Origin of the sequence: Methylocapsa palsarum, from assembly GCF_900114285.1 — a bacterium.
Taxonomy (GTDB): domain Bacteria; phylum Pseudomonadota; class Alphaproteobacteria; order Rhizobiales; family Beijerinckiaceae; genus Methylocapsa; species Methylocapsa palsarum.
In genome coordinates, this window is sequence record NZ_FOSN01000003.1 from 115,344 (window position 1) to 230,686 (window position 115,343).

General features: G+C 62.4%; 96 protein-coding genes, 3 tRNA genes and 2 pseudogenes (2 of these 101 cut by a window edge). 47 read left to right on the plus strand and 54 right to left on the minus strand.

What is annotated here, in order from left to right; all coding sequences use genetic code 11:
- The 4 genes from BM177_RS05175 to BM177_RS05190 form a co-directional block, all read left to right on the plus strand.
- A protein-coding gene (locus tag BM177_RS05175; protein WP_091679222.1) for a CDP-alcohol phosphatidyltransferase family protein crosses the window boundary here: on the plus strand, nucleotides 1-23 show its final stretch. It extends 526 nt beyond the left edge of the window; 23 of the gene's 549 nt are visible here — the last part of the coding sequence; its start codon lies off the left edge, out of view; the stop codon is at nucleotides 21-23.
- Nucleotides 24-186: 163 nt separating this feature from the next.
- Complete coding sequence (locus BM177_RS05180) at nucleotides 187-1,335, plus strand: AI-2E family transporter (protein ID WP_091679599.1); 1,149 nt, start codon at nucleotides 187-189, stop codon at nucleotides 1,333-1,335.
- A complete protein-coding gene (locus BM177_RS05185) occupies nucleotides 1,335-2,066 on the plus strand; it encodes a P-loop NTPase family protein (RefSeq protein ID WP_091679227.1) in 732 nt (243 codons plus the stop codon). Before BM177_RS05180 ends, BM177_RS05185 begins: the two co-directional genes overlap by 1 nt.
- Nucleotides 2,067-2,164: 98 nt before the next feature.
- The gene (locus BM177_RS05190) at nucleotides 2,165-2,932 is read left to right on the plus strand and encodes a class I SAM-dependent methyltransferase (protein ID WP_091679231.1); all 768 of its coding nucleotides are present in this window, start codon (nucleotides 2,165-2,167) and stop codon (nucleotides 2,930-2,932) included.
- Between the two features lie 87 nt (nucleotides 2,933-3,019).
- Here the strand turns inward: BM177_RS05190 and BM177_RS05195 are convergent, their stop codons facing one another.
- Together BM177_RS05195 and BM177_RS05200 are read right to left on the minus strand one after the other, a co-directional pair.
- On the minus strand, nucleotides 3,020-3,619 hold the full coding sequence (locus BM177_RS05195) for a hypothetical protein (protein ID WP_091679236.1): 600 nt from the start codon (nucleotides 3,617-3,619) through the stop codon (nucleotides 3,020-3,022).
- A 181-nt stretch (nucleotides 3,620-3,800) separates the two neighbouring features.
- Nucleotides 3,801-4,664, minus strand: a complete 864-nt coding sequence (locus BM177_RS05200) for an EcsC family protein (RefSeq protein WP_244532126.1) — start codon at nucleotides 4,662-4,664, stop codon at nucleotides 3,801-3,803.
- A gap of 319 nt (nucleotides 4,665-4,983) precedes the next feature.
- Here BM177_RS05200 and BM177_RS05205 point away from each other — a divergent pair, with 319 nt between their 5' ends.
- On the plus strand, nucleotides 4,984-5,640 hold the full coding sequence (locus tag BM177_RS05205) for a transglutaminase-like cysteine peptidase (protein ID WP_091679603.1): 657 nt from the start codon (nucleotides 4,984-4,986) through the stop codon (nucleotides 5,638-5,640).
- Between the two features lie 77 nt (nucleotides 5,641-5,717).
- Here BM177_RS05205 and BM177_RS05210 read toward each other — a convergent pair whose 3' ends face one another.
- The 5 genes from BM177_RS05210 to BM177_RS05230 form a co-directional block, all read right to left on the minus strand.
- Nucleotides 5,718-8,120, minus strand: coding sequence for a TonB-dependent receptor (locus BM177_RS05210; protein ID WP_091679245.1), 2,403 nt, complete (start codon nucleotides 8,118-8,120; stop codon nucleotides 5,718-5,720).
- A gap of 249 nt (nucleotides 8,121-8,369) precedes the next feature.
- Entirely contained in the window at nucleotides 8,370-9,002 is a 633-nt protein-coding gene (locus BM177_RS05215) for a response regulator (protein ID WP_091679248.1), read from the minus strand.
- Nucleotides 8,999-10,459, minus strand: a complete 1,461-nt coding sequence (locus BM177_RS05220; protein WP_175492505.1) for an ATP-binding protein — start codon at nucleotides 10,457-10,459, stop codon at nucleotides 8,999-9,001. Before BM177_RS05220 ends, BM177_RS05215 begins: the two co-directional genes overlap by 4 nt.
- Nucleotides 10,460-10,776: 317 nt before the next feature.
- Complete coding sequence (locus BM177_RS05225; RefSeq protein ID WP_091679608.1) at nucleotides 10,777-12,285, minus strand: DEAD/DEAH box helicase; 1,509 nt, start codon at nucleotides 12,283-12,285, stop codon at nucleotides 10,777-10,779.
- A 331-nt stretch (nucleotides 12,286-12,616) separates the two neighbouring features.
- Nucleotides 12,617-13,234 carry a helix-turn-helix domain-containing protein gene (locus BM177_RS05230; RefSeq protein ID WP_091679254.1) on the minus strand — a complete coding sequence of 206 codons (618 nt, stop codon included), beginning with the start codon at nucleotides 13,232-13,234 and terminating at the stop codon, nucleotides 12,617-12,619.
- A 293-nt stretch (nucleotides 13,235-13,527) separates the two neighbouring features.
- Between BM177_RS05230 and BM177_RS05235 the strand changes: the two genes are divergently transcribed.
- The 3 genes from BM177_RS05235 (at nucleotide 13,528) to BM177_RS05245 (ending at nucleotide 16,468) form a co-directional block, all read left to right on the plus strand.
- Entirely contained in the window at nucleotides 13,528-14,337 is an 810-nt protein-coding gene (locus tag BM177_RS05235) for a UDP-2,3-diacylglucosamine diphosphatase (protein ID WP_091679257.1), read from the plus strand.
- Nucleotides 14,337-15,371, plus strand: a complete 1,035-nt coding sequence (locus BM177_RS05240; protein ID WP_091679260.1) for a glycosyltransferase family 4 protein — start codon at nucleotides 14,337-14,339, stop codon at nucleotides 15,369-15,371. The genes BM177_RS05235 and BM177_RS05240 overlap by 1 nt, the downstream gene beginning before the upstream one ends.
- Before the next feature lie 62 nt (nucleotides 15,372-15,433).
- A complete protein-coding gene (locus BM177_RS05245) occupies nucleotides 15,434-16,468 on the plus strand; it encodes a S1C family serine protease (RefSeq protein WP_091679263.1) in 1,035 nt (344 codons plus the stop codon).
- A gap of 178 nt (nucleotides 16,469-16,646) precedes the next feature.
- On the opposite strand, the gene BM177_RS05250 is transcribed toward BM177_RS05245, so the two are convergent.
- From BM177_RS05250 to BM177_RS05270, 5 genes are all read right to left on the minus strand, one after another.
- Entirely contained in the window at nucleotides 16,647-19,766 is a 3,120-nt protein-coding gene (locus BM177_RS05250; protein WP_091679266.1) for an efflux RND transporter permease subunit, read from the minus strand.
- Between the two features lie 3 nt (nucleotides 19,767-19,769).
- Nucleotides 19,770-20,957 (minus strand): efflux RND transporter periplasmic adaptor subunit, encoded by a 1,188-nt coding sequence (locus BM177_RS05255; RefSeq protein ID WP_091679269.1) that lies wholly within the window; start codon nucleotides 20,955-20,957, stop codon nucleotides 19,770-19,772.
- A gap of 315 nt (nucleotides 20,958-21,272) precedes the next feature.
- Nucleotides 21,273-22,784: a glycerol kinase GlpK gene (glpK, locus tag BM177_RS05260; RefSeq protein WP_091679274.1), complete on the minus strand. Its 1,512-nt coding sequence runs from the start codon at nucleotides 22,782-22,784 to the stop codon at nucleotides 21,273-21,275.
- Between the two features lie 38 nt (nucleotides 22,785-22,822).
- Complete coding sequence (gene glpD, locus BM177_RS05265; protein WP_091679279.1) at nucleotides 22,823-24,373, minus strand: glycerol-3-phosphate dehydrogenase; 1,551 nt, start codon at nucleotides 24,371-24,373, stop codon at nucleotides 22,823-22,825.
- A gap of 172 nt (nucleotides 24,374-24,545) precedes the next feature.
- A complete protein-coding gene (locus tag BM177_RS05270; RefSeq protein ID WP_091679284.1) occupies nucleotides 24,546-24,737 on the minus strand; it encodes a CsbD family protein in 192 nt (63 codons plus the stop codon).
- A gap of 244 nt (nucleotides 24,738-24,981) precedes the next feature.
- Between BM177_RS05270 and BM177_RS05275 the strand changes: the two genes are divergently transcribed.
- Both BM177_RS05275 and BM177_RS05280 read left to right on the plus strand, forming a co-directional pair.
- A complete protein-coding gene (locus BM177_RS05275) occupies nucleotides 24,982-25,776 on the plus strand; it encodes an ABC transporter permease (protein WP_342028891.1) in 795 nt (264 codons plus the stop codon).
- Nucleotides 25,766-26,530, plus strand: a complete 765-nt coding sequence (locus tag BM177_RS05280; protein ID WP_091679291.1) for an ABC transporter ATP-binding protein — start codon at nucleotides 25,766-25,768, stop codon at nucleotides 26,528-26,530. The genes BM177_RS05275 and BM177_RS05280 overlap by 11 nt, the downstream gene beginning before the upstream one ends.
- 33 nt (nucleotides 26,531-26,563) lie before the next feature.
- Here BM177_RS05280 and BM177_RS05285 read toward each other — a convergent pair whose 3' ends face one another.
- A complete protein-coding gene (locus BM177_RS05285; RefSeq protein WP_091679294.1) occupies nucleotides 26,564-27,685 on the minus strand; it encodes an LptF/LptG family permease in 1,122 nt (373 codons plus the stop codon).
- 118 nt (nucleotides 27,686-27,803) lie between these two features.
- A complete protein-coding gene (locus tag BM177_RS05290; protein WP_244532127.1) occupies nucleotides 27,804-28,697 on the minus strand; it encodes a nucleotidyltransferase in 894 nt (297 codons plus the stop codon).
- Nucleotides 28,698-28,913: 216 nt separating this feature from the next.
- On the opposite strand from BM177_RS05290, the gene BM177_RS05295 reads away from it, so the two are divergent.
- From BM177_RS05295 to mce, 3 genes are all read left to right on the plus strand, one after another.
- The gene (locus BM177_RS05295; protein ID WP_091679298.1) at nucleotides 28,914-30,224 is read left to right on the plus strand and encodes a glycosyltransferase; all 1,311 of its coding nucleotides are present in this window, start codon (nucleotides 28,914-28,916) and stop codon (nucleotides 30,222-30,224) included.
- Between the two features lie 140 nt (nucleotides 30,225-30,364).
- Nucleotides 30,365-31,771, plus strand: a complete 1,407-nt coding sequence (ahcY, locus tag BM177_RS05300) for an adenosylhomocysteinase (RefSeq protein WP_091679302.1) — start codon at nucleotides 30,365-30,367, stop codon at nucleotides 31,769-31,771.
- 126 nt (nucleotides 31,772-31,897) lie between these two features.
- Complete coding sequence (gene mce, locus BM177_RS05305) at nucleotides 31,898-32,302, plus strand: methylmalonyl-CoA epimerase (protein ID WP_091679307.1); 405 nt, start codon at nucleotides 31,898-31,900, stop codon at nucleotides 32,300-32,302.
- A 20-nt stretch (nucleotides 32,303-32,322) separates the two neighbouring features.
- Here mce and BM177_RS05310 read toward each other — a convergent pair whose 3' ends face one another.
- Nucleotides 32,323-32,763, minus strand: coding sequence for a gamma-glutamylcyclotransferase family protein (locus BM177_RS05310; protein ID WP_091679311.1), 441 nt, complete (start codon nucleotides 32,761-32,763; stop codon nucleotides 32,323-32,325).
- Nucleotides 32,764-32,923: 160 nt separating this feature from the next.
- Between BM177_RS05310 and BM177_RS05315 the strand changes: the two genes are divergently transcribed.
- Nucleotides 32,924-33,175: a hypothetical protein gene (locus BM177_RS05315; RefSeq protein WP_091679315.1), complete on the plus strand. Its 252-nt coding sequence runs from the start codon at nucleotides 32,924-32,926 to the stop codon at nucleotides 33,173-33,175.
- 272 nt (nucleotides 33,176-33,447) lie between these two features.
- Here BM177_RS05315 and BM177_RS05320 read toward each other — a convergent pair.
- Nucleotides 33,448-33,522: transfer RNA gene (locus BM177_RS05320), tRNA-Val, on the minus strand.
- 336 nt (nucleotides 33,523-33,858) lie between these two features.
- Between BM177_RS05320 and BM177_RS05330 the strand changes: the two genes are divergently transcribed.
- Entirely contained in the window at nucleotides 33,859-35,415 is a 1,557-nt protein-coding gene (locus tag BM177_RS05330) for an acid phosphatase (protein WP_091679614.1), read from the plus strand.
- A 35-nt stretch (nucleotides 35,416-35,450) separates the two neighbouring features.
- Here the strand turns inward: BM177_RS05330 and BM177_RS05335 are convergent, their stop codons facing one another.
- Nucleotides 35,451-35,927, minus strand: coding sequence for a hypothetical protein (locus BM177_RS05335; RefSeq protein ID WP_091679324.1), 477 nt, complete (start codon nucleotides 35,925-35,927; stop codon nucleotides 35,451-35,453).
- A gap of 159 nt (nucleotides 35,928-36,086) precedes the next feature.
- Nucleotides 36,087-36,824 carry a manganese catalase family protein gene (locus BM177_RS05340; RefSeq protein ID WP_091679617.1) on the minus strand — a complete coding sequence of 246 codons (738 nt, stop codon included), beginning with the start codon at nucleotides 36,822-36,824 and terminating at the stop codon, nucleotides 36,087-36,089.
- 283 nt (nucleotides 36,825-37,107) lie between these two features.
- On the opposite strand from BM177_RS05340, the gene BM177_RS05345 reads away from it, so the two are divergent.
- The gene (locus BM177_RS05345) at nucleotides 37,108-37,296 is read left to right on the plus strand and encodes a hypothetical protein (RefSeq protein WP_091679327.1); all 189 of its coding nucleotides are present in this window, start codon (nucleotides 37,108-37,110) and stop codon (nucleotides 37,294-37,296) included.
- Between the two features lie 162 nt (nucleotides 37,297-37,458).
- On the opposite strand, the gene BM177_RS05350 is transcribed toward BM177_RS05345, so the two are convergent.
- A complete protein-coding gene (locus tag BM177_RS05350; protein WP_091679331.1) occupies nucleotides 37,459-37,674 on the minus strand; it encodes a CsbD family protein in 216 nt (71 codons plus the stop codon).
- Between the two features lie 371 nt (nucleotides 37,675-38,045).
- On the minus strand, nucleotides 38,046-38,204 hold the full coding sequence (locus BM177_RS05355; protein WP_091679336.1) for a DUF3309 family protein: 159 nt from the start codon (nucleotides 38,202-38,204) through the stop codon (nucleotides 38,046-38,048).
- 154 nt (nucleotides 38,205-38,358) lie between these two features.
- Here BM177_RS05355 and uvrB point away from each other — a divergent pair, with 154 nt between their 5' ends.
- Together uvrB and BM177_RS05365 are read left to right on the plus strand one after the other, a co-directional pair.
- Entirely contained in the window at nucleotides 38,359-41,001 is a 2,643-nt protein-coding gene (uvrB, locus tag BM177_RS05360) for an excinuclease ABC subunit UvrB (RefSeq protein ID WP_091679621.1), read from the plus strand.
- 692 nt (nucleotides 41,002-41,693) lie between these two features.
- On the plus strand, nucleotides 41,694-42,263 hold the full coding sequence (locus tag BM177_RS05365) for a L,D-transpeptidase (protein ID WP_244532128.1): 570 nt from the start codon (nucleotides 41,694-41,696) through the stop codon (nucleotides 42,261-42,263).
- A 30-nt stretch (nucleotides 42,264-42,293) separates the two neighbouring features.
- Here BM177_RS05365 and BM177_RS05370 read toward each other — a convergent pair whose 3' ends face one another.
- Entirely contained in the window at nucleotides 42,294-43,112 is an 819-nt protein-coding gene (locus BM177_RS05370; protein ID WP_091679343.1) for a lytic murein transglycosylase, read from the minus strand.
- A 578-nt stretch (nucleotides 43,113-43,690) separates the two neighbouring features.
- Between BM177_RS05370 and thrB the strand changes: the two genes are divergently transcribed.
- Together thrB and rnhA are read left to right on the plus strand one after the other, a co-directional pair.
- Nucleotides 43,691-44,656 carry a homoserine kinase gene (gene thrB / locus BM177_RS05375; RefSeq protein ID WP_091679625.1) on the plus strand — a complete coding sequence of 322 codons (966 nt, stop codon included), beginning with the start codon at nucleotides 43,691-43,693 and terminating at the stop codon, nucleotides 44,654-44,656.
- Nucleotides 44,653-45,123 (plus strand): ribonuclease HI, encoded by a 471-nt coding sequence (gene rnhA / locus BM177_RS05380; RefSeq protein WP_091679346.1) that lies wholly within the window; start codon nucleotides 44,653-44,655, stop codon nucleotides 45,121-45,123. The genes thrB and rnhA overlap by 4 nt, the downstream gene beginning before the upstream one ends.
- Nucleotides 45,124-45,150: 27 nt before the next feature.
- Here the strand turns inward: rnhA and BM177_RS05385 are convergent, their stop codons facing one another.
- On the minus strand, nucleotides 45,151-45,636 hold the full coding sequence (locus BM177_RS05385; RefSeq protein ID WP_091679350.1) for a peroxiredoxin: 486 nt from the start codon (nucleotides 45,634-45,636) through the stop codon (nucleotides 45,151-45,153).
- A gap of 186 nt (nucleotides 45,637-45,822) precedes the next feature.
- Nucleotides 45,823-46,755 (minus strand): protein-disulfide reductase DsbD domain-containing protein, encoded by a 933-nt coding sequence (locus BM177_RS05390; protein ID WP_175492506.1) that lies wholly within the window; start codon nucleotides 46,753-46,755, stop codon nucleotides 45,823-45,825.
- A 127-nt stretch (nucleotides 46,756-46,882) separates the two neighbouring features.
- On the opposite strand from BM177_RS05390, the gene BM177_RS05395 reads away from it, so the two are divergent.
- Complete coding sequence (locus BM177_RS05395; RefSeq protein WP_091679362.1) at nucleotides 46,883-47,503, plus strand: YqgE/AlgH family protein; 621 nt, start codon at nucleotides 46,883-46,885, stop codon at nucleotides 47,501-47,503.
- A 106-nt stretch (nucleotides 47,504-47,609) separates the two neighbouring features.
- On the opposite strand, the gene BM177_RS05400 is transcribed toward BM177_RS05395, so the two are convergent.
- From BM177_RS05400 to BM177_RS05440, 9 genes are all read right to left on the minus strand, one after another.
- A complete protein-coding gene (locus BM177_RS05400) occupies nucleotides 47,610-50,489 on the minus strand; it encodes an EAL domain-containing protein (protein ID WP_425284367.1) in 2,880 nt (959 codons plus the stop codon).
- 201 nt (nucleotides 50,490-50,690) lie between these two features.
- Complete coding sequence (locus BM177_RS05405; protein WP_091679368.1) at nucleotides 50,691-51,359, minus strand: MIP/aquaporin family protein; 669 nt, start codon at nucleotides 51,357-51,359, stop codon at nucleotides 50,691-50,693.
- A complete protein-coding gene (locus tag BM177_RS05410; RefSeq protein WP_091679371.1) occupies nucleotides 51,356-51,886 on the minus strand; it encodes an arsenate reductase ArsC in 531 nt (176 codons plus the stop codon). Before BM177_RS05410 ends, BM177_RS05405 begins: the two co-directional genes overlap by 4 nt.
- Nucleotides 51,883-52,368, minus strand: a complete 486-nt coding sequence (locus BM177_RS05415; protein WP_091679374.1) for an ArsI/CadI family heavy metal resistance metalloenzyme — start codon at nucleotides 52,366-52,368, stop codon at nucleotides 51,883-51,885. Before BM177_RS05415 ends, BM177_RS05410 begins: the two co-directional genes overlap by 4 nt.
- Nucleotides 52,337-52,711 (minus strand): ArsR/SmtB family transcription factor, encoded by a 375-nt coding sequence (locus BM177_RS05420; RefSeq protein ID WP_091679377.1) that lies wholly within the window; start codon nucleotides 52,709-52,711, stop codon nucleotides 52,337-52,339. Before BM177_RS05420 ends, BM177_RS05415 begins: the two co-directional genes overlap by 32 nt.
- A gap of 53 nt (nucleotides 52,712-52,764) precedes the next feature.
- A complete protein-coding gene (locus BM177_RS05425; protein ID WP_091679381.1) occupies nucleotides 52,765-53,370 on the minus strand; it encodes a GNAT family N-acetyltransferase in 606 nt (201 codons plus the stop codon).
- Nucleotides 53,371-53,382: 12 nt separating this feature from the next.
- Nucleotides 53,383-54,648 carry a M16 family metallopeptidase gene (locus BM177_RS05430; protein WP_091679385.1) on the minus strand — a complete coding sequence of 422 codons (1,266 nt, stop codon included), beginning with the start codon at nucleotides 54,646-54,648 and terminating at the stop codon, nucleotides 53,383-53,385.
- Nucleotides 54,645-56,057, minus strand: coding sequence for a threonine synthase (thrC, locus tag BM177_RS05435; protein WP_091679390.1), 1,413 nt, complete (start codon nucleotides 56,055-56,057; stop codon nucleotides 54,645-54,647). Before thrC ends, BM177_RS05430 begins: the two co-directional genes overlap by 4 nt.
- A 120-nt stretch (nucleotides 56,058-56,177) precedes the next feature.
- Entirely contained in the window at nucleotides 56,178-56,936 is a 759-nt protein-coding gene (locus tag BM177_RS05440; protein WP_244532129.1) for an SURF1 family protein, read from the minus strand.
- Between the two features lie 783 nt (nucleotides 56,937-57,719).
- On the opposite strand from BM177_RS05440, the gene BM177_RS05445 reads away from it, so the two are divergent.
- The 3 genes and pseudogenes from BM177_RS05445 to BM177_RS20335 form a co-directional block, all read left to right on the plus strand.
- Nucleotides 57,720-59,672 (plus strand): non-ribosomal peptide synthetase, encoded by a 1,953-nt coding sequence (locus tag BM177_RS05445; protein ID WP_175492507.1) that lies wholly within the window; start codon nucleotides 57,720-57,722, stop codon nucleotides 59,670-59,672.
- Nucleotides 59,669-70,270 (plus strand): hybrid non-ribosomal peptide synthetase/type I polyketide synthase, encoded by a 10,602-nt coding sequence (locus BM177_RS05450; RefSeq protein ID WP_091679403.1) that lies wholly within the window; start codon nucleotides 59,669-59,671, stop codon nucleotides 70,268-70,270. The genes BM177_RS05445 and BM177_RS05450 overlap by 4 nt, the downstream gene beginning before the upstream one ends.
- Nucleotides 70,271-70,464: 194 nt before the next feature.
- Nucleotides 70,465-70,677, plus strand: a pseudogene (locus BM177_RS20335) (transposase); the annotation flags it as partial.
- A gap of 229 nt (nucleotides 70,678-70,906) precedes the next feature.
- Here the strand turns inward: BM177_RS20335 and BM177_RS05460 are convergent.
- From BM177_RS05460 to coxB, 6 genes are all read right to left on the minus strand, one after another.
- Nucleotides 70,907-71,770, minus strand: coding sequence for a cytochrome c oxidase subunit 3 (locus BM177_RS05460; protein ID WP_091679407.1), 864 nt, complete (start codon nucleotides 71,768-71,770; stop codon nucleotides 70,907-70,909).
- Nucleotides 71,771-71,914: 144 nt separating this feature from the next.
- Nucleotides 71,915-72,475, minus strand: coding sequence for a cytochrome c oxidase assembly protein (locus tag BM177_RS05465; protein WP_425284368.1), 561 nt, complete (start codon nucleotides 72,473-72,475; stop codon nucleotides 71,915-71,917).
- A gap of 68 nt (nucleotides 72,476-72,543) precedes the next feature.
- The gene (locus BM177_RS19940; protein ID WP_175492508.1) at nucleotides 72,544-72,711 is read right to left on the minus strand and encodes a hypothetical protein; all 168 of its coding nucleotides are present in this window, start codon (nucleotides 72,709-72,711) and stop codon (nucleotides 72,544-72,546) included.
- The gene (locus BM177_RS05470; protein ID WP_091679632.1) at nucleotides 72,708-73,685 is read right to left on the minus strand and encodes a heme o synthase; all 978 of its coding nucleotides are present in this window, start codon (nucleotides 73,683-73,685) and stop codon (nucleotides 72,708-72,710) included. The genes BM177_RS19940 and BM177_RS05470 overlap by 4 nt, the downstream gene beginning before the upstream one ends.
- A gap of 314 nt (nucleotides 73,686-73,999) precedes the next feature.
- On the minus strand, nucleotides 74,000-75,670 hold the full coding sequence (gene ctaD, locus BM177_RS05475; RefSeq protein WP_091679635.1) for a cytochrome c oxidase subunit I: 1,671 nt from the start codon (nucleotides 75,668-75,670) through the stop codon (nucleotides 74,000-74,002).
- A 60-nt stretch (nucleotides 75,671-75,730) separates the two neighbouring features.
- Complete coding sequence (coxB, locus tag BM177_RS05480) at nucleotides 75,731-76,576, minus strand: cytochrome c oxidase subunit II (RefSeq protein ID WP_091679638.1); 846 nt, start codon at nucleotides 76,574-76,576, stop codon at nucleotides 75,731-75,733.
- Between the two features lie 482 nt (nucleotides 76,577-77,058).
- Between coxB and BM177_RS05485 the strand changes: the two genes are divergently transcribed.
- Complete coding sequence (locus BM177_RS05485) at nucleotides 77,059-77,592, plus strand: invasion associated locus B family protein (RefSeq protein ID WP_091679411.1); 534 nt, start codon at nucleotides 77,059-77,061, stop codon at nucleotides 77,590-77,592.
- Nucleotides 77,593-77,784: 192 nt separating this feature from the next.
- Here the strand turns inward: BM177_RS05485 and BM177_RS05490 are convergent, their stop codons facing one another.
- Complete coding sequence (locus BM177_RS05490; RefSeq protein WP_091679641.1) at nucleotides 77,785-78,015, minus strand: DUF2093 domain-containing protein; 231 nt, start codon at nucleotides 78,013-78,015, stop codon at nucleotides 77,785-77,787.
- Between the two features lie 231 nt (nucleotides 78,016-78,246).
- Between BM177_RS05490 and BM177_RS05495 the strand changes: the two genes are divergently transcribed.
- From BM177_RS05495 to BM177_RS05505, 3 genes are all read left to right on the plus strand, one after another.
- Nucleotides 78,247-79,029 (plus strand): alpha/beta fold hydrolase, encoded by a 783-nt coding sequence (locus BM177_RS05495; protein WP_091679414.1) that lies wholly within the window; start codon nucleotides 78,247-78,249, stop codon nucleotides 79,027-79,029.
- Nucleotides 79,030-79,127: 98 nt separating this feature from the next.
- Entirely contained in the window at nucleotides 79,128-79,523 is a 396-nt protein-coding gene (locus BM177_RS05500) for a DUF3126 family protein (RefSeq protein ID WP_091679416.1), read from the plus strand.
- A gap of 72 nt (nucleotides 79,524-79,595) precedes the next feature.
- Nucleotides 79,596-80,123: a gamma carbonic anhydrase family protein gene (locus BM177_RS05505; RefSeq protein WP_091679420.1), complete on the plus strand. Its 528-nt coding sequence runs from the start codon at nucleotides 79,596-79,598 to the stop codon at nucleotides 80,121-80,123.
- A gap of 86 nt (nucleotides 80,124-80,209) precedes the next feature.
- Here BM177_RS05505 and BM177_RS05510 read toward each other — a convergent pair whose 3' ends face one another.
- Nucleotides 80,210-81,415: an acyl-CoA dehydrogenase gene (locus BM177_RS05510; protein ID WP_091679425.1), complete on the minus strand. Its 1,206-nt coding sequence runs from the start codon at nucleotides 81,413-81,415 to the stop codon at nucleotides 80,210-80,212.
- A gap of 166 nt (nucleotides 81,416-81,581) precedes the next feature.
- Here BM177_RS05510 and BM177_RS05515 point away from each other — a divergent pair, with 166 nt between their 5' ends.
- Nucleotides 81,582-83,927: an efflux RND transporter permease subunit gene (locus BM177_RS05515; RefSeq protein WP_091679430.1), complete on the plus strand. Its 2,346-nt coding sequence runs from the start codon at nucleotides 81,582-81,584 to the stop codon at nucleotides 83,925-83,927.
- 47 nt (nucleotides 83,928-83,974) lie between these two features.
- On the opposite strand, the gene BM177_RS05520 is transcribed toward BM177_RS05515, so the two are convergent.
- The 5 genes from BM177_RS05520 to BM177_RS05540 all read right to left on the minus strand — a co-directional run bounded on the left by BM177_RS05520 (nucleotide 83,975) and on the right by BM177_RS05540 (nucleotide 90,708).
- Nucleotides 83,975-84,478 (minus strand): hypothetical protein, encoded by a 504-nt coding sequence (locus tag BM177_RS05520; protein ID WP_091679434.1) that lies wholly within the window; start codon nucleotides 84,476-84,478, stop codon nucleotides 83,975-83,977.
- Between the two features lie 125 nt (nucleotides 84,479-84,603).
- Complete coding sequence (locus BM177_RS05525) at nucleotides 84,604-85,914, minus strand: hypothetical protein (RefSeq protein WP_091679439.1); 1,311 nt, start codon at nucleotides 85,912-85,914, stop codon at nucleotides 84,604-84,606.
- 302 nt (nucleotides 85,915-86,216) lie between these two features.
- A complete protein-coding gene (gene fcl / locus BM177_RS05530; RefSeq protein ID WP_091679441.1) occupies nucleotides 86,217-87,179 on the minus strand; it encodes a GDP-L-fucose synthase in 963 nt (320 codons plus the stop codon).
- A 9-nt stretch (nucleotides 87,180-87,188) separates the two neighbouring features.
- Complete coding sequence (gene gmd, locus BM177_RS05535; RefSeq protein ID WP_091679646.1) at nucleotides 87,189-88,247, minus strand: GDP-mannose 4,6-dehydratase; 1,059 nt, start codon at nucleotides 88,245-88,247, stop codon at nucleotides 87,189-87,191.
- A gap of 172 nt (nucleotides 88,248-88,419) precedes the next feature.
- The gene (locus tag BM177_RS05540; protein WP_091679444.1) at nucleotides 88,420-90,708 is read right to left on the minus strand and encodes an NADP-dependent malic enzyme; all 2,289 of its coding nucleotides are present in this window, start codon (nucleotides 90,706-90,708) and stop codon (nucleotides 88,420-88,422) included.
- 167 nt (nucleotides 90,709-90,875) lie between these two features.
- Here BM177_RS05540 and panC point away from each other — a divergent pair, with 167 nt between their 5' ends.
- The 5 genes from panC to BM177_RS05560 are packed head-to-tail and all read left to right on the plus strand — an operon-like array spanning nucleotide 90,876 to nucleotide 94,547.
- Nucleotides 90,876-91,739: a pantoate--beta-alanine ligase gene (panC, locus tag BM177_RS05545; protein WP_091679447.1), complete on the plus strand. Its 864-nt coding sequence runs from the start codon at nucleotides 90,876-90,878 to the stop codon at nucleotides 91,737-91,739.
- Nucleotides 91,740-91,774: 35 nt separating this feature from the next.
- On the plus strand, nucleotides 91,775-92,104 hold the full coding sequence (locus BM177_RS05550) for an acylphosphatase (RefSeq protein WP_244532131.1): 330 nt from the start codon (nucleotides 91,775-91,777) through the stop codon (nucleotides 92,102-92,104).
- A gap of 40 nt (nucleotides 92,105-92,144) precedes the next feature.
- Nucleotides 92,145-93,386: a cytochrome P450 gene (locus tag BM177_RS05555; protein ID WP_091679453.1), complete on the plus strand. Its 1,242-nt coding sequence runs from the start codon at nucleotides 92,145-92,147 to the stop codon at nucleotides 93,384-93,386.
- A gap of 25 nt (nucleotides 93,387-93,411) precedes the next feature.
- Nucleotides 93,412-93,555, plus strand: coding sequence for a hypothetical protein (locus tag BM177_RS19945; RefSeq protein WP_175492509.1), 144 nt, complete (start codon nucleotides 93,412-93,414; stop codon nucleotides 93,553-93,555).
- Nucleotides 93,552-94,547 (plus strand): ion channel, encoded by a 996-nt coding sequence (locus BM177_RS05560; RefSeq protein WP_091679456.1) that lies wholly within the window; start codon nucleotides 93,552-93,554, stop codon nucleotides 94,545-94,547. Before BM177_RS19945 ends, BM177_RS05560 begins: the two co-directional genes overlap by 4 nt.
- 6 nt (nucleotides 94,548-94,553) lie before the next feature.
- Here BM177_RS05560 and BM177_RS05565 read toward each other — a convergent pair whose 3' ends face one another.
- The 4 genes from BM177_RS05565 to BM177_RS05580 all read right to left on the minus strand — a co-directional run bounded on the left by BM177_RS05565 (nucleotide 94,554) and on the right by BM177_RS05580 (nucleotide 98,080).
- Entirely contained in the window at nucleotides 94,554-95,615 is a 1,062-nt protein-coding gene (locus BM177_RS05565; protein ID WP_091679459.1) for an RluA family pseudouridine synthase, read from the minus strand.
- A 50-nt stretch (nucleotides 95,616-95,665) separates the two neighbouring features.
- Nucleotides 95,666-96,874: a low temperature requirement protein A gene (locus BM177_RS05570; RefSeq protein WP_091679461.1), complete on the minus strand. Its 1,209-nt coding sequence runs from the start codon at nucleotides 96,872-96,874 to the stop codon at nucleotides 95,666-95,668.
- An 81-nt stretch (nucleotides 96,875-96,955) separates the two neighbouring features.
- Nucleotides 96,956-97,888: an efflux RND transporter periplasmic adaptor subunit gene (locus BM177_RS05575; protein WP_091679651.1), complete on the minus strand. Its 933-nt coding sequence runs from the start codon at nucleotides 97,886-97,888 to the stop codon at nucleotides 96,956-96,958.
- A gap of 118 nt (nucleotides 97,889-98,006) precedes the next feature.
- Nucleotides 98,007-98,080, minus strand: a tRNA-Cys gene (locus BM177_RS05580).
- A 215-nt stretch (nucleotides 98,081-98,295) separates the two neighbouring features.
- Between BM177_RS05580 and BM177_RS05585 the strand changes: the two genes are divergently transcribed.
- From BM177_RS05585 to BM177_RS05595, 3 genes are all read left to right on the plus strand, one after another.
- Nucleotides 98,296-98,371 (plus strand) — tRNA-Asn (locus BM177_RS05585).
- Between the two features lie 280 nt (nucleotides 98,372-98,651).
- A complete protein-coding gene (locus BM177_RS05590) occupies nucleotides 98,652-98,873 on the plus strand; it encodes a GCG_CRPN prefix-to-repeats domain-containing protein (RefSeq protein ID WP_091679464.1) in 222 nt (73 codons plus the stop codon).
- A gap of 536 nt (nucleotides 98,874-99,409) precedes the next feature.
- Nucleotides 99,410-100,735 (plus strand): OmpA family protein, encoded by a 1,326-nt coding sequence (locus BM177_RS05595; protein ID WP_091679469.1) that lies wholly within the window; start codon nucleotides 99,410-99,412, stop codon nucleotides 100,733-100,735.
- Nucleotides 100,736-100,898: 163 nt separating this feature from the next.
- Here BM177_RS05595 and BM177_RS05600 read toward each other — a convergent pair whose 3' ends face one another.
- Nucleotides 100,899-101,285 (minus strand): PRC-barrel domain-containing protein, encoded by a 387-nt coding sequence (locus BM177_RS05600; protein ID WP_091679474.1) that lies wholly within the window; start codon nucleotides 101,283-101,285, stop codon nucleotides 100,899-100,901.
- Nucleotides 101,286-101,518: 233 nt separating this feature from the next.
- On the minus strand, nucleotides 101,519-101,692 hold the full coding sequence (locus BM177_RS05605) for a DUF1328 domain-containing protein (RefSeq protein ID WP_091679477.1): 174 nt from the start codon (nucleotides 101,690-101,692) through the stop codon (nucleotides 101,519-101,521).
- A gap of 214 nt (nucleotides 101,693-101,906) precedes the next feature.
- Between BM177_RS05605 and BM177_RS05610 the strand changes: the two genes are divergently transcribed.
- Nucleotides 101,907-102,548, plus strand: coding sequence for a cadmium resistance transporter (locus tag BM177_RS05610; protein WP_139223520.1), 642 nt, complete (start codon nucleotides 101,907-101,909; stop codon nucleotides 102,546-102,548).
- A gap of 9 nt (nucleotides 102,549-102,557) precedes the next feature.
- On the opposite strand, the gene purN is transcribed toward BM177_RS05610, so the two are convergent.
- On the minus strand, nucleotides 102,558-103,217 hold the full coding sequence (purN, locus tag BM177_RS05615; protein WP_091679485.1) for a phosphoribosylglycinamide formyltransferase: 660 nt from the start codon (nucleotides 103,215-103,217) through the stop codon (nucleotides 102,558-102,560).
- Entirely contained in the window at nucleotides 103,214-104,278 is a 1,065-nt protein-coding gene (purM, locus tag BM177_RS05620; RefSeq protein WP_091679488.1) for a phosphoribosylformylglycinamidine cyclo-ligase, read from the minus strand. Before purM ends, purN begins: the two co-directional genes overlap by 4 nt.
- 293 nt (nucleotides 104,279-104,571) lie before the next feature.
- Here purM and mog point away from each other — a divergent pair, with 293 nt between their 5' ends.
- The 3 genes from mog to BM177_RS05635 are packed head-to-tail and all read left to right on the plus strand — an operon-like array spanning nucleotide 104,572 to nucleotide 108,548.
- Nucleotides 104,572-105,117, plus strand: coding sequence for a molybdopterin adenylyltransferase (gene mog / locus BM177_RS05625; protein ID WP_091679491.1), 546 nt, complete (start codon nucleotides 104,572-104,574; stop codon nucleotides 105,115-105,117).
- A 15-nt stretch (nucleotides 105,118-105,132) separates the two neighbouring features.
- Nucleotides 105,133-107,661, plus strand: a complete 2,529-nt coding sequence (locus tag BM177_RS05630) for a circularly permuted type 2 ATP-grasp protein (RefSeq protein ID WP_091679494.1) — start codon at nucleotides 105,133-105,135, stop codon at nucleotides 107,659-107,661.
- Entirely contained in the window at nucleotides 107,658-108,548 is an 891-nt protein-coding gene (locus BM177_RS05635) for a transglutaminase family protein (RefSeq protein WP_091679497.1), read from the plus strand. The genes BM177_RS05630 and BM177_RS05635 overlap by 4 nt, the downstream gene beginning before the upstream one ends.
- A 4-nt stretch (nucleotides 108,549-108,552) precedes the next feature.
- On the opposite strand, the gene BM177_RS05640 is transcribed toward BM177_RS05635, so the two are convergent.
- Complete coding sequence (locus BM177_RS05640; protein ID WP_342028892.1) at nucleotides 108,553-108,972, minus strand: VOC family protein; 420 nt, start codon at nucleotides 108,970-108,972, stop codon at nucleotides 108,553-108,555.
- Between the two features lie 175 nt (nucleotides 108,973-109,147).
- On the opposite strand from BM177_RS05640, the gene BM177_RS20495 reads away from it, so the two are divergent.
- The 6 genes and pseudogenes from BM177_RS20495 to BM177_RS05670 form a co-directional block, all read left to right on the plus strand.
- Nucleotides 109,148-109,843, plus strand: coding sequence for a glutathione S-transferase family protein (locus tag BM177_RS20495; protein WP_091679499.1), 696 nt, complete (start codon nucleotides 109,148-109,150; stop codon nucleotides 109,841-109,843).
- Between the two features lie 20 nt (nucleotides 109,844-109,863).
- On the plus strand, nucleotides 109,864-111,048 hold the full coding sequence (queG, locus tag BM177_RS05650; RefSeq protein ID WP_425284371.1) for a tRNA epoxyqueuosine(34) reductase QueG: 1,185 nt from the start codon (nucleotides 109,864-109,866) through the stop codon (nucleotides 111,046-111,048).
- On the plus strand, nucleotides 111,045-111,920 hold the full coding sequence (locus BM177_RS05655; protein ID WP_091679502.1) for an SDR family oxidoreductase: 876 nt from the start codon (nucleotides 111,045-111,047) through the stop codon (nucleotides 111,918-111,920). Before queG ends, BM177_RS05655 begins: the two co-directional genes overlap by 4 nt.
- 117 nt (nucleotides 111,921-112,037) lie before the next feature.
- Nucleotides 112,038-112,475: pseudogene (gene mscL, locus BM177_RS05660) on the plus strand (large conductance mechanosensitive channel protein MscL); the annotation flags it as partial.
- A gap of 144 nt (nucleotides 112,476-112,619) precedes the next feature.
- Nucleotides 112,620-114,698, plus strand: coding sequence for a M3 family metallopeptidase (locus tag BM177_RS05665; protein WP_091679507.1), 2,079 nt, complete (start codon nucleotides 112,620-112,622; stop codon nucleotides 114,696-114,698).
- Nucleotides 114,699-114,968: 270 nt separating this feature from the next.
- On the plus strand, nucleotides 114,969-115,343 hold the 5' portion of the coding sequence (locus tag BM177_RS05670) for a DUF6197 family protein (RefSeq protein WP_091679510.1). It continues 159 nt past the right edge of the window; only the first 375 of its 534 coding nucleotides appear in the window; its start codon is at nucleotides 114,969-114,971; its stop codon lies beyond the right edge, outside the window.

The window sequence follows — 115,343 nt, forward strand, 5'->3', positions numbered from 1 at the left end:
GGATCAGACATATGAGCGTCTGATCGCCGGGAGCGAAGAATTGCGAGGATATGATATAGGTATCCGCCGCAGGTTGGGGCTCTCATAGTCGGGTTTTCATAGGCTTGGGCTCCTCACGGGCTAGGGCTCTCAGGCTTGGGCGTGAGGGCGCTGGCCGCACGCAGCGCGAAATCGGGAGACGAAACAATGCGGATCGATTGGCAGGTCGGCTTTTGGGTCGGCGCCTTTGTGCTTCTCATCCTGCTGCTGTGGCTGTTCAGCGGCGTCCTCCTGCCGTTCGTGGCCGCCGTTGCGCTCGGCTATCTTCTGGACCCGGTCGCGGACTGGCTGCAAAAGCTCGGCCTGAGCCGGCTGGGCGCGACCTTCGTCATCATGGCGGGTTTCATTTTTCTCGGCGTGGCGAGCCTCGTTCTCATCGTGCCGGTCCTCGGAAGCCAGCTGGCGAGCTTCATCGAGGCGCTTCCCGCCTATGGCTCGCGCCTCGCCGATCTGATCTCGGAGGAAGGCGCGCGGCTCGTGCGCGATTACGGCGGCGTCGTCGCGGAAAAGCTCGGCCTTGGAGCCGATGCGGCCGCCGATATCCGCAAATCCACGACCGACCTCCTGCCGGAGGCGGCGGCGTGGGCCGCGAGCCTTTTGAAATCGGCCTGGACCAACGGGGCCGCGCTGATCAGCCTGATGTCGCTCCTCGTCGTGACGCCTGTCGTCGCCTTTTATCTTTTGCTCGACTGGGACAAGATGGTGGCGACGATCTACAATCTTGTTCCGCCTCGCCATCAGGACACGGTGGCGGAACTGGCGCGCGAGATCGACACGGCGCTCGCCGGGTTCTTGCGCGGGCAATCGCTGGTGTGTCTTTTTCTCGGCCTTTGGTACGGCATCGGCCTGTCGCTGATCGGGCTCAATTTCGGCCTTCTGATCGGCCTCACCGCCGGGGTTTTGAGCTTTGTTCCCTATGTCGGATCGCTGACCGCGCTGGTTCTCTCCGTATCGGTCGCCATCGTCCAGGACTGGCCGCAATGGAGGTTGCTGTTCGAGGCGATCGGGGTCTTCTTGGCGGGACAATTCATCGAAGGCAATATCCTCTCGCCGAAACTCGTCGGAGAATCGGTCGGCCTTCATCCCGTGTGGCTGATTTTCGCCTTGCTCGCCTTTGGCAGTCTGTTCGGCTTCACCGGGCTCATCACGGCGGTCCCGATCGCCGCCGCCGCCGGCGTCATCCTGCGCTTTGCGGTCGGTCGCTATCGCGAGAGCGACCTTTACACAGGAAATGCGGATCCAAGCGCGCGGAGCTTTTTCGAACAGACCGCGGCGCGTGCGGACAAAAGGCGCTGATGGTCCGGCCCCGTTCGATCGGTTCTGGATCATCCGGCGGTCAAAGCCGGCAGCTGGCGTTGGAGCTCGCGGGCGAACCCGCCTTCGGGGCGGACGACTTCCTGGTGTCTCCTACCAACGAAAAAGCCTGCGCGATGATCGATCTCTGGCCCGACTGGCCCGACCCCGTGCTGCTGATTTTGGGCCAGCGGGGCGCAGGCAAAAGCCATCTTGGGGCGATCTGGGCCGGCCGGGCGGGTGCGGGCATTGTCGAGGCGAGGGCTTTGGCGGCGCAAGATGTGGCCGCGATCGCCACAAGGGGACCTTTACTGGTCGAGGATATGGAGGCCTTCGCCGCGGCCGGCCGAGGGGATGCGGAAGCGGCGCTGTTCCACCTTATGAACCTCATGCGCGAGCGCGGAGCCGCGCTCGCGATGACCGCCGTCTCGCCTCCGGACGCCTGGGGCCTTCAAACGCCGGACCTTCTGTCCCGGCTGCGCCTCGCCACCGCCGTCGAGATCGGCTTGCCCGATGACGCTTTGATGCGAGCCGTTCTGGTCAAGCTTTTGATCGACCGTCAGCTTGTGATCGATGCGAGCGTTGTTGAATATGCGGCTCTGCGCCTCGACCGTTCGCTCGGCGCGGCGCGCGCGTTTATCGACGCCCTCGACCGCGAGGCCTTCGCCCGGAAACAGCGGGTGACGCGAAAAATGGCGGCGGAGATCCTCGACGCCATGGCGGACGAGGAATAGGCCAAGAAAGAGGAATAGGCCAAGAAACAAGCCAAGAAACAAGCCAAGAAACAAACCAAGAAACAGGCAAAAGTCATCCGTCAGACGAAGGTTCGATCATGAGCACGAATCAGCAAGCCTACGCCGCCGCGCATTATTCGCCTCTGGCGGAGAATTATGTGACGAGCCTTGATCACAGCGTCGGCGAGGATCTTGACCAGATCGAGACGATTTTGCGGGAAGGCGGCGCGGCGCGGGTTCTTGATCTGGGATGCGGAGGCGGTCACGTCAGCTATCGGGCCGCGGCGCACGCCGGGGAGGTGGTCGCCTGCGACGTCACCGCCAGCATGCTCGAGGCGGTCGCGCGCACCGCCGCCGAACGCGGTCTCGCCAATATCCACGTCCAGCAAGCGGCGGCAGAAAGCCTGCCCTTTGACGACGCGTCCTTTGATTTTGTGCTCTGCCGTTTTACGGCGCATCATTGGCGCGATCTGGAGGCGGGCCTTCGCGAAGCGCGGCGCGTGCTGAAGGACTGCGGCCGCGCCGTCTTCATCGACGTCGTCGCTCCCTCCGAAAGGGTGCTGGACACGCATCTTCAGGCGATCGAATTGCTGCGCGACTTCTCTCACGTTCGAAACTACAGCGTGGCGGAATGGGTCGCGGCCCTGTCGCGCTCAGGGTTCGCCGTCGATCAGATCAGCGCCCGCAAGATGAGGATGACGTTCCCGGTCTGGATCGCCCGCGCCCGAACCGCGCCGGACATCGCGGCCGCCATAAGGTCTCTCCAGTCGGCGGCGCCCGATTTCGTGCGGCGTTATTTCGCGATTGCGGAGGAGGGCGATTTCGACCTCGATTCCGCGACGTTTCTGACGCGCCGGTCGGCGTGAGGCGCAGCGCGAGGCGAGAGCGCCATTACGACTACGGAGATTATCTCCAACTGGACGGAGGACGGCCCCGTCCAGTCTCGCCAATCCTCAGGGACCGACGTAGCGGATCGTGTTTCCCTTTGGATCGGTGATCATGGCGCCCGCCTCGACTTGCGGTTCGGCCACCGACCGTCCGGTGACGACGTCGGACTGAAGCGCCGCAACAGAATTCGGCGAGGCTCGACGCGAATCGATCGCGAGGAGGGCGCTGCGGGCGCTCTTCGAAATGACCTTGATCGAGGACAGCGACGCAAAATCTTCCGCCCTGTGATGACGGCCGGCATCGCCGATGAAGACCCGGACGCCGAAGTGGGTCATAACCGCGTCGCCTTCGCGAAGGCTATCGTCGTCCATCAGGCCCGGCGCGGGGCGCAGCGGGCCGCCGACTTTGGCGACATGCATCTTTTCCACGGCCTTCGGACGATGGAGCGAAACCGCTTTTGTCTTATGACGGGAGGCTGCGGAACGGTATCCCGAGTCCGACGGGAACGGGCCGGGGCGCATCGGAGAGGCGCTGGTCGCGGGTTGCGGCTGAAACAGGAAGTCGAAAAACCCGGCGTTCGCCGAATTTAGCGGAAGCGTCAGCGCCAGGGCGGCGGCTCCCGCAAGGCGAGAAATCCCAAGGATATTTCTGGGGAGGAATGTCAACGCTATCTCCTGGTGGACAAAGATAATCGAAGGACAGACCGCGCAGCCGCATCCGGAGCGAACCGCCGTCCTTCACTGGATTACCGCGAGGTTTACCTTATATTGCAAAGCTGGGGCGCCACGCAAGAGCCATATTGTCGACAAAATTGATGCGCCCGGCACTTTATGGCGCGCGCATGGACTACGACGCGCGCGTGATTCTTTCGTATTCGGCCTCGACCGTTCGCGCGCCGTAACGCCGTTCCAGCCGTCTGATCGTGAAGTGCCCACGCGCAAGCCTCTGGAAATGGTCTACGAAGGCGTAGTTGACGCCGGCGCCGCAAACCCCACCGATGATCGGTATGCTTTGGGCGGCCAGCTTCTGGGAAACCATAAAGCCGAAACGCGAGCCGACTAAAGTGATGAATCGCACAAGCGCGGGAGCCGCTTCCTCCACGATTCCGCGTTCGAGCAGAAAGCGGGCCGCCTCGCTCACCGATTTCGCCAACATGCCCCGTACGGCGAAATAGCCGGTCTCGACCCTGTCGTCGCCGAAGCGGCCGGCGCCGGGTTCAGCGCGGCCGCCGAGGGCGAACACTTCGAGGCAAGCGAGCGCGGTCGCCGGATTTTTGAGATCCTCGCCCTCGCCGCGCGCGATATCCGCGATGGAGCGGAGCATGATGGTCGTCGTGAAGGGAAGCTCGATCGCGAGGCCGGAAAATCCGGCGGCCCCGCCCGCCGCTCCCGCGACCACCACGACGCCTCTGTGAAGGCGGCGCCGGTCTTTCAGCCGGGCGCCGTTCAGACTGCGGAGCGCGAGCGACATCGCGGTATTGATCGCCGACTCGGCCGCTTTGTTCGCGACGTCCGAAACCTGCCCGGGAACGAGCGATCCCAGCAGGTCGACCTTACGCCCCACGATTGCGGTCAGGCGCATCGCGAGACTGCTGTATTCGAGTTCCGCCACGGCGCGTTCGAGCGCGGCCATGTCCTGCCCGTCGAGGGCTGAAAGCCCGCCCGGAAGAATCACGTCTCCCTGCTCCGCCGAATTGACCATCGGGCTCATCGAAATCCTCTCGTTAAGCTTGTTTCCCAAATCAACTTGCTGAAAACTTGGCTTTAATTTCAAATTAACCGGAACCCAAGCGGTTCATCGGCGTTTAGCGATGGCCAAACCTGAAATTAAGAAATGGAACTTGCCGTCTTCTCGCGCAAGTAAAAGTCTTAACTTGGGCCTTTGAATTCGAAAACGCGGCGATGGCCTCCTTCCAGGGGGCAGGCAAGCCGGGGTGGAAAAGGTTCGCTAAAAAGTGATTTTCCTGCTTAAGCGCGCAGCAAAACGGACCTGCCAGAACTCGATCCCGGACGCCTCCGGAGTTGAGATCATGAGCGCTTTTGTTTCACGGGGTTTGCGCCGATTTGCGGCGGTCGCCTCGCTTGGAGCTTCCCTTGGCCTCACCCTTGGAGCCTCCCTTGGCGTCGCAGTCCCGGCGCAGGCGTCGCCGATCATGTCGGCGACGTTCGCGCCATTAGGCCAGCCGACGAGCGTTCCCTTCGGCTGGGCGGATTTTTGCCGCCGCTACGCCGGCGAATGTGACGGCGGCCCACTCCCTTCGCTCGACATCAATCTGACGACCAAATCGATCAAAGAGATCGAGCGGATCAACAAATGGGTCAACGAGCATATCCAGCCGGTCTCTGATATGGAGCATTGGGGCGTCGTCGACCAGTGGGACTATCCGACCGACGGTAAGGGCGATTGCGAGGACTTCGCGCTTTTGAAGCGTAAATTGCTCATCGACGAGGGCTTCCCGCGTCAGGCTTTGTTGATGACGATCGTCAAGGACGGGCATGCCGAAGGGCACGCGATCCTCACCGTCAAGACCAATGCCGGAGAATTCGTTCTCGATAATCTGCGCGCCGAGATCAGGCCTTGGGACCGCACTGGATATCGTTTTGTAAAGCGGCAATCGCAGAACGAGCAGAATGTCTGGCTTCAGATCGGCGATCCGACGCCCGCGCCTGACTACGTGTCCCGTTGAAACGCCGTTTTGAAATCTCTTGAGCCTCTGGAGCGATTTCTGATCGCTCGCATGACTTCATGCGATCGGAAAGCGCTCTAGAACGTGACCTTGAACCCGGCGTAAAGCGACAGCGGCTGCATCGGCGTGATCGTTCTCGCGTCTGTCGTGAAATTGGTCGCGACCGCGTTCTGCGCGCCTGTTCCCGTATCAAAGAAGGTTCCGTATGTGGCGCTGTGGTTGTTGAAGAGATTGTTGATCAGCCCAAAGATCTGGAAATGTTCGGACACCTGATACGACGCGTGTAAATTCGCCACCCAGAAGGCGGGAAGCTTCGAGTTCTGGTTCGAATCATCTCCGATGAAATACTGGGTTCCGACGATGCGCACGTCGCCGCCCAGCTTGAATTGAGGCGTGAAGGAATAGTCTGCGCCGAATTTGATCTGCTGGCTTGGAATGCCGGGAATACGATTTCCGGGCGTCACAAAAATGTTTCCGTCGGCGTCGGCGAACGGGTTGTTGGGCGAGGCTAAAGCGCCCGAAAAACGATAGGTCGCGTCCACATAGCTGTAGTTCAGATAGGCAAGCCAGTCGCCGCTGTGGAACTCGACGCCCGCTTCGACGCCCTGCCGCAGGGTGCCGGGCACATTGGCGTAATAGCCCCGCCCGGTGATTGTGCTGGCGAGCGAGATAATGTCGTTCGATACATTGGTGCGGAAAAATCCCGCTTTCCAATCAATGCGGCCATCGGTGAGGACATGTGACGTCCCCCGCAGCCCCGCCTCGACCGTGTGCGAGACGACCTGCTGAAGCGGCGGGTCCGCCACCAGCGAATTGGCGAGGAGACAGGGCTGGATCTTGCTCGCGCAATCGAGTTCGAGCGGCGTCGGCGCCCGGTTCGCCTCGGAATAGCTGGCGTAGGCCGAGACGCCCGGCAGGATCTTGTAGGTGAGGCCGGCGACCGGATTGACGCGCGTGAAGGTGTTCGCGCTGTTGAGTTCCGGCGACAGTCCGCCGGCGTCGTTGGTGTCGATGTTGGCGACGTTGAGTCTTGCTCCGGCGGTCAGCGCCAGCTCCGGCGTGAGATTGAACGTGTCTAGCGCAAAGAGTCCCCAGTAGGTTGTCGTTCCGGTGAGAAAGGTCGGGACATAGCCGATCCGGCCGAGCGTCTCGATCGTCGCGCCGGCGCCCGGAAACGAACCGTCCGGACTGACGACGAAATTGGGGTTTATGACGCCGAGCGTGCTGTTCGCGCTGAAGCTGAAAAAGCTGGCGTCGACGCTGCCGCCGACGACCAGATAATTGTCGTGGCCAAGAATCTGATCCTTGTTCGTGGCCTGGACCGCCGCTCCCGCAGTCGTGGAATGGGTGAAGGTCCGGTCGATTGTGCCGTACACGGTATTGCCCGAAAACGATATCGGATTGCCATGCTGATCGAGGATCACGAAGCCGTTGCCGTTCGCGACGCTGGGAAAACCGTCGTCCGAAAGGCAAAGGCTGCCGGCGAAATCGTTCGGCAGATTATTGGAGCCGCAATCCTGGACGTCGGCGTCGTTGCCGTCCGTATGGGTCTGCTTGAATGTCCGCAAATAGAAATTGCTCGACAGCGACCAATGGGGAACGATGTCGAACCGACCGGTCAGGGCGAGCGATCCGGCCTCGTTGGCGGTCGTCTGCGGCGAGGTGAAGACATTGCGGATGTCCGGGCTCAAAAGCTCGACCGGGGTAGGGCCGATCACCCCAAGCCGAGACGCCGCGCCCGACGCGATCAGGTGCAATTCGGCGTCCTGGCTACGATAGCCGACGTCGCCATAGGCGCGTGCGAGCCACGAGGGTGAAAAGTAGCGCCAGCCTCCGTCGCGCGCCGTGTCGGCGGTGACGTAGACGCTGTAATTATCGATTTGCTTGCCATATTCGAACAGGCCGCTGACCCGGCCATAGGAGCCGCCGAGAACCTGAGCTTCAAGCCCCTGCCAGTTGAAGCCGTTTTTCATCTCGATGTTGATCGCGCCGCCGAGCGCATTGAGGCCGAAGATCGGATTGCCGGTGAAGACGTCGGTGCGTCTGATCGCCTGCGGCGGAATGAGATCCCAGTTGACGGTGTCGCCGAAGGCCTCGTTGATGCGGATGCCGTTTTGATAGACGGCGAGGCCTTGCGGCGTTCCCTGCTGCGGCGAGGCGAAAAAGCCGCGATATTGCAGCTCCTGCGAAAACGGATTGCCGTTGATGTCATCGACGAAGACGCCCGGCGTGCGCTGGTCGATCGCATCGGTCACGTTGGGCGAGCGCGTGCGGGCGAAGTCGGGCGCGGTGATGGTTTGCGACGAGCTTGGAAATTTGTCGCGATCTTCGCCTGGTCCCGGCACCGGCGTCGTCGCGATCGCGCTCACCTCGGGAAGTTCGAACGGAGCCGCCGTCTGAGCGAAGGCGGGGGCGCTCGCGCAGAGGCAAAAGACGCCGCTCAAAGTGGAGATGGTTGAGAGGTGCAATTCCCGCCGCATATCGAAGGCCTATCCGTTTCGTCGCTGGTGCGCGTCGATTGACCTGTAGCCGAAGCGAAAAAATATTTCGCGGCGACGCCAGGGCGCGAGGGAACCATGCCTCAGGCCTGAGGGGCCGTCTCTAGGCGATGTGCCCTAAGCGTTCGGGATAATCTGGCAATCGCCGCTTGCGCTGAAGCCTCCGCCAGAGGGCTTACGGCCTGAGTGTTGCCGCACGGACACAGGCGGGGATTTTTGGCGGTGCGCTGCTTAAAAAGCGCCGGTATGGCGCACCGCGACGCCGATCAATTCGGCAAGGCTGCTGACGCCGAGCTTGCTGCGCAGCAACGAGCAGACATTGACGACCGTCTTGTAGCTGACGTTCATCTCGCTCGCGATGCTTGAGTAGGATTTGCCTTCGGCGAGCAGGGCGAGCGTTTGAACCTCGCGTGATGACAATTGCGACAGGAGATTGGGTTTCGCCCGCGCGCCGACGAGGGCGACATCCATCGCCAGCATGTGGCTGAGGTAGGGCTCTCCATCGCGCACTTTCCGGAAGGCGGCGACGAACTCATCGGGGTCCGAATCCTTGACGACATATCCGTTCGCTCCAGCTTCCAGCGCGCGGCCGACGATCACCGGGTCCGCATGCATGCTGAAGACGAGAATGCGCGCTCGAAGGTCGCGCAGCCGGATGCGCCGGATCAGGTCGAGGCCGCCGAGGCCGCTGCCGCTGATGACGAGATCGATGATCGTGACGTCCGGGCGGCGTTTGTAGAACAGCCGATAGCCGGTCAGGAAATCCGCGGCGTCGTAGATCATGGCGACGCCGGCGTCTTCAAGCAGCTTGCGACAGGCTCGCAGCACGATGGGATGGTCGTCGATGATCAGCGCCGAAGTCATTCCGCGGCTTCGCCCTCACTGGACGGATGTTCGATGTCCGGGGCGTCGAGCGGAAACGTCACCAGGATTCGCGCGCCTTTGGCCTGAGAGGCGTCAAGCCTCCATTCCCCGCCAAGCGCTTGCACGCGGCCTTTCATTCCCGAGAGGCCAAATCCGGGGCGGATGTCGGACGCCATGCCCTTGCCGCTGTCGCGCACCTCCAGCGCGAGGCGCCGCGAACCATGCGCATGAGACTCATTGGCGCGCCCTGTTTCTTCATGCAGAATCACGGCGATCTTCGAAGCTCCGGCATGCCTTATGGCGTTCGTGAGGCTTTCCTGAATACAGCGATAGATCGTTAAATCAATGCGGTCGCCATAAGTCGCTTCTAGTCCCGCGGCGTCCAGCGAAATCGAGACGGCCGGGTAAAGCCGGCCAAAACTCGCGGCAAGATCGGCAAGGACATCTTCAAGCGGGGCGTGGCCGAGCGCCATCGGCCGCAGGCTGTTCAGAAGATGCCGGTTCGTCAGCTGCATCCGGTCCGCGATTTCGACGATGACGCTGGAACATTCCTCGACTTCCGCCAGCGTCTTCGATGAGTCTTCCGAAGCGCCCGGCGAAAGTGCTCCGATTTTCGCGCAGGCGCCCGCCAGAGACCGCGCGTTGGTCTTGAGGCCGAACAGGCAGGGGCCGAATTCGTCGTGCAGCTCAAGGGCGATGGCTCGTCTTTCTTCGTCCTGGACCTCAATCAGCCGGCGATTCAGGTCGGCGTTTGACCGATGTGCGGCGTGAAGACTCTTGGCCAGTCCATTGAATCGATTAACAATTTCAGCCAATTCGCGCACGTCAGGCTGTTCGATGCCGATTTTGTATCGCCGCTGCTCCAGCGTGAGGAGGCCAGCGGAGACTCGCGTCAGCGGTTCGAGTATTCGGCCGAACATGACGTAAAGAACAGCCGCGGCGATCGCATTGGCGAAAAACGCCAGGCCGGCAAGCGCTTTGGTGTGGCCCCAGATTTCCTCGATTTCATCTTTTGGTTCACCGATGATGCTTACTGAGCCGATGTTACGGCCAAGGACGGCCACCGGATGTTCGATGCGCTCTGTCCGCGGCGAGACAAGGGCGGAGAACCAGGCGGGAGCCGAGCGTTCGCCGGGATGTCGCTTGATCGGCGCCTTGCCGCCGATCAAATGCCCGGTCGCGTCGAAGACCTGAACCGCCGCGTGGCGGGTGTAGCGCAATTGTTGCTGGAGGATCTGGAGCAGCCGCTCGGGCGTCGTGTCCGGCGCCATCAGACTGACGGTTTCGGACGCGAGCAATTGCGCCAGCCGCATCGAACTGCTCATTTCAACGCCGGCTGCGTCACGCGCCCGCGTGACGATGACGCAAAGGCCGATGATCGCGGCAAGGATCTCGATGAGAAGGAAAGCCGACAGGAGCTGCGTCCGGAGCGAACGCCTGGCCCAAACCGCGCGCAACCCTCTTCGCCGGGCGTCCGGTAAAGACAAGCACGCCTCGTCCAAACATTCCTCCCGCGCCATGGCAAGCCAGGAACGCCCAAGCGAAGATCACTCGAACGAACCTGCGTCAGCCGCGCTTAGAGCATATTCCGATTGGATTGAATCAATCCAATCGAGAAGACTATGCTCAAGCTTTTGACTCTGGAGCGACTTCTGATCGATTGCATGACTTCATGCAATCGGAAAGCGCTTGAGCATGGATGGCGCAAGATCGCACTCGGACCGCGCGATCCCCTATTTTCCGCCCGGGTTCAATCCTGCGCCAGGCGAGTCGGCTATCCCGCGACTTTGGTGGGCTTCGCCTTCACGGGTCTGCGCAGGAACATGGGAACGTGATCGCCCATTCCGACCACCGGAGCGTCGTCGTCGTCCGGCCGTGGCGCAGGACGCCGGCGCACCGGCGCGGCTTTCGCTTCGGTTGCGGTCTTCGCTTGGGTTGCGGTCTTCGCTTCAGTTAACGCCTCGACAGGCGCCAGGGCCGCGTGGGGATGCTCGGCGCGCCGGCGCGAGCGCGTCGGCGCCGGGCGCTCCCCGCGTTGCGGCGCGTCGGAAGATTCAGCGCGCTTGTTTTCGTCCCGGGCATGCGGAGCGCGGCGGGAGCGCGCGCCCTTGGACGGGGACGAGGGCGCCTCGGGCGCGTCTTCGACATCGAGTTCGGCGATCGTCTCCTTGCTCAGCCAATCGATTTTCCGCGCGATCAGGCGCTCGATCTCGAGGATGTGCTTCTGGTCGGCGCGGGTGACGATCGAAATCGCGACGCCGCTTTTTCCGGCCCGGCCGGTCCGTCCAATCCGGTGAACGTAGTCCTCGGCGTGAGTCGGCACGTCGAAATTGAACACATGGCTGACGTCGGGAATATCGAGACCGCGGGCGGCGACGTCCGAACAGACGATGAGATCGACGTCCCCGGTCTTGAAGGCGTCGAGCGAGGCCATGCGCGCGCGCTGGTCCATGTCGCCGTGAAGGGCGCCGGCATTGAAGCCGTGCTTCTGCAGCGACTTGTGCAGGACCGCAACGTCGCGCTTGCGATTGCAGAAAATGATCGCATTCTTGAAATCGGCGGCGTCACGGATGAGGCGGCGGAGCGTTTCCCGCTTGGCCGGGCCGGTGGCGGAGGCGACGAGGCCCTGAACGATGGTGATCGCGGTTGACGCCGCGCGGGCGACCTCGATCCGCACTGGATTGTGCAGAAAGGTCTCGGTCAGCCGCGTGATTTCGGGCGGCATGGTCGCGGAGAAGAACAGCGTTTGGCGGGTGAAAGGCACAAGTTTGCAAATGCGCTCGATGTCGGGAATGAATCCCATGTCGAGCATGCGGTCCGCCTCGTCGATGACCAGAATTTCGATGCCGGTGAGCAACAGCTTGCCGCGTTCGGAAAAATCAAGCAGGCGTCCCGGCGTCGCGATGAGGATATCGGCGCCGCGCGTGATCTTGGTTTCCTGATCCGCGAAGGACACGCCACCGATCAGCAGCGCCACGTTCAGCTTGTGATTGACGCCGTAGCGGATGAAACTTTCCTCGACCTGGGCCGCAAGTTCGCGGGTCGGCTCGAGGATCAGGGTGCGCGGCATTCGCGCCCGCGCCCGGCCTTGTTCGAGCCGCGACAGCATGGGCAGGGTGAAAGCGGCGGTCTTTCCGGTGCCCGTCTGGGCGATGCCAAGGACGTCACGCCCGGCGAGGGCGTGAGGGATCGCCTGCGCCTGGATGGGAGTCGGCGTCTTGTAACCGGACGCCTCTACGGCTTGAAGCACCTTCTCGCTTAAACCGAGTTCGTTGAAAGTCATTCGAATCCTGAATTGAGCGCTCTGCGCTGAACGATGGTCAAACATGGCGCCGCCCGCCGCAGCCGCAGGCGAATCGCCTTAAAACTGGACGGTAAAATCTGCGGGATGCGTGCCAGAATGAATATCAGACAAAATTGCCTAATGCCTGACCATGAGCAGTTCAAAAGGTCAAGACCCGACGTTACGCCGCATGACCTTAAGGTAGCAATGAAATCATTCTTACCCGGACTATCGTCCTAAAGTTGCGAAGATACAAGGAGTATCGGGATCCGCAAGCCAAATCCATTCTTTTCCGCGCGATGATTTGTCTTTTCCGCGCGGGGCGGAGCGTCTAGTCCATGGCGGCCGCCTTGAGAATGCAGACCATAAACGCCGCGGCCGGTTCTGACGACGCATTGCGGATGATATGAGGGCGGTCGCAGCGGTAGCGCAGCGTCTCGCCCGCCTTGGCCCGGTCGATCGCGCCGCCGATCTCGACTTCGAGCTCGCCGGCGCTGATGGACAGGCTCTCGACCGATCCGCGCTGATGCGCCTCGGATTCAAGCACGCCTCCGGGCTCCGCGGTAAAATCATACCATTGCAGCCATTCGACGGTCTTGATCCAGCCGATGATCGACAGCTTGCACTTGCCGTCGTCGGACACCAGAAGCGGAATGTCGCCGCGGAGGGACTTTTCAAGAAAAGGCTCCTCGTCGGCGGCCTGCAAGACGCGATCGATGGACACGTCGAGGGCTTGCGCCAGGCGCCAGATCGTCGCCAGGGTCGGATTGGTCTCGTTGCGCTCGATCTGGCTGATGATCGACTTCGCGACGCCTGATTGTTCCGAGAGTTCGGACAATGAAAGATTGTAGGCCTTGCGCAGGCGCTGAACCGTCTTGCCGAGCTGGCCGGAGAGGGCGAGCGCGCCCGCTTCCAGCACCTTGACCTTATCGCGGCCCTCGACGCCCATGATTCGACTCGCCCTTTTCTTTTTTTGAGAAGTGTTCCAGCGTTTGAGAAACTACCCGATCGCGTTTGAAATATCGAACATTTGTTTGTCCCAATGATCGGCATGGCTTTTATGCCGCGCGCGTCGCTTGCGCCCAAGTCGCCGTCAGAAGATTAGCTTACTGATTTTTCATCATATTCTCGAATTCCGGCGGAAGAGCGCGGCAGCCTGCGCGGGGCTGTCATGGAACGGCAACACGAATCTGCTTTCTGGAACAAGCCTAAGCTTCTAGATTCAGTTTAAGGTTGCGCCACGTGAGCGAAGACCAAGAGCCGACCCGTTACCGAACCCTTTTCCTGTCCGACATTCATCTTGGGACGCGCGGGTGCCAGGCGGAACTCCTGCTTGATTTTCTGAAGCACAATGAAGCCGACACGATCTATCTCGTCGGCGACATTATCGACGGATGGCGGTTGAAGGGCGGCTGGTATTGGCCGCAGACGCATAACGACGTCGTGCAAAAGCTGCTCCGGCAGGTGCGCAAGGGCGTGAGGATGCTCTATGTGCCCGGCAATCACGATGAATTCGCGCGCGAATTCATCGGCGCGTTTTTTGGAGGCGTCGAGGTCCTCGACAAGGCCTACCACGCGACCAAGGACGGCAAGCGCCTGCTGATTGTCCATGGCGACCAGTTCGATCTCGTGGTGCAGCACGCGAGATGGCTTGCCGTGCTGGGCGATTGGGCTTATGAAGTAGCGCTCTGGTCGAACCTTTGGTTTAACAGGATCCGGCGGTCTCTGGGTTTCCCCTACTGGTCGCTTTCCGCCTGGGCCAAGCTCAAGGTCAAGAACGCTGTGAATTTCATTAGCGCCTTCGAGGAGGCCCTAGCCGAAGCAGCGCGGCGGCACCACGCCGACGGCGTCGTGTGCGGACATATCCACCACGCCGCCATCCGCGACATCAACGGCATGCTCTACGTCAACACCGGCGACTTCGTCGAATCCTGCACCGCCGTCGCGGAACATGCCGACGGGCGCCTCGAAATCCTGCATTGGCGGCTTACGGCGGAGCAGCAAAAGGCTTCCGCCCTGCAACTTCGCTCCGGCGCGAAGGCGGCCGCCTGATGCGAATTCTGATCGCGACCGATGCGTGGCGACCGCAGGTGAACGGAGTCGTCAGATCTCTCGAGTCCGTCGCCAAGGCCTTGCGCGAACAGGGCGCCGAGGTCGAATTCCTGACCCCGCAAGGGTTCGCCTCGGTGCCTTTGCCGACCTATAGCGAGATTCGCCTGGCGCTCGCGAGCCCCAAGGCCGTCTCGAACCGGCTCGAAGGCCTCGATCTGGATCATATACATATCGCGACGGAAGGCCCGATCGGCTTCGCCGTGCGGCGATGCTGCCTGCGCGCAAGACGCTCGTTCACGACCAGCTACCACACCCGTTTCCCCGAATATATTTCGGCGCGAACCTGGATTCCGGAATCCTTGAGCTACGCCGTCCTGCGCCGGTTTCACAACGCCGGCGCCGGCGTCATGGTCTCGACGGCCTCGATCGCCAATGATCTTCACGGCCGCGGCTTTCAACGTCTGATGCATTGGTCGCGCGGCGTCGACCACAACCACTTTTCCCCGGCGAAAGCGGCCTGGACCGATCTGCCGCGGCCAATCTTTCTTTACGCCGGCCGTCTCGCCCCTGAAAAAAACATCGAGATGTTCCTCAAGCTGGACCTGCCGGGATCGAAAGTGATCGCGGGCGACGGACCCTCGCGCCGCGCGCTTCAGGCGGCGTTTCCACAGGCGCATTTTCTCGGCGCGCAAAGCAGCGAACAGCTCGCCGTCCATTACGCGTCCTCGGATGTTTTCGTGTTCCCGAGCCGCACCGACACGTTCGGAATGGTTCTGCTCGAAGCGCTGGCTTCGGGGCTGCCGGTGGCGGCTCTGCCGGTGCCGGGCCCGCTTGACGTCATCGGCGCGAGCGGCGCCGGAGTGCTCGACCAGGATCTGCGCGCCGCCTGCCTCGCCGCGCTCGAGATTCCGCGAGAGAAAGCCCGGGCGCATGCCATGACTTATACCTGGGCGAACAGCGCCCGTCAGTTCCTGGACAATATCCTGCTCTCGAAGGCCGGATCGCGGCGGATGGTCCCGCGCCCCAGCTTTTAGCGAAGCGGGGCCGTCGGCCTCTGCGCCCTGACGCGGCGAAAAGCCGACACTATATAGGGGCGATGGATGCGCATTTTCACCAAACCGAAGCGGCCGTCTCCTTTGTCCTGAACGAAAAGGAAGCGGATCCCGATCATAGAGACGCCTCGCCGACGCAAGCTCGCGACGACTTCCTTCTCGACGCCTATTCGTCGAGAGTGACGGGAATCGTCGAGGCGGTCGCCCCGAGCGTCGTGCGCCTCGATATAAGGCGAGGCGACGGCAGGAAGGCGGGCTCGGGCTCCGGCGTCATCATTTCGCCCGACGGGCTCGTGCTCACCAACAGCCATGTCGTGCAGGGCGCGAAACGCGCGGACGTGACGACGCTGGACGGGCGGACGCTGTCCGGCCGCGTCCTTGGCGACGACCCGGACACCGATCTCGCTCTCGTGCGCATTGATGAAAGCGCCACCTTGCCGGCCGCCCGGCTCGGCGATTCCAAGGCGTTGCGGCCCGGCGAAATCGCCGTCGCGATCGGCAATCCGCTCGGCTTCGACGCCAGCGTCACCGCGGGCGTCATCTCCGCGCTCGGGCGCTCGCTGCGATCCACCAACGGTCGCCTGATCGACGATGTGATCCAGACCGACGCCTCGCTCAATCCGGGCAATTCCGGCGGTCCGCTGGTCTCGTCGAGGGGCGAAGTGATCGGGATCAACACGGCGATCATCGCCAGCGCTCAGGGCATCTGCTTCGCCGTCGCGTCGAATACGGCGAGCTTTGTCCTCGGCGAACTCATCGCGCATGGAAGGGTGCGCCGCGCCTATCTCGGCATCGGGGCCGGGACGATCGCTCTCCCGCGCAAGATCGCGCTGCGCCTTAGCCTGACGCAGGCGACGGGCGCCGTGGTCAGCCTCGTCGAACCTAAAAGCCCGGCGGATCATGCGGGAATCCTGACCGGCGACATCGTGCTGGCGGCGGACGGCGCTCCCGTGAGCGGCGCGGATGATCTGGTGCGGCTGCTCGACGCCGGAAAAATCGGGCGCACGATCGCGCTCGATGTCCTGCGCCGTTCGGACCGGCGCCGGTTCTGGGCCGCGCTGAACGAAAGAAAACGGTGACCGCGAGAGCGCTTTCCGATCGCATGAAGTCATGCGATCGACCAGAAATCGCTCCAGAGTCAAAGACATGAGCGTATTCTTGTCGATGGGATTGATTCAATCCAATCGAGAAAGATTATGCTCTGGGACGGCGACGTCGAACAGGTCGCCGTTTTCAGAATGGGCCGGGCGACACGGTCTATTCGGCGGCGGAACGGTTCTGATCGAGAGCCTCGGGATAAAGCTGTTCCGCCCCCGCCTCGTCCTCTCGCTCTTTTGAATGGTTTCGCGCGATGAGCGTGTACATCGCGGGGGTGATGAACAGCGTGAAGATGGTCCCGATGCTCATTCCCCCGGCGATCACGACGCCAATCGCGAAACGGCTGCGGGCTCCCGCTCCGACCGCGATGATCAGCGGAATCATGCCGACGACCATCGCGGCCGTCGTCATCAGGATCGGGCGCAGCCTGACCGCCGCGGCGTGCTCGATCGCCTCGCGCCGGCTCATCCTCTCTTCCTGCTGGAGACGATTGGCGAATTCGACCATGAGAATGCCGTGCTTCGAGATGAGGCCGATCAGGGTCACAAGGCCGATCTGGGAATAGATGTTCATGCTCGCCGCGCCGACGACGCCGAGGATGTTCAGCGGCAGCAGCGCGCCGAACATCGAGGTCGGCAGGGCGATGAGGATGATCAGCGGATCGCGAAAGCTTTCGAATTGCGCCGCGAGGACGAGGAAGATCACGACCAGCGCGAAGGCGAAGGTCACAAGGAGCGTATTGCCCTCCTGGATGAACTGTCGGCTTTCGCCCTGATAATCGATCGTATAACCGGCGGGAAGGAATTCCGCGGCTTTCTGCTGCAGAAAAGCGATCGCCTCGCCGAGCGTGTGGCCGGGGAAGGGGACGCCCTGCAACGTCGCCGAATTGAGCTGCTGGAAGGTGGGCAGGCCGTTCGGCTGCACGCTCATCGAGACGCTCGCGATGGTCGACAGGGCGACGAGGCCGCCGGTCTTCGTGCGCACCTGGTAACGGGTGAGCCAGTCGGGGGTCAGCCTGAAATCCCTCGGCGCCTGGGCGATGACTTCGTAGCTGCGGCCTTCGAGGCTGAACCTGTTGATGTAATTGCCGCCGAGCATCGTCGCGAGCGTCGCTCCGACATCCTGCATCGTGATTCCGAGCTGATTGGCTTTATCGGCGTCGATCTTGAATTCGATTTGCGGCAGATCGAATTTGAGATCGCTGTTGGTGAAGATGAACAGGCCGCTCTCCTGCGCGGCGGTCTCGACCTTGGCCATGACGTCCGCGAGCTGCCGGTAATCGCCTATTGTGCGGATGACGAACTGGACGGGCGGGCCGCCGGTCGATCCCGGCAGCGCGGGGGGAGAAAAAGCGATGATCTGCGCGCCGGGCACGGCCGACAGTTTCGGCTGCAGCGCTTGAAGGATCTCTTTCTGGGTGGCGGAGCGATCGTCCCAGTTTTTCAAGATGAGGCCGCCAAAGCCCTGATGAACGCCGTCCGATCCGTTGATCAGAAAGACGTGCTCCTTCTCGGGAACCAGATCCGCCGCCGCCTGCACTTCCCTGGTTGCGTTCTCCATATAGTCGAGGTTCGCGTATCGCGGCGTCTGGATGAGGGAAAAGATCGCGCCCTGATCCTCCTCGGGCGCAAGTTCCCTCGGCGTCGAGAAGAACATCACGGCGGTGAGGGCGAGAACGCCAAAGAGGATCAGGACCGTCAGGGCGCGAAAATTCAGCGTCTTGTGCAGGAGGTTCTGATAGCTGCGGCGAAGTCTGTCGAAAACGCGGTCGATGAAGGCGGAAAAGCCGGACCGATTCTCCTCGGGCGGCCGTAGCAGCATCGCGCACAGCATGGGCGATAACGTGAGGGCGACGATGCCTGAAACGACCACCGAACCGGCCAGAGTGAACGCAAATTCGCGAAACAGCGCGCCGGTGAGGCCGGAGACGAACCCGATCGGCGCGTAGACGGCGGCGAGCGTGATGGTCATCGAGATGACCGGGCCGGTGATCTCGCGCGCGCCCTGAATCGCGGCCGCCTTGGCGGGCATCCCGTCCTCCATATGGCGGTAGATGTTTTCGACGACGACGATCGCGTCGTCCACGACGAGGCCGATGGCCAGCACGAGTGCCAGCAGCGTCAAAAGGTTGATCGAATAACCGAGCGCCAGCAGGATGATCATCACGCCGATGAGCGAGAGCGGTATGGTCACGACCGGCACGATCGTCGCCCGCAGATTGCCGAGAAACAGGAAGATCACCACGACGACGATGAGCGCCGCCTCCGCGAGCGTCTTCTGGACTTCGTGGATCGAGGCCCGGATGAAATTTGTCGCGTCATAGGCGATCGCTGCGTCGAGTCCGACCGGAAGCTGCGCCTTGATTTCCGGGAAGGCTGCGCGGACGGCGGTGATGACGTCGAGCGGATTCGCTGTCGGGGTCGAGTAGATGCCGACGAAAACCGCCTTCAGGCCATCAAACATCGACGATGAATCGACCGACTCGGGGCCGAGTTCGATGGTCGCGATATTGCCGAGCCGGATCAGCGCGTCGCCATGCGAGGCGATCACCAGTTCGCCGAACGCTTTGGCCGAATCGAGCGAGGTCAGCGCGTTGATCGTCGTTTGCGTGAAATCGCCCTTGATCTGGCCCGGCGCCGCGGTGAAATTGTTCGCCGCCAGCGCCGCCCGGACGTCGGTCGCGGTGACGCCGCGCGCCGCCATTTTATCCGGGTCGAGCCAGACGCGCATCGCGAAGGTCTGGCCGCCGAGAATCTGCGCATTGGCGACGCCGTCGATCGTCTGCAATCTCGGCTGAACGACCCGGGTCAGGTAGTCGGTGATCTGCGAGGGGCTCAACACCTTCGAATTGAAGGACATATACATCAGCGCCGTCGAATCGCCGGTCTGTTTGACGACGACGGGATCGAAAGCTTCGCGCGGAAGAACGTATTTGACCTGATTGACTTTCGAGAGGACGTCGGCGACCGCGCGGTCGGGATTGGCGTTGAGGATGAGATTGAGCGTGATCGTCGACGTGTTCTGCTGCGAATTGGAGACAAGGGTGTCGATGCCCTCGGCGCTGGCGACGGCCTGCGCGATCGGCGTCGTGATGAATCCCTTGACCACGTCGGCGTTGGCGCCCGGATAGGAGGTGGTGATCGTGATCGTGGTCGAGGACAATTCCGGGAATTGCCGGAGCTGCAGCTTGGACGCGCTTTGGAGCCCGACCAGCAGGATCAGCAGGCTAACCACGGTTGCGAGAACCGGCCGGCGAATGAAAATATCGGTGAAATGCATTCTTTATTCCTTCGGCCGGACTGCCGGTGCGACAAGGCGCGCTTCCGGGTCGATGCGCACGCGCGCGCCCGGCTGAAGTTTGAGCTGGCCTTCCGACACGACCTGATCGCCCGCGTTGACCCCTTCGAGGACAGAGACGCGGCCGTCGCGGGTCTCGCCAACGCGCACGAAGCGGCGCTCGACGATCAAGGGGCGATCATCCGGCGGAGCCGCCGCGGCGTTCGCCGCTGGCTTGAGCGTCGCCGCTTGCGCGCCTCCGGCGTCGAGGGGGGCGGGCTGAACGATGAAAACGCTATCGCCGTAAAGCGAATATGTGATCGCCGTGCGCGGCAGGGTGACGACTTCGGCCCCGTCCCCCGCGATCACCGCCACATTGGCGAACATGCCGGGAAATAATTGTCTGTCCCGGTTGGGGAGTTCTCCCTGGACGAGAACGTTCCGGCTGTCCTGGCCGACGCGGGCGTCGATCGTCTTGATCGTCCCGCGAAAGATCTTGCCGGGATAGGCGTCGACCTGGAGCTCGATCGCCTCGCCGGGCTTCAGAACAGCAAGCGATTTTTCCGGCACCGGGAAGTCGACGTAGATAGGATCGAGCTGCTGCAGGGTGATGACGCTCGTGCCGGGGGAGACGTATTGTCCGAGGTCGACCTTGCGGATGCCGAGCCGTCCGGCATAGGGGGCGACGACATTCTTCTGGGCGATGATGGCGCGCACTCTTTCCGTCGAAGCGGCGGCGGTGTCGCGCGCAGCCTCCGCGGCGTCGAAGTTCGACTTCGCGGAATTGCCGGTCTGCGAAAGCTGCTTTTGCCGCTCAAGGACCAGTTCGGCGTTCTTCAGGACGGCGAGATTGTTTTTAAGATCCGCCTGCTCGACCGAATTGTCGATTTCAAACAGCGGCGCTCCTTTTTCGACATCCTGGCCCGAGCGAACCTTGATCGAGACGATCATTCCGCCGATCTGCGGCGCGACGTCGATCCCCTGCACGGCCCGCAGGCTTCCGATGGCGGGCAATTGCGGCGTCCAGGTCTCCTTGGTCGCGACCGACACCGCGACCGTCGCGGGCGGAGGCGCGGCCTGAGAGATGAAGTTCCGGATCATTTGCGGCTTGAACACGAACTGGAAATAGCCCAGCCCCAGGGTCAGCGCCGAAAGCGCCGCCAACGTGACGATAAAAATCAGACTTCGCTTCATGATCTGCCAAATTTGGGGTGGATTAGCATTGAGCCTGCGGTGTGCTTCAAAATCGCCTTTGGCTCACAAACGCGTCCAATTGAACAAAGCCAGAACCACATTTAGACGCTGGCGACTGGCATTTAGACGCTGGCGCCCTCGGGGGGCATGCCTCTGATTGCCGCACCGAAAGACATTGGCCGGAAATTGCGGCCAAATGAGGCAACTTTTCCATAGATGGGCTTTTCGCGCCGTTTTTGCGAGGCAAAACCGCCGCACTTTCACCGACGCTCAGCGGTGGACCTGTCCGATCGGAAGGGTTGGGGCGCATCAAAATCATGTGTTCGGCGCATCGCCCGCCGCGCGGCGCACCGCCCGCCGCCAGCCTTCGATCAACGCGGCGCGCGATTTCGGGGTGAATTGCGGCTCGAACCGTCGATTGGCCGACCACGCCGCGCCGATGGTCTTGAAATCTGAAAAGACTCCGCTCGACATCCCCGCGAGATAGGCGGCTCCAAGCGCCGTTGTTTCGAGCATTGCGGGGCGCTCGACGGGAGCGTCCAGAATATCGGCGAGGAATTGACAGAACCAGTCATTGGAGGCCATCCCGCCATCGACGCGCAGCGCCTGCGGCCCGGACAACGGGCCGCAGGCGGTTATCGCTTCCATGAGATCGAGCGTCTGGTAGGCGACCGATTCGAGCGCCGCGCGGGCGATATGAGCGCCCGTCGCGTCAAGGGTCAGGCCGCAGATCAATCCTCTCGCGGCCGGGTCCCAGTGGGGCGCGCCGAGGCCGACGAACGCAGGCACCATATAGACGCCGAGGTTGGTCTCGACGCTGGCCGCCATCCGCGCCGTGTCGGCGGCGTTTTTGATCAGCCCCAATCCGTCCCGCAGCCATTTCACCGCCGCGCCGGCGGCGAAAATCGCGCCTTCGACGGCGTAGGCCGGGACGCCGTCGATCCGGTAGGCGACGGTCGTCAACAGACCTTTTCGCGGCGGCGCCGGTTCATGGCCCGTGTTGAGAAGCGCGAAACATCCCGTCCCGTAGGTCGATTTCACCAGGCCCGGCGTGAAACAGGCCTGGCCGATCAGCGCCGCCTGCTGATCGCCCGCCATGCCTGTGATGGGGATTTGAACCGGAAACAGGCCCTTGGCGGTAACTCCAAAAAGGCCGCTGCTGTCGCAGACCCCCGGCAGCAGCGCGGCCGGAACGCGGAACAGATCGAGGAGGTCCTCGTCCCAGCGCTGACGGTGAATGTCGAAGAGTAAAGTGCGTGAGGCGTTGGTGGCGTCGGTTGCGTGCGTTGCGCCGCCGGTCAGACGCCAGAGGAGAAAAGCGTCGATCGTCCCGAACGCCAGTTCGCCGCGTTCCGCCCGCTGCCGCGCTCCGGGGACATGATCCAGGATCCAGGCGATTTTCGTGGCGGAAAAATAAGGGTCGAGAAGCAGTCCCGTGCGGGATCGAACCAGGTCTTCGGCGCCTCCCGCCCGCAGGGCCTCGCAATCGGCGGCGGTGCGCCGGTCCTGCCAGACGATGGCGCGATGGATCGGCGTCCCCGTGGCGCGGTCCCAGATGGCCACGGTTTCACGCTGGTTGGCGATCCCCAGCGCGGCGACCGGAGCGGCGGCCTGGCTCATGACTTCCCGCGCCGCGCCGAGCGCGTCGCGCCAGATGTCCTCAAGCTCCTGCTCGACCCAGCCATCGCGCGGATAATATTGCGCCAGTTCGCGCTGTGCGGCGGCGATGCGGCGCCCCTTGACGTCGAATAGGAGGCTTCTCGTGGACGTCGTCCCCTGGTCGATGGCAAGGAGAACGGGAGAGGCGCTTTTTCCAGATGACCTCATACCCTCGACCTTTTGATGACGGGCGCGTTCGGATCTCTTCAGACCTTGGTCGGATCAGATCTTGGCGGGATAGACCTTGGCGGGAAGCCGGGCAGCGATGAAAAATAGTCCTCGACGCGCGCGCGCTGGGCGGCGCTCATGTGCAGTCCGAGTTTCGATCGCCGCCAGAGCACGTCCTCGGCGGTCCTCGCCCATTCCTTGTCGATGAGATAGTCGATCTCGGCCTGCGAAAGCCCTGCTCCGAAATCTGCGCCGAGATCGGCAAGGCTTTTGGCGCCTCCGAGAACCGCCGCCGCGCGTGTTCCATAGGCGCGGGCCAGCCGTCTCGCCGTCGTGGGAGGAAGCCAGGGGTTTTCGTCGTGAAAAGTCCGCTGAAACCGCTCGAAATCGCCTGCGTCGATGTCGCCTCCCGGGAGCGGGGCCGATCCGGTCCAGGGAGCGGGACGCGGCGGCGTGAGGGAGGGCGCGAGGATCGAAAGGGCGCGTTCGGCGAGGCGGCGGTAGGTTGTAATCTTGCCGCCAAAAACCGAAAGAATGGGGGCCATGCCCGGCGGCGCGGCGCAGTCGAGCACATAATCGCGCGTGATTGCGGAGGCGTTCGCGGCCCTGTCGTTGTAAAGCGGCCTGACCCCTGAAAAGCTGTGGATGATCTGCTCGGGCTTCACCGGCGCTTTGAAATAGGCCGAAGCGGCGCGGCAGAGATAGGCGGCTTCGTCCCCGCTGATGGCGACGGCGTCAGGATCGCCCTCGAACGGCGCTTCCGTCGTTCCGATCAGGGTAAAGTCCCGCTCATAGGGCAGGGCGAAAACGATTCTTTTGTCCGTGTTCTGGAACGTATAGGCATGGTTTCCGGCATAGAGCCGCGGAACGACGATGTGGCTGCCCCTCACCAGGCGAAGACGCTCGCCGGCGTCACGCCCGCCGACGCCATTGAGGAATGTTCCCGCCCAAGGTCCCGCGGCATTCACCAGGGCGCGCGCTTCAACCTTGCTTTCGGTCCCGTCCAGACAGTTTTGCAGAACGGCGACCCAAAGCCCGCGCTCGCGAGCGGCTGAAACGCAGGCCGTGCGCGTCTGAATGATCGCTCCGCGCTCGCGCGCGTCGAGCGCGTTGAGGGCCACGAGGCGGGCGTCGTCAACCCAGCAGTCGGAATAGGCGAAACCGGCGGAAAGGTCGTCGCCCAGCGGCGCGCCTTCGATCGCGCCGGCAAGGCTGATCCTTTGCGACGGCGGCAGGCGGCGGCGCGGACCGAGCCGGTCGTAGAGCCAAAGCCCAATCGCGATCATCCACGAGGGACGGCGCCCCTTCTTACAGGGGAGAATGAACCGAAGCGGCCAGATGATGTGGGGCGCGAGATCTAGAAGAATTTCGCGCTCGAGGAGCGATTCTCGGACCAGGCGGAAATCGAAATATTCGAGATAGCGAAGGCCGCCATGAATGAGTTTCGTGGAGGCCGAGGAGGTCGCGCCGGCGAGGTCGCCTTTTTCGCAGAGGAGCACCGAGAGGCCTCGCCCAGCCGCATCGCGCGCGATTCCCGTTCCGTTGACGCCGCCGCCAATGACGAGCACATCGAACGGCGTCTCGCTCATGTCCGCCTTATCTCGTCCCGATTATCTCGTTGGTCTTGTCTCGTCCGACTTGTCTCGCCTCGGCGGACTGGCGCCGGAGCGGCGGCGCATCTAACGCGCGAAGGCGTCGGCGCGTCAAGCGAGAAGGGACAAGCCCTTCCGATCGTTCTCCACCGCCCGGAAGGGCGCGCGCTCAGCGTTTTATCGCATCGGCGACCTTCTTGCCCGCGTCCTTGATATCGCCGACGGTCTGACGAGCCGCGCCCGCGGCCTTGTCAGCCTTACCTTCCGCCTGGAGAGTCTTGTCTCCGGTCATGCGGCCGGCTGCCTCCTTGGCGGCGCCCTTGACCTTGTCCATCGTCCCCTTCACGGTTTCCTTGTCCATAGCGAACTCCTGTAAGCGGTTTCGGAGCGGTCTGAACGCGGGAGGGTTCTTCCGGTTCCAGGGTGAACCAAGCCTTCGCGCAGGCGGTCATGCGTGCGGGCGCGGCTTCGACAGCCTTGTGAAAGAGCGGACCAGGCCATGGCCCTGGCGGAGGCGCGTTTGACGGGACCCCTGCAAACTGGTCTATCTCCGCGCGAAAACTCAAGCTCTTGACGACAGAGGTCGACCGGAACCGATGAACCTGATGACGCCTTTTGATAACGCATGGCATTATCGTGAGTTGATCCGCGCCGTCGTGCGGCGGGAATTGGCCGTCCGGTTTCGCGGGTCGATCCTCGGCTGGATCTGGGCCATTTTCGGCCCCCTCGTGATGCTCTCGGCCTATACGATCATCTTCTCCAACGCCGTCGGCGTTCCAGCGTCCGCGAAGGGCGCGGGCGTCGGGACTTACGCTTTGTCAATCTTTACCGGCTTGATTGTGTTCAATCTCTTCAGCGAACTCGCCTACCGCTCGCCGGGAATGCTGCATGAACATGCGGGCGTCATTAAAAAGTCGATATTTCCAAGCGAGACTTTGGCCTGGACGGCGACGATCCGGGCCGCCGTTTACGCGGCGATCAGTCTTGGCGTCCTCGCAGTTTTCGAACTTGCGCTGACCTTCTGGTTGCCGCCAACCGTTTTATTGCTTCCGTTCGTGATCGGGCCTTTCTTTTTGTTCTTGCTGGGCACGTCGTGGTTCCTGATGGCGCTCGGATCTTTCACAAGGGACGTCGCCCATCTCATGATCTCGATCGTGCCGGTCTTCATGTTCGCGACGCCGATTTTCTATTCGATCGAGGACGTGCCGCCTCACCTGCGCCTCTACGTCCATTTCAATCCGATCGGGAATTACGTCGAAATGCTCCGGGACGTCCTTTTGTTCAATCGTCTGCCAAGCTTTGCGCTTTACGCCGGAACGGTTGGGCTGTCGCTTTTCGTGTTCTATTTTTCCTATCGTTTTTTCATGCAATACAAGGCCGTTTTCGTCGATGTCATCTGAGATTGTCATTAGCTGCGACGGTGTCGGGAAAGCGTTTCAGCTTTACCTGCGGCGAAACGATCAGCTGAAACAGGCCATCCTTGGCCGTTGGGGCAAATATTATCACGAGCATTGGGTGCTGAAAGATATCAGCCTCGCCATTCGCCAGGGCGAAAGGGTGGGCGTCATCGGCCGTAACGGCGCCGGCAAGACGACCTTGCTGCAGATCATCTGCGGAATCACCCGGCCGACCCATGGCGCGATCAAGGTCGATGGCCGCGTCGCGCCGATTCTCGCGCTCGGGGCGGGATTCGATCATGAATTGACCGGCCGGGAAAACGCCCTGATAGGCGGCGCGATCCTTGGCATGCGACGTTCGGAGGTGGAGCGGCGCCTCGACGCCATCGCCGATTTCGCGGGCATTGGCGATTTTTTCCACCAGCCCCTGAAAATGTATTCGACCGGCATGGCGGCGCGCCTCGCCTTCGCCGTCTGCGCCCACGCCGACGCCGACATTCTGATCATCGACGAGGCGCTTTCGGTCGGCGACGCCGAGTTCGGCGCCAAATGCGAGGCGTTCATCGAGAATTTCGCGAAGCGGGGGACGATCCTCGTCGTGTCCCATGAACTTGAGCTTCTGGCCTCGATCTGCGACCGCGTCGTCTGGATCGACGACGGAGTCCTGCGTGAAATCGGGCCTCCACGGCAGGTGATCGCGTCGTATCGCGAATCGGTCGAGGGCAAGCCTAGGATCGCCCGCGCCGCCAATCAATAGACCGCGCGTCTTCGCGGACCGTTGAGCTTTCGATCAGGCTTTTGATCGGCGAGCGGGAAAATCCGCATTGCGCCGGTGAAGCAGCCAGATCGCGACGGCGAATTCGGCGAGGATCGCGATCCCGACAAGCCAGACGAATCGCGGGTCCTGACGCACCAATGTTTCGGCTCCGATGAGGATCGCGACGTGAACCGCCGGGATCATCAGCACGATCGCCGGCGCCGCGGCCGAGGAACGTCCCGTCGCCGCGGAGAGATTCAAGACGAGCCCGATCGCGAGCATCGCGTGAGCCAGGGCGAGCAGCGGAATTCCGCAGCGTTTCGTCGCCTCGCTCATCCATTCGGCAAAGCGGCGGGGACCGTCGCGCTCCGGCGGAATCGAATGGAAGAACTCCCAAAAAGGCATTTCAAAAGCGCCGCGCCAGCCGCGTTTGGGCATCGCGCCAGCGCCCTGCATCTCCATCGGGATCACATATTCGTCGAAGTTCGTCGTCCGGATCGCCGAACCGCCCTCCGAGCGGGTCTGAATCGACCCGTTGGACAGGATCATCACCACGCTCTGCTCGTTGCGCCGGAACTCGGTTTCGGCCGCAGTGATGATTTGCTCCTCGTTCTTCGCGGCGTCGAACTGATAGATGAACATTCCAGACACCACATCGGCCGAACGCCAGCGCTGGAAATACATCGTGCGGGAGCCGCCGTCGAACGTGTAGAACCGCGCCGGCTCGAGCATGCGGTGATTGAGAGAATTGCGAATGATATGGATGACGTCCTGCATCTCGCCGACATGAGAGGGCGCAAAGAAAGACGACAACCACAACCCCGCCGCGACCGCGATCACAGCGACGCCGCAGGAGGGCGTGGCGATCGACCAGACAGACAAACGCAAGGAGTAGAGGACAGCGATCATGCCGTCAGATGTCATGCGCGAGAATTCCAGCGCGATGGCTACGCCGACCGCCATCGGCAATGCGACGTAGAGCACCGTCGGCATGGTCCCGAGCAGGGCCGGCCAGAGAAGTCCGGCGCGGACGGCGGCCGGCGGAAGGTAATGGAACAGCGAGGTCATGACGACCGGAATGCAGAGGCTCGCCTCGATCACCAGGGCGGAAACGGCGATCCGTTTGGCCAGATAAAGATAAAGGAGGCGAGGCATGAATCTCCGGGGCCGCGCGCGAAGTCAGCGCTTCATTCCAGCTCTGTCGTCCAGGTCTTTAAGGTTTCAGGTCTTTAAGGTTTCAGGTCTGTGAGATTTTCAGGTCAGGCTCATTTCGTCACATCTTCATGCGGGCCGCAGCCTGCTTTGCATAGGCGGTCCACGCCGCATCGAACACCCGGCGTTTGGGCAACGAGACCGCGCCCGCCCAATGGGCGAAGAAGATCCGATTCCCGGCGCCGTCGAGAGGGCCTCCGTCGGCGCCGAAGCTGACGTCCTTCGCTTTATAGAAACTTTCGTCCGACGCGCCCGCGACGCATTCGGTGAGCGAGGCGATTTTCAGGCCGCGCCGGTGCGTGACGAAATTGCTCAGAGGCTGGGCGAAAAGCATGCCGTGCTTGCGGACGGTATGAAAAATCTCTTCGTCCTCGGCGATCACCTCGTAGAAGTGCCGTAGCGACAGGATGCTGTTGGACGTCAGGAAGAACCCGTCGTTGAACAATCTCGCATTGCGCAAGAAGTCGTAGCGGTCCCTCTTGTTGTTGTAGACGTATTCCTCGCTCGTCGAGGCCATGATGAAATCCACCTTGCCGGGATCGAGCTTGCCGAAAACCTCTCTCATGTCGCGAAATAGAATGACGTCGACGTCGAGATAAAGCACTTCGTCGAGCGGCAAGGCGAGCGAAAGAAACTTGCGCAACCGGCGGCGATGGCCCGGAAAAAGCGGATAGAGGCGGCTCGCCATCGCGTCGAGTTCGCGCGAATCCTCGTTGACGAGATGAACGCCGTAGACGTCGGCGGCGCGCCGCGTCAGCGTGAGATTGTCATCGTAGGGAATGAGATAGAGCGGCGTCGCGGCGTTCGTCGCGCGGTAGCTCTCGAGGAACGGCAGAAGCCAATCGGAGATACGGTCGTTCGCGACAATCGCGACGCCGACCTTTTTGCCGCCGCCGGACGGGTTCGGGGCGCTCTGGCCAAGGGGCGCTTGATTCGATGTGAGATGTTCAGGCATGAAGGGTTTCACTAGAGGTGAGCGGGTCCAGAATCAGGAGCCGCGAAACATGGACTGGCGCGGGACGGGAGGGAATGACTCGATCTTGCCGCGGTCAGGAATTACGATCGGCGCTCTCCATATCCTTCGTCCTAATCGGCGCTTTTCTGTTTTCATGCGCCAGTATGGTCGCGCGCTGAACGCCGCAGCTTGAAGCTTCGAGGCTGATGTACATTGATGGGCGAGACGGATCAAGACGAGGCCAAAGTCACGCTTGCGGGCGCCGCGGACGCGTTTCTGGCGAAGGGGCCGCTGCGGGGCAGGACCGTGCTCCTCGTTCATCCGGCGTGGCATTCCTGCGGCAGTCACCAGGTTTTCGTTTCCCAGGCTCGCGCCTATCGCGCGCTCGGCGCGAGGGTTCTCAGTCTCGCGGTCGCCGACGCTCCCGGAGCGAACGAGGGATCGCGGGCGCACAAGGCCTATTTCGCGGCGACGGAAGACCTCGAATGCGACGCGCGCTTTTACACCGGTATGTCCCTCATTTCGGTGCTGAAGCCCTCGTTCCTGCAGGCGGTGAAAGGATGGCTGCACGGCAATTTCGCCGGAATTTTGGTCGCCTCCACTGAACTCGCGCCGATTCCGGCTGCGCTCGCGGCGACGGCGCGGATCGATCTCATCCACTGCAATCATTTCTTCTGCATGCCCGCCGCGCTGAGCCTGCGGCGCGGCGGGCCTTGCCCGGTCCTTCTTGAAACCCACGATTTGCAGGCGCGCCAATATGCGCTTCGCAACGAGGTTGGATGGACCCTGCCGCCCGCCGCCGCCTTCGAAGAGATGCTCGCAATCGAGCAGGCCGCCATGCGGACCGCCGACGTGCTCGTGCATTTAAATGACGAGGAATTCCGGATTTTTCAAAAAATGCTGCCGGACCAGAGGCATGCGCTGCTTTATCCGGCCGTCGCACCGATCGAGGCGCCTGCTCGCGGCACGCCCTCCGGCCTGATCCTCGTCGCCAGCGCCAATCACGCCAATTTTCTCAGTACGGTCTGGTTTCTCGAAAAGGTCCTGCCGGCGGCGCCGGAGGTTCCGGTGCGAATCATCGGAAACATCGATCGCGAGATTAGAGCCCGCGCGCCGAAGCTCTGGCGACAGCACGAGGCGCTGTTTTGCGGCCGCATCGACGACCTCGACGCCGCCTATGGCGAGGCCGCGGGCGTCCTGCTGCCTACCATCGAGGGGCATGGCGTATCGATCAAGACCATCGAAGCGATGTCGAGCGGCGCGCCGCTGATCGCGACGCCTCTCGCGTTTCGCGGCATGGGGCTTGATCCCGTCGAGTTCGGCAATGTCGCGCTGGCGCTGAAGGCCGAGGATTTCGCCGCGGCGATGCGGCGCGCGTGCGAGGCGCCGCCGCCGCAAGGAATTGTCCTGGCGCATGGGAGATCTGGCTCCGACACCCGCAAGGCCTATGAACGGATCTTCGCGCCGGAAGCCTATCAGGAGGCGCTGCGCGCGCTGGTCACGCCTCTGCTCCCTGCCGGGCCCTAAGGTTCTATAAGCCGCTTTATCGCCAAGCTTGAGGCGGCGGCGACATAAAGAGTTGCTTATATCTTTATTGCGTTGCGCGAGGAGGGCTGTTATAGAGCCTCGCACATCTGGGGCGCCGCTGCGCAATTTCGGAAAAGTTCATGACCCATTCATTCAACGACTACGCCATCACCGACATCGGGCTCGCCGACTGGGGCCGCAAGGAACTGGCGATCGCCGAGACCGAAATGCCCGGCCTCATGGCGACGCGCGCGGAATTCGGCCCAAGCCAGCCGCTCAAGGGCGCGCGGATTGCCGGATCGCTTCACATGACAATCCAGACGGCGGTTCTGATCGAGACCCTGAAAGCGCTCGGAGCCGATATTCGCTGGGCCTCGTGCAACATTTATTCGACGCAGGACCACGCCGCCGCGGCGATCGCCGCCGCGGGAATCCCGGTCTTCGCCCGCAAGGGGGAGAGCCTGTTCGACTATTGGGAATACACCCATAAGATTTTCGAATGGAGCGACGGCGGCGCGCCGAATCTCATTCTGGACGACGGCGGCGACGCCACGATGCTCATTCATCTTGGCATGCGCGCCGAAGCCGGCGACACCGCTTTTCTCGACAAGCCCGGCAACGAGGAAGAGGAAGTCCTCTTCGCCGCGATCAAGAAACGGGTCGCCTCGTTCCCCGGCTGGTATGGCAAGATCGGCCATGCCATCAAGGGCGTCAGCGAAGAAACGACGACCGGCGTTCACCGGCTCTATCTGATGGAGCGCGACGGCAAATTGCTCTGGCCGGCGATCAATGTGAATGATTCCGTCACCAAGTCGAAATTCGACAATCTTTACGGCTGCCGCGAATCGCTCGTCGACGGCATTCGCCGCGGCACCGACGTGATGATGGCTGGCAAGGTCGCGATGGTCGCCGGCTTCGGCGACGTCGGCAAGGGTTCGGCCGCCTCGCTGCGCAACGCGGGCGCCCGCGTCCTCGTTTCCGAGATCGACCCGATCTGCGCCCTGCAGGCGGCGATGGAGGGCTACGAAGTCACGACAATGGAGGACGCCGCGAAGCGGGCGGACATTTTCGTCACCTGCACCGGCAACGTCGACGTCATCACCACCGATCACATGCGGGAGATGAAGGACCGGGCCATCGTCTGCAACATCGGCCATTTCGATTCGGAAATTCAGGTCGCGGGCCTGCGCAATTTCAAATGGCACAATGTGAAGCCGCAGGTCGACGAGATCGAGTTTCCCGACGGCAAGCGGATCATCCTTCTGTCCGAGGGCCGGCTCGTCAATCTTGGCAACGCGACCGGGCATCCGTCTTTCGTTATGTCGGCGTCCTTCACCAATCAGGTGCTGGCCCAGATGGAGCTCTGGACCAAGCAGGGTGAATATTCCAAAAAGGTCTATACGCTGCCGAAACACCTCGACGAAAAGGTCGCGGCGCTGCATCTGAACAAAATCGGCGTCAGGCTGACCAAGCTGACTGACGAGCAGGCGACCTATCTCGGCCTGCCGCAGTCGGGACCGTTCAAGCCGGACCACTACCGCTATTGAGATGAGCGGAGTCCCTGGCCGCCGGGGCGCTCGCCCCCTGTAAACCACGCCCTGCGGCTTCGCCTGGAGCCGCAGGGCGTTTTCGTTCGTTCAGCCGATACGCGAGGACTTTCCAGAGGACGCTTCATGATCGGAAGGTTGAACCACGTCGCCATCGCGGTGAAGGATCTTTCCGCCGCCAGCGCTTCCTATCGCGACGGTCTTGGAGCGAAGGTGAGCGCGCCCGTCGATCTGCCGGAGCACGGGGTCAGGATCGCCTTCGTCGAACTCGCCAATACGAAGATCGAACTCCTCCAGCCGCTCGGCGAACATTCTCCGATCGGCAGATTCCTCGTGAAGAATCCGGACGGCGCGATTCATCATCTTTGCTATGAGGTCGAGGATCTGCTCGCGGCGCGTGACCGCCTGATCCACAGCGGAGCGCGGATCCTCGGAGATGGGGCTCCTCATATCGGGGCGCATGGCAAGCCTGTCCTTTTCCTCGATCCCAAAAGCTTCGCCGGAACCCTCATTGAACTTGAACAGGCCTGAGCGCCTTCCTTGGCGCGCGATCAGACCTTCCACGATCCCGGCGCCGCCTGGCGTTCGAGGAACTCAATATAGGGCGGCGGCAGGTTCGCAGCCCTTGCGGCCGCCGCCACGGCCTCGAGATAGCCTTTCGCCGGACGCCCGGCCCGGCTCTCGCGCCCGACATAGATCAGCGCTCGGACGGGCCCCCCCTTTTCCCGGAACACCGGCTGGGTGATTTTCGCGTAAAGGCCGTTGTGCACTTCTTCGTAGCGATCGAGCGGACCCATATCCGACAGCGCGAGCTGGTAAAGCACGCCATGCACAACGGCGTTGGCGTCGCGGGCGATCGACGCATAGCCGTTCTCCATGATGAAAAAACGATGCCGGGCGAGCCGGGCCGGCCCCAGCGCGAGCCCGTGAGGGCAGCGCCTGGTCATGGCGGCGCGATCCATGTTTGACCCGTAAGCGAAATAGAGCGGCATGATGAAACTTTGCGGGGCGGCCTGAAGCCGGCAGGCGCGCCGGCCTGAAGGAGTCTTTGGCTAATACGTAGGAAGCTGCCTCTTTGCCTATTCAGGGTTGCAATTTCTCGGTTATTCCGTCATCTTGGTTGCGCTCGCAATGGTGGAATGATTCGGCTCGATGCACGCGGCGCTCACGAGATTGCTTTGTCTTTACAACGCTCGGTCCGCCTTTCGGGCGACCGTCAACGCCGACGCCAAGCGTCTCATCGCTAGATACGACGATCAAGCTTATTTCGAGGCGCGCGAGCGCGTGAAGGGCCGCTGCCTCGATGGCGCAGGAACGTCCCGTTACTGGACTATGGTTAAGCTTGAGATCGCCAGGCTGCAGGGAATTGCTATCGGGCTGGCCGGCGGCGACCTCAGAAAGTAAGCGCGGACGGAGATCGTCCTCATATCCGTAGCGGCCGACATGGCGAGCCTCGTCTAACACGCGGTGAGGGAGACGCCTGAGGGGCCGCGAGCATCGCCAGGGCGCCTCGCGCAAAGCTCCAGCACGCACAAAGTTTTCCCCTTGGCGGGCGCCCTCCGCACAAACCGTCCGGATTTCGCACGTCTTGGATGCGCATGTTCTCGCAGCGTTCCGTATCGAGCTGCGCGATCGCGTCAGATGTCCTATTAATGCAGTAAAATCAGCGTATTAAATGGTGGGCGCGACAGGGATTGAACCTGTGACCCCTCCCGTGTGAAGGGAGTGCTCTCCCGCTGAGCTACGCGCCCGCCGCAGCCAGAACGCTGGCGTGGAAGTCCGGCTTTGGACCCGACATCCGATCATCGACGAACTTCCTTTATGAAACCGCGACGATCGAAGTCAAGGCGCATTTCACCGGTTTCCCACGACGGCTCGCCAGGAGCGCGACAGCAATTCTTCGGATGCGGCGAAAACGTGCGCCAGACCTTTGACGGCTTGCGGCCGCTTTCCGAATCCGACAACTTGAGCGGCGCCTTCAATAAAGTGCAACGGGACACGGGCAGACTATAAGGGACTCGGGCAGATTCTAAATGTCGAATCGGCCGGATGTTCAGCGCCAGCTTCGGTCGCGCCAGGAGAGCGTCATGAACAAAGGGTTAGGGCGCGCCGCCGCCGTCGCCGGAATTATTGGCGCGATTTTCACCGCGACGGCCGGCGTCTGCGCCTTTGCCGGCGATCTCGATAAAATAGAAAACATTGTCGTGCTTTACGCGGAGAACCGCAGTTTCGACAATCTTTACGGCGCGTTCCCTGGCGCCAATGGTCTCGCCAATGTCAGCGCGGAGGCGGCGAAACAAGCGGACCGCGACGGCTCTCCGCTTCCCCGATTGCCGCCTATCTGGGGCGGGTTGACCGCGCCGGGGGCGAGCCCGGTCGTGACCGAGGCGCAAACCAGACATATGCCCAACGCGCCGTTCGCCCTCGACGACCCAAAGGGCCTCGACACGCCGCTGAGCGTTGCGACCATCGACCTCGTGCATCGGTTCTACCAGAATCAGATGCAGATCAATGGCGGCAAAAATGACCGTTTCGTCGCCTATGGCGACACCGGCGCCCTGGTGATGGGCCATTACGACGGATCGAAGCTGCCGCTCTGGAAGGTGGCGCAACGCTATGCTTTAGCCGATAATTTCTTCATGGCCGCCTTCGGCGGTTCGTTCGTCAACCATTTCTATCTGGCCTGCGCCTGCGAACCCGAATACCCGAACGCGGATCAAAGTCCGGCCAAGGGCCTGATCTCGGCGGTCGAGCCTGATGGAACCTCTCTTTCGCTCGTCTCCAATTCTCCGGGATCCGCGCTGGAGGGCGTCCCGAAATTCGTCAACGACGGGACGATTACGCCCGGCCCCCGGTTTTACGCCGTGAACACGATGCAGCCGCCGTATCAACCAAGCAGGGTCAAGCCGGCGAGGGGCGGCGATCCTGCCTATGCCGATCCTGGAGCCGCGTTCACCTTACCGCCGCAGACCGAGCCGACCATTGGCGGCCTCCTCAGCGCCAAGGGCGTGACCTGGGCGTGGTATGCCGGGGCATGGAAGGCCGCGCTGGCCGATTCTGAGGGAGCAGTCAAAAATCCCGCGATCAGATTTCAAACCCACCACCAGCCGTACAATTATTTCGCGCCGATGGCGCCGGGGACGGCGGCGCGCGCCGAGCACTTGCGCGACGGGGGCCTCAACGGCGCGGAATTCATCAAGGCGATCGACGCCGGCGCCCTGCCGCAGGTGAGTTTCTACAAGCCGCAAGGCAGCCTGAACGAACATCCGGGCTACGCCGAGGTTCTTTCCGGCGACGAACATCTCGCCGAGATCGTCGCTCATCTCGAAAAGAGCCCGCAATGGGGACATATGGTCGTCATCGTCACCTATGACGAAAACGGCGGGTTTTGGGATCACGTTCCTCCGCCGAAAGGAGACCGCTGGGGGCCGGGGACGCGCATCCCCGCCCTGATCATCTCGCCATTCGCGAAGAAAGGCCATGTCGATCACACGCTCTACGACACGACCTCGATCTTGCGATTCATCACGCGGCGTTTCGATCTGCCGGTCCTGAGCGGCCTTAGCGAGCGCGACGCGGCCATGGCCGGGTGGGGAGAAAAGCTCGGAGATCTGACGCCTTCGCTCGACCTAACTTCACCGTGAGCGAACTCACGTCATAAAAGGCCTGCGGCGGAATATTATTTTACGGATTGCTGCGGCGGCAAAAATTTTTGATCGCTGAAGGGAAGCGAGGTCGGCGTCTGAATCGTGACGAATCCGATTTGAGCAGCGCGATGGCAGGCGTTGCACGCCGCGGTCAGGTCGGCAAAGCCGATCTCCACCTTCGCGATGTTCTTCTCTGAGATCGCCTTTCGCATCGCATTCAGCGGCTTCACCGCGCCTTCGATGAATTCGACAGGGATATTCTGATAGAGCATCGCCGCGCGTTCGATCGTGTCTGCGAGCTTGCCCAGTTCGTAGTCCAGGAGATCCCAGTTTTTGCGCTTGATCGCATACCAGGTCTTGATGTGTCGCCATTGCGTCATCATCATCAAATCCGCAAGGCCGCCGGGGGCCGCGTTTGCTTTTTGAAAAGGTTCGGCGAAAGGAACGTCGTCCGCAAGCGCCGGCGCCGCCGCAGCAGCCGTCAAAAAAATGATCGCAAGGCGCTTCATCAAACCGGTCCGCTTTTGTGCTGGCTCATCTTTGGCGTGCGGCGGGCCATTATCAAGCCCGTTTCAGCGGGAACAGCAATATTTGTGATATTTTCCAACAAACGCTGCGCCGGTTCTTGCCCGGCGCGGCGAGACATTGCGTTTCAGGCCGCGGCGCCGCTATTCTGCGGCCACGCGATGGAATTTTTCGTCGTCGGGGTTGACTGGATCGGGCGGCAGGCCACCCTCGGGCTGCGGATCGGCGATGTATTTGAACTGACCCTCGTTCCACGGCCCGCGATAATCGTCGCCGTGGGACAGGTTGAACACGATGTTCACGGTGTCGTCCGGTTGAATCGTGCCGAAGAATGGATCGGTCAGCTTGCCCATGGCGTCAAGCGTTTTCATGAACATCTGCGCATGGGTGATTTCGCGGGTCAGCAGATGCGTCAGCGCTTTCTTCGTGCCCTCGTCCGTGCAACGCTTGATCAGCGCCTCGTAGGTCTGGCGCGCGCCCGCTTCGGAGGCGATGTTGGCGCGCAGATCGCGCACGACATTGCCGCCTTCATTGATATAGGCGCCGGTCCAGGCCGAACCGCGGCTGTCGACGAAATGCGGGCCCATCCCCTTCATGGCGAACAACGGCGCCGCGTAGACGTCGGTTTGATCGAGATTCTGGGTATGCTGGACAATGAGTTTTCCGACCATTTCGAGATGGCTGAATTCCTCCATCGCAATGTCCTGCAGCATATCGCGGATGCTGGCGTCCTCGACGTGAAAAGACTGCACCCAATACTGGAGCGCGGCGGTGAGTTCGCCCGTGGCGCCGCCGAATTGTTCGAGGAGGAATTGCCCGAAACGAGGATCTGGCGCGCCGACGTTGACCGGCTGAATTGTTTCCTTGACGTGAGAAAACATGTGAACTCCTTTTGGGTTTTCGTGGGACGTTTCGCAGGACTCGTAAACACTGGCGCGGCGTGAACCGCCTCCGCCAAGCGGCCAGCCAGAAACGGAAAGGCGCGTCAAAAGTTCGAGCTTGGCCGCGATCAAACAATGCCTGCGGCTGTGAGCCGCAGATGCCCGCTGGCGTACACTCGAATTTAACCCCGGAGTTTTCGTGGTCTTAACCAGAGTTCTCTTGATCTTAACGAATGTCGGCGATCAGAGAAGACGATGAAGCCAAGCCAGACTGGAACTTCCCATGCGATTTAGGTTGACGCCGCCGGGCATGCCGGTTTTTTTGCTGTCGCTGACGATGGCTGCGGCGGCGATCGCAACGCTCTACACGCGTGTGCCCTATGTCGGCCACTACGTCAGCTCGCACCGCTTCTGGGTCTTGGTCTTTGCTTATGCCGTGTTGTTGGCGGGGGTGGTTGTGGAGGGATTGTGAACTCGTTGTAACGCTCTACAACGCGGTAAATACGTTACGACGCAGCGACTACGTCTACGGACGCGCGCTGTGACCGCACGCGTCCTCCACGCTGCACCGGCTTATGCCGGCCGCCCGGCCGAGCCGCTCCGTCAAGGGGCGTCGCCGGGCGCCGAGCGGATTTTAAAGCTTCTTGTCGATAGCGTCGACGACCTTGTTCGCGCCCTCTTTGATGGAGGATTTAGCGTCGCCCACGCCCTTCTCGATATCGCCCTTGGCCTTTTGCGCAAGACCTTCGGCTTGAAGTTTCTCTGATCCAACGGCCTTGCCCAGGACTTCCTTGACGTTTCCCATAGCTTTATCGGCCACGCCGGCGACTTTATCTGTTGTGCTGCTCATGCTTATCTCCAATAAAAGACAAATGGCTGTCTGTGAAAGCCGAGCGATGAACTGATGCTTCAGCGTTTGGTTCCGGACTATTTTCTACTCTTGTCGTAATAGATTGCCGCGAAACATGGCAGTTTCTCATCTGAAACTACACCTTATCGTGAACTTGATTGTTAACTCGTTCAACCTTGATGTGAACCTCGGCCAAACCTCATTGTGAACCTCAAGATAACATGCCGCCGGCCAACCGAACCTGGAGCGCGCCCGATCGCATGCCCTCATGCGATCGATCAGATATCACTCCCGTTCAGAAATCGCTCAAAAGTCAAAAGCTTGCGCATATTCTTGTCGAATGGATGGATTAAATCCAATCGGTCTATGCCCTAGATTCGGCCTAGAAGCATCAAAATGACGACGACGACGAGCACCGTACCCAGAATCCCGGAGGGTCCGTAGCCCCAGCCTGCGCTGTGGGGCCAGCTCGGAACCGCGCCGATCAAAAGAAGCACCAGAACGATGAGAAGAATGGTACTAAGAGGCATGATGAAAGACCTTCTTCAGGGTTGAATTTCTCAAGCGATGCCCTAACCGATCAGACGATAAAAAGTTGCCGAAGAAATATGCTTGGGCCAAAGCGGCCGGATTTGCCTCGATCAGACCCTTCCGCACAAGCCCGACTCGGCTCATATTGGGCTTATGGCAAAAGCGTCCGATCCGCCGAAACCTTCGAGGCCGAAACGGCCGAAGGCTCCCAATTCGAAAGCCTCACGGCCCGATGTCCACCCGCTCGGCGAGCATCTCGCCGCGCTTTTGAACCCGGCCCTCAACCAGCGCCCGCCCGGCTTCTCGGAGGCGCCCGGCGCTGGCTATGACGCGGGGCCCGCCTCGCGCATCGACGAAAAGCTTGCGGCGACGCTGGACCTCGACGCGCGCGCCCGCCAGGTCGTCTCGGCGCCGCTCTATCAGCCCGAAGGCGTCGCCGGCGCCGCCGCCACCGTCGATTCGCTAAAGGATCTGCTTGAGCGCGGCGATCCGAACCTGCGCGAAAAATCGCCATGGACCCCGCATCGCCCGCCCCGTCCGGAAAAATCCGAAGGCGGGCGGGCCTTCAAGATCGTGTCCGAATTCGAGCCTAAGGGCGACCAGCCGGCCGCCATCGACGAACTCGTCAAGGGGATCGAAGCGCAGGAGCGCGACCAGGTGCTTCTGGGCGTCACCGGCTCCGGCAAGACCTTCACCATGGCGCAGGTCATCGCGCGCACCAACCGCCCGGCTCTCATTCTGGCGCCCAACAAGACGCTGGCGGCGCAGCTCTATGGCGAGTTCAAAAGCTTCTTTCCGGACAATGCGGTCGAATATTTCGTCTCCTACTACGATTACTACCAGCCCGAAGCCTATGTGCCGCGCTCGGACACCTACATCGAGAAGGAAAGTTCGATCAACGAGCAGATCGACCGCATGCGCCACGCCGCCACCCGCGCGCTGCTGGAGCGCGACGACGTTATCATCGTCGCCTCGGTCTCGTGCATCTACGGCATCGGCTCGGTCGAAACCTACACGGCGATGACCTTCACCGTGAAAGTCAATGAAAGGATCGACCAGCGCCAGCTCATCGCCGATCTTGTGGCCCTGCAATACAAGCGCTCCGGCGGCGATTTTTCGCGCGGCGTGTTCCGGGTGCGCGGCGATACGATCGAACTGTTTCCCGCCCATTATGAGGACCGCGCCTGGCGCATCGGCTTCTTCGGCGAGTCCATCGAATCCATCGCCGAGTTCGATCCGCTGACCGGCAAGAAGACGCAGGACCTCGAGTTCGTGAAGGTCTACGCCAATTCGCATTATGTGACGCCGCGCCCGACTCTGCTGCAATCGATCAAGGGCATCAAGACCGAGCTGAAGCAGCGCCTCGGCGAGCTCAACAACGCGGGCCGGCTGCTCGAATCGCAGCGGCTGGAACAGCGCACGATGTTCGATCTCGAAATGCTGGAGGCGGCGGGTTCGTGCGCGGGCATCGAAAACTATTCGCGCTATCTCACCGGGCGGCGCCCCGGCGAGCCGCCGCCGACCCTCTTCGAATACCTGCCCGACAACGCGCTCGTGTTCACCGATGAATCCCATGTGACCGTGCCGCAGATCGGCGCCATGTATCGCGGCGATTTCCGGCGCAAGGCGACGCTCGCCGAATATGGCTTCCGTCTCCCGTCCTGCCTCGATAACAGGCCGTTGCGCTTCGAGGAATGGGAGGCGATGCGCCCGCAGACCGTCCATGTGTCGGCGACGCCCGGCTCCTGGGAGATGGAGCGGACGGGGGGCGTCTTCGTCGAGCAGGTGATCCGTCCGACCGGGCTCATCGACCCGCCGGTCGAAATCCGCCCGGCCCGCGCGCAGGTGGACGATCTCTTAAGCGAAGTGCGCGAGGTCGCGGCCAAGGGCTACCGCAGCCTCGTCACGGTGCTGACCAAGCGCATGGCCGAGGACCTCACCGAATATCTGCACGAACATGGCGCGCGGGTGCGCTACATGCATTCGGACATCGACACGATCGAGCGGATCGAGATCATCCGCGACCTGCGCCTCGGCGCCTTTGATATTCTCGTCGGCATCAACCTGCTCCGCGAAGGTCTCGACATTCCCGAATGCGGCCTCGTGGCGATCCTCGACGCCGATAAGGAGGGCTTTCTGCGCAGCGAGACCTCGCTGGTGCAGACGATCGGGCGCGCCGCGCGCAACGTCGACGGCAAGGTGATCCTCTATGCCGACGCCGTCACCGGCTCGATGCAGCGCGCCATCGCCGAGACCGACCGCCGCCGCGAAAAACAACAGGCCTACAACATCGCCAACAACATCACGCCGGCGACGATCAAGCGGGGCATCCAGGATATCCTGGGTTCCGTCTACGAGCAGGATCATGTGACGGTGGATTCAGGATTCGCCGCGCCGGAGATTTTGGCCGGCCACAATTTCAAGGCGACCATCGCAGACCTTGAAAAAAAGATGCGCGCCGCCGCCGCCGATCTCGATTTCGAGGCGGCCGCGCGCTACCGCGACGAATTGAAGCGCCTGCAGGCGGTCGAACTCGCCATCGCCGACGATCCGCTTGCGCGCCAGAGCGACGTCGAGGATCAAGCGGGCGCCTACAAGGGCGAACGCAAATATGGCGCGGCGGCGAATCTGCCGGCGAGCCGCCCGCACAAGCCGACGGATTCGGAAATGGGGCCGCATAATTTTGGGGGCGGCGAGGCGAAGCCCCGAGGGCCATCAGAGCCGCGCGGGGATGTGAAGGGACGCAGTTCAGCGGGGAAGGGCGGCACGCGGGTCTACCGGGGGAAGGTGCGGTGAGCGGGGGCGCATGGGTCCTCCAGCGCCGCGTTCCATAATGGGGCTTATGCGGCAGCTCGAAACTCGAAGTTAGTGGCAGTTTGGCACGGTTGCAGAGCATCTACTCCAACAAGCGCTTTCTTGATTAGCGACGTTTGACAGACAACCAGCATATCCGCTACCTGGTCCGTTGCAAACCCCGTTGCCGACCGTTCCACCGTTAATGCGACAACAAATATTATTGCCATTAGCACGCGCACTGACGCAGGCGTTCCTGCAAGCGGCGCATTCTGGTGAAGCAAACTGCGCCATCGCTGTTTCTAAGCCACTAAAAGTGAAAACAATAAAAAGCGCAAAACCAACGATTCTATCTTGTTCGTCCAAAAAAAAACGATTCGATCTCCTGAACTCGGACTATCCGTTTCATCATCGCTCCCCGCACCGACTTTGGTATGAACCAATAGTCTTTCGCCTTTTCGCTGTTCCGTCAAATTGCGCAATGCCGTGCTTATGCACGGCAATGCCACTTCAATTAAATCAACCACTTGGCGCGTGCATAAATCAGGTGCGCATGGAATCTCATGAGCGCAGCAATCTCAGCGCCCGTCATGAACCCATATTGCAAAAGCCCCCAAACCCCGTCCGCCCCATTTTCGCCGCAATACGCGCAAGGAGTGCGCCTTACATTTAATGCACGACTTTGAAGGATCCGAATGCCCGCAATAATGTCCCGCGCCGCCCTTTTGCTTGGCCTCTTCGCCGCCTCTCCCGCCTTGGCGCTCGAGTCTCCCTCGGGTGGGGCGAGCCCCTTCGCCGGTCTCTTCGGCGGGTTTCAGGAACAGGCGATCCCGCGCCAGATCATCGAATGGAACGCCGATTATCCGGCCGGAACCGTGGTCGTCTCGACGAGCCAGCGCCGGCTTTATTATGTGCTTGGCCACGACCGGGCGATCCGCTACGGGGTCGGGGTCGGGCGCGACGGCTTCACCTGGTCGGGCGCGAAGACCGTGTCGATGATTCGCGAATGGCCGGGCTGGTCGCCGCCGCCGCAGATGATCAGGCGCCGTCCCGATTTGCCACGCTACATGAAGGGCGGCATCGACAATCCGCTCGGCGCGCGGGCGATCTACCTTGGCCCCAGCATGTACCGCATCCACGGGTCGAACGAGCCCGAAACGATCGGCTCCGCCGTCTCGTCCGGCTGCATCAGGATGACCAACGACGACGTCGTCGATCTCGCCGGACGGGTGAAGGTGGGAACGAAAGTGGTGGTGCTGCAGTAAACTCGCAGCCCGCCGCGCGTTGCGCCGGCCCTATTCCCCGCTTGCGAGCTTCGTCGCGAACAGGGCGATGGTGCGGGCATAGACGTCGGCCTTGTTCCATTCCTGAATCACGGCGAAATTCGGCTCGCCGGGGTTCCACCCGGCGCCGCGTTTCCAGCCGAATCCCTTCAGATAATTGGCGGTCGAGGCGAGCACGTCCGGCGCGTTATGGATGAGGTCGGCGCGCCCGTCGCCGCTGAAGTCCACCGCATATTTCAGATAGGACGAAGGCATGAACTGGGTCTGTCCCAGTTCGCCGGCCCAGGCGCCGCGCATCGCGCCTGGGGCGAGATCGCCGCGCTGGATGAGCTTCAGAGCGTCGATGAGTTCAGCCTGGAATTTGTCGCTGCGGCGACAGTCGAAGGCGAGGGTCGCCAGCGCGCGCAGCGTCGGCGTGTCGCCGTTGACGGCGCCGAAATCGGTCTCGAGGCCCCAGATCGCGACGATGATCGGTCCGGGCACGCCATAGGCCTCGTTGATGCGCTCGAACGTTCCAGCATATTGCTTGAGGAGCGTGCGGCCTCGTTTCAACCGGTTGGCGTTGACCATGCGCGCCGAGAATTCCTCGAAACTCTGGTGAAAGACGTGCTGGCCGTGGTCCTTCGAGATGATGTCCGGGTCGTAGGCGACGCCGTCGAGCGCGCTGATCGCGGCGGCGGAGACGCCCTGCGCCGCGGCTTCCTGCCGGATCGCGGCGATGAAGGCGTCGAACCCGGCCGGATCGCGGCAGGTCGCGGCGCGGACCGGCGACGCTGCGCAAAGCGCCAGGATGAAAACGCCGGACAGACCTCGCCGCATCGTCAATCGCATGAAAGCCGCTCCGCCCTAAGCTGGAAGGTGATTCGCTCTAACGACCTTCCATAGCTTATTCTTCAAGGCAAGGCTTGCTTCGAGGGAAGGCTTGCGCCGGAGCGCCTTTCAAACCGGCGCTGTCCCAATTTTTGAACCGGGCCGTCCCGAAGACGAAAAAAGGCGAGAAAACGCAAAGCGCTCTCGCCTTTTTCAGCTCTGCCCTTGTCTGATTTTCGCCTGCGCCTCACGCGGAAGGCGGCTCCTTGATGGAGCAAGGCGAAAATCAGCGTCCTCCCAAGACCCGGACCGAAGACCGAATGTGCGCCAGTTCTGGCTCTCAACGGCTCGCTTGAGCGATATACCTTTCATTGCGGCGCTTGTCACCTGTCAATGAGGCAAAATGCCCTAAAAATCCGCGAGGCGGGGCGAAGTTTTTTGCGAACCGCCATTTTGCGCCGCACCCTTTTTAAGAGGGCGGGCGAAGGCGACCGCGAATGATTTCCCGCAGGCTTCGAAGGCCCGCGGCCGCGAAGAAATCGTTCGACTTCGACGCCCACAACATGCTCCAAAGCTCCGATCCAACAGGCGGTGGACGAATGGCTGTTTATACCGATGTGACCGACGCGGACCTGACGGCGTTTCTGAGCCAGTATGACATTGGCCGCGCGCGCGCGCTGAAAGGCATCGCTGAGGGCGTCGAGAACTCCAATTTTCTGCTTCACGCAGGCGCGGGCGTTTACATTCTGACGCTGTACGAGAAACGTGTCGACGAGAACAATCTGCCTTTCTTCCTTGGCCTGATGGAGCATCTCGCCAGGCACGGGCTCAACTGCCCGCTGCCGGTGCGCAACCGGTCCGGCGGCGCGCTTGGGCGGATCGCCGGGCGTCCCGCCGCGATCGTCACCTTTCTTGAAGGCGTTTCGGCGACCCGGCCAAACGAGGATCAATGCGCCGCGCTCGGAGAAGCTCTTGGCAGGCTGCACGTGGCCGGCGCCGACTTTCCTCTGCGCCGGCCGAATTCATTGGGCTTGAGCGCGTGGCCTGACCTCTTCGGGGAGGTCAGCGCACGCGCCGACGAAGTTCAGCCGGGACTTGCGGACCTGATCGCTCGGGAGCTGATCTTTCTCGAAAGGAACTGGCCCACCGGATTGCCCTCCGGAATCATTCACGCCGATATGTTTCCGGACAATGTCCTCTTTCTCGGCGACGCCGTGTCCGGGGTCATCGATTTCTATTTCGCCTGCGTCGACAATCTCGCCTACGACGCGGCCGTTTGCTTGAACGCATGGTGTTTCGACAAGGATCAGGCCTATGACAGCCAAAAGGCCCGCGCATTTTTCAAGGCCTACGAACGCGTTCGCCCGTTGACCGCCGGAGAAGCCGAGGCGCTCTGCGTCCTCGCCCGCGGCGCGGCGCTGCGGTTCACTTTGACCCGCCTCGTCGATTGGCTGAACGTTCCGCCGGGCGCGTTGGTCCACCCCAAGGACCCCCGCGAATACGTGCGCAAGCTTCAGGTCCTGCAGACCATCGGCGGCGCCGCTGACCTGGGTCTGATCCGATGAGCGCTAATGTTTCGATCTGGACCGATGGCGCCTGCTCGGGCAATCCTGGACCGGGCGGATGGGGCGCGATCCTCACCTTCGGCGATCACATGAAGGAAATCTGCGGCGGCGAGGCCGAAACCACCAACAACCGGATGGAGCTGACGGCGGCGATCAACGCCCTTGAGAGCCTGACAAGGCCTTGCGTCGTCCATCTCTTCACGGATTCCAATTACGTCAGGGGCGGGATCACCGGCTGGCTTTCGTCCTGGAAGCGCAACGGCTGGCGGACCGCCGACAAAAAGCCGGTGAAGAACGTCGAGCTCTGGCAAAGGCTCGACGCAGCGGCGCAGCCGCACGATATCGACTGGCGCTGGGTCAAGGGCCACGCGGGCGATCCCATGAACGAGCGAGCCGACGAACTCGCCCGTCAGGGCATGGCGGCGTTCATGGGCGCCCGGGCGCGGGCGGGCCTAGGCGGAATGTGACTTTCGGCTGATCGTCGAAGGCGTTCGTCAAAATTGCGCGAGCAAGGCGTCCGCGCTTGAGGCTTCCGCCTTGCTCGGAACCGGTTCGACGTTCAGCTTGCGCACGACGCCGTTGTCGACCAGCATCGAATATCTTTGCGATCTTGACCCGAGCCCGCGTTCGGTCAGGTCGAGCGAAAGGCCGAGCGCCCTGGCGAAATCGCCGCTGCCGTCGGCGAGGAAAGTGATCTTGCCCTCAGCGCCCGAACTTTTCGCCCAGGCGTCGAGGACGAAAACGTCATTGACGCTGGTGAGCGCGATCTCGTCGACGCCGAGCGCCTTGAATGAGTCGATCCGGTCGAGAAACCCGGGCAGATGAGCGCTGCTGCAGGTCGGCGTGAAGGCGCCAGGCACGGCGAACAGAACGACCTTCCGACCCTTGAAAATGTCTTCGCTGGTTCGGGTTTTTGGGCCTTCTGGGGTCATGATCGTGAAAACAGCTTTGGGCAGGGAATCACCGGGTTTGATCGTCATTATATAAGGTCCTCGCTGGTCGGGTTTGCGTCGGGCGCGACGCCTCGAGCGCTTTCCGATCGCATGACGTCATGCGATCGATCAGAAATCGCTCCAGAGTTAAAAGCTTGAGCATATTCTTGTCGATTGGATGGATTCAATCCGATCGGAATATGCTCTCGAGCCGCAAAACGCCGGGCTCCGGAATCAGGGTTTTATGGCCGCCGCGGGTTTAAGCTCAACCGCGAATTCATAGCTGTGCCTTGGCTGTGTCAAGGTCAGGAGAACCGGCGCCGCGGTGCCGGCGGCGGTTTTGGGCCGCGCGGCTTCGACAATCAGAAACTCGTCCGGGCGACCCGACTTCCGGGTCTCGAAATACCAACCTGCGGGAGCTTCGGCGAAGAGATCGGCGGCGCCGTCCTGGCTTCCTGAAACGTTATTGGCCCCCTCCGCGAGTTTAAGCCGCCAGGTCGGGGGCGAGGCCGTGGGGTCCCGCACGATCGAAACCTTTTTGTCGCGATCGGTTTCCGAAAGGCGGACCGGCACTTTTTCTTCCGCCCTCTCGATCGCCGATGCCGGACCGGCCCCGGCGAGGGACGAAGGCGCTTTTTCCGGAAGCAAGGTCAGTTTCGTCTCCACCATGTTCGGCAGGCAGATTCGCTCGCAGACAGCGAAATTCATTTTCATGGTCAGATTGACGGGAAGGGCAGGGTCCGTGGGGCGGATATGAAGCGGAAACGTCACGTCGCCCGTATATCCGAACGCTTCCGTCCCCGCCTCGTCGATTCGTTTCGGAGCCGGGAAAAGGATTGTGACGTTTGCTACATTTTCCGAGCCGTCGAAGGAGAAAGCAGGCGGCGCTCCGGCGTCTCCCGGCGTTCGCCAATAGGTGATCGCGCCTGGATCAAGCCGCATTTCAACCCCGGCGCCATAAGGCAGGCGGCCGGGAGCGCCAGCGATCAGCCGAACCGATGATTTCGAGGCGAGAACCCAAGGGCCGTCCGCAGGATCACACCGCGCCTTGGCTCCAATCATGAAAACGCTCAAGGCGACGACGGCGACAAGAAAACAGAATGTCTTGACGTTCCGGGCGGCCAGGATCAGATCCGCGCCGACCGGAGATTGGACGAAATTTTGCATCAATTGTATCACGCCGCTTCCCCCTACGACTTTCAGCTTATTTTGCATAGGATGACGCCGCAACATACATTGCGGTGATCAGACCGGGGATCGGGGCCGGCGGAAATCGGGTTGCGGGAAAAGTGAAATGGGATCAGTCAAGCCGCCGGAGTCGATGTCCGGACCCTCGAGCGGATTTCTCGACGGCCAATTGCTGGTCGCGATGCCGGGCATGGCGGACAGCCGCTTTGCGCGATCGGTGGTTTATCTTTGCGCTCATTCCGAGGAGGGCGCGATGGGGATCATCGTCAATCGTCCTGCACGGAAATTAAGCTTCTCGGATCTTCTGGTGCAACTCGACGTGATTCGTCCAGACGAGGCGATCCGGCTCCCTGAAAAGGCCGGCGCCGTCCAGGTTCTGAAGGGCGGCCCGGTCGAGACCGGCAGAGGCTTCGTGCTTCATTCCAACGATTTTTTCATCGACAATTCCACGTTGCCGATCGACAGCGGCGTATCCCTGACCGCGACGATCGACATTCTGCGCGCGATCGCTCGGGGCGCCGGGCCCGTCCAGGCGATTCTCGCCCTGGGTTACGCCGGATGGTCCGCAGGACAGCTTGAAAGCGAGATGCAGCAAAACGGCTGGCTCAACTGTCCCGGCGATCCGTCGCTGATTTTTGATCAGGCTTCGGCGTCGAAATATGATCGGGCGCTCCGCAAGCTTGGGATCGATATCGCCAGGCTGTCGTCCGACGCCGGACATTCTTGAGCATCCAAGCCTTTGACTCTGGAGCGATTTCTGATCCATCGCATGACTTCATGTGACCGGAAAGCGCTCTTGAGGGCGTGAAATTTCGTCAAGGCTGGCGTCGGCCTCAGGCGGCGATGGCGGCTCCGACGAGCTTGCGCGCCTCGGCCGCGCTGATCGGATGGCCGAATGCGAAGCCTTGCGCATATTCGCATCCGAGCTGATAGAGCTCGATCGCGTCCGCCTCCGCTTCGGCCCCTTCAGCGATGACCTCCATCCCGAGATCGTGAGCCAGCGTCACAAGGGATCGCAGGATCGCGGGCCGCGATCCATTTCCCGACTGGCGCACGAACGAGCGGTCGATCTTGATCGTATCGAACGGAAATCTTTGCAAATAGGTGAGCGAGGAATAGCCGGTCCCGAAATCATCGAGCGAGAGCCCGGCCCCGAGGTCGCGGATGCGGGTCAGCATTTGCGTTGCATATTCCGGATTCTCCATCACCAGACTTTCGGTAAATTCCAGCTTTAGCGTTCCGCGGCTGACGACGCAGCGGTTGAGCACGCCCTTGACGTCCTGCAGGAGATCGTGGCGCATCATCTGCGGCGAAGAAATATTGACGCTGGCGAAAATCGGCGGGTCGACATCGAGCGCGCGCTGCCAGGCCGCGAGTTCGCGCCCGGTGCGCTCGAGCGCGAAGACGCCGAGATCGATGACCAGTCCGGGGTCGTCGGCGACATCGAGAAATTCGCTTGGGGCGAGCCGTCCGTGGCGCGGATGATCCCAGCGCAACAGCGTTTCGAAGCCCGCGACGGTGCGGTCCTCAAGCCGCACGATGGGCTGAAAAAACAGCTTCATCTCGCCGCGGTCGAGCGCGCGCCGCAGATCCGCCGCGAGGCCGAATTTGTCGGAGCGCAAAGTGCGCATCGAGGGGCGGAAGATTTCGATGCGGTTGCCGCCAAGGCGCTTGCCGTGACGCATGGCGATCTCCGCGTCCTTCAGCATGTCCTCAGGCTGTTCGCGCGATTGCGGATCGTAGAGCGCCAGACCGAACGAGGCGGTCAGTGGGATTTCCCGATCGCTGAACGTCACCGGGGTGGAGGCGACCCGCCTCGCCATATTTGCGAGCGCCATGATCTGATCATCGTCATATTCGGACACGACGAGGGCGACGAAATGATCGCCGGAGAGCCGGGCAAGGGTGTCCTGCGGCTTCAGGATGCGGCCGAGCCGGCGCGCGAGCGCCAGAATAATCGAATCTCCGGCCGAGAGCCCGATGGCCTCGTTCACCTGCTTGAACCGGTCGATGTCAATGCTCATGACGGCGGGACGGATCTTGTCGTCGCTTTCCGCGAAGGCGAGGGCGGCTTTGAGCCGGTCGAGGAAAAGCTCCCGGTTTGCGAGTCCGGTCAGATTGTCGTGGATGGCGTCATGAAGCAGCCGCTCTTCGGAAATCTTCGTTTCCGTGATGTCGTTCAGCGTCCCGACGATGCGGAGCACCTCTCCGTCCGGACCAAGAACCGGCCGCGCCTTCAGGCGGAACCAGAACGGCTGGCTATCGGCCGCGCGCAGGCGGAAATCCTGGTTTATCCGCCCGCGCCGCTGTTCAAGCATGGTGTCGAGACAGGCGCGGTAGCGGTCCCGCTCGGAGGGGTGCAGAACATCGAGCCAGGTGGAGGCCGGGCCTTCGAGCGCGCCGCGGGCCAGTCCGAGTTGGACCTCGATTTCGGGACTGACGTAAACCCGGTCGGACGAGACGTCCCAGTCGAAGATAATGTCGCCGCTACCGGTCAGCGCCAGCGCCTTGCGCTCCGAGTCCGAGACGGCGCCCTGACCGAGCCCGCCGCCGATAAAGGCGTTCTGCATGATCGTGAACCCGATCAGCATGACGATCAGCACCAGTCCGCCGATGAGGGCCGGCGAGACGAGATCGTTGGTGAGCGCGCCGGTCACGGCGAAGGCGGCGGCGACGATCCAGACCAGGAGGAGAAACCAGGTTGGAATGAGCATCACCGCGCGGTCGTAGCCGTGCGTCGCAAGGTAAAGCACGAGGATGAAGCCCACCGCGGCGATGGTCGCGAGCGAAATTCGCGCGACGCCGGCCGCGACCGGCGGGTCATAGACGGCAAGACCGACCAGCGCCGCGAGAAACAACAGCCAGACTGTGACGACATGCGAGGCCCGGACATGCCAGCGGTTGAGATTGAGGTAGGCGAACAGGAACACGAGGAGGGTCCCGGCGAGAACCGTCTCGGCGCCGGCCCGCCAGATCCGGTCCGACTGGCCATCGGTGCCGAAGATCTTCCCCCAGAAGCCGAAATCGATGCAGACATAGGCGAGGACGGTCCAGGCCAGCGCGGCGGCGGCCGGGAAAATCACCGCGCCCTTGACGACGAAAACGATGGTGAGGAACAGCGCCAGAAGCCCGGCGACGCCGATGACAATGCCTTTGTACAAGGCGAGGCTCGTCATTTTGTCTTTGTAGGCGTCGGGCTGCCAGAGATTGATCTGGGGCAGGTTCGGAGTTCTCAACTCGGCGACATAGGTCACGGTCGTGCCTGGGTCGAGGGTCAGCCGGAAGACGTCGGCGTCGGCGCTTTCGTCCCGCTCGGGCGGAAAGCCCTGGCTCGCGGTGATCGCCGAAATGCGTGAGGCGCCGAGATCGGGCCAGATCACGCCGGAGCCGACGAGCCTGAAATGCGGCGCGACGATCAGACGCTCGATCTGTTCGCCGGTGTCGTTGGTCAGCGCGAAGACGATCCAGCTCGGATGCGTTCCTTCCTCGCGCGCGCGCACCTCGATCCGGCGAACGATCCCGTCCGCCCCGGCGGCGGTCGAGACGAGCAGGCGGTCGCCCTCGGAATTATAGCTTTCGATCGCCTTGGTGAGATCGATCGCGCGGGCGTCGAGTGGAACGCGCACCGATTCGATCGCGCTGGCCGGGCTGAGTCCGGCGGCGAGAAGGGTCACGGCGATCAGGAAACGGAAAAGACGCAAGCAGCTCGCCAAGAGTGATCCTGTTTCAGGCGCGGCGACCGGCGCGGGCGCGGCCGCAGTTCGAACGTGAATTGGTAAAGCCTGTCCAGCGCCCCGGCAAGTGGAACGCTAGGAACGGATTGGGCCGGTTTTAAGGTGGGACGAGCCGGGGAGCGCAGGCTGCGCCGGGGGCGGACCGGACCGCGGTCGCGGAAGGTTGCTTCCCAACTCGGATCAGGCGCGCTCGCGCGCGGGCCATAATTGACGCGCGACGATGACGCCCAGGGCCGTTCCGGCCAATTGCGCAAGCACGAAGGCGGCGACGCTGACGGGTGCGATCCCCGCGAAAGTGTCGGAGAACGCCCGGGCGATGGTCACTGCCGGGTTGGCGAACGAGGTGGAAGCGGTGAACCAATAGGCGGCCGTGATATAGAGGCCGACGGCGTAGGGAGCAGCGGAAGGCGCTCGGACGCATCCGAAAATCGTCAGAAGCAATCCGAAGGTCGCGATAAATTCAGCGAACCACTGGCCGGCTCCGGTTCGCGTCTTCAGCGAGAGCTGCCAAAGCGGAAGCTCGAACATCAGGTGCGCCGCCAGAACGCCCAGGACCGCGCCGATCAGCTGGGCGGCGATATAAGGGGTCACGTCGCGCCATCGAAATTCGCCGCGCGCCGCGAAGGCGAGCGTCACCGCCGGATTGAAATGGGCTCCGGACAGGGGACCAAAGATCAAAATCAAGACGACGAGGATAGCGCCGGTTGGAAGCGTATTGCCCAGCAAGGCCAGCGCGAGATTGCCCCCTGACAGATTGAGGCCCATCACGCCGGAGCCGATCACGGCGGCAAGGAGGAACGCGGTTCCAAGGCCTTCAGCGAACAAACGGCGAGCGAGCGGTTCTGTCATTGTCCGAGGATCGCGTCCTGGGGCCGACCCGCCGGCGTCTGACCTATTTCCTGGAGCCTGCGGGCGAGCGAAGGAGCGTCGAGATCGCTGAACGGCAGATTGACGAAGGCCTCGATCCGCTTGCTCAGATCAAGAAACGCATGGCGGAATGCGCGCTCCTTCTCGATTTCGGTTCCTTCAAAGGCCGCCGGGTCCGCCACGCCCCAATGCGCCGTCGCTGGCTTTCCGATCCACAGCGGGCAGGCTTCACCCGCCGCATTGTCGCAAACAGTGAACACGAAATCGAATTTCGGGGCGTCTTGCCCGGCAAATTCATCCCAGCTTTTCGAGCGCAGCCCGGCGGTTGGGTATCCGTAGGCTTCAAGCATCCGCAGCGCCAGGGGATGAACGGCGCCCTTGGGGTGACTTCCGGCTGAATAGGCGCCAAAGCGGCCGCCTCCGTCCTTCCGAAGGATGCTTTCGGCAAGGATCGAGCGGGCGCTGTTCCCGGTGCAGAGAAAAAGCGCGTTGAACGCCGCGCCTGTCACGCCGCGTCCTCTCGTTTCGGCGCGCAGCAGGCGCCGGCCGGTTTGGCGTCGGCCTTGGGCGCGCAGCAGGCCGTTGCGGCTTCGGGAATGGACTCCCTGTCAACGTCGGCTCCGTAAACCGCGCTTTCGCCGATGGTCAAAAACGTTTCCCATGAAAGGTTCTGCGGGTCCTTTATCCAGGCCTTTTCCGACTTGGCGTAACAGCAGGTCGTCGCGCCCTCCTCCAACACGGGACGGTCCGCCTGACGAAGCCGGTCGTAAACCTCGCGAAGTTCGGCTTGCGTCTCGACTTCGATCCCCAGATGATCGAGTCCGGCGCGGACGCCCCGCTTCGAAATCGCGAAATTGACGCGCGGATCGTCCAGCATCCACTTCGCATAGTCGGGCTTCGCGACCGTCGGATCGGCGGCGAAAAGGGTGCTGTAGAACTTTATCGATTGGGCGAGATCGTCAACGGACACGTGGACGTGAAGACGTTTCATCATCAATTCCTGGAGGAACGAGTGCGGGATCGCAGGCGCCGATGCCGCAAGCGGCCGGATCGCCTTCGCAGCAGTTTTCGGAGAGATAGCCCATCAAGGCCTTCATGGTGGGATAGGAGGCCGAATAGATCAAAGACCTGCTTTCTCTCCGGAACGAAACGAGATTGGCCTGCTTGAGCTGGTTCAGATGGAAAGAAAGGGTCGTCAACGGCAGGCCGAGGCGCTCGCCGATGCGTCCCGCGGGCAATCCGTCCGGTCCGGCCTCGACCAGCAGCCGGAAGATGTCGAGGCGGGTGTCCTGGGCGAGCGCGGAGAGCGCGGCGATGGCGTCCAACTTTTCCATATTTCCAGATTAATAGAAATATAGAAGTTGTCAAGGTTCGTCGGCGGCGCGTCTTAAACCCGATGCGGCGCGCGCAGCGGCGCGGCGTCGGTTTCAAGGAGGGCGAAGAGGAGATGATCCTGCCACAGGCCGTTGATGCGTAGATAGGCGCGGGCGTAGCCCTCCCGCCTGAAGCCGATCCGCTCGAGAAGCCGGATCGAGGCGTCGTTGCTGGGCAGGCAAGAGGCTTCGATTCGATGCAGCCGGAGCGGACCGAACGCGAAATTGACCACCGTCCGCACCGCGCGGGACATGTGGCCCTTTCCGGCGTAAGGAGCGCCGATCCAATAGCCGAGCGTCCCCGACTGGACCACGCCGCGTTTGATCTGTCCGAGAGTCAGACCGCCAAGCAAAGTGTCGTCCTGGTGAAACACCAGAAAGGCATAGGCTTCGCCTGTTTCGATTTCCTTGTGATGCCGGCGTAGCCGGCGGCGAAACGAGGAGCGCGTCAGATCATCGCCGGGCCATGTCGGCTCCCAGGGGGTCAAGAACGCGCGGCTGCGCTCGCGCAGTGACGCCCAGGCTTCGAAATCGCGCATCTGGAGCGGGCGAAGATAGACCCCTTCGCCGTGCAGAAGCGTAATTGTTTCGCTCGCGGGACCGATCCGGAAGAGGGCCATACCGCCGCCTTTTCAAATGGCGCGGAGCCGCGCGGCGACGCGGTCGGGCGTATGGACCTTGCCGACGGGACCGATCGCCGCGACGGTCGGAGCCGAGGACAAGGCTCGCGCTCCGGCCCGGCGGATCTGCTCGATGGTCAGATCATCGATCTTGGCGATAATTTCCTCGCGGCCAAGGACGCGGTCGAAAGCCATCATCTGCCGGGCGATCTGTTCGCAGCGCGCGGCGGGCGATTCGAGGGCGGTGAGCAGCGAAACCTTCATCTGCGCCTTAGCCCGGCGCGCTTCCGCCTCGGTCAAGGAGTGCGCCGCGCTGCCGAGGCAATCGAGCGCCACCGGCATGAGTTCCGCGACGTCCTTCGCCCCCGTCGCGGCGTAAAAGCCAAACAGGCCGGTGTCGGAAAAACCCCAGTGGAACGCATGGATCGAATAGGCGAGTCCGCGGCTTTCGCGCACCTCCTGGAACAGACGGGACGACATGCCCCCGCCGACGGCGTTGGCGAACACCTGCAAGGCGTAGAAATTCTCGCTTTTATAGGTCAGCCCCTCGAAGCCGATCACGATATGGGCCTGTTCGAGGCGGCGCTTCAGACGGATATCGCCGCCGCGATAGAGCGCCGGCGGACTCTCTGTTTTGCTTGCTTGAACCGAAAGGCCGCCAAAGCGCCGTTCGGCGTCGGCGCAGATCTGATCATGATCGACCGCGCCGGCCGCGCCGATGATGGTCGCGCCGGCGCGGTAGTGGGTTTCGAGGAAGCCGCCGATCGCGTCCCGCCCGAATTTCGTAACCCGCTCCGCGGTGCCGAGAATCGGCCGGCCAATTGCTTGATCGGGGAAAGCCGAAGCATTGAAAAGATCGAAGACAAGATCGTCCGGCGTATCCTCGACCGCGCCGATTTCCTGCAGGATCACGCCTTTTTCGCGTTCCAGCTCGTCCGCGTCGAACGTGCTGTCGGTTAGAATATCGGCGAGGATGTCGAGCGCCAGGGGCATGTCCGCGGCGAGGATATGGGCGTTGTACGCTGTGTGCTCGGTGCTGGTCGCGGCGTTGAGGTCGCCCCCCGCCATCTCGATTTCTTCGGCGATGTCGCGCGCGGAGCGCCGGCGGGTCCCTTTGAACGCCATGTGCTCGAGAAGATGGGACAGTCCATGTTCGTCATCGCCCTCGTGCCGCGAGCCGGCGCCGATCCAGACGCCGACGGCCGCGGTTTCGAGATGCGGGATGGCGTCGGTGACAATCCGCAGTCCCGAGGGAAGCGTGGTGATCCTGACGCTCATGACGCGGCTCTTTTGGGCGTCGCGGCGCGGGCGCGGGCGCGAACGAATCTTTCGATCTCGCTCTGATCGTTGGGCAGCACTGTGTAAAGCTCCGGCAGATCCTTTAGACCTGCGAGAGTCTCCGGCAAGGCTGGCGGGACGCCGGTCGCGCGCTCGATCGCCGCCGCGAACTTGGCGGGATGCGCCGTCCCCAGCGCGACGAGCGGCGTCGTGGTCTGGGCTTTTCGGGCCGCGTGAATCCCAACGGCGGTGTGCGGATCGGGGAGGAAACCGGTCTGCGCAAAGGTTTTGGCGATCTCGCGGGTGGTGTCCTCCTCGCTGACGGCGAAGGCGTCGAATTCAGCGCGAATCGCGGCGAGCGCGGGGGGCGGAATCGTAAAGCCGCCCGATTGACGCAGCTGCGCCATCAGCGCGCGCAGCGCGGCGGCGTCGCGGCCAAGAGACTCGAAAAGCAGCCGTTCGAAATTCGACGAGACCTGAATGTCCATCGACGGCGATTGCGTCGCATGGACGCCGTTCACCGCGTAGGATCCGGTGGCGAGCGCGCGGGGAAGAATGTCGTTGGAGTTTGTCGAAACGATCAGCCTGTCGATGGGCAACCCCATGCGCTTGGCGATCCATCCGGCGAAAATGTCGCCGAAATTGCCTGTCGGAACGCAAAAGGACACCGGGCGGCGGGGAGCTCCAAGGACCACGGCGCTCGTGAAATAATAAACGGTCTGGGCGAGGATCCGGGCCCAATTGATCGAGTTGACCCCGCAAAGCTTGAGCTCTTCTCGCAAGGCGGCGTGATTGAACATCGCCTTGATCGCGGCCTGGGCGTCGTCGAACGTGCCCTCGATAGCTATGGCGTGAACGTTATCGGCCCCTGTGGTGGTCATCTGCCGGCGCTGGACGTCGGAGACCCGGCCATGGGGGAAAAGGATAAAGACGTCGACCTGGCTGAGGCCGCGGAAGGCTTCGATCGCCGCGGCGCCGGTGTCGCCCGAGGTCGCGCCGACGATCGTCGCGCGCTGGCGGCGCGCCTTCAGCGCATGATCGATCAGCCGGGCGAGCAGCTGCATCGCGATGTCCTTGAAGGCGAGCGTGCGGCCGTGGAAAAGCTCCAGAACGAAAAGATTGCCGTCGATCTGCGCAAGAGGCGCAATCGCGGGATGGCGGAAGGTGCAATAGGCGGCCTCGATCATGCCTTGCAGCGCTTGAGGCTCGATTTCCCCGCCGATGAAAGGGGCGATGACGGCGCGGGCGACATCCGCGTAGGGCTTGCCCGCGAAGGCCGCGATCTCATCTTCGGCAAGACGCGGATAGAATTCCGGCAGATAAAGGCCGCCGTCGGGGGCAAGCCCGGCGAGGAGGGTTTCCATGAACGCAAGAGGGGGAGATTCTCCGCGGGTCGATATGTATTTCACGTTGAACTCTTGGTTTGAAACTCTAGATTTTTCAATTCGTCTTTCAGGGCGTTCTAGCACAAAATCGAAGTCGCGCCGACGGCCGAACGCAGCCGCCCGGCGGACGCGTCGAGCGATCCGTCATTTGGCGTCGCGCGGCCGGACTATCTGCCAGGCATAGGCGAGGAACACGCCAAGCAGTCCGGCCGCAAGGCCAAACCAGGTGAGCGCATAGGACAGATGATTGTTCGGGAACGCGAGCTCTGTCGCTCCGCCCTTCGGCCAGCCGCCTGGAACCGGGGAGGCGTCGGCGTCGACAATGAACGGCGCTGCTCCCGCCAATCCGAAATGCGCGGCGATCACGTCCGGGTCGCGCGTAAAAAACTGGCCCGCGTCAGGGTTGTCCGCAGGCGTGAAGAAATTGCGGGATTCCGGCGCCCTCATCAGCCCCGTGAGGGCCGTGTCCCCTTCGATTTTACCTTCCTCGCGCGTGCGCGCCTCGCTGCGGCCGGCCGGCGTGAAGCCGCGGTTGACGATCACATAGCCGCCGGAGTCAAGCCGCATTGGCGTCAGAACCAGATATCCCGGCTCTCGCACACCGGTAGAGCTTCCGCTCGGCCGGAAAACCAGCGCCTCTTTTTTGTTTTCGAACGTCCCATGCAGAAGAACATGCCGGTACTCGTAGTCGTCCGGGCGAAGCCGCGCCCATTCGGTAAAGTCCGGCAGAGGCGTCGCCGGCGCCGTCGCGCGCGCCTTGATCTGCGCGATAATGTTTTCCTTCCAGGCCAGTCGATGCAATTGCCAGACGCCGAGCGAGATCAGGAGAGACGCCGCCGCGGCGGTCAAAACGGCGGGCCAGATCAGCCGCGCCGCCGGCGAAGGAGGCTTTTTCAAAGTCAAGGGTAAAGTCCCGGATCTATGGGCGCGCGCCACTCTGAAGACGTCTGTAACAATCCTCGCGGCGTCGTGAAAGCCAAACGTCCCGCTCCGCTTCGGCCGGAAAATGCTCCCGCTGGAGAGCTGCGGGAGAAATGAGAGGGGCGGCGTCGGCGATTTCATGTCTCCATCATGTAGTGCTGGTTTCGATAGCAAGTATATTAAGTTATAACTCGCATTTATACGTAGGTTTTGAATCGTATTTGATAAATAATAAATGATAGTTTATATAAACAATCCGATTCATGGCGCCCTTCGCTCGGGATCGCAAACCGAAACTCACGAAGAGCAATTATCAAGCATGACCTTCTTGGCCCGTGGGAAAAAGACCGGGAGATGCTTGCGGAAAGTTTTTCTTGATCGCTTGTTGAAAAAGGACGAAAATGAAAAAGTCAAGTCACTAGTTAGTCTAAAGCCGCTTTTTCGCGGGTTTTACTTGGTTTGTTATGTTGATGTTCATTTCTTCTAAGGAGATTGATCTATCACAAAATTGTCAGCAGCTTTGATTTTTTCCTTTTTCCGGAGATCCCCTCTGCCGGACAGCTTTTTAGGCCGCCGATTCGATCAGGTAGTCCGCATGGGGCTTGTATATTCGGCTAAAATAAGGCAGCGATTAGGTTGGGGGAATGGCTTATAATAGCCGAAAGTAAACATCCGTTTCGCATCGGCTTAAAATGAGGAGGAATGGGTTCGTCCAAAGGAGGGCGATGGCTCCAGTCTTTAATTTGGCATCGGGCGGAGTTTTTGATGACGGAATACCAAATGCGGACTGCACGACCCGACGTGGGCGAACACACGGCGGGAGGTCGCATCGATCATTCGATTCAGGACATTTTCGGGCAGGTCGCTCGCGCATATCCCGCTCGTCCCGCAATCGTCTGTGAGCAGCGGGTCATTACGTATGCCGAACTTGAAAGCTGGTCCGACGGCTTCGCCAGGGTTTTGCGGAACAAAGGAATCGGCGCGGGCGGTCTTGTCGGCCTGTTCATTCACCGTTCTCCCGAAGCCATAATGGCCATGCTGGGGATTTTGAAAGCCGGGGCGGCCTTCGTGCCCCTGGATCCGGCCTATCCGCATGAGCACCTGTCGTTCATAGCAGGCGATGCCAATCCCTCGGCGGTGGTCTCCGCCTCGCGCATGTTCGAGTCGCTTGCCGAGCCAAAACCGTGGACGTGCCAGACGATCCTGATCGACGCCGAAGTTCCCCCGCTTGAGTCCGAATACGGGAGGCGGCTTGACGCCGGCGGCCGCGACGACGTCGCTTGCGTCATGTACACGTCCGGGACGACCGGAAGGCCCAAAGGCGTGTTGATTCCTCATCGCGGCGTTGTGCGCCTCGCCCGGAACACCTACATCGATTTGTCGCCCGAGGATGTCGTCCTGCACATGGCGACCCTGGCGTTCGACGCCTCCACGTTCGAGATTTTTTCGGGGTTGCTGAACGGCGCGGCGCTCGCCATTCTCCCCTCGGTGCGGCCAAGTTTCAGCGAGATCGCCGACGTCATTGCGCGGCACGGGGTCACGACGGCGCTCCTGACGACAAGTCTTTTCCATGCCGTCGTCGATCATCATCTCGACGCTTTGCGGCCGCTCCGCCAGCTCATCACCGGCGGCGACGTCCTGTCGCCGCGCCATGCGCGCCAGATGATGGACGCCATTCCCGGCTGCCGTCTGATCAACGCCTATGGTCCGACCGAAAACTCGACGATCACCTGCTGTTATACATTGCCGCGCAACGCGCCGCCCGATGCTCCAGCGCCGATCGGACGTCCCATCGCGCACACGCAGATTTATGTGCTGGACGAGGAGCGCCGCCCGGTTCCCCAAGACGAAATCGGCGAGCTTTTCGCGGCCGGCGAGGGCGTGGCCCTTGGTTATCTCAATCAGCCGGAATTGACGACGGAGAAGTTCGCGCCGGACATATTCGGCGCCGATGCGAACGCGCGGATGTACCGGACCGGGGATCTGGTCCGGCGTCGCGCCGACGGGATCGTCGAATTCGTCGGGCGCGCCGACAGGCAGGTCAAGATCAGCGGAAAACGCGTCGAACTCGAGGAGGTTGAGGCGGCGATGCGGCGTCTTCCTTACGTCGCCGACGCCGTTGCGCAGGTTCGCGATCGCGGCGAAGCGCAGCGCCAGATCGTCGCCTATGCCGCCGGACGCGACGGCGCCCGGCTCGATGCGGCTTTGTTGCGCCAGCAAATGTTGCAGATCGCGCCGTCCTACATGACGCCGGCGCATATCTTCGTTCTGGATGCGCTGCCGCTGACCCCGAGCGGCAAGGTGGACAGGAACGCGCTCCCCGATTTCCCGTCGTCGCTTGACGCCGCCCCTGACGCCGGCGCCGGCGTGGATCCGGCGCCAAAAGATCGGGAGCAGAGCGGCGACGTGGAATCGACGCTGGCCGAAATCTGCCGCCGCCTGCTCAAGCTCCCGCATGTCGGGCTCGACGCAAACTTTTTCGATCTTGGCGGGACATCGCTGGATCTTATGGCGCTGCATGAAGAAATCCGGGCCCGCTTCCAGCAGGATCTTCCGGTCACGACCTTATTCGAATATACTAATATTCGGGCGTTGGCCGCGCGGCTTGCTCAAAAGGACAGCGCAAAATTGCCCATCGCCGCCATGAACGCCCGCAAACTTCAGCAAAATGAGGCCTTACGAAAAATCGCGCGGACCCGGAACAGGACGGGCGAATGAAACAGGACGCCTCCGGCCAGTCCTACGTTCCGACCGGCATTGCAATCATAGGAATGGCGGGCCGCTTTCCCGGCGCGCCCAATGTGGCGGCGTTCTGGCGCAACCTCTGCGCCGGGGTCGAATCCATCACGCGTTTTTCCGACGCCGAGCTTGAGGACGCGTTCGACCCGACCATCCGCAACGATCCCAATTTCGTTCGCGCGCGGGCGGTTCTCGACGGCGTCGATCTCTTCGACGCCGGGTTTTTCGGAATCCGCGCGCGGGAAGCCGAACTGACTGATCCGCAGCACCGTGTTTTCCTCGAATGCGCCTGGCATGCGCTTGAGGACGCCGGCTATGATCCGGCGCGCTATGAGGGCGCCATCGGAGTTTTCGCGGGGTCTGCGCTGAACACCTACTTTTTGAGGAACGTCTGTCAGGACCGTGAGGCGGTCGAACTGTTCACCAGCAATTTTCAGGTCGGCAGTTTTCCGGAAGTCCTTGGCGCGGTGTCTGATTTTCTTTCGACCAGGATTTCCTACAAGCTCGACCTCCGCGGGCCGAGCGTCACGATCCAGTCCGCCTGCTCGACTTCCCTTGTCGCGGTGGCTGAGGCGTGCCAAAGCCTGCTTCTCTATCAATGCGACATGGCGCTCGCCGGCGGCGTTTCGATAACATTGCCTCAGCGGCGCGGCTATCTCGCGCAGGAAGGCGCCCTGGCGTCGGCCAGCGGGCGCTGCCGGACGTTCGACGCCAAGGCGGACGGAACAGTCTTTGGCGCGGGCGCGGGCCTGGTGCTCCTCAAGCGCGTGGAGGACGCCCTCGCAGACGGCGATCATATCTACGCCGTGATCCGGGGCTCCGCCTTAAACAACGACGGCGGCGGCCGGGCCGGGTTCACCGCGCCAAGCGCCAGCGGGCAGGCGGACGTGATCGCTTCCGCGCTCGCCGCTGCTGATGTCGACGCCCGCACCATCAGCTATGTCGAATGCCATGGGACCGCCACCCCGCTCGGCGATCCGATCGAGGTCGCCGGGCTGACCCGCGCGTTTCGCGCCAGCACCGAAGACGTCGGCTTCTGCGCCCTCGGCTCGGTCAAGCCCAATGTCGGCCATCTCGACGCAGCCGCCGGGGTGACCGGCCTCATCAAGACGGCGTTGGCGCTGGAGAACGAAAAGCTTCCTGCGACCTTGTTCTTCGAGACTCCCAATCCGTACATTCAGTTCGAAGGCGGTCCGTTCTACGTCAACGCGGAATTGCGGGCGTGGCCGAGGGGCGAACAGCCGCGGCGCGCCGGCGTCAGCGCGTTCGGGGTGGGCGGAACCAACGCGCACGTCGTTCTCGAAGAGGCGCCCCTAGCGATTTCCGAGCCTTTGATTCGGCCCGTGCAGGTGATCGTGGCGTCGGCCCGCAGCGAGGCTGCGCTGAGCGCCGCCCGAAACTCGCTTGCGGACCATTTCCGGGCCAATCCGGATCTTCCCCTCGCGGACGTCGCCTATACGCTTCAGGTCGGGAGGCGCGGCTTCTCTCACCGCTGCGCCATCGCCTGCGGGGACGCCGCCTCCGCCGCCCGCGCTCTCGAGACCGGCGAGGGTCTTGTGACCGGCGGGGGGCTTGTGGCTGGATCAACGGCGACGGTCCCGCCCTCGGTCGCCTTCATGTTTCCGGGGCAGGGCGCCCAATATCCGGGGATGGGCGCCGACCTGTTCCGCGATGAGCCGGTCTTTCGCGCCAGCATGCGCCGCAGCGCCGACATCCTGCAGCCCTTGCTTGGCCGCGACCTTTGCGCGCTTCTTTATGGCGAAGCGAATGAGCGTTTGAGCGCGGAAGAGCTGCAGGCGACGGAATTCGCGCAGCCGGCCTTGTTCGCGGTAGGCTACGCTCTCGCCAAGCTCTGGATCAGCTGGAGCGTCCACCCCGACATGATGATCGGCCACAGCGTCGGCGAATTTGTCGCGGCCTGCCTGGCTGGCGTGTTTTCGCACGAGGATGCGCTCGCGCTGATCGCGGAACGCGGCCGCTTGATGCAGGAGATGCCGCGCGGATCCATGCTCGCGGTGCGCTTGCCGGAAGCGGAGCTCCTCCCGATGCTGAGCGCGCCGCTGGCGCTCGCCGCCGTCAATGGTCCGAAGCTCTGCGTGGCGGCGGGCCCGGACGAGGCGGTGGCCGAGCTCGACGCGCTCTTGACGGCGAGCGACATTCCGTCCCGCCGCCTGCATACGTCGCACGCTTTCCATACGCCGATGATGGAGCCGGCGGCGGCGGCCCTTTTGGAGAAAGTTTCGAAGGTCCGCCTGTCGCCGCCAAGGCTGCGCCTGATTTCCTCCACGACCGGCAAATGGCTGACTGCCGCCGAGGCGACCTCGCCGGAGTATTGGGCCGAGCATTGCCGCGCGCCCGTCCGCTTTGGCGATGGACTGACGACCCTGCTGCGCGACGGCGCGGCGACGGGCCGGGGGATCGTGCTTGTCGAGACCGGACCGGGCGTGACGCTTTCGACGCTGGCCAGACAGGGCGGGGCCGGAAATGCGGCCGGCGCGGTGCTGGGGTCATTGCCCGACGCGACGCGGCCCGAGACAGACCACAACGTGATCGCTCGCTCGGTCGCGCAGCTTTGGTGTTCGGGCGTGGCGATCGACTGGCGAGGCCTCCACGCCGACGCACGAAGGCTGCGGGTCTCGTTGCCGACTTATCCGTTCGAGCGTTCAAGGTATTGGATCGACGCGCCCCCGCCGGCGAAGCTTGAAAGGGTCACTTCGATAGAAACTCAGCCGCTAGACGATCCTTCACAGTCGTGCGCTCCAGCCCTGAATTTTGAGATGCCGGGTTTCGTTGCTACAGAAAGCGCTTCCTCGATGCTGGCGGAGTTGAGCCGTCCGGAAGAAACCAAGACGTCAATGGCGACGATCGACCGCAACGCCGGACTGCATCAGCGCATCCTGGAGCTGCTTGAAAATCTGTCCGGCGATCCGGTCGAGGGCGTGGGTCCGGAGACCACCTTTCTGGACATGGGTTTCGATTCCCTGTTCCTCAGCCAGGTCACGCAACAGCTCCAGCGCGAATTCAAGATCAAGCTGACGTTTCGTCAACTGCTCGGCGAATTCTCGACCATCCCGGCTTTGGTCAAATTTCTCGATTCGCAACTGCCTCCCGAGCCGATTCCATTGGAGACAGCGGCGTCTTCGCGCGCCCCGGCGGCCGCGCCGGCCTCCGCCGTTCCGGGGACCGGACAATCCTCCGTCGTCCGCGCCGCAACGCAAACAGGGCCGGGCGCGCCCGAAACATTGGTCGAGCAGATCATCCGCGAGCAGCTCGACGCCATGAGCCGTCTCATGGCGCTGCAGCTCGAGACGCTGCGCGGCTCCGGCTCCGGTCAAGCCGCGGCTCCGGCGCAGAAGCTGCCGGCGGCGCCCGTTTCGGCGCCGCCCGTCCGGCTTCCGGCGCCCGTTCAGGCTGACGCGCCAGTCCTGAGCGAAGCGCAATCCGTGCCCGCTCATCAGAACGAACCGAAGTCACGTTTCGAAATGCTCGCGGCCGCGCGTAATGCGCCCGCGGCCCAGATGACCGAGGCGCAGCAGCGCAATCTCGCCGCGCTGACCGAGCGCTTCAATGCGCGCACCAAGGAATCCAAGCGCCAGACGGCGCAGAATCGGCCCGTGCTGGCGGATCCGAGAGTCGCCTCGGCGTTTCGTCCGGAATGGAAGGATCTCGTTTATCCGATCATCAGCAACCGCGCGGCGGGATCGCGGATCTGGGACATCGACGGCAACGAATATTTCGATCTCGTCAACGGATACGGACAGACGGCGTTCGGCCACGCGCCGTCCTTTGTCGTCGATGCGGTCGCCGAACAGTTGCAAAAGGGCTTCCCCATAGGTCCGCAGGCGGAACTCGCCGGCCGGGTCGCGGAGCTGTTCAGCGAATTGACCGGCAACGAGCGCGTCACGTTCTGCAACACGGGGTCGGAGGCCGTCATGGCCGCGATGCGCATCGCCCGGACAGTGACCGGCCGCTCGCCCATCGTGATGTTCACCGGCGACTACCACGGGCAATTCGACGAAGTTCTGGTCAAGGGCGTCCTGCGCAACGGAACGGCGCGCTCGATGGCGGCCTCCGCCGGCATCCCGAAGGAATCCGTCGAGAACATGGTGGTGCTTCCGTATGGAGCGCCCGAATCGCTGGAATGGATCCGCGCCCACGCCACGGAACTGGCGGGAGTCATGGTCGAGCCGGTGCAGAGCCGGCATCCGGAATTGCGGCCGGTCGCCTTCCTCAAGGAGATCCGCGCGATCACCGAAGCCGCGGGCGCCGCGCTTATTTTCGACGAAGTGGTCACCGGCTTCCGCAATCATCCCGGCGGCATGCAGGCGGTTTTTGGCATCCGCGCCGATCTTGCGACCTATGGCAAGGTCGTCGGCGGAGGCCTTCCGGTCGGCATCCTCGCCGGCAAGGCCGCGTTCATGGACGCGCTCGACGGCGGCCAGTGGCAATATGGCGACGATTCCTATCCCGAGGTAGGCGTCACGTTCTTCGCGGGCACTTTCGTGCGGCACCCGCTTGTGCTCGCCGCCGTCTGGGCCGTGCTCAATCACGTCAAGCGCGAAGGTCCCGCCTTGCAGGAGCGCCTGAGCGCGCGGACGGCCGCCCTTGTCGAGCGGCTGAACCGCTTCCTCGCGCAGCGCGGCCTCGACGTCCGCATCGAAACCTACGGCAGCCTTTTCCTCTACAATTTCGCGGCCGTCAGTCCTTACGCGGCCTTGTTCGTACCGCACATGCTGGAGCGCGGCGTTTACGTCCAGGACGGTTATCCGTGCTTCCTCACGACCGCGCATAGCGACGACGACCTCACGAAAATCGCCGAGGCCTTCGAAAGCAGCGTCATCGCGATGCAGGACGCGGAATTTTTTCCCCGCCCGCCGGGGCGGCCGCTGGACGCTCCCCTGACCGAAGCGCAATCGGAAATCTGGCTCGCCGCTCAACTCTCCGATGACGCCTCGTGCGCCTTCAACGAATCGGTCACGTTGCGCCTGCGCGGGACGCTGGATCAAAAGGCCTTGCAGACCGCCCTCGATCAGGTGATCGCGCGGCATGAGGCGCTGCGCGGCGCGTTCGAGCCTTCCGGCGAACGGATGCGGATCGCGCCTTTGCTGAACGTGACGATCGCCGGGCGTGATCTTGACGGCCTCGCGCCCGACGCGGCGGAGGCGGCCTGGCGCGATCTTCTCGCGGCGGATGCGGTCACTCCGTTCGATCTTGTGAACGGACCCCTCGTCCGTGCCTGCCTCGTCCGGCGGGCGGCGAACGATCACGCGCTGATCCTGACGGTCCACCATATCGTGGGAGACGGCTGGTCGATCAACGTCATGATCGATGAACTGAGCAAGCTTTACGAGGCGGCCCGCACCGGCGCGCCGGCGGATTTGCCTGAGCCGATGTCGTTCGCGCGCTACGCCGAGGACGAAAAGGCGCGCCTCGAGGGCGAGGGCGATGCGGTCGACGCGTTCTGGCTGCCGCAATTCTCGCCGCTGCCGAAGCCGCTCGACCTGCCGACGGACCGGCCGCGGGGCGCCTTGAAGACCTACAATGGCGGGACGATCACAAGGACCATCGAGGCCGCACTGACGCAGCGCCTGCGCAAGGCCGCCGCGCGGCAGGGCTGCACTCTGTTCGTCGCCCTGCTCGCAGCCTTCGAAACCTTGCTTGGACGGCTTTCCGGACAGGACGAAATTGTCGTCGGCATTCCGGCCGCGGGACAAAACCTCGTCGAAAGCGAGAGTCTTGTCGGTCATTGCGTGAATTTCCTCCCGCTGGTCGGCCGCTGGGAGGAAACAACGACCGTCGCGCAGCATCTCGCGGAGACGCGCCGGATCGTTCTGGCGGCCTTCGAGAACCAGAGCTTCACGCTCGGCACCTTGATGCGCAAACTGCCCTCGCCCCGCGCCTGGGGCGGGCGGTCGCTGGTCGAGGCCTCGTTCAATCTCGAGCGCATCGGCGACCGGATTCATCTGCCGGAACTGGAGATCGAGGCGGCCTCGAATCCCAAGCGATTCACCAATTTCGATCTGTTCTTCAACACCACGGAACAGGACGGCGGCCTTCGCATCGATTGCGATTACAACACCGATCTGTTCGACGCGGCGACGATCGATCGCTGGATCGGCCATTACCGGACCCTGATCGACGCCATTTCGACGGATATCGCCGCTCACGAAGGCTCGCGGCCGGTGAACGCGCTGTCGCTGCTGTCGGCGCAAGAGCGGGCGCAACTGACGCAAGGGGCCGGTCAGATCGCCGCACTCGCGCTGGACGCGCGTCCGGTCCATGAACTGTTCACGGCTCAGGCGCGGACCGCGCCCGAAGCGGTCGCCATTGTCTGCGACGGAGCGCAATCGACTTACGCCGACCTCGATGCGCGCTCCAACCAGGCCGCGCGGCGTCTCGCCGCCCTGGGCGTCGCTCCGGGAGATTTCGTCGGTCTTCTTGCGCAACGTTCGATCGACACGATCGTGGCGATCCTCGGCATTCTGAAGGCTGGCGCGGTTTACGTCCCGCTCGATCCGGCCTATCCGCAGGACCTCCTCACCTTCATGCTGAAGGACTGCGGCCCGAAACTGACGCTCATCCAGGAAAATCTGGTTTCAGCCAGCGGGTTCGACGGGGCGTTCGCTGAAATCCGGTCGTTTCTCCAGGCGGCCGCGGCCGAAAGCGCAACGTCTCCCGCCATAAGCCGGGACGGGGCGGATCTCGCCTATGTGATGTATACGTCGGGTTCGACCGGACATCCGAAGGGCGTGATGATTCCGCACCGCGCGATCGCGCGGCTGGTCTCCGGCCAGACCTATGTCCATTTTGGCGCAAACGAGGTTTTCCTTCACGCCGCGCCTCTCGCCTTCGACGCGAGCACGTTCGAGATCTGGGGCGCGTTGCTCAACGGCGGACGGATCGCCGTCGTTGGCGATCCGCGTCCTTCGCTGGACGATCTCGTCGAGACCATCAAACGCGATGGCGTGACGACGGCATGGTTTACCGCCGGGTTGTTCAATCTCCTGATCGAGCAGCGCCTCGACGGGCTGGCGCAATTGCGCACGATCGTGACGGGCGGCGACGTCCTTTCGCCCTCTCACGTCGAGAAGGCGCTCGCCGGCCTTCCGGCGACAGATGTGGTGAACGGCTATGGGCCGACTGAAAACACCACCTTCACCTGTTGCTATCGAATCCCCCGCAAGGTCTGGACGGGCGGCCCGGTTCCGATCGGAACTCCCATCGCGCAGACCGAAGTCTATATTCTGGGGCCGGATCTGGAGCCCGTCCCGGTCGGGGTCGCCGGTCAGCTCTGCGCCGGAGGCCTCGGTCTCGCCACCGGGTACCTGAACCGACCCGAGCTTACGGCGGAAAAGTTCGTTTCCAATCCGTTCAACGCGCAGGACAGACTCTATCTGACCGGCGATCTCGCGCGGCGCCGCGCTGATGGGATGATCGAGTTCCTTGGCCGGAGAGACGCCCAGGTCAAAATCAACGGCAAGCGGGTCGAACTCGAGGAGATCGAGAACGTGTTGCGCGCCGATCCCCGGATCGCGGACGCGGTCGTGGCTATTTCCGAGAAGAATGGCGAAAAGCGTATCGACGCCTATGTCAAGCCGGTCGAAGCTCTCGCGTCCCATGACGCCGAAGCATTCGGCAGGCAGACGATTGCTTTTCTCCGCTCGAAAGTGCCGGACCACATGGTTCCGTCGTCGATCGTGACGCTGGACGCGTTTCCGCTGACGGCGAACGGGAAAGTCGACCGGCGCAAATTGCCTTCGCCGGACTGTGGACACACGGATCGTCTGGATATCGTCGCGCCGCGAACGCCCGATGAACTGACGCTTGCGGCGGTCTGGGCCGAGGCCCTCAAGATCGAACGCGTCGGCGTCAACGATAATTTCTTCGATCTCGGCGGCGACGCCGTCCAGGCGATCAAGGCCGCGGCCCTCGCTTCCCAGGCTGGCCTCAGACTGACGATGGGTCAGATCTACGACCATCCGACGATCGCCCAACTGGCGTCGCTCCCCGGCGAACCCGTCGGCATGTCGGCCACGCAGGGCGTTGTCGAAGGTGAAGTGCCGCTGACGCCGATTCAGCACTGGTTCCTGGAGTCGCGACCGGAGGAACCGCATTATTTCAATCAGAGTTTCCTGCTGAAGTGCCGCAAGAAAATCTCGCCGGATCTGCTCGAGAGGGCGATCGCCGCCTGCCTTGCCCATCACGACGCCTTGCGCCTGCGCTTCGAGCAGGCCTCCGGCGGCTGGCGCCAGTTCAACGCCGGGACGGGCGGAAAAACCCCGTTCGAGAGCATCGATCTCTCGCGACTTGGGCTGGCCGAGCAGGACATCGCTTTGGAGGCGAAGGCCGCCCAACTCCAGGCGAGCCTCGACCTTCAATCCGGACCTTTGTTTCGGGCCGCGCTTTTCGACCTTGGCGAAGCGCGGGGCCAGCGGCTGCTTTTGATCATCCACCATCTTGCCGTCGATATGGTTTCCTGGGGCCTCCTGCTGGAGGATTTGCGCGCGGCGTACCAGCAGTTGGAGGACGGCAAGCGGATTGAATTGCCGGGCAAAACGACCTCCTTCAAGAGCTGGGCGCAGCAACTCAAAGTCTATGCTGGCTCCGCCGAGGCGCAGGGCGAGGCGGAATACTGGCTTGGTTTGCCATGGGACGGCGTCGTTCCGCTGCCGGTCGACAGACTGGCGCTGGACAATACCGAGGCCTCGAGCCGGCTCTTGAAAGTGAGCTTGAGCGCCGAGGAAACGCGGGAATTGCTGCGGGAGACGCCTCGCGCCTATCGCACCCAGATCAACGACCTGCTGCTGACGGCGCTTTCGCAAGCCGTCGCGAACTGGACGGGCGCCGACAGCGTCCTCATCGGCCTTGAGGGGCATGGCCGCGAGGATCTGATTTCCGGAGCGGACCTGTCCCGCACAATCGGCTGGTTCACCAGCCTGTTCCCGGTGGTGTTGAAGGCGGATCGGTCTGGCGACGACGGCCAGGCGATCATGGGGACGAAAGAGCGGCTCAGGGCCATCCCGCACCGGGGAGTCGGATATGGCGTATTGCGCTACCTCGGCGGCGTCGACGCCCTGGCTCGTTTGCCTGAACCGGAAATCGCATTCAACTACCTCGGCGAATGGGACGATGGGCTCGCCGACACCCCCATGTTCGGTTTGGCGAGCGAGACGTTCGGGCCCGATATCAGCCCCAAGGGGATTCGCCCGCGGCTCATCGATATTTATGGCTGGGTCGTCGATGGTCGTCTCCAGCTCGATTGGACCTACAGCGTCTCCCGCTACGACGCGGCGACCATCGAATCGCTCGCCGACGATTTCATCCGAAATTTGCGGCGGCTGATCGCTCATTGCAAAGCGCGGGCGAGCGAGGACGCCGCTTTAGCCAGCCCGCCGCTCTCTGCGGCGGAGGCCAGGCTGGCCGCGGTCTGGGCGGATGTCCTGAAAGTCGGTCACGTCGCCGCGCATGACAATTTTTTTGAACTTGGAGGCCACTCGCTTCTGGCCATGCGACTCGTCGCCCGCGTGGCGAGCGATTTTGGCGTCAAGTTGCGGATCAACAGCCTGTTCGAAGCGCCGACCCTCAGGGATTTCAGCGCCTTGATTGCGCGTCTGCAGTCGGCGAAAGAATCGGCCGAGGTGATCAAATTTGTCCCCGAGCGTGAAGCGTCGGTAGCAGAGGCGAATCCTGAAGCCAATCCTGCCGAAGACGTATCCAGTGTCGTGGTGATTCAGCCTGGAGGCGATAAAACGCCGATCATCTCGATTCACAATACGTTGATGTACTATAATCTTTCGCGAAAAATCGGAAAGGACAGGCCTTTTCTCGGGATCAAACTGTTCGATCCCACCGGGCCGCTCCAATTGCCAACCGGGGCCATGACCGAAATCGCCGCCGACTATGTCCGGATCATTCGCGCCCTGCGCCCGCGCGGTCCTTATATTCTTGCGGGTCTGTGCAGCGCGGGCGTGGTCGCCTTTGAAGTTGCGCGGCAATTGCAGAACGCAGGGGAATTTGTGCCGCTTGTCATTACGGCGGATACAGTGATGCCGGATTGCGAGATTGAACTGACCGCTCGCCAGCGCTTTGTCGCCCGCATTCGGGGCATCGTCCGCACGAACCTTCATCGCGTCGATCAGGTGCGCCGGGGCGAGGCCTCGATCGTCGAAATCCTGTCCCAGTTCGTTGTCGTGCGACAGAGCCGTATTCTTGATCTTGCCGCGTGGCTGGGCCTGATAGATTCGAAGCAGCAAGGCCAGGACGATCGCGAGACATGGTTGTTCCTGCGCGCCCTGGACATCGCCCATGAGAACTATGTCGCGCCCGCTCCCTTCTCGGGCGATGTCGTCGTGTTCCAGAGCGACCAGCTCGATTCTATTGAGGGTCACCCGGAGTTCGGCTGGAGAAATCTCGTCAAAGGCAGGATTTACGTTCAGCGGATTTCGGGCTGGCACGAAGGCATTTTCCAGGGTGAAGGGCCAGCGCAAATGGCTGCGTTTCTGCGACCTATCCTGGAAATGGCGGACGCCAAACCGCTGCCCGAACAGCCAAGAGAGCTGAGCGTTTCGCGCAAATGAGGCGCATCTTGTCTGGAAGGAAAACCGGCCAGAGCGCTTTCCGATCGCATGAAGTCATTTGATCGATCAGAAATCGCTCCAGAGTCAAAAGCTTGATTCAATCCGATCGGAATATGCCCTAGGGTCCGTACTCAATAAGGTCTAGCGGCGCAGTCGTGTTGCTGATTCAAGGATTCCGGAAGGGAGCCTTGGAGATGGCGAAGCAGGTTCAGTGGCTTAGCGACGAGGAGTGGGCTCGGATCGAGCCTCTGCTGCCGCGGGGGCGCAAGGGTGCGCATCGGGTGGACGACCGTCGAGTGATCTCGGGGATCGTGCACATGCTGAAGAGCGGCGCGCGTTGGCGCGATTGTCCGCCGGCGTTCGGGCCCTACACGACGGTCTACAATCGCTTCAACCGATGGAGGGCTCTGGCTGCGGATGTTCGAGGCGCTGACCGAACTCGCGCCGCGCCCAGCCTTTCGCGGCGAAGCTGGAGCAAGGAGGCGGGCGGCTCGGGCCTGCTGGTCTTGCCAACGCGAAACGCCAAAGGCGGCGCTGCCGGGTGAGGAAACACGGTGTCTGCGGCTCAAACCCGCCACAATCGACGCGGTTCGGACGGGCGCAGATCCCGCGCCCGCCGTCAAGTCCGGAGCGGGCCTAATGCTCCATCGGGGCGCCCCAAGAGCCCCAAACGTAGATCGCGGCGAAGAGAAACAGCCACACCACGTCGACGAAATGCCAGTACCAGGCGGCGAATTCAAATCCCAGATGATGCTTCGGGGTGAACTGGCCGATGAAAGCCCGATAAAGGCAGACCATCAGGAAAATCGTGCCGACGATCACGTGGAAGCCGTGAAATCCGGTCGCCATGAAGAATGTCGCCCCGAATATCGATCCGCTGAACGAGAAAGGCGCGCTGGAATATTCGTAGGCCTGGACGCTGGTGAAGATCATCCCGAGCAGGATGGTCAGGGCGAGGCCGATTTTCAGGCCTCTCCGGTCGCCGTTGAGGAGCGCGTGATGGGCCCAGGTGACCGTGGTGCCGGAGGTGAGAAGGATCAACGTATTGAGCAGCGGAAAGCGCCACGGATTCAGCGCCTCGGTCCCCTTGGGCGGCCAGACTCCGCCGGTGAATTCCGTCCGCGAATATTCGATGGCTTCGCCAGGGAACAGGCTGGCGTCGAAAAACGCCCAGAACCAGGCGACGAAAAACATCACTTCGGAAGTGATGAACAGGATCATCCCGTAGCGGTGGCTGATCTGCACGACCCTTGTGTGATAGCCGCCGAATTCGGCCTCCTTGACGACATCGGTCCACCATGACGCCAGAACGAAGAGGAGGCTGATGACGCCAGCGCCAAACAGGAAGCTGCCGAATTTAACGCCCGCGATCGGAATATGCTTCATCCATAAGATCGCGCCGAGCGCCATGACAAAGGATGCCGACGCCCCGAGGATCGGCCAGGGGCTCGGATCGACGAGATGATAATCATGACTTGGTTTCGCGTGGCCGTCCGACATGTAAATGCCCTTTTCCCGCTCGAAGGCTCCTCGAGCCTTGTTTGAAGTACGCCGCCCTCTCAAGCGACGCTGAAATGAGTTTGCCCGGCGGACCGCCGCCGTTTGCCCCTTTTGAATGCGCCGGTCAAGGCGGCAGGGCCGCGGTCACAACGATTTCTTCCCTGCGTCGGCGCCCCCCGTGGCGACAGGCTTCGCCGCAAAAAACGTATAGGATAGCGTGACCGAATGAACGTCCCTCATGCCCTGGTCATTCTCGATCGCCGGATCGAGAAAGAACACGACTGGCATCTCCATCGTTTCACGGGGCCCGAGGGTCTGTTCCGCGAAACAGAAGCAGCTGATCTTGTCGAAATAGGCGCCGGCGCTCTCCGGACTGACATTGTACATCGCTTGTGCCGACGTCTCGTGGTCGGACATGTTGGTCACACGGTAGAATATGGTCGCCGTCTCGCCCGTTCGGAGCTTGATCTCGGGCGTTTCGGGTTCGAAGCGCCAGGTGAGACCGGGAGCGACATTGGCGTCGAACCGCACGGTGAAATCGCGCAACCCTCTGGTCGAGGGCGCCGTCTTGGCGACCTGGGTGGTGCCGCCGAACCCGGTCGCGGCGCAGTACATTCGGTATAAGGGCGCTGACGCGAATGAAAGGCCAAGCATCAGGAGGCTTGCGCCGGCGATTGCGATGGCGATTCCGCGCCGGCCTTTCACCGGGGACGGCGTCCGCCCCTTTGGGTCCCGCCCTGACGGGTCGGAAGCGGGCAATGGCGCCGAACCCGTCACAGCGGACGAACGAGTACGCCAGGGCCGAGCTTGACGATCGTCACAACATAGAAAAGCACAGCAAAAAACGCCACGGCGAGGCCGATGGCCGTGTTGCGCTGATTCCTGCTTTTCAGTTGCGCCGGCGTCAAAACGATCCCTTCGGGTTTCTTGTCGCTGGTCATGGGATCACCGTGAAAACATGTAAAAACGGGATGCCGCTGAAGTCTTGCAATATGACGAGAACGCGTTCGGCGATGATCTCGGCGAACAGAAGAAAAAGGTAGAGGATCGAGAAGCCGAAAAGGCGCTTCGGATAGCGTTCCGACGCTTCGCCCGTTCGATGGAGAAAGACGCGCGCGGCGCTCAGCAGCATGAGCGCGCCGAGCGCCGCGGCGAGAACGCCGTAGAAGGGCGATGCGAAGCCCAGCGCCCAAGGAGCCAGTCCGATGGGAAACAGAACGATCGTGTAAAGAAGGATCTCGAGCCGGGTCCGGTCGGCGCCCTTGGCGTTCGGCATCATGGGGACGCCGGCGCGTTCATAATCCTTGGCCCTCAGCAGGGCGAGCGCCCAGAAATGAGGCGGAGTCCAGAAGAAGATGATCATGAACAGCGCGAAGCTGGCCCAGCTCACCTCGCCGGAGGCCGCGGCGTAACCGACAATCGGCGGAAGAGCGCCAGCGGCGCCTCCGATGACGATATTTTGCGGCGTGGAGCGCTTGAGCCACATCGTATAGATCACAACGTAAAACAGGATCGTAAACGCAAGCAGGCTGGCGGCGAGCCAGTTCGCGACAAGCCCCAGGGTGAACACGGAAATAACCGACAGGATCGCGCCGAATGCGAGGGCGTCGTCGCGGCTCAATTTGCCAGATGGGATGGGACGCTTGCGCGTGCGCGTCATCAGGGCGTCGATGTCGGAATCGTACCACATGTTGAGCGCGCCCGAAGCCCCTGCGCCGACCGCGATCGCGAGAAGCGACGCGAACCCGATCACAGGATGAACATGCGGCGGCGCGATCAGAATGCCGGCGAGGGCGGTGCAGACGACGAGCGACATGACGCGCGGCTTGAGCAGATCGATGTAATCGCCCGGGCTCGCGATGGAGATCGCAAGACCTGCAGGACGTTCATTGCCGCTTTCGCTGACCAAGCTCATGTTTTTACCAACTCTATCTTTACTTTCGCCGCTTGCGATGCGCGGCCCGCCTGACAGCAAGGCCCCATGCGCCCGAAGCGCTTTCCGACCGATGGATTCCTGCGATAAATGGGTTCCTGCGATCAATCCAAAATCCGGTCGATCTGAAATCACTCCATCTTCCAGCTTCTCAAATCTTCCAGAGCCTCAAAATGAATCGGTCAGATTTCGCTCTGACCGAACCATGCTCAGGCCGCTTCTCGTTCGAGGCGCGGCCCAAGGCCGTGTGAAGTTCCAAGGTCGCCGCCGCTCCTGCGACGGCGAGACCCATTGGTCTAGTGATCCGCGCCCTGAATTTGAGGCAGGGTCTCGAAGGTGTGGAATGGAGGCGGCGACGACAGCGTCCATTCGAGCGTCGTCGCGCCGGGACCCCAGGGATTGTCGCCGGCGAGGCGCTTCTTCGCGAAGGCGTCATAGATGATGTAGAAGAACAGGACCATACCCACGCCGGAAAGGTAGGAACCATAGGAGGAAATCCGGTTCCAGAGAGCGAAGGCGTCCGGATAATCGATATAGCGGCGCGGCATGCCCGCGAGCCCAAGAAAGTGCTGCGGAAAAAAGGTCACGTTGACGCCGATGAACATGATCCAGAAATGCGCCTTTGCGAGCGTCTCATTGTACATGAAACCGCTCATTTTCGGGAACCAGTAGTAGAAACCCGCGAAAATCGCGAAAACAGCCCCGAGCGACAAGACGTAGTGGAAATGCGCTACGACGTAATAGGTTTCGTGGAAGGCGCGGTCGATGCCCGCGTTCGCCAGGACGACGCCGGTGACGCCGCCGACCGTGAACAGGAAGATGAACCCGGTCGCCCAGATCATCGGGGCCCTGAACGTGATCGAGCCTCCCCACATGGTGGCGATCCAGGAAAAGATCTTCACGCCGGTGGGAACCGCGATGACCATCGTCGCGAACACGAAATAGCGCTGGGTGTCGAGCGACATCCCGACGGTGTACATGTGATGCGCCCAGACGACGAGACCGACGACGCCGATAGCGACCATGGCGTAGGCCATGCCGAGATAGCCGAATACGGGCTTGCGCGAAAAGGTCGAGATGATCTGACTGATCAGGCCGAAGGCGGGCAGGATCAGAATGTAGACTTCCGGATGCCCGAAGAACCAGAACAGGTGCTGGAACAACAACGGGTCGCCGCCGCCCGAAGGATCGAAAAAGGTCGTTCCGAAATTGCGGTCGGTCAGCAGCATCGTGATGGCGCCAGCGAGGACGGGCAGGGTCAGCACGAGCAAAAAGGCGGTGACCAGAACCGACCAAACGAACAGCGGCATTTTATGCAAGGTCATGCCGGGCGCGCGCATGTTGAAGATCGTGGTGATGAAATTGATCGCGCCGAGGATCGAGGACGCGCCCGCCAGATGGATCGAGAGGATCAGGAAATCCATCGCCGGGCCGGGGGCGCCGGTGTTCGACGAATAGGGCGGATAAAGCACCCAGCCACCGCCGAAGCCCATCATCCCGGGCGCGCCTTCGACGAACATGGAGATGACCGCGAGGGTGAGCGAGGCGGGAAGCAGCCAGAACGAAATATTGTTCATACGGGGGAAGGCCATGTCCGGCGCGCCGATCATGATCGGGACGAACCAGTTGCCGAAACCGCCGATGAGCGCGGGCATCACCATGAAGAAGATCATGATGAGGCCGTGAGCGGTGATCATGACGTTATAGAGGTTCTTCGCGGCGTCGATGGCGATATCGGCCGACGCGCCATTGATGATCTGGGCGAGATGATTGAAGACCTGAATGCCTGGCTCCTGAAGCTCCATGCGCATCAGGACCGACATCAGGCCGCCGACGACCCCGGCGACCAGCGAAAAGATAATATAAAGCGTGCCGATATCTTTATGATTGGTCGAAAACAGGTAGCGCCGCCACCCGGTCGGATGGGCTTCCCCGCCGTGTTGCTCCGTCGCGGCCCCTGTCGCTATAAATTGATCTTTCGTGGTCGTCGCCAACGGGAATCTCCCTCGAAACTATTGATTTGAAGCTCAGCGTTGTCCGGCCGGACCCGCCGCACTATACGCCAGACGGAGCGGACCCGCATCGTTCGACGCAAATTTCTTGCTCGCTTCCAGGAGCCAGGCGTCATAATCTTCCTGGCTGACAACATGAAACACGATCGGCATATAGGCGTGGTCTTTGCCGCAGATCTTGGAGCATTGGCCGTAATAGGTGCCCTCTCGCTCCGCCTTGAACCAGCTTTCGTTCATCCGGCCCGGGACAGCGTCGATGCGGACGCCAAAGGAGGGAATCGTAAAGGAATGAATGACGTCGGCTGCGGTGACGAGAAGCCGGACTGTTTTACCGACCGGGACCACGGCCATATTGTCGACGGTCAGGAGACGCATGTCGCCAGGCTTCAGGCTCGCCTCGGGGACAAGATAGGAGTCGAATTCGAAGCCGCCGCCTTGATCCTTCGGGTAGTTGTAGGTCCAGTACCATTGCTTTCCGGTGGCCTTCAAGGTGATGTCCGCTTCCGGCACCACGACCTGATGGGTGAGAAGACGGAAGGACGGGATCGCGATGATGACCAGAATCATCACGGGAGCCACGGTCCAGATCACTTCCAGCGTCGAATTGTGGGTCGTCTGCGCCGGGACCGGATTCGCCTTTTCGTTAAATCTCAGGACCACGTAGGTCAGCAGTCCGAAGACGAAAATGACGATGCCGACGATGATCGGTAGCAAAATCCAGTTGTGGAAAAAATGCATCTCGTGCGCGATGGGGGTGACGGCTTCGCCGAAGCCGATCTGGCCCGGCGTTGGAAAGCCGTCGGCCCGCGCAGCAGAAATTGCGGACGCGAGGAAAGCCGATACCGAGAGTCCCGTGCGCATCAACTGCGCCCGGGAAGCTCGAAAAATCGTCGCCGTGTCGAAATAAGGCGCCGCGGCTGAAGTAATTTTCGCGGCTGCGCGAGCGGTTTTCATGTCTTTCGGCGCTCCGATTTTGCACGGCTGAATATGCCGCGCCTACCACTTTCCCTAGGACTCGTCTAGCGAGACGTTCCAAATCACAAAGACGCGCATATTGCAACGCGGCGAGCGCCGGTCAATGTTGCGTCATATGATCGCTTGAAGCGTATCAATTCGTCAGTTCAGCAAGAAGTGTTCCCTAAATGCGGCGAACCGGAGGTTTGCTTGACACGCTCAAGGGTTTTGTTAGTGGTCCATAGCGCCAGCGCGTTCGATGGGACCGAAATCCTGACTTTCGGCCCTGGTCGCGTTTGGGTTGGCGTCACTGGACAGGCCTGGATGGGCTTTCCTTGGGCTCGTTCTGGAATTGGCGCCGCTCGCAAAGTTCTAATCCTGGAGAAATCATGGCGCAGGCGCTTGATCGGTCGCACGGCAAACTCGTCAAGTCCCTCGCTTCGGTGATTTTTGCGGGCGTTTTGCTCGCCTGCGGGAATTTTGCGGCGTTTGGCCAGGGCATGGTGAAAGCCAAGCACGGCGATTGGGAGTTAAGGTGCGAAACTCCGCCGGGAGCTGCGCGCGAGCAATGCGCATTGCTCCAGAGCGTCGCGGCGGAGGACAAGCCGAACATCAATCTCGTGGTGATCGTTCTTAAAACCGCCGACGGCAAAAGCCGCTTGTTGCGCGTCATCGCGCCGCTCGGGGTCCTGCTGCCGTCCGGGCTCGGGCTGAAGATCGATGACGTCGATGTCGGCCGCGCCGGGTTCGTGCGCTGTTTGCCAACCGGCTGCGTCGCCGAGGTCGTGATGGAGGAAAAACTGATCGACCAGATGAAGAAAGGCCAGAACGCGACCTTCATCATCTTTCAGACGCCTGAGGAAGGCATCGGCATTCCGCTAGCCCTCGCGGGATTCAAGGAGGGTTTCGAAACCTTGCCCTGAGCCGCGGGCCTGATTGCCGACTTTTCCGGCGCGGTTTGACGGGGAGCTTTCCGCGTGCGCCGCGCCAGTCGCCGGGTGTTAGAGCATATTCCGATTGGATTGAAGCCATCCAATCGACAAGACTACGCTCAAGCTTTTGACTCTGGAGCGATTTCTGATCGATCGCATGACTTCATGCGATCGGAAAACGCTCTAGTCTTGAGTCTTGACGCCCTTGACCCCGAGTTTGCGCAGCTTCGCCTCGGGGCCGGCGTAAGGCTCCTGCTGATCAACGTTCCAGTACCGTAAATCTTCAAGACGAATCGCTACCCCCGTGACGGCGCAGCGAACGAAATTTCCCGGACGCAGAACTCGAAATTCTCCATCCAGATATTCGAGTTCGGCTTCTCCCGCCGTGATTGGTCGGCGTTCATAACGATTCATGTCGATTTGGCCCATGCGCGGATTTGTCTGGATAGATTAACGCAGTTGCAGCAGTTTCGCCACCATTGCCGGCGAACTTCGCGCGCTTTCATACGACGGGCGTTGTCTGGTTCGTGACGCAGGCGCGGCGCAACTGCTACGCCTCCGGTATGAACTGCTACGTCTCCGGTCTGAACAGCCGCAGGGCGGGCGACGCTTCAAGGAGACGTCATTTTCAAGGAGACGTCATTAATGGGAGAGACGTCATTGTTCGAATTTTCGGGCCAAGGCGCGCGCATCGCCTTCGTAGACGAATGGCCCGAGCGGTTCGACCGCGGCGAGCCAATTCTGCTGATCCACGGTTTCGCCTCGAACCATGCCGTGAACTGGTTCTTTCCCCAATGGATCAAGACGCTGACGGATGCGGGGCGGCGCGTGATCGCGCTCGACAATCGCGGCCATGGCCGCAGCGAAAAGTTTTACAAGCCGTCGGACTACGCCGTCTCGAAAATGGCGGCGGACGCGCGCGCGCTGCTCGATCATCTCGACATCGAAACCGCCGACGTCATGGGTTATTCGATGGGCGCGCGCATCGCCGCCTTTTTAGCCAAGGGCCATCCTGAACGTCTTCGCTCCGCGATTCTTGGCGGCCTCGGATATCATTTGATCGACGGGTCCGGTTTGCCCCTTGGCGTCGCGGACGCCATGGAGGCCGCTTCGATTGAGGACCTGTCCGATCCAGCGCAGCGAGCGTTCCGCAGCTTCGCCGAAGCCACAAAAAGCGATCTTGCCGCCCTTGCGGCGTGCATGCGCGGCGCGCGCCAACCGATGAGCGAGGCGGAGGCGGGCGCGATCCGCATTCCGATCCTCGTCGCCGCGGGGACTGAAGACTCTATCGCTGGCGACGCCTCCCGGCTCGCCGCATTGTTTCCCGCCGGACGCGCCCTCGATATCCCGGGCAGGGACCATAATTCCGCGGTGGGAGACAAGGTGTTCAAGGCCGGCGTCCTTGAATTTCTCGACCAGCGGCCTTGAGCGTGCGTTGGACCTGTGAACGTCTGCGGGTCAAGGTTGCGGCGGCAAGCCTTTTCTGGCAAACGCAATCGTAAGGTCGGCCGTGGAGAAAACACCCTTTGGACAAAGCGGAATTGAAGAAATTGCAGGCTTTCCTGCAGCATTCCCTGGGTAATCAAGGCATCAAGGTGACGCCCGGCAAGAAGAACGCCGACGACGCCGACGTGCATCTCGGCGAGCGGAAAATCGGGGCCATTGTCGTCGATGACGAGGACGGCGACCGCTCGTTCGCCTTCGAGATGAAAATCCCGGTCGGGCGGCCGGTCCTCCAGGAATATCTGCGGCGGCTTTTCGAAGCCGAAAGCTTGAAGATCGTTCCCCGCGGTAAGAAAAACGACTCGGTCGAACTCAACAACGGCGAGGAATTTCTTGGCGTCATTTCCGCGGATGACGCCAAGCAGTCGAGCTACACGTTGCAAATGGCGATTCTCGATTTCGATCTTGAGGCGTACTGAAGCGGGACGGGGGCGGGCCGGAGGCGCGCCGACTGGAAAGTAACTTTAGTCCTTGCAAAGGGAGCCGGCTGCATGCCTCTTTATTCGCTCAATGGCGTCGGGCCGATCCTTCCGCCCCGGGACAGGTACTGGATCGCGCCGGATGCGCAGGTCATCGGTAAAATCCGCCTGGAGGCGGACGTTTCGATCTGGTTCGGCGTGACGCTTCGCGGCGACAATGAAGAGATTTTCATTGGCGAGCGCTCCAACGTTCAGGACGGGTCGGTGCTGCACACCGATCCGGGCTATCCTCTGACGATCGGAGCGGATTGCACCATTGGCCACCACGCCATACTTCACGGCTGCACGATCGGCGACAACAGCCTGATCGGAATGGGCGCGACGCTCTTGAACGGCGCCTCGATCGGCCGCAATTGCCTCGTCGGCGCCAACGCCCTCGTCACTGAAGGCAAGGCGTTTCCGGACAATTCCCTGATCGTCGGCAGCCCCGCGCGTCTGATCCGTACGCTCGATGAAACGGCTGTCGCGGGTCTACGCGAAAGCGCCGCGCATTATGTCGCCAACTGGCGCCGCTACGCCAAGGGCCTCGTCGCGTATTAGATCAGAACTTGAGGGTCGCCGGACCGAAGCTTCCCGCATCCGCGGGCGCATTCGAGAGGCGCCGCGCCCCCCGCGGCCGCGCTGGATCAGCAGAAGGCCAGGAGTCCTGTGATGGCCCGGCCGAGGATGAGCGCGTGAACGTCATGCGTCCCCTCGTAGGTGTTCACCGTTTCGAGATTGGCGAGATGGCGCATGACGTGGAATTCGGCGGAAATCCCGTTGGCGCCATGCATGTCGCGGGCGGCGCGAGCGATGTCGAGAGCCTTGCCGCTGTTGTTGCGCTTGATGAGAGACACGGCCTCGTGCGGGGCCCGGCCCTGATCGACGAGCCGACCGACCCTCAACGCCCCCTGAAGGCCGAGCGCGATCTCGGTCTCCATGTCGGCGAGTTTCTTCTGGATCAGCTGATTGGCGGCGAGGGGCCTGCCGAATTGCTTGCGCTCAAGCGTATAGCGCCGCGCCGCCTGAAAGCAGAATTCCGCGGCCCCCATCGCGCCCCAGGCGATGCCAAAACGGGCGAGATTGAGACAGCCGAATGGTCCCTTGAGGCCTGACGCGCGCGGCAAGAGATTGGCCTCTGGCGCCTCGACCCCGTTCATGACGATTTCGCCAGTGATCGAGGCGCGAAGGGAGAGTTTGTTCCTGATCGCCGGGGTTTCAAGGCCGCGCATGCCGCGCTCAAGGATAAACCCACGGATCGCGCCGTCATGCGCCTGCGATTTCGCCCAGACGATGAAAATATCGGCCACCGGACTGTTTGTGATCCATGTCTTCACCCCGTGAAGACGATAGCCGCCCTGAATCGGTTCGGCGGTGGTCAGCATCGATTGCGGATCGGAACCGGAGTCAGGTTCGGTGAGGCCGAAACTGCCGATCCACTCTCCGCTGGCGAGTCTGGGCAGGAATTTTCGTCGCTGATCCTCGTCGCCATACGCGTAGATCGGATGCATGACGAGGGACGATTGCACGCTTAGGGCCGTTCGGTAGCCGCTGTCGACGCGTTCGATCTCGCGCGTGACGAGTCCGTAGCTGACATGGCTTAGGCCCGCGCCGCCGTATTCCCGCGGCAGGCACAAACCGAGCAGTCCCACGGCGCCCATTTCGGCTATCAGCCCGCGATCGAACCGCTCGTCGCGATAATCCACCATGACGCGCGGCAGCAAGATGTCCCGCGCGAAGGAACGGGCCGACGCCTGCGCCGCCTTCTCTTCGCCGTCGAGCTGGCCGTCGAGATCGAAAGGATCGTCCCATTCGAATTTTTTTGCGGTCTCTTCGGCACCAAAATGGCGCATACGCCGTTCTCCAACTTTACCTGCCTGTTGATTCTGTTGGGAAAGTATTTGTTATATAATTGTCAACGCATATCATAACCATCATCGCCGGCAACTTGAAAAGTTTAGCTCAAGTTATTGGCTCAGATATTGGTTTCGCCTGAGATCAGGAGATATTCCCCTGCGCATCGAGACTTTTGGCAATCGGCGCGCTCCGCTCAAGCCGACGCAAGAAACTGCCGGAAGGCCTCTCCACGCGCTCGCATTCGGGGCCGAGCGTATCGGCCTGATCGGAGTGTTATGGCCGAGGATCGTGGCCCTCCTCACGCTCGCCCTTGTGATCGTCGCCGGCTTTGGCTTCGCAAGGCTCAAAGTCGACGATTCGCTCAGTCAATTGTTCCGTTCGAACAGCCGGGAGTTCAAGCAATACGAAGACGTCACGCGGCGGTTCCCCTCCAGCGAATTTGACGTCCTGATCGTTGTCGAAGGCAAGCAGCTTCTGGCCCGCGAGTCGCTGGAACGCCTGCGCGATCTCGTCACCGACCTTCAGCTAATCGATGGGACGCGCGGAATCATCTCGATTTTCTCCGCGAGGCGACCGCCGGAGAACGGCGGGACTCCCGCGCCGTTGTTCCCCGGCGAACTTCCCGAAGGCGCCGCTTATTCCGACCTCATCAAACAGGTCATGGAAAACAAGATCATTCGCGGCAAGCTCTTGTCCGAGGACGGTCAGCTCACCCTCATCGTTCTCGCACTCGATCAGACCGTAACCGAGGGCCGCGGCTTGCGCGACGTCATCGGCGAGATCCGCAGGACCGTCGCGGACGCTCTTGGCGCGCCGGGCGTTACGGCCGCGCTGTCCGGCGTTCCGGTGATGCAACTCGAGATACGCGAAGCGGTCGAGCGCGACAGGCTTGTCTACAATTCGATCGGCTTTGCCGGAGGGTGCCTGATCGCCATTCTCTTCTTCCGCCGCGTGTCGTTCATGATCATCGCCGCCGCGCCGCCGCTGATTGCGATCTTGCTGGCGCTTGGCGCGCTCGGCTGGCTCGGGTTTCGGCTCAACATGTTCTTGAATGTGATGACCCCCCTCATCATGGTCATCAGCTTCTCCGACAGCATGCAGTTGACCTTCGCGGCGCGGGATCGGCTGATCGCAGGCGAGACCAAACGCGATGCGCTGCGCAACGCCTTGCTGACCGTCGGCCCGGCCTGCGTTCTGACTCATGCGACCGCCGCGCTTTCGTTCCTTGCCTTGCAATTTTCGAATTCAGATCTGATCCGCGCGTTCGGCCGGGCGGGGCTCATCGCCACCATCATCGCGCTCGTCACGGTGCTTGTCCTTGCGCCCATGCTTGGGATGCTGCTGCTGCGCGGCGAGGCCGCCTTCGCGGAAAGCGCGCGAAGGGCGGACATGGGCGTCGAAACGCTGCGACGGTTCTGCGCCTGGATTGCGGCGCGCATGGTGAGACGACCCGGACTCTACAGTCTCCTGGCGTTGTTGACCGTGGCTGGCCTCGGCGTCGTCTACGCGCAATTGCAGCCAAGGTACCGTCTCGCGGATCAGGTGCCGGATAAGCGCCAGGCCGTCGAAGCCGGCGGACGGCTCGACGCCAAACTGGCGGGCGCCAATCCGATCGACGTGCTGATCGAACTGCCGCACGGAGCGCGGCTCTATTCGGATGAGGCGCTCGGCGTCATTGGGGCGGTTCATTCCATCGTCGAGAAGCAGGCGGGAGTCGGCAATGTCTGGTCGCTGGAAACCCTGAGACGATGGCTCGCCGCCGCGGGCCATGCCGACGCCGCGACATTGCGGCAATATGTCGATCTTCTCCCGGAGCATCTGACGAGGCGCTTCATTGACGCGACGCAGGACGCGGTGGTGGTCTCGGGCCGCATTCCCGACGTCGACGCGAGCCGGCTCTTGCCGGTGATCGACGCGCTGGACAAATCCCTCGACGCCGTCCGTGCAAGTCGCCCCGGCTACAAGATTTCCGTCACCGGCCTATCTGCGATCGCAGCGCGCAACAGCGCCAAGATGATTCAAAAACTCAGTCTGGGCCTGACTGTGGAGTTTGTCTTCGTCGCCGCCTTTATCGGCCTCGCCTTTCGCTCCTTCATCGTGATGCTCGTGAGCATCCTGCCCGGAATATTCCCGGTCCTCGCTTCGGGCGCGCTTCTGGAGGCGACAGGGCTTGGCCTGCAGTTCGCGAGCGTCGTCGCTTTGACGGTGTCGTTCGGGCTCGGGCTCAGCGCGACGATCCATTTTCTCAACCGGCTGAGACTCGAGGATAATCCCCGCGCGGATCCAGCGGTCGCGGTCGAGCGGGCGACTGTCCTTGTGGGTCCGGCCCTGATCCTGACCACGCTGGTGCTGGCGTGCGGCCTCGCCGTGACGGTTCTGTCGGATCTGCCTTCGCTCCGCCTGTTCGGCTGGTTGAGCGCATTCGCCATGGTCGCGGCGCTTGTCGCCGATCTGCTGATCCTTCGACCAACAGCCATGTTCTTGCGCAGGACGGCCCGTCGCGGATGATCCAGCTGAGGCGAAGGTCGTTTCCGGGTAAAGCCCAGCCGCGCGGCTTACACTTTACGCAGAGTGATGGACACGCTCGCGACGTCCGTGCCGCTTCCGGGCCGGATCAACACGGTCTGATGCCCGCCCTTCGTTTTGACGGCGAGCGAAGCGGAAAAACCCTGCCCGCCAACATGCGCCTGTATGTCCGAGCCTGTGGCCCGGCCGGACACGCTGCCGCTGACGTTCCGCGTCGTCTCCGTCCAGTTGCCCGAAAGCGCGCCTCCTTCCGAGGCGACGCTCGCGTTGATGTCCAGTTTGTAGCTGTCGCTGGCGCAGCGCAGATTCTGCCGCAAGGTCGTTCCGCCGCCGTTGACGGCATAGGTCGCGCGGCAGCGGATGCGCTCGGATGCGCCGTTCGCCATTGTGATCTCTCCGGCTCCCGACCAATGGCCGGACAATTCGCCGAACGGCCCCTCGGCCCGTTGCGCGAGTCCCTGGGACGTAACCAGCATCAATCCGATCGCGAGCGCAAGCTTCTTCAGATCGTGATCAATATTAAGGAACGGCATCAGCGTAACCTCGTTTTGCCTTAAAACATAAGCTGAACCCGGCAGCTCTCAAGAATATCCATTTTTAAATATAGAATTCCGAGGCGAACAAATTGGTTCGTTTTCAACGAAAATTCGATGATGATCTACGACGATGTCCGGCCCTGTGATTGGGCGATCGCCAATCCCAGAATGCCCGCCCCGACCAACGGAATAGCCGACCCTAAAAGGCCAGGATTTATGAAGGCCAGAACGAGCAGAACAATCAGGCTGGCGGCTCCCGCCGCGGGATAAAACGAGTCGCGGCCCCGCTGCGCCGAAGCGCGCATCAGGCTGATGGAGGCGAAAGCGGCGGCCAGCGCGGCTCCCCAGAGGATCGGCCGCCCCATCTCGATGGAGATCTCCGCCGCAGATGTGGCTGCGGGGATGGCGCGCGAATGCGCGTCGCTTGACTGATAGATGGGAGCCAGGGCCGAGAACGTCCCGCCTCCGTTCCCCAGGAAAGGCGCATCGAGAAGGATCCGCTGGGTCAATTCGATGGAGGCGGCGTCTCTTTTCACGAAGGCGAGCCTCGGATCCTGGCTGGAACCGGCCGCTCCGCTCACCAGGGCCAAGGCTATGACGCTCGCCGTCACGCCAATGGCGGCCGCGCCCCACCGGCCTAAATCGAGCCGCCGGACCAAAATCACCGCGGCGAACGCGCCGAACCCGCAACTCGCGGCGAAAATCAACGATCCCGAATGCGCCAGGGCGATCGCTATGGCGCAGATGAGGAATGCGGCGAGCGAGGCCCCTACAGCCAGAATAAACTCCGGTTCGCGCCGGCCCGACTTGCTTCGCCGTGTTTCGTTGCGTTCGAACACGAGGGAGCAGCAAGCGGCCGACAGGACAATTCCAAGGCAGGCGCAGTCCCGCGCCTCTTCGCGGTCAGTGACGAAATTGACGCCGAAAAGGTCGCTGCACGCAACCGCGAACGAGATCAGCACGCTCGCGGCGGTCAGGCTCACAAGGACAGATTCCGCCCGGTCGCGATTGATGGTCAGGGCCGCCGTCAGAAGGACGACGCCGACGATCGACAAATAGCGCACCAGAGCCATCGCGGTCGCGCCGATATCGACGCTGATGGCGCCATGCGCGCCATTTCGAAACCCAGGCGCAAGGCTTGTCCAGATGGGATTGGCGAGAAGCGAAATTTTCGTCGAGGGCAGGGGCTGCCACGACGGCAACGGGATGATCTGGATTAAAAGCCAGACCGCCGGGATGGATGCGACGATGACGAACGGCTTGACCAGTCTGGCGAAACGCTGCGCGTCGCTAAGCGGTAAATCCATCGCCACTAGGATCAGCCCGATCGAGACGAGCAAGGGAACGAGGCAAGGCAGAAAGGGCCCGTCCACGGTGAGAATCGCGGGACTGAGGCTTATGACGCCGAGAAGAACGCCGAGCGCGATGAACATCGAAATGACTTGCTGGCTGGCCGAGGGATGGAAAATTCGGGGAGTGCGGAGAAATCGAACGACAGTTTAAGAAAAACGAGCGAAAGCACATCGACAAATACGCAATCTGTCTCAACCGGAGGCTGAACCAGAATCGATCACCTGTTCCATAGCCTAAGGCCGGTCAAAAGTCACTGCAATGACATTGCGCGGAAGACCAGATGGCTTTTGGTCACGGGCCCCTTTAACCCCTTGGCGCCCCGCCAGCGAGATCTCGCCATGGCGCGACGCGAGCCAACGGGATTGAACCCGGCCGCCGCCCTTCAGATTACGGCCGCTTCTGTTTTCGTTTTTCCCAACTCCCGAAGAAACCAGCCGTAGACGTCGGCGATCCCCTCTTCGAGCGAGGTTTTCGGTTTCCAGCCCAGCGCGGCCATCCGGCTCGAATCCATGAGCTTGCGCGGGGTCCCGTCGGGCTTGGTCGTGTCGAAGACAAGTTCGCCCGAAAATTTCGTGACGCGACCGACGGTTTCAGCAAGTTCCCGGATGGTCACGTCGGAGCCCGCGCCGCAATTGATCGGTTCCGCGCCGTCGTAATGATTCATCGCGAAGACGACGCCATCGGCCAGATCGTCGACATAGAGGAATTCGCGGAGCGGCGTTCCTGTGCCCCAGACGACCACCTCCTTGCGACCCGCTTCCCTGGCTTCGTGGAATTTGCGAATGAGCGCCGGCAGAACGTGACTCGTCGAGAGATCAAAATTGTCATTCCGGCCGTAAAGGTTGCAGGGCATGACGGAGATGTAGCGTCGGCCATATTGCCGCCGGTAGGCTTCGCACATTTTGAGGCCGGCGATTTTCGCGATCGCGTACCATTCGTTTGTCGGCTCGAGCGGGCCGGTCAGAAGCGCGTCTTCCTTGATTGGCTGCGGCGCGAACTTCGGGTAAATGCAAGACGAACCCAGGAAGACCAGTCGTTCGACGCCGGCGAGATGCGCCGCGTGGATGATGTTGGTTTCAATCGCCAGATTCTCATAAAGGAAGTCCGCCGGATAGGCGTCATTGGCGTAGATGCCGCCAACCTTGGCGGCCGCGAGGATGATAACGTCGGGCTTCTCCTTCGCGACCCAGACCTGGACCGCCCGCTGATCGCGCAGATCAAGATCGGCGCGCCCGACGGTCAAGATCTCGACGTCTTCTCCGGCAAGGCGGCGCACGATCGCGGAGCCGACCATGCCTTGATGCCCCGCGATCCATATCCGCCGCTTCCCTGTGGAACTGGGCATGTCGCTCCCCTAAACCCGGCCGCGCTGCTTCATCACGATGAGGTCGCTCGCGACCATATCCGAGACGAGCTGGGGAAATGTCGTCGTATGTTTCCAGCCGAGCTTGTGGAACGCTTTTGTCGGATCGCCAAGAAGCAGATCGACTTCCGTCGGCCGGAAATAGCGGGCGTCGATTTCGACAAGGCACCGTCCGGTCTTGGCGTCGAACCCGCGTTCGGCGACGCCTTCGCCTTTCCATCCGATGATAATCCCGATCTCGGCGAAAGCGCGCTCCACGAATTCGCGGACCGTGTGGGTTTCGCCCGTGGCGAGGACATAATCGTCGGCCTCGTCCTGCTGCAGAATGCGCCACATGCCGTCGACATAATCGCGGGCGTTGCCCCAGTCGCGTTGGGCGTCGAGATTGCCGAGGAAAAGCTTGTCCTGAAAGCCAAGGTGGATGGCGGCGACCGCGCGGGTGATCTTGCGGGTGACGAAGGTTTCGGCCCGCGTCGGCCCCTCATGATTGAAGAGGATGCCGTTCGAGGCGTGCATGCCGTAGGCTTCGCGGTAGTTCACGGTGATCCAATAGGCGTAGAGCTTGGCCGCCGCATAGGGAGAGCGCGGGTAGAATGGCGTCGTCTCGCTTTGCGGAACCGCCTGCACCTTGCCGTATAGTTCCGACGTCGACGCCTGGTAAAAGCGGGTCTTTGCGCCGAGATTGAGAATCCGGATCGCCTCCAGAATGCGGAGGGTGCCGATCGCGTCGGAATTGGCGGTGTATTCAGGCGTCTCGAAACTCACCTGGACGTGACTTTGCGCGGCCAGGTTGTAAATCTCGTCCGGCTGAACCTCCTGGACGATTCGAATCAGATTGGTCGAGTCGGTCAGATCGCCATAGTGCAGGAAAAAATCGACGTCCGCCTCGTGCGGGTCGTGATAGAGGTGATCAACACGGTCGGTGTTGATGAGCGACGATCGCCGCTTCACGCCATGCACCACGTAATTCTTGGAAAGCAGAAGTTCGGCGAGCAATGCGCCGTCCTGGCCTGTAACCCCGGTAATCAATGCTGTTTTTTTTGATGTCATTCGCGACAAAAGCCTTTTCTCGCTTGAACCGACGCGGATATGGCCGCGATTTGTGCGCTGCGACAAGCTTAACAGAAAAGGATTCTGATGGCCAGACGCGCGCGCGTTTTCTTCTGGGCCCGTTTGATGGCGCGAGGGGTTCGCCGCCCGCGGCTATTCCCCCGCCCAGGCCTCAATAGGGACCCGGAGCGCCTTGGGCCTCCGCGACCGAGAACGCGGTCATATTGACAATTCCGCGAGTCGTCGTCGAGGGCGTCAGAATATGCGCCGGCTGGGCGGCGCCGATCAGGATCGGGCCGACCGGAAGCGCGTCGGCCATGACCATGGTCATCGTATAAGCGATATTCGCCGCATCGAGATTGGGCATGACGAGGACGTTGGCCTCGCCCTTCAGCCGCGAAGACGGCAGAACCTGCTCGCGAATGGGTTGCGACAGGGCGGTCCCGGCCTGCATCTCGCCGTCGACCTCGAGATCGGGCGCGGTCTTGCGCAAGATGAGCAGCGCGGCGCGCATTTTGACGGCGGAGGGCGTGTCGTCGGATCCGAAGTCAGAATGCGAGACGAGCGCGATCTTCGGCTCCAGCCCGAACCGGCGGACGTGGTGGGCGCACATCAAGGTCGTTTCCGCGATTTCGGCGGCGGTCGGATCGTCGCGCACATGCGTGTCGGTCAGGAAAAGCGCGCCCTTCGAGGTGATGATCAGGCTCATCGCGGCGAAGTCCGTCGCGCCGGGCAGCAGACCGATCACGTCGCGGATGTGGTTGAGCCGCGATTTGAACCTCCCGTCGAGGCCGCACAACATCGCATCGGCGTCGCCGCGCTTCACCGCAATCGCCGCGATCACGGTCGAATTGGTGCGCACCAGCGTCCGGGCGGCGTCGGGCGTGACGCCAAGTCGCCCGGCGCAATCGAGATAGGTCGCAACATAGTCGCGGTAGCGCGGATCGTCTTCGGGATCGACGAGTTCGAAATCCTTGCCCGCGCGCACCGACAGGCCGAACCTTTCGAGGCGCTTGTCGATGATGCCGGGACGCCCGATCAGGATCGGCTGAGCGAGCCCTTCCTCGACGATCGTCTGGACGGCGCGAAGCACCCGCTCGTCCTCGCCGTCCGCGTAGATGACGCGTTTCGGTTCGATCTTGGCCGCCTGCATCAGCGGCTTCATGATGAACCCGGAGCGGAACACAAACCGCGTCAGGCTTTCTTCATAGGCCGCGAAGTCCTGGATCGGCTTTTTCGCGACGCCGGTCTCCATCGCGGCTCTCGCGACGGCGGGCGCGATCCGCAGGATGAGGCGGGGATCGAAGGGCGAGGGAATCAGGCTGTCCTTGCCATAGCTTCGGCTTTCTCCGCCATAGGCCTTGGCGACAACGTCCGAAGGCGGCTCGTGCGCAAGCAGCGCGATCGCCCGCACGGCGGCGATTTTCATCGCCTCGTTGATGGTCGAGGCGGCGACGTCGAGGGCGCCGCGGAAAATATACGGAAAGCAAAGGACGTTGTTCACCTGATTTGGATGATCGGAGCGCCCGGTGCAGATCATCGCGTCGGGACGCGCGGCGCGCGCTTCGCCCGGCTCGATTTCGGGCGTCGGATTGGCGAGCGCCATCACGAGAGGCCGCTCGGCCATCTCCTTCACCATCTCGGGCTTCAGGATTCCGCCCGCCGACAGGCCGAGAAAAACGTCGGCCCCGCCTATGACGTCGGCGAGCTTTCGGGCGTTGGTGTCGCGCGCGAAAGTCTCCATCCGGCTGTTCATCGACGGGCGCCCCTTGTAGACGACGCCGTCGATGTCGGTGACGAAAATGTTTTCGCGCCTCGCGCCGAGGTCCACCAGGAAATCGAGGCAGGCGAGCGCCGCCGCGCCCGCGCCCGAGGTGACGATCTTCGCGTTCTCGATTGATTTGCCGGCGAACTCCATCGCGTTGAGGAGCGCCGCGCCGACGATGATCGCCGTCCCGTGCTGGTCGTCGTGAAACACGGGAATCGACATGCGCTCGCGCAATTTGCGCTCGACCTCGAAACATTCCGGCGCCTTGATGTCCTCAAGGTTGATCCCGCCGAAACTTGGCTCCAGCGCGGCCACCATGTCGACGAGGCGGTCGATGTCCTTTTCCGCGATCTCGATATCGAACACGTCGATCCCGGCGAATTTCTTGAAAAGGACCGCCTTACCCTCCATCACCGGCTTGGCCGCGAGCGGGCCGATGTCGCCAAGGCCGAGCACGGCGGTGCCGTTGGTCACGACGGCGACGAGGTTTTGCCGCGCGGTCAGATCGCGGGCGGCGGCCGGATCGGCGGCGATCGCGAGGCAGGCGGCGGCGACGCCGGGCGTATAGGCGAGCGAGAGGTCGTGCTGCGTGCCGAGCGGCTTGGTCGAGCGGATTTCGAGTTTGCCCGGGCGCGGCCAGCGATGATAGGCGAGCGCGTCCGACGCCAAGTCCGACTTGATGGATTCGGCCATGATCAACCTTTCATTCGAACGCCTCGCATGATTACGCGGACCTCAACCCGAAGTCCACCGAGCGCGGGGCGAACGCGGGAGATCGCCAGCGCCGGCGGCTGGTCGCGGCGGCAGCTTGCGAAGGCCAGGACTAGTCATTAGAGGGACTGCAGGGAAGGCCTGTCAAAATGAACGAATTTTCCGCCGCAAGCCCCGCCCTGGCGCGAGACGTCGCGACCCTGCGAGCGCGGATCGCATCCTGGCGCGGGCAGGGCGAAAGGATCGCTCTCGTCCCGACGATGGGCGCGCTTCACGCCGGGCATGTTTCGCTCGTCCGCGAGGCGAGGAAACACGCGGGCCGGACCGTCATGTCGATTTTCGTCAATCCGACGCAATTCGCGCCGTCCGAGGATCTCAGCGCCTATCCGCGAACCTTCGAAGCCGACGCCGCGCTGTTCCGCGAGGCCGGCGGCGATCTTTTGTTCGCTCCGCAGCCGGCGGTCATGTACGGCGAGGGGTTCGCGACGAGGATCGAGGTCGGCGGTCCGGCCGCCGCCGGGCTTGAAGACCGGTTCAGGCCGACGCATTTTTCCGGCGTCGCCACGGTTGTCGCCAAGCTTCTCAATCAGTGCCGCCCCGATGTCGCGATCTTCGGCGAAAAGGACTACCAGCAGCTGAAGGTCGTCACGCGGATGGCGCGCGACCTCGACGTCGAGACGGCGATCATCGGCGCGCCGACAATCCGCGACCCCGACGGTCTGGCTCTTTCGTCCCGCAACGTGTATCTGTCCCCTCAGGAGCGTCGGCAGGCGCCGGCCCTGCATGGGGCCCTCGATCAATGCGCCGCGGATCTGAGGGCGGGCGAGAAGCTGGACGTCGCGCTTGATCGCGCCAGCGCCCGCGTCGCCGCCGCCGGCTTTGTGATTGATTATATCGAGGCGCGCCACGCCGAATCCCTCGCCCGCGTCGGCGCGCTCGCCGACGGTCCTGTCCGGCTCCTGGCGGCCGCAAGGCTTGGCAAAACGCGGCTGATCGACAATATCGCGGTATGATTCACTGGCGGGAATCAAAATCGGGCGCGGGGACGTTGAATATTGTAAACGACGAGAGCGATGCGAAGAAGACCGTCCGTGTCCTTATTGGAGGCCGGGTCCAGGGCGTCGGCTACCGGGCCTGGGTCCGGGCGGAGGCCGAGGCGCGCGGGATTGCAGGATGGGTCAGGAATTGCTCCAGCGGCGATGTCGAGGCGCTGTTTCACGGTCCAATCGAAGCTGTTGACGATTTCTGCTCAGCCTGCCGGCGAGGACCCTCGCAGGCGCGGGTCGACCGGGTTGATATCGAGGAAACGGACATGGGCAAGGAAACGGACATGGGCGACGTGTCCCACTCTCCCAAGCGTTTTGAAATCAGGTTTTAACGCGGCGCGCAGTCATGCGTTTGCGCAACAGGATGTGGCGATGACCAGCGGCAACCTCTTCGCGGACGTGATCGACCCCGCCGCTCGCCCCGATCCCTATCCGATCTATGCGCGCTTGCGGGAGACGCCCGTCGCGCGCCAGGACAACGGCATCTATGTGGTCAGCACATATGATGAAATCCGCGCCCTGTTGCTCGACTCCCGCCTGAGCTCAAAAGTTGTGCCGAAGCCGCAGCATGCAAAGACCGGGAACCTGTTCAAGGATTGGATCCTCAATCCGCTCCGGGCGCATATCGTCCACAATCATCGTTCGCTGGTCTTCCGCGATCCGCCGGAGCATGACGCCATGCGTCGGCATATTCTGGTTCAATTCACCCCGGCGCGGATGCAAAAAATCAAAATCCGCATTCACGAGATCGTCGATGAGCTCATCACAAAGATGCAGGGGCGCACGCGAATCGACCTTGTCGCCGATTTCGCCTATCCGCTGCCGGTCACGGTCATATGCGAACTCCTGGGCGTTCCTCATGAGGACGAGAAAAAGTTTCACGGCTGGTCCACCAGCCTTGTCGCCGGCCTCGACCCGGACCTGCATCTCAGCCAGGAAGCCAAGCAAAGGATCGCGGTCGACAATGATGCGATCAGCTCCTATCTCGCCGCGCTGATCCGCGCCAAGCGCAGAAATCCGGCGAACGATATCCTTAGCGGCCTTGCTACGCATAAGGACGAGAAGGCCGGAAAATTGCACCGGTTCGACATCATCTCGACCGCGGTGACGTTGCTTGTCGCGGGGCACGAGACGACGGTCAATCTCATCGCCAACGGTATGCTGACGCTGTTGCGCAATCCTGATGTTCTGGCGAAGCTGCGCGCCGATCCGGCCCTCGCGCCAAGGCTTGTCGACGAGATCTTGCGGTTCGAGCCTCCGGCGCAGTTTGTCAAGCGCAAGGCCCTCGAGGACATCGAGATCGCGGGCGAGCGCATCCCCAGGGACGCGCCCGTCGTTCTGTTGCTGGCGGCGGGCAATCGCGACCCGAAGCGATTCGAAAATCCCGAACGCTTCGATCCCGACCGCAAGAACAATCAGCATTTCAGCTTCGGCGCGGGCCTGCATTTTTGCATCGGCGCCGCGCTGGCGAAGAGCGAAGCCGAGGCGGCTCTGACCGCGCTCGCAAAGCGTCTCATTGCGCCAACGCTCGCCGCCGATCCGCCTCCCTATCGAGCCGGCGCCGCCCTGCGCGGTCCGCAGCATCTCTACGTCGATATCAAGGGCGTCGTCTGAATATTTCGTCGGAAGGAAAAATGGGATGCGCCGATCTGGTATTTTCATCATAGCCGGTCTTTTGCTCGTGTCGGTCGCGCTCGCCGGATGCGACAAGTGCGGCGAGCCGGTAAAGTTCAATACGCCGGGTCTACCCAACACCTGCTACGCCGTACCGCATGAGAAGTGAGCGGCGAAATCGTTCGTCTTTCGCGCCGCGCCGCCATGCTCCACCGGATTAGCGAGCGTCTGCGCGGCCTCAGGCCGAGCGCGCCGATGCGATCGGGACAGGATCGGCGCGGCGAACGCGGCGCGATGCGGATCGGTTCTTTCGGCGAAAGCGTCGTCATCAAGCGCGGCGTGTCGAAATACGATCTTCGCGATCCGTATCATGTCGCCATCGACCTGAGCTGGAAGGAATTCGGCCTGCTCTTTATAGGCGCCGAAATCGCGATCAATCTTGTCTTTGCTTTTCTCTACATGATCAATCCGGGCTGCATCGCCAACGCGCGGCCCGGCGCATTCTCGGACGCCTTCTTCTTCAGCATCGAGACTCTTGCGACCGTCGGATACGGTTTCATGGCGCCGGCGACCTTTTATGGGCACGCCGTTTCGGCGATCGAGATCGTAACGGGCATGGCCTTCACCGCGATCATGACCGGCCTGTTGTTCGTTCGCTTTTCGAGGCCACGCGCCAAAATCATATTCGCCGATCGGGCCGTCATCGCCACTCACAACGGCGCGCCGACCCTGATGTTGCGCATCGCCAATGGCCGGTTCACGTTACTCACCGGCGCGTCGGCTCAGCTCGGCGTGTTATTGCACGAAACCAGCGCCGAGGGACAAAGCTTCCGGCGGCTCAATTATCTGACGCTTTTGACGCCGAGCATCGCTCTGTTTCCTTTGACCTGGACCCTGATGCACGTCATCGATTCGTCGAGCCCTCTCCATGGTCGAGATGCGCAAGATCTCGCCAAGAACGACGCCCAGCTGTTTTTGACCCTCGAGGCGCGCGATGCGGCGCTCGGGGCCTCGGTTCATGATGTGCGCACCTACGGACACGCCGATCTTCTGTTCGGGATGCGATACGCCGACGCGGTTTCTGTCGACGAAAAAGGCCGCACCATCGCCGATCTCAGCCGGTTGAGTCTTGTTGAGCCGGACCTTGCGGCGCAGGTCTGATCCCAATCATTCCGGCGCGTCTTCAATAGGATCGTATTGTTTCGCGTCGAATCCGAAAAGGTCGAACGCCGCCTGCATATGCGCGGGCAGGGGAGCGGTGACGTCCAGGGTTCCGCCGCGCGGATGCGGCAGGACCAGCCGGCGCGCCAGGAGATGCAGCTTACGTTCGACGGCGTCGGGGATCGTCCGCAAAGGGTCGTTGCGGCCGGGATCGTTCCTTGGCTTGGAGCCATATTTCGGATCGCCGATGATCGGATGGCCGATCGCCTCGCAATGGGCGCGCAGCTGATGCGTTCGGCCGGTGATCGGCTTCAGCGAAAGCCAGGCCAGCCGCGGCGCCGCCTTGTCGACGATCGTGTAATAGGTGACCGAGTGGCGGGCGTCCTCGTCGCCATGGCTCGCGATGCGCATTTTTTCCATCGTCGCGCGCGCGTCTGGGCTGCGTGCGGACGGCTGGCCGGGGCGCGCGCTGTCCATGCCTTCGCCCTTGGCGAGATACAGCGAGATGCGCCCCTGCGGCGGCTTGGGCACCCCTTCGACCAGCGCCCAGTAGATCTTGCGGGCCTGACGCGAGCGGAAAACCGCGCCAAGATCAGCCGCGATCTTGCGCGTCTTGGCGACCAGAAGCACACCGGAGGTGTCGCGGTCGAGGCGATGCGCCAGCATGGGCCGGTCTCCCCTCTCGTTGGGCATGGAGGCCAGCATGCCGTCGATGTGGCGGGTCATGCCGGAGCCGCCCTGAACGGCGAGGCCGAACGGCTTGTTCAGCACCAGAATGTCCGCGTCCTCATACAGGATCATGTCGCGCAGGGCGCGCAGGTCGGATTGGGAAATCTCGGACTTCGGCGCTGCGGCGGGCGCGTCCAGCTTCAGGGGCGGAACGCGCACGCTCTGGCCTTTCGCCAGACGGGTCGCGGTTTTCACCCGGGCGCCGTCGACACGGACTTCGCCGGTGCGCACGATCTTGTTGAGATGCGAGAGGGAGAGCTGGGGCATGCGCCGCTTGAACCAGCGGTCAAGCCGCATGCCTTCTTCGTCCTCGTTCACTTCGAATGTCTGCACGCTCACGGAATGGCCTCGGCCTGAGAAAGGGTTGCGTCAACATTTAACACAGGCGGTCAATCGCCGCCGCCTCGAGAATCAAGCAGCGGCGCTGTTTGCGGCTTTCGCCGCAGCGAAATCCATTCCCAGGCTGAAACGACGATAAGGATCAAGCTCGTCTCGGCGCCAAGAGCGAGAATAGTCTGGGTTTTCGCCGCCAGCGCGAGCAGCGCCAGCATGACCAGACCGCCGATATGGGACAGCGGCGCGCGGTTGCGGACCGTCCGCTTGAACAGGAGAACGCCGAAGAGATAAATCAGCGGGCCGCCGACGATCACGGCGACGTCGCGGGTTTGCGGATGCGCCTCGGGATGACTGAGGACGATCTCGTCCGCGACCGCCGATACGATGATTCCTGCGACAATGAGCAGATGGATATAGGTGTAGGCCAACCGCGCCAGCCGGCCTGGATCAAAAGACGACGCGATCCTTGCGCTGCCCTCCTCGGCGCCGAGGTCGAAATAGATCCACCAGCTGGCGGCGGCCCCCGCGAAGGCGGCGGCGAAGGCCGCGGTCGTGGCGGGCGTCCAGGCGGCTTCGCCGAACGCTGCGCCGGTCACGAGCAATGATTCGCCGAGCGCGATGATGATGAACAGCGAACATCGTTCGGCGAGATGCGCGCCTTCGACATTCCAGTCGCGGGTCGAGGAGCGGCCGAGCAGCGGCGTCCAGAAGCCAAGCGAGGGGCCGGCGTATTCCACCGCCAGCGCCGCCGCGAAGAAGACGGGCCTGAGATCGTGGCGGGCGAGGCCGCCGGCGAGCCAGAACAGCCCGGACAGGGCGGCCCAAGAAGCGATGCGCTGGAAATTGAGCGTGTTGCCCGGGTCGGCGTCGCCGAGGGCCCAGAGCATGAACAAAGGCCGTCCGAGCTGCATGAAGACGTAAGCGGAGGCGAACGTGAAGCCGCGTCCTGCGAAGGCGTCCGGGATCGAAATCGAGAGGATCAAGCCCGCGAACATCAAGGCGAACAGGAGAAACCGGACAGGCGCCCTGTTAGGGTCGAGCCAGTTTGTCACCCAGGAGGTGTAGATCCAGACCCACCATACGGCGAGGAAGAGGATCAGGGTCTGAAGCGCGCCCGCGAGCGTCAGATTTTGAAGCAGCGAATGGGAGAGCTGGGTGACGGCGAACACGAAAACGAGGTCGAAAAAAAGCTCGATGGTCGTTACGGGCGTCGTCTCGCCCGCGCGTCTTGGCCTGAGGAGGCTGCTGTTTTGTTTGGGCATAGAAGATCAATCGCCGTTTGAAACGCCGTGGCGCGTGTCCGAAGCAACGTCTTATCGGATTAACGCTTGAGAGCGCCAATGTCAGGGCATCGGCCGGACAAGGTCGCCTTCACGCAGAAAGGAGCCCGCCCGCACGACGACGACGTCGCCCGCCGCGAGCCCGTCGGTGATTTGCGCGTCGAGGCCCTGGAACAGTCCGACATTGACGCGCCTCGTCTCGATTTTGTTGTCGCGCACCACCTGAACAATCGCCCCTTGCGGTCCGTAAAGAACCGCCGACAGAGGCACCGACGCGCCGCAGCTTTGTCCCAGGTCGATCGAGGCGGTCGCGAATGCGCCCGGGCGAGCGGACGTCGCCCCGCGGATCTGGATCCGGGCGTGGCCGATCTGGGTCATCGGATCGATTTCGGGAAGAATGATCCGCACGGTCCCGGCGGTTTGCGACGAATCGAGCATTTCGATCCGCACCGTTTGCTCGGGTTTGATCTTTGGCAGGGCGTCCCGCGGCAGGCCGACCAGAAGTTCGAGTTCGCCGTCGCGCACAATGCGGAACAGAGGCTCTCCGCGTGCGGACGCCGGCATGCCGACTGCGAGCTGGCGATAAAGCAACGTCCCCTTGGCGGGAGAGGTCAGCGTGGCCTTGGCCGGCGTCCCCGGCAGCCAGTCGGGCCGGGCCAACTGGGCGAGCGGCTGACCGGCGTTCACTGAAGCGCCGTCCTCGGCGAGAAGAGCCGTGACGAGGAGACCCTCCCATTCGGGCCGGACCAGAACCTCCTCGCGCGGGACGATCAAGCCGCTCAATTGCAAGGCGTCGAGGAAGCAGGCGTTTTTCGCCTTGATGACGCTCACCGCCATGCTTTCGGAAGCGGGGGGGGCTTGCGGCGCGAGCTTCGAATCAGGCGCGGGGTTCGCCGCGGCGGCCGCGCTGGCGGCGGGCAGAGCCGCAAGGAGGACCAGCGCCGCGAATCGTGCGGATCGCGTCCCATTTCGCGCGGCCGGAAAAAATCTGCTCATGGTGACGTCACCGGACAGCACGCCGGCGTCCAGGCCCTTCTCGAGTTTCGCGTTTTGACGATCGCGCAGAGCGCTAAAGAGGAGAGTGCTCAAGAGAAAGAGGAGAGTGCTAAAGAGATGGAGGCCTCGCCCGGAATCGAACCGGGATACAAGGATTTGCAGTCCTCTGCGTAACCACTCCGCCACGAGGCCTCCGTCGCGACGAGCCGTCTGCCAGCGCGAATTAGCCTATAGCAAAGGAAGCCGCGTCCGCGCAAGAAATGTTCATAGACCGGCGCCTGCGGGCTCATTTGAGGCGCGAGCCGGGGGGCAAGCGGGGAAAAGCAAAGCCCTCCCGCAATTCACGCTTTGCAAAGGCGGCACAAGCTTGCTATATGCGCCCCTCGTCCGCACCAAGTCGCGCGCGATCCCTGATAGCTCAGTTGGTAGAGCAATCGACTGTTAATCGATTTGTCGCAGGTTCGAGTCCTGCTCAGGGAGCCAAACCTTGTTCGACAAGATCCGCTAGCGGATCATAATTCAGCGAAAACAAAGGCTTGTCGCCGGTGCGCAGTCCTCCCCCGCTGGCGGCTTTCGCGCTTCGTTGCCGCGACGTTAAAACCTAACATGAAAAGAATCTGCTTTCGGCCGCCAACGAAAGGCAAACCATCCGTCAGGATTGACGGCGGGCGTCATGAAGATTACTTTTATTCATAAGCTATCATTTATCAAATACGATCGCTGCCCAGAATCAAAAATCGCATTTGCCCATGGGGAGGCAGTCATGAAAAAGCTTTCCGCCGCGCTGCTCGGAGCTCTGATTTTTTCCGCCACCCTCTTGTCGGTGGTCGCCCCTGCATCCGCGCTGGGCGGCTGCGGTCCGAACCGTCATCGCAATGCGTGGGGCTATTGCGTCTACGGCGGCCAAAATCAAAACTGGTGCCTGAGAACAACGGGCCATACCGCCACTCGCATGCCCGATGGCACACTGCGCTGTTTCAGGTGAGGCCTTTACCGCGCGTCTTGACGCGCGTGCGTGCGCCCCAAGCGCTCGAAATGATCCAAGGGTCCTTGACGCCTGTTCGATAAGACCTGCTCGATAAGATCTGCTAAGTCGCGTTCGCCGCGCAATCGACTGTCGACAATGGTGCGCCGGTCCCGCATTGACCCGGCGTCGCGATGTAAACAATCACAGAACCCTTAAGGCGCGCGCATGCGCTTCATGTTGTGCTTGTGCTCGCAAGCCCATGGGCGCTCGCGAGCCGCGCCGTAGCGAACAATCGTTGTTGCCGCCGGCGGCGTTGAGGATGCGCGGTTGTCGAAGGGCGGCTTGAGGGTCTGGCTCGAACGCTGCCTTCATCGGCGATCTGAATCACGTTGAGCGTGGCCAATGAACCGCCGCGCCGCAGTTGCCGCAGCCGCCAAAGCGATTTATCGATGATTCAGCCGCGGCGCGCGTCGGGTTTGCGCGACGCGTTTCGAAGAAGAGCTTTCCGACATCGCTGAAGCAAAAATGAATATAAAGCTCAGGAGGAAAACAATATGGCGCTTTTCGATACGCTCGTCAGTGATATCGCCGGTCGATTTGGGCTCGGCGCAAACGCCGCTCCCCTGGTGCGGGAGGTTCTCAAACTGGTGGTCGGAACGCCTGGCGGCTTGATCGGATTTCTAGACAAGTTGCAAGCCTCCGGGCTTGGCGCTGAGGTCGCGTCCTGGCTCGGCAGCACAAATCCGGCTCCTCTGGCGGACGGTCAGCTTGAGCGTGTTCTGGGCCAGTCCGTCTTTAGCGGAATTGCGAACAGGCTGGGCCTTGTCCCATCCGTGGTCTCGGCTGCGGTCGGATATGTTTTGCCAAAGTTGATCGGCGCGCTCACGCCCGGCGGCGCTATTCCCTCGAGCCTGCCCGAGGAAGTGACGAAATTCCTCTCTGCGCCAAGCGCCACGGCGCCGGCTCCACGGAGCGAGTCGCTTATCGTCGAGCCCGCCGCGAGACGTGAAACTGTTGCGCCGGAGCGCCAGCGGCGATTGTCTGAGGTTCCGCCGAGACCCGTCGAAATCATTCGCGAGGAGCCGAGGAAACCTGCCCCCTGGCTATGGCCGGCGATCGCCGCCGCAGGCGTTGTGGCGCTTGGAGGCATGATCTATTCACAACAGGAAGCGCCGGCGCCCGAAACGCCGGCGGTCTCCGAAGCGACTGACTCGCAACCAGCGCCGGTGACGCCAGCGCCAAACGCCTTGGCGAACGCAGAACCACCGGCTGTTGCGCCCGAGGCCTCTGAAACGAAAACCGTTGAAACACCCGCCGCTGAAACTCCGGCCTCCGAGACTCCCGCAGAGACCCAAGCCTCCGAGACTCCCGCAGAGACCCAAGCCGCCGAGACTCCAGCCGTGGTGAGCCCCGCCCCGGAAAACGTCGCGGCCGCAGCGGCCGCGAGCGCCGCCGAGATGGCGGCCGCAGCGAACGCAAAGGCCTCGGAGGCCCTGACCTCACTGAAAAAAGGCTTCGGCGCAAAAGATCTCGTTGGCGTTCTCAACCTTTCGATCATCAACTTTCCAACCGCCGGCTTCGAGGTTCCTCCGACCGAAAAAGGATTGTTGCTGAGCGCCGCCGCCAGGATCAAACAACTCAACCCGAAAACCGTGCTGGAAGTCGCCGGGCATACCGACAATACAGGTGATGAATCAGCGAATCTGGCTTTATCCCAGAAGCGAGCCGAGGCGGTGCGCAAGGCGTTGATCGCCGCGGGCGTGCGTCCGTCGGCGCTGGTGGCGAAGGGATACGGAAGCTCGAAACCTGTCGAGCCTAACGATACCGAAGAGGGCCGTTTTCACAACAGGCGCATCGAGTATCGCGTAGTCAAATCGTAGGGGCGACGTCAAATCATAGGAGTAAGCGCCAACCTGCCGGATGTGCAAGCGACGACTTCCAACAGTGGCGGCTTTCCACTTCAGTTTTAGCGAGCGGCAATCTGCGCAAAACACGGCAAGCGGCCAAGGGGCCGCTTGCCGCCTGCATGGCGGGGACGAAATTTCAGAGTATCGTCTTGCCGTAATAATCGTCGATTTCCCCGCCATATCCGGCGGACCATTCAGGCGTTTCGTTCTGATGGAACGCCGGTCCTTGCTTCAGTCGATCGGGAGAAATATCGACCACATAACCGCCGAACTGTTCATTGTATTTCAGAACATTCCAGGGTAGTGGGTGGTAATCTTCGCCGATGCCGAGGAAGCCGCCGAAGGCCATGACTGCGTAGGCGACTCTTCCGGTCATCTTGTCAATCATGACATCGTAGATTGAGCCCAGCGATTCGCCGTCCGGATTGTATATATTCGTTCCGTTGACTTTGCTCGCGGCGATAAGATTTCCATGTTCAGACTGAGCCATGTCTGTCGACGTCGTTCCAGCGTATTGTCCCATGACGAAACTCCGTAAGTGCGAAACATAGTTCCTAAACAGCGAGACAGGGCTCCGGTTCGCGCCACGCTTTAGCGCGTCTGAAAAATACTTTGCTTTGGACGTTTTTTGCTTGGGACGTTCACAGAAGAAGTTCAGAAGCGCCGACCAACAAAATCTGGGCGGCGGCATGTAGACAAAATTACGGCTGACTCCCCGAAGAGGGGGCCAGCCGTAAAACTAGCGTTTTGCGCGCTTCATACTCGTCGCATCATTCCGGCGATGAGCGACACGACGAAGAGCACGATCGCAACCCAGAACAGAATCTTCGCTCCTTCCATCGCGGTTCCCGCGACGCCGCCAAAACCCAGAAAGGCCGCGATCAAAGCAACAACAAGAAAGACGATTGCATAGTGAATAAGGTTACCCATCTGGCGTTTCCTTTAAAAAAGGCCACTCGTAAAAAGGCCGCTCGTACCGGGCAAACGCGAGCGGCATTTCGAAGTTCCGCCGCTCTTGAGCTTCATCGACGACCCTCGAAGCGGGCGCCATTGACCGCTGGAGCAATCCAAAATACGAGCCTTAACCTTGGCAAGGTCGTTGACGGCGGGACGGGTGGTCTCGCAGACAGGAACGGACGAAAACATGAGCGCGTCTTTTTCCTGGCAGTACTGGATCGAGGCGTTCTGCGTCGCAAGCATGTCCGCGACGTCCTATGTTTCGACCAATCTCGACAATCTCGTGGTCATTTCAGCCTATGGCGCGCGTCCGGGCTACAGGCCGTTTTTTGTCAAGCTGACCTTCGTCGCCGTTTGCTTGATGGTTCTGAGCGTGAGTTACGCCCTCGCCAAGGCGGCGGACGCGCTTCCAGCCTATGACCTCCGCTACCTTGGCCTTATCCCGATGGCGCTTGGCGCTTATCAGATCGTGGGGCTGGTCATGCGCCGGGGCGCCGATGATGACGAGACGACCGAAGCCGAGGCCAAGGCCGCGATCGGTTTCTCCGCTTATTTTGGTTTCGCGCTTGTTTTGCTCGCGAACAGCAGCGACAGCGTCAGCGTCATGACTCCGCTTTTCGCCGATCTGAAATCAGCGTTCGTCCTCGAGTGTTTCGCGACGGCGGTGGTGGCCGCCATCCTCATGGGTTCGCTGGCGGGCGCGCTTGGCCGGCATCCTTTGGCGCGGGTTTATCTCGAAGCCTTCGCAAAATGGATTTTGCCGTTCGTCCTCATCGCGATCGGCGCGCTGATTTTCGTGGAAGCGCCGTCGGATATTTTCGTCGGCTGAGATTGGCGCTTAAATCTCGGGGGGCACCCGCAAAGGCGGGCAATCGACCTCGGCTTCGCCGGCGAACACGCGGTTGCCCTTGATCGTCAATCGGCCTCCCGCAGCGCGCGCCAGCGCGGCCGGATAAATGATGTGTTCCTGCTCCAGGACGCGGCGGGCGAGGCGCTCGGGCGTGTCGGACTCAAACACAGGAACCGCCGCCTGAGCGACAATCGGACCTTCATCCAATGCGGGGACCACGAAATGCACCGTGCAGCCGTGGATCTTCACGCCGTCGGCCAAGGCGCGTTCATGAGTGTCGAGGCCGCGATAGGCGGGCAGCAGAGCCGGGTGAATGTTCAGCATCCGCCCGCGCCATTGCGAGACAAACCACGGCGTCAACATCCGCAGGAAGCCCGCAAGGCAGATGAATTCAATTCTGTGCAGGTCGAGAAGAACCTGCATCGAGCGTTCGAATTCCTCGCGTCCGGCGAAAATCTTGTGATCGACGGCCGCGCTCGAGACGCCATTGTCCCGAGCGAACGCGAGGCCTTCCGCGTCCGGCCGGTTCGACAGCACCAAAACGATTTCGGCCGGAAACGAGGGCGCCCGCGCGGCCTCGATCAAGGCTCTCATGTTTGATCCGCGCCCGGAAATCAAAATAGCCGTCCGCGCGCGCCTCGCCGTCAAAGCCCGAGCGCTCCCCTGTAGACGACCTGCGAGTCGCCGGCGCGGGCGGCGATCTCGCCAAGTTCGATCGGCGCTTCGCCGGCTTCGGTCAGCGCCCGCACGACGTCGGCGGCCTTGCTTCTCGCGGCGATCACAACCATGCCGACGCCGCAGTTGAACGTGCGGAGCATCTCGGCCTCGCTCGCGCCGCCGCTTGCGGCGAGCCAGCGAAAGACCGGCGGGACGGGGATCGCGGGCAAATCGATGACGCAGGCGAGGTCCGTGGGCAAAACGCGCGGGAGATTGTCCGGAAATCCGCCCCCGGTGATATGGGCGAGAGCCTTGATCCCATCATTCTGACGCAACGCGAAGAGGATCTGTTTGACATAGATGCGGGTCGGCGTAAGCAGCGCCTCGCCAAGCGTCATCGACGGATCGAACGGAGCGGGCGCGCGCCAGTCGAGAGCCGCGTTGGCGACAATCTTGCGGACCAGCGAGAATCCGTTGGAATGCACGCCCGAGGAGGGCAGGCCAAGGATCCGATCTCCCGCTTCGAGGTCGCGGCGCGGGAGCAGGCGGTCGCGCTCGACCGCTCCCACCGCAAATCCGGCGAGATCGTAATCTGCGCCCTGGTAATGCCCCGGCATTTCGGCGGTCTCGCCGCCGATCAGCGCGGCCCCGGCCTCGACGCAGCCTTTCGCAATGCCGCGCACGACCTCCGCCGCGGCCTTCGGATCGAGCTTGCCCGCGGCGTAGTAATCCAGAAAAAACAGCGGCTCCGCGCCTTGCACGACGAGGTCGTTGACGCACATCGCGACAAGATCGACGCCGATGGTGTCGTGAACGCCGGTCTCGATCGCGATCCGGACCTTGGTCCCGACGCCGTCGTTCGCGGCGACGAGAATCGGATCGCGGAAGCCCGCGGCCTTCAAATCGAATAGGCCGCCGAAGCCGCCGATTTCAGCGTCGGCTCCGGGGCGCCTTGTCGCGCGCACAAGCGGCCTGATCGACTCGACCATGGCGTTGCCCGCGTCGATATCGACGCCTGCGCCGGCGTAGGTGAGGCCGTCCTTTTTGGTCATCTTGATCCTGTCGGGTGATCGCAAAGGGCTAACGCCTCGCGCGGCGCGAGGCAAGACAGGCGTAGCGATTGGGTGTCGTGAGAGGCGTCAAATGTGCTCGTGGCGCTTGCATCCGGACGATTGAGGGAAAACCGTGCCTAGAAAAGCGGACTTTCATGCCCGTTTTTCAGCCGGACAGAGTTGATCGGCTCAAATATCAGGCTGGCTGGGGCGAAAAGCGGCGCTGAAGGTTCACAAAGCCTTTTCAATTCGTTAAGCTTCCCCTCAGTGGCGTAGGCGGTCAAAGGCGGACAATGACGGAGGAGGCGAAGCGCGCGGCCACTATCGGAGTGGTGACGATTTCCGATCGCGCCAGCATTGGCCTTTACGAAGATCAGAGCGGCCCGGCGATCATCGCCTATCTCAGCCGCGTGCTGACCAGCCCTTTCCATATTGTCCGGCGGATCATCCCGGACGGGTTTGACTCCGTCCGCGACGCCTTGATCGGATTGGCCGACGACGAACATTGCGATCTGATCTTGACGACGGGCGGCACGGGACCTGCTCCGCGCGACCTCACGCCGGAAGCGACGCTGGCGGCGGCCCCACGCGTCCTGCCCGGATTTGGCGAACTCATGCGCCAGGAGAGCCTGAAACAGGTTCCGACCGCGATCCTGTCGCGTCAGATCGCGGCTCATCGCGGAGCCTGCCTGATCATCAACTTGCCGGGCAAGCCGGCGTCCATCGAGACATGCCTTAACGCCGTCTTTCCAGCGACGCCTTATTGTCTCGATCTCATCGGCGCCGCCCGGCTCGAAACCGACCCGTTGATCCTGAAATCGTTCCGGCCGAAGCAATAGAATCGAAGATTCCGCATGCCCCTCACCGCGACCCCCCCGGATAAGGAGCTGACCGCGGCGCAGCGCCTCGCTGCGTTCGCCGCAGGCTACAAACCGCTCGAGGGCATCCCCGATGAGTTCATCGGCGCCGACGGGCGCCCGAGGCCGCATTGGCTGCGATACCTCGACCTGCTGACCGATATCGGCGAGGAGGACATCGGCCGCCGGTTCGCGGCGGCGGACAAGCATATCAAGGACTCGGGCGTCTCCTACCGCGTCTACGGCGACGCCAGCGAGCGGACCTGGCCGCTGAGCCATGTGCCGCTCCTGATCGAAGCCGACGAATGGCGCGACATCGCACAGGGGGTCGAACAGCGCGCGCGGCTGCTGGAAATGGTTCTGGAGGACGTTTACGGCGACGGCCGGCTGATCGCGGCCGGGGATCTGCCGGCGGCGGCGGTGACCGGCTGCCCGGACTTTCTGCATCCTCTTTATGGAATCAAGCCCGTCGGCGGCAAATTTCTGCACGTCTACGCCGCCGACCTCGGACGAGGTCCGGACGGACGCTGGTGGGTGATCGGCGACCGCACGCAGGCCCCCTCGGGCGCCGGCTACGCTCTCGCCAATCGGCTCGTCCTGTCGCGCGCATTCCCGGCGCTCTACCGCGACATGAACATCGAGCGGCTGGCGCCGTTCTTTCAGGCGTTCCGGTCCGGCCTGACCTCGGCGGCGCAGCGGTCCAACCCGCGCATTTGTCTTTTGACGCCGGGGCCTCTCAGCGAAACCTATTTCGAACAGGCCTATCTCGCGCGCTACCTCGGTTTTCTTCTCGTCGAGGGCGGCGACCTCACGATGCGCGACGGCAAGATCCATGTGCGAACGATCGCGGGACTAAAGCGCGCCGACGTGATCTGGCGGCGCATCGACAGCGATTTCGCCGACCCTCTCGAACTCAACGCCCGTTCGCGTCTCGGCGTGCCGGGGCTTGTCGAGGCCTTGCGGCAGGATGGCGTCGTGCTCGCCAACGCGCTGGGATCGGGCGTGCTCGAGGCCCCGGTGATGATGAGTTTCATGCCGAAACTCTGCAGGAAGCTGCTTGGCGAGGATCTCCGGCTGCCCAATATCGCGACTTGGTGGTGCGGCCAGGAAAGCGAACGCAAGGACGTCCTCGCCGGCATCGACAGGCTCGCCATCGCCGGAGCCTTTGGCAATCCCGTTCTCGAATTTTCGAGCAATCAGCCGGTGATCGGGGCCGCCCTTACGCCCAACGAGAAGGCCCGGCTGTCCACCGCCATTTCGCGTCGCGGAATCGATTTCGTCGGTCAGGAAGTGGTCAATCTGTCGACGACGCCGATCTGGAGCAACGGCAAGCTCACGCCGCGGCCGTTCGTCCTGCGCGTCTACGCCGCCCGGACGCAGGATGGATGGACGATCATGCCCGGCGGCTTTTGCCGGATTTCCGATCGCGCCGACGCGCGCGCCGTCTCGATGGGCGAGGGGGTCCAATCGGCCGATGTCTGGGTCGGCGCCGACAAGCCGGTCGAAATGGTCACCCTCCTGCCGACCGATGAAACGGTCCGCATCCGCCGTATCATGGGCACTTTGCCGAGCCGCGCCGCCGACAATCTGTTCTGGCTCGGCCGTTACCTCGAGCGCGCGGAAGCGACCTTGAGGGTTATTCGCTGCCTGGCCGGCCGCGCCATCGAGACCGACGCCCAGACCGCCAACAAGGGATTGACCCGTTCGAAGCTCGCCGGCCTGCTGGTTTCCTGGCATGCGGCGCCGGAGGAGGACGACGACGATGGCGACTCCATCGACCCGCTGAGCGTCGCGGCGCTCGCGCTTCACAGCGAGAAGGAATACGGCTCCGCCCTTTCGCTCGTCCGTGACGCCCGGCGCGCCGCCTCGGTCATCCGCGAGCGCCTCTCGCCCGACGCCTGGCGCCTCATTGGCGATCTCAACCAGGCGCTGGAGACGAACGGCGCGACGCTGACCGAGGCCGAGGTGTTCGATCACGCGGACGCCGCGATGCGGACGATCGCCGCGATTTCGGGCCTTGCGCAGGAAAACATGAACCGAGGCGCCGGCTGGCGTCTGTTCGACACCGGGCGGCGGGTCGAGCGCGCCATCAACGTCTGCCGCTTCGCCCGCCATTTCGCCAGCCGCGTCGCGCCCGCCGACGATCTCGACGTCCTGCTCGACCTCATCGATTCGCAGATCACCTACCGCTCGCGCTATCTGATGGGCGTCGCGCTGGCGCCGGTCCGCGACATGGTGGTGCTGGATCCGTTCAATCCGCGTTCGGTCGCGTTCCAGACCGAGCGGCTGCAGGAGCATCTCGAGAATTTGCCGGTGCTCAGCGACGACGGCATGCTGGAGGCGCCGCGGCGCCAGCTGATGAAGCTCGCGGCGGAAATCGCGACCGCCGTCGCATCGACTCTCGACAACGACAGAATTTTAGGGTTCGAGAAAAGCCTTTTGCGTCTCGCCGACGCGATCGCCGCGCGCTATTTCCTGCAAGGGCCGCATGTGGCGCACGCCGACAAATCGACGGGGCTCGCATGATCTACGATGTCCGCCATGTCACGACCTATGAATACGGCTCGACCGTAACCTTCTCGCATTGCGCGCTGCGGCTGCTGCCCAACGACGCGCCGGGACAGACGGTGCTCTCGAGCGAGCTCAGCGTCGATCCCGAGCCCTCGCAGATCGAGGAGCGGATCTGTTTTTTCGGCAATCGCGTGACCTCGCTGACGATCAGCGCCGAGCATCAGGAGCTGATCGTCACGGCGAGGACCAGTCTCGAGATCGACCGCGCGCCGGCGCCCGCGCCGGACTCGACGCTATCCTTCGAGGCGGTCCGTGAGCAGGCCTTCGACACCGAGTCGCTCGACAAGGACTCGCCCGCGCATTTTCTGCATCCGAGCCGTTTCGTGCCGAGGTTCCAGCCGGCGGCGGACTACGCCAAGACCTGCTTTCTCGACGGCCGGCCGGTTCTCGCCGGCGCGGTCGAACTGATGCGGCGCATCCGCGCGGATTTCAAATACGACACCAAGGCCACGGTGGTCTCGACGCCGATCTGGGAGGCGTTCGAGAAGCGCCGGGGCGTGTGTCAGGATTTCGCCCACATCATGATCGCGGGCCTGCGCGGGCTCGGCCTGCCCGCCGCCTATGTCAGCGGCTACATCCGCACCATCCCGCCGCCGGGCAAGAAGCGGCTCGAAGGCGCCGACGCCATGCACGCCTGGGTGTCGGTGTGGTGCGGCGGGGACGCCGGCTGGATCGACCTCGATCCGACCAATTCGATGATGATTGGCAACGACCACATCGTGCTCGCGAAAGGGCGCGACTACGCCGACATTTCTCCCGTGGCGGGGATCATTCTGGGCACCAGCGAACAGGATGTGGATGTGCAGGTCGATGTGGTGCCGCGCGAGCCGGCGGAGGTTTGAGGGATCAATCGGTTGACGGCGGCTCATGGCGACAAACGGCAAGCTTGTTGCCGTCAGGGTCTCTGAAATAAGCCCCATAATAATGCAAGTGATACCACGGCCTTGGTCCAGGCGCGCCCTCGCATGTCCCACCGTTCGCGATCGCCGCTTTATGGCATGCGTCGACGGAGGCTCTGCTTGGCGCCAGCAATGCGATCATCTGTCCATTTCCAGCCGAAGCGGCACCGCCGTCGTAAGGAGGGCCGATAAGGAACAGCGGCCTCTCGGCGTCGCATGGACGCCAGCCGGCCCACGGCTTTTCGGCCTCGATGAACTTGAGCGTCAGACCAAGCTCTTTGAAAATGGCCGAATAAAAAACAAATGAACGATCGAAATCGCTTACGCCGATATGAACGTGGGAGATCATCTCACTGAGGATAAACATTGCTCTGACTTAAGCAATGTTTTCGTCTCGTGCGGCGCCGTCCGAACAGCCGCGCAACGCTCGGTCCTCTTAACGAAGTCTTTACCTTAAACTGGGAAGTCTTCCCCTTAAACTGGGAAGCCTTCGCGTCATGTCTCCGCGTCCGCCTGATCCTTCCTCCCGAACCCGAAGCTGAATGATCACGCTCTATCATCATCCGCTCTGCCCGCATTCGCGCTTCGTCAGGCTGCTGCTTGGGGAATACACGATCGAGCCGACGCTGATCGAGGAAAACGTCTTCGAGCGGCGGCGCGAGTTCCTGATGCTCGATCCCTCGGGCCAGACGCCGGTCCTCGTCGAACATCAGACCATCGTCGCGCCGGGCGCCAATGTGATCGCCGAATATCTCGACGAGACGCGCGGCCAGTCTCTCGGCCGGCACCGGTTGCTGCCGCAGGATCCGATCGCGCGGATCGAGGTGCGCCGCCTCGCCGACTGGTTCGGGCAAAAATTCTTCAGCGAGGTCACCGACTGGCTGGTCACCGAAAAGATCTATAAACGTTACATCCCGCGCGAGCGGGGCGGCGGCGGCGCGCCGGACATGGAGCTGGTGCGGGCGGCGCGGGCGAACATCCGCACCCATCTGCGCTACATCGGCTATCTCGCGGGCAGCCGCAAATGGCTCGCGGGCGATCTCCTGTCGCATGCCGATCTGGCGGCCGCGGCGCAGCTTTCGTGCATCGACTTTCTGGGCGACGTGCCATGGGACGAGAACGAAACGGCAAAGCTCTGGTACGCCAGGGTGAAGTCGCGCCCCTCGTTCCGTCCGCTGCTGGCGGACCGTCTGCCGGGCCTCGCCCCCTCGCCGATCTACGCGGACCTCGATTTCTGACCCCCGCCTTCAAGGCGCGGCTGCAGGACAAGGCTCTTTCTCTCGGCTTTGACGTGTGCAAGATCGCGCCGCCGCAGGCGCCTGAGGGCGCTCCCGCCCGGCTCGACGCCTGGCTGCTTTCGGGCGCTGCGGGCGACATGGACTGGATGGCGGCCGAACAGGCGCGACGCGCCGATCCGCGCGTCCTCTGGCCGGAGGTCGAAAGCATTATCGTCGTCGGCATGAACTACGGCCCGCCCGACAATCCGCTGGCGGCGCTGGAGCACAAATCCGCCGGCGGAATTTCGGTCTATGCGCGCCATCGCGATTACCACGACGTCCTCAAGGGAAAACTCAAGCTGCTCGCCTCCTGGTTCGCCTCGGCCGCGCAACGCGACGGGATGAACGGGGCGGAGGTGAAAGTCTTCGTCGACACCGCGCCGGTGATGGAGAAGCCGCTGGCGCAGGCGGCGGGCCTTGGCTGGCAGGGCAAGCACACCAATCTCGTCTCGCGCGAGCTTGGGTCGTGGCTCTTTCTCGGCTCGATGTTCACCAATCTGGCGCTCGCCCCCGATCCGCCGGAGGCGGACCATTGCGGCCATTGCCGCGCCTGTCTCGACAGCTGCCCGACCGGGGCTTTCCCGCGTCCGTACGTTCTCGACGCGCGGCGCTGCATCTCCTATCTGACGATCGAGCACAAGGGCCATATCGGCGCGGAGTTGCGCCCGCTGATCGGCAACCGGATCTACGGCTGCGACGATTGCCTCGCGGTCTGCCCGTGGAACAAATTCGCCGAGGCCGCGCGGGAGGCGAAGCTGCAGGCGCGGCCAGAGCTTTGCGCGCCGCCGCTGGCCGATCTGCTCCGCCTTGACGACGCCGCTTTTCGCACGTTCTTTGCGGGGAGCCCGATCAAACGAATCGGCTCCGCGCGATTCCTGCGCAATGTTCTGATCGCGGCCGGGAACTCGGGCGAATCTTCGCTGATCGAGCCGGTCGCGGACAAGCTTGCGGCCGCCTCGCCGCTGGTGCGCGCCATGGCCGTCTGGGCGCTGGGGCGGCTGGTTTCGCCTGAGCGCCTGCGCGAATGGGCGCGGGCGCAGCGGGCGCAGCGGGCGCGGGAGCAGGATGGTGCTGTCGCGGCCGAATGGAGCCTGGCGCTCGGTCCCGGGGTGGGCGCCTGCCTGACTTTCGACGCGACTGAACCGGAAGACAAAAGGCCGTCATGAAGCTCTTCGCGTTTGGACTTGGGTATAGCGCCCTGTTTTTCATCTCCCGCCACGGCGCGGCGTTCGATTCCATCGCCGGGACCGCGCGCACGGCGGAGAAGTTCGACGAGTTCGCCGCCGGGGGCGTCGAGAGCTTCGTCTTCGGGCCGGAGAAGGAAGATCCGGCCGTCGCGCAAAGGCTGGCGTCCGCCGACGTCATTCTCGTCTCGATCCCGCCCGGCGTCTCGGTCGATCCCGTGCTCGCCCGGTTCGGCCACAAGATCGCCAGCCTGCGCCGCCAGCAGACGATCGTCTATCTCTCCACCATCGGCGTCTACGGCGACCGTGGCGGAGGATGGGTGGACGAAACGATCATTCCGGCGCCCTCGTCCCCGCGCTCGCGGGCGCGGCTGCAGGCCGAGCGGTCGTGGGCCGCGATGAGCAAGGAGAAGGACAAGAAGGTCCATATTCTGCGCCTCGCCGGGATCTACGGCCCCGGCCGCAACGCGCTTTTGAATCTGCGGGCGGGAACGGCGCGGCGGATCGTCAAGGAGGATCAGGTCTTCAACCGCATCCATGTCGAGGATATCGCCCGCGCCATCGGCGCCGTGCTGGCGCATGAGGGAAGCGGCGGCGTCTGGAACGTCAGCGACGACGCGCCCGCCCCGCCGCAGGATGTCGTCTCCTTCGCGGCGATGGTGATGGGGATCGAGCCGCCGCCGGAGGTCGATATCGCGTCGGCGGACATGAGTCCGATGGCGCGCAGCTTCTATTCCGAGAACAAGCGGGTCTCGAACGCCAAGCTCAAACAGGCGCTTGGCGGTGAGCTGACCTATCCGACCTACAGGGTCGGCTTGCAGGCGCTCTGGGAGGCCGGGGAGGGGCGGGAGTGAGCGCCGGAAAGTGACCGCAGGAAAGTGACGCAGGCAGCGTCGACGGCTGTCGGCGGGCGGAGAAATCCATTATGTAACCGCAGGCCGCGCCTTTTTGTCGCGCGACGGAGGCAGAACATGGAAAAGATACTTCAGGAATTCAAAGAATTCGCCATGAAGGGCAACGTCGTCGATCTCGCTATCGGCGTCATCATCGGCGCCGCCTTCGGCGCCATCGTCACCTCGCTCGTCGGCGACATCATCATGCCCCTCATCGGCGCCGCGACCGGGGGCCTCGATTTCTCCAATCACTTCATTCCCCTGTCCAAATCCGTGACCTCGCCGGTCCTGGTCGAGGCGAAGAAACAGGGCGCCGTCATCGGCTGGGGCAATTTCGTCACCGTGGCGTTGAACTTCCTCATCATCGCCTTCGTCCTGTTTCTCGCCGTGCGCGGGATCAACAGTCTGAAGAAACGGTCCGAGGCGGCGACGCCCGCGGCCGAGCCGACAAAGTCCGAAGTTCTGCTGGCGGAAATCCGCGACGCGCTTGCGGCGAAAAGCGGCGCGGCGGCGTCCTCGCCTTCGTCCTCGCCGGCGCGCGCCGAACTGCTTCTGGAAGAAATCCGGGACGCGCTCGCCAAGAAGTGATTTCAACATTCTCTGAAAGGGGTTCAAGCAAAGCCAGCTCGCACTAGCCTGCGCTCCTGGGAGGAACAAGACATGACCCACGAGGCCGAGGGCGCCAATCCCCTGCTCGAGCCTTGGGGCGGGCCGTTCGAGGCGCCGCCGTTCGAGCGCCTGAGCGTGACGCATTTCCGCCCGGCGTTCGAGGCGGCGCTCGGAGAGGCGCGCGCGGAGATTGCGGCGATCGCGGCGAATTCCGGGGCGCCGACCTTCACGAACACCATCGAGGCGCTGGAGCGCGGCGGGCGGACGCTCGATAAGGTCGCGAACGTGTTCTTCAATCTGGCGGGGGCGGACAGCAGCCCCGAGATCGAGGCGATCGAGCGCGAGATCGCGCCCGTGCTCGCCCGTCACCGCAACGAGATTTACCTCAACGCGGCGCTCTATCAGCGAATCGCGGGCCTCTACGAAGCGCGCGAGACCCTCGGCCTCGATCCCGAGCAGGCCCGCGTGCTCGAACGCTATCATGTCGCCTTCTCCCGCGCCGGAGCGGGACTGCCCGACGCGGCGAGAACGCGTCTGGCCGAGATCGGCGAGCGGCTCGCGGTCCTCGGCGCGCAGTTCGGCCAGAACGTCCTTGCCGACGAAAAGGCCTACACACTGGTTCTGGAGGCTGCGGACGATCTCGCCGGCCTGCCGGACTGGCTCGTCGCCGCCGCCGCCCGCGCCGCCGAGGATCGCGGCCTTGCGGGCAAACACGTCATCACGCTGGGGCGATCGAGCATCGAGCCGTTCCTGCAATATTCCGCGCGCCGCGACCTCCGCGAGAAAGCCTTCCGCGCCTGGGCCGCGCGCGGCGAGCAGGAGGGGCCGACCGACAACCGCGCCGTCGCGAGCGAAATCGTGCGGCTTCGCGGCGAGCGCGCGAGGCTGCTCGGATTCGAGAGCTTCGCGCATTACCGGCTCGCCGACACGATGGCGAAAACTCCGCAGGCCGCGCGCGATCTACTGGACTCGGTCTGGACTCCGGCTCTCGCGCAGGCCGCCCGTGAAGAGGCGGCGTTGCAGGCGATGATCGCGGAGGAGGGCGGCAATTTCAAAGTCGCTCCCTGGGATTGGCGCTATTATGCGGAGAAGCGCCGCAAGGCCGAGTTCGATCTCGACGAGAACGCGACCAAGCCCTATCTCCAGCTCGACAAAATGATCGAGGCCGCGTTCTACGCCGCCAACCGTCTGTTCGGCCTGACTTTCGCCGAGCGCCGCGACATTCCCCTGCATCATCCCGATGCGCGCTCCTTTACCGTCTTTGAGCGCAACGGCGCGCCTGTCGCCTTGTTCATCGGGGATTATTTCGCCCGGCCCTCGAAACACAGCGGGGCCTGGATGAACGCGTTCCGGGTGCAGGAGAAGCTCGACGGCGAAGTTCTGCCGATTGTGGTCAACGTCCTCAATTTCGCCAGGGCCGGAGAGGGTTCACCCAGTCTTTTGAGCTTCGACGATGCGCGGACCCTGTTCCATGAATTCGGCCACGCGCTGCACGGGATGCTCTCGAACGTCACCTATCCGCTGCTTTCTGGCACGAACGTTTCGACCGATTTCGTCGAATTTCCCTCCCAGGTCTACGAGAATTGGCTGGAGCAACCAGAAATGCTCCGGCGCTTCGCTCGTCACTATGTGACGGATGAGCCGATGCCAGAGCCGCTTTTGGAAAAACTGCTTCTGGCGCGCCGGTTCAATCAGGGCTTCGCCACAATCGAATACACGGCTTCGGCGTTGGTCGACCTCGACCTGCACCTCACGGTCCCGGAGGATGAGGTCGACGTCGTCGCGTTCGAAAAGAAGCGGCTGGAACAGCTCGGAATGCCGGAGGCGATCATCATGCGCCACCGCACGCCCCACTTCCAACACATCTTCTCGGGCGGAGGCTACGCGGCCGGTTACTACAGCTACCTCTGGTCCGAAGTACTTGACGCCGATGGGTTCGAAGCCTTTGCGGAGAGCGGCGACATCTTTCAGCCTCAGCTAGCGGAAAAGCTGCATGACCATGTCTATTCCGCCGGCAACACCCGCGATCCGGAGGCGGCCTATATCGGGTTTCGCGGCCGCGCGCCGGAGCCGAAGGCGTTGCTCTTGAAGCGCGGGCTTGTCGACGCGGACTCGGAGGAAGCGAAATGATCCCGATAGGTCATCCGCGGGGGTGCGCTTATGAGCGGGAGCGGCAGCAACAAATCTCTGTGGAGTGTGAAATAAGGCCTATTGATATTTATATGATCGCAATAGGAATACTTGAAATGTTATAGTTATTTAACAGTAATGAGACGGGTGATTTCAGATCTATACGCTTTACTTTCTGCGTATTTTCTGATAATACTTTGCTGCGCTGCCAAAGAAAACGTTTGGCGCGGCCGCCGCTTCTGACGCGATGATGTTTGGTGAGGGTCGCTGATGGCCTACGGCGAAACTGTGATTAAAATTCTGCAAGAATCCGGTCGCACCCTCAAGGAAAAGGGCTGGACGCGGTTTGCGATGGCGCGTGACGCCAACGGCGATACGTGCTGTCTGAACAGCGAGCATGCGGTCAGTTATTGCCTCTGGGCCTCCGTGGTTAAGGGCTGGCGAACGGTCGATCCTGAAAACGAAAAATTTTATTTCCCCTTTTTCGAGAGGAAGTTCCTCGACGTATTGCAGCTGAAATTCGGCTATTCGTTCCCCGTCACGCGCTGGAACGACGAAGTCGCCGGATCGCTGGAGGAGGTCACACAATTCCTCAATGCCGTCATTGCGGTGATTCCGCCCGATGCAATGATCATCGTTCCTGTT

Bases quoted from the DNA above. Each gene is read 5' to 3' on its own strand.
- BM177_RS05255 (WP_091679269.1), bottom strand. From the start codon at position 20,957: ATGAAGCGAAGTCTGATTTTTATCGTCACGTTGGCGGCGCTTTCGGCG.
- glpK (WP_091679274.1), bottom strand. From the start codon at position 22,784: ATGAGGTCATCTGGAAAAAGCGCCTCTCCCGTTCTCCTTGCCATCGAC.
- BM177_RS05225 (WP_091679608.1), bottom strand. From the start codon at position 12,285: ATGACTTTCAACGAACTCGGTTTAAGCGAGAAGGTGCTTCAAGCCGTA.
- BM177_RS05605 (WP_091679477.1), bottom strand. From the start codon at position 101,692: ATGGGTAACCTTATTCACTATGCAATCGTCTTTCTTGTTGTTGCTTTG.
- BM177_RS05405 (WP_091679368.1), bottom strand. From the start codon at position 51,359: ATGACAGAACCGCTCGCTCGCCGTTTGTTCGCTGAAGGCCTTGGAACC.
- BM177_RS05250 (WP_091679266.1), bottom strand. From the start codon at position 19,766: ATGCATTTCACCGATATTTTCATTCGCCGGCCGGTTCTCGCAACCGTG.
- BM177_RS05230 (WP_091679254.1), bottom strand. From the start codon at position 13,234: ATGGGCGTCGAGGGCCGCGATAAGGTCAAGGTGCTGGAAGCGGGCGCG.
- BM177_RS05610 (WP_139223520.1), top strand. From the start codon at position 101,907: ATGAGCGCGTCTTTTTCCTGGCAGTACTGGATCGAGGCGTTCTGCGTC.
- gmd (WP_091679646.1), bottom strand. From the start codon at position 88,247: ATGACATCAAAAAAAACAGCATTGATTACCGGGGTTACAGGCCAGGAC.
- BM177_RS05425 (WP_091679381.1), bottom strand. From the start codon at position 53,370: ATGGCCCTCTTCCGGATCGGTCCCGCGAGCGAAACAATTACGCTTCTG.
- BM177_RS05470 (WP_091679632.1), bottom strand. From the start codon at position 73,685: ATGAGCTTGGTCAGCGAAAGCGGCAATGAACGTCCTGCAGGTCTTGCG.
- BM177_RS05335 (WP_091679324.1), bottom strand. From the start codon at position 35,927: ATGAAGCGCCTTGCGATCATTTTTTTGACGGCTGCTGCGGCGGCGCCG.
- BM177_RS05505 (WP_091679420.1), top strand. From the start codon at position 79,596: ATGCCTCTTTATTCGCTCAATGGCGTCGGGCCGATCCTTCCGCCCCGG.
- BM177_RS05485 (WP_091679411.1), top strand. From the start codon at position 77,059: ATGGCGCAGGCGCTTGATCGGTCGCACGGCAAACTCGTCAAGTCCCTC.
- BM177_RS05665 (WP_091679507.1), top strand. From the start codon at position 112,620: ATGACCCACGAGGCCGAGGGCGCCAATCCCCTGCTCGAGCCTTGGGGC.
- BM177_RS05640 (WP_342028892.1), bottom strand. From the start codon at position 108,972: ATGTTTATCCTCAGTGAGATGATCTCCCACGTTCATATCGGCGTAAGC.
- BM177_RS05315 (WP_091679315.1), top strand. From the start codon at position 32,924: ATGCACGCGGCGCTCACGAGATTGCTTTGTCTTTACAACGCTCGGTCC.
- BM177_RS05365 (WP_244532128.1), top strand. From the start codon at position 41,694: ATGCCCGCAATAATGTCCCGCGCCGCCCTTTTGCTTGGCCTCTTCGCC.
- BM177_RS19940 (WP_175492508.1), bottom strand. From the start codon at position 72,711: ATGACCAGCGACAAGAAACCCGAAGGGATCGTTTTGACGCCGGCGCAA.
- BM177_RS20495 (WP_091679499.1), top strand. From the start codon at position 109,148: ATGATCACGCTCTATCATCATCCGCTCTGCCCGCATTCGCGCTTCGTC.
- BM177_RS05525 (WP_091679439.1), bottom strand. From the start codon at position 85,914: ATGTTCATCGCGCTCGGCGTTCTTCTCGGCGTCATAAGCCTCAGTCCC.
- BM177_RS05420 (WP_091679377.1), bottom strand. From the start codon at position 52,711: ATGGAAAAGTTGGACGCCATCGCCGCGCTCTCCGCGCTCGCCCAGGAC.
- BM177_RS05520 (WP_091679434.1), bottom strand. From the start codon at position 84,478: ATGCCGTTCCTTAATATTGATCACGATCTGAAGAAGCTTGCGCTCGCG.
- BM177_RS05310 (WP_091679311.1), bottom strand. From the start codon at position 32,763: ATGCCGCTCTATTTCGCTTACGGGTCAAACATGGATCGCGCCGCCATG.
- purM (WP_091679488.1), bottom strand. From the start codon at position 104,278: ATGACCAAAAAGGACGGCCTCACCTACGCCGGCGCAGGCGTCGATATC.
- BM177_RS05185 (WP_091679227.1), top strand. From the start codon at position 1,335: ATGGTCCGGCCCCGTTCGATCGGTTCTGGATCATCCGGCGGTCAAAGC.
- BM177_RS05275 (WP_342028891.1), top strand. From the start codon at position 24,982: ATGACGCCTTTTGATAACGCATGGCATTATCGTGAGTTGATCCGCGCC.
- BM177_RS05415 (WP_091679374.1), bottom strand. From the start codon at position 52,368: ATGAAACGTCTTCACGTCCACGTGTCCGTTGACGATCTCGCCCAATCG.
- BM177_RS05240 (WP_091679260.1), top strand. From the start codon at position 14,337: ATGCGAATTCTGATCGCGACCGATGCGTGGCGACCGCAGGTGAACGGA.
- glpD (WP_091679279.1), bottom strand. From the start codon at position 24,373: ATGAGCGAGACGCCGTTCGATGTGCTCGTCATTGGCGGCGGCGTCAAC.
- BM177_RS05590 (WP_091679464.1), top strand. From the start codon at position 98,652: ATGAAAAAGCTTTCCGCCGCGCTGCTCGGAGCTCTGATTTTTTCCGCC.
- BM177_RS05350 (WP_091679331.1), bottom strand. From the start codon at position 37,674: ATGAGCAGCACAACAGATAAAGTCGCCGGCGTGGCCGATAAAGCTATG.
- BM177_RS05395 (WP_091679362.1), top strand. From the start codon at position 46,883: ATGGGATCAGTCAAGCCGCCGGAGTCGATGTCCGGACCCTCGAGCGGA.
- BM177_RS05290 (WP_244532127.1), bottom strand. From the start codon at position 28,697: ATGCCTGAACATCTCACATCGAATCAAGCGCCCCTTGGCCAGAGCGCC.
- BM177_RS05490 (WP_091679641.1), bottom strand. From the start codon at position 78,015: ATGAATCGTTATGAACGCCGACCAATCACGGCGGGAGAAGCCGAACTC.
- BM177_RS05390 (WP_175492506.1), bottom strand. From the start codon at position 46,755: ATGCAAAATTTCGTCCAATCTCCGGTCGGCGCGGATCTGATCCTGGCC.
- BM177_RS05540 (WP_091679444.1), bottom strand. From the start codon at position 90,708: ATGGCCGAATCCATCAAGTCGGACTTGGCGTCGGACGCGCTCGCCTAT.
- BM177_RS05215 (WP_091679248.1), bottom strand. From the start codon at position 9,002: ATGACTTCGGCGCTGATCATCGACGACCATCCCATCGTGCTGCGAGCC.
- BM177_RS05245 (WP_091679263.1), top strand. From the start codon at position 15,434: ATGGATGCGCATTTTCACCAAACCGAAGCGGCCGTCTCCTTTGTCCTG.
- BM177_RS05595 (WP_091679469.1), top strand. From the start codon at position 99,410: ATGGCGCTTTTCGATACGCTCGTCAGTGATATCGCCGGTCGATTTGGG.
- ahcY (WP_091679302.1), top strand. From the start codon at position 30,365: ATGACCCATTCATTCAACGACTACGCCATCACCGACATCGGGCTCGCC.
- fcl (WP_091679441.1), bottom strand. From the start codon at position 87,179: ATGCCCAGTTCCACAGGGAAGCGGCGGATATGGATCGCGGGGCATCAA.
- BM177_RS05600 (WP_091679474.1), bottom strand. From the start codon at position 101,285: ATGGGACAATACGCTGGAACGACGTCGACAGACATGGCTCAGTCTGAA.
- BM177_RS05190 (WP_091679231.1), top strand. From the start codon at position 2,165: ATGAGCACGAATCAGCAAGCCTACGCCGCCGCGCATTATTCGCCTCTG.
- BM177_RS05430 (WP_091679385.1), bottom strand. From the start codon at position 54,648: ATGAGCGTCAGGATCACCACGCTTCCCTCGGGACTGCGGATTGTCACC.
- BM177_RS05340 (WP_091679617.1), bottom strand. From the start codon at position 36,824: ATGTTTTCTCACGTCAAGGAAACAATTCAGCCGGTCAACGTCGGCGCG.
- BM177_RS05555 (WP_091679453.1), top strand. From the start codon at position 92,145: ATGACCAGCGGCAACCTCTTCGCGGACGTGATCGACCCCGCCGCTCGC.
- BM177_RS05180 (WP_091679599.1), top strand. From the start codon at position 187: ATGCGGATCGATTGGCAGGTCGGCTTTTGGGTCGGCGCCTTTGTGCTT.
- coxB (WP_091679638.1), bottom strand. From the start codon at position 76,576: ATGCGCACGGGACTCTCGGTATCGGCTTTCCTCGCGTCCGCAATTTCT.
- BM177_RS05355 (WP_091679336.1), bottom strand. From the start codon at position 38,204: ATGCCTCTTAGTACCATTCTTCTCATCGTTCTGGTGCTTCTTTTGATC.
- mog (WP_091679491.1), top strand. From the start codon at position 104,572: ATGACGGAGGAGGCGAAGCGCGCGGCCACTATCGGAGTGGTGACGATT.
- BM177_RS05575 (WP_091679651.1), bottom strand. From the start codon at position 97,888: ATGAGCAGATTTTTTCCGGCCGCGCGAAATGGGACGCGATCCGCACGA.
- BM177_RS05330 (WP_091679614.1), top strand. From the start codon at position 33,859: ATGAACAAAGGGTTAGGGCGCGCCGCCGCCGTCGCCGGAATTATTGGC.
- BM177_RS05655 (WP_091679502.1), top strand. From the start codon at position 111,045: ATGAAGCTCTTCGCGTTTGGACTTGGGTATAGCGCCCTGTTTTTCATC.
- BM177_RS05205 (WP_091679603.1), top strand. From the start codon at position 4,984: ATGAGCGCTTTTGTTTCACGGGGTTTGCGCCGATTTGCGGCGGTCGCC.
- BM177_RS05635 (WP_091679497.1), top strand. From the start codon at position 107,658: ATGATCTACGATGTCCGCCATGTCACGACCTATGAATACGGCTCGACC.
- BM177_RS05210 (WP_091679245.1), bottom strand. From the start codon at position 8,120: ATGCGGCGGGAATTGCACCTCTCAACCATCTCCACTTTGAGCGGCGTC.
- BM177_RS05200 (WP_244532126.1), bottom strand. From the start codon at position 4,664: ATGAGCCCGATGGTCAATTCGGCGGAGCAGGGAGACGTGATTCTTCCG.
- BM177_RS05270 (WP_091679284.1), bottom strand. From the start codon at position 24,737: ATGGACAAGGAAACCGTGAAGGGGACGATGGACAAGGTCAAGGGCGCC.
- BM177_RS05345 (WP_091679327.1), top strand. From the start codon at position 37,108: ATGCGATTTAGGTTGACGCCGCCGGGCATGCCGGTTTTTTTGCTGTCG.
- rnhA (WP_091679346.1), top strand. From the start codon at position 44,653: ATGAGCGCTAATGTTTCGATCTGGACCGATGGCGCCTGCTCGGGCAAT.
- panC (WP_091679447.1), top strand. From the start codon at position 90,876: ATGAACGAATTTTCCGCCGCAAGCCCCGCCCTGGCGCGAGACGTCGCG.
- BM177_RS05450 (WP_091679403.1), top strand. From the start codon at position 59,669: ATGAAACAGGACGCCTCCGGCCAGTCCTACGTTCCGACCGGCATTGCA.
- BM177_RS05510 (WP_091679425.1), bottom strand. From the start codon at position 81,415: ATGCGCCATTTTGGTGCCGAAGAGACCGCAAAAAAATTCGAATGGGAC.
- BM177_RS05385 (WP_091679350.1), bottom strand. From the start codon at position 45,636: ATGACGATCAAACCCGGTGATTCCCTGCCCAAAGCTGTTTTCACGATC.
- BM177_RS05630 (WP_091679494.1), top strand. From the start codon at position 105,133: ATGCCCCTCACCGCGACCCCCCCGGATAAGGAGCTGACCGCGGCGCAG.
- uvrB (WP_091679621.1), top strand. From the start codon at position 38,359: ATGGCAAAAGCGTCCGATCCGCCGAAACCTTCGAGGCCGAAACGGCCG.
- BM177_RS05295 (WP_091679298.1), top strand. From the start codon at position 28,914: ATGGGCGAGACGGATCAAGACGAGGCCAAAGTCACGCTTGCGGGCGCC.
- BM177_RS05370 (WP_091679343.1), bottom strand. From the start codon at position 43,112: ATGCGATTGACGATGCGGCGAGGTCTGTCCGGCGTTTTCATCCTGGCG.
- BM177_RS05460 (WP_091679407.1), bottom strand. From the start codon at position 71,770: ATGTCGGACGGCCACGCGAAACCAAGTCATGATTATCATCTCGTCGAT.
- BM177_RS05445 (WP_175492507.1), top strand. From the start codon at position 57,720: ATGACGGAATACCAAATGCGGACTGCACGACCCGACGTGGGCGAACAC.
- BM177_RS05570 (WP_091679461.1), bottom strand. From the start codon at position 96,874: ATGCCCAAACAAAACAGCAGCCTCCTCAGGCCAAGACGCGCGGGCGAG.
- mce (WP_091679307.1), top strand. From the start codon at position 31,898: ATGATCGGAAGGTTGAACCACGTCGCCATCGCGGTGAAGGATCTTTCC.
- BM177_RS19945 (WP_175492509.1), top strand. From the start codon at position 93,412: ATGCGCCGATCTGGTATTTTCATCATAGCCGGTCTTTTGCTCGTGTCG.
- BM177_RS05495 (WP_091679414.1), top strand. From the start codon at position 78,247: ATGGGAGAGACGTCATTGTTCGAATTTTCGGGCCAAGGCGCGCGCATC.
- BM177_RS05280 (WP_091679291.1), top strand. From the start codon at position 25,766: ATGTCATCTGAGATTGTCATTAGCTGCGACGGTGTCGGGAAAGCGTTT.
- thrB (WP_091679625.1), top strand. From the start codon at position 43,691: ATGGCTGTTTATACCGATGTGACCGACGCGGACCTGACGGCGTTTCTG.
- BM177_RS05285 (WP_091679294.1), bottom strand. From the start codon at position 27,685: ATGCCTCGCCTCCTTTATCTTTATCTGGCCAAACGGATCGCCGTTTCC.